Raw genomic sequence first — 113,943 nt, 5'->3', positions numbered from 1 at the left:
GCGTGTTCTTCGGCTTCTATCCGGCGCGGCGCGCTTCACGTCTGCTGCCGGTGGATTGCCTGCGCTACGAATGAGCGACGAATGAATCAGTAATCGAACTTGTTAACGCGGCCGCCGGCCTTGTGATAGATGGTGTGCTCGGCGCGTTCCTCGCGCAGCTGCTCGCGGCGTTCGCGGGTGGCGCGTGTGCGTTCTTCGCGGCGGGCATTCTGCTCATCGATGCGGTATTGCGTGGCCAGGCCTTGCTTGCTGTTGTGGAGCAGGCCGATTTTTTGCCGCATGGCGGCAGCCCACAGCAGGAAAATCAGCAGCAGCGCCAGCACATAGGCGGTTTGCCACAGGCCGTAGTTCTGGCTGATGATGGGCAGCAGCGGCGCGCCATCTTCCAGCCAGCCCTGCCCAAACACGCCGAGGGCGGCCGCTAGCGCGCCCAGCGCAAACGTCTTGGCGATCATCCAGCGGCTGGCCTTGATGCGCGACTCCCAGAAGGTGTGCGGATCGTCGTTCAGCTGGTCGAGGTAGGGTGTGTGGTTGTGTTGCGTGGTCATAGCGGCAAGATTGTTGGGCGCCTAGCATTGCGGAAGGCATTATCGCATATTTTGCCGGATGGAAATTATGTTGACATTGATCTACAGCATGTTTTTTGCGCTATCTTGACTGGACGTCATACAACTTCCTCACTACTATAGTTGCTTTCAATCTTGAGGGATGCCATGAAATTCAAGCTTGCCGTATTGATGTTGGCCGTCGCCACCAGCGCCGCCTTCGCACAAGACGCCGACAAGGCGCCTGCACTGAGCAAAGAACGCGCCGCAGAACTGCAGGCCAGCGAGCGTTTGCTGAAAGCAGATTCACAAGTGACCAAGACCGGCCAGGTCACCATCAAGGGCAAGGTGGTTCCATACAAAGTCACGGCGGGAACGCAGCCGGTGTGGGACAAGGATGGCAAGGTGTCGGCGTCGCTGTTCTACACCTACTACCAGCGCAGCGATGTGAGCGACAAGAGCAAGCGTCCGCTGGTGATCTCGTTTAACGGCGGCCCCGGTTCAGCATCGGTGTGGATGCACATCGCTTACACCGGCCCGAAAGTATTGAACCTGGATGCGGAAGGTTATCCGATTCAGCCTTACGGCGTGAAGGACAATCCGCATTCGATCCTCGACGTTGCCGATATTGTTTATATCGATCCGGTGAACACTGGCTTCTCGCGCATCCTGGACGGTAAGAGTGACCGCGCGCGCTTCTTCGGTGTGAATGCGGACATCCAGTACCTGGCTGAGTGGGTGAGCACCTTCGTTTCGCGCGAAGGCCGCTGGACTTCGCCGAAGTATCTGGTCGGCGAAAGCTATGGCACCTCGCGCGTGGCCGGCCTGGCGCTGGAACTGCAAAACGCGCAGTGGATGTACGTGAACGGCGTGGTGCTGGTATCGCCGACGGAGCTGGGCCTGAAGCGTGATGGCGTGGTGGATGATGCTTTGAAGCTGCCGTATTACGCGGCCACCGCGTGGTACCAGAAAGTGCTGCCGGCCGACCTGCAAGCCAAAGACCTGAAAGACGTGCTGCCGGAAGTGGAAGCCTTCACCACCGACGAACTGCTGCCGGCGCTGGCCAAGGGCGGCTTTATCGACGCCGCGAAGAAAGCGCAGATTGCAGCCAAGATCGCGCGCTATTCCGGCTTGTCGGTGGAGTACGTGGTGCAGAACAACCTGGCGGTGCAACCGGAACAGTTCTGGAAAGAGCTGCTGCGCAAGCAGGGCAAGACCGTGGGCCGCCTGGACTCGCGCTACCTCGGCATCGACAAGACCGATTCCGGCGACAAGGTGGATTACAACGCCGAACTGACTTCGTGGCTGCACTCGTTCACGCCGGCCATCAACCAGTACCTGCGCAATGATCTCGGCTACAAGACCGACGTCAAATACAACCTGTTCGGCGACGTCCATCCGTGGGACTTCAAGAACGAGAAGACCGGCGAGAACCTGCGTCTCGCCATGGCGGCCAACCCGTACCTGAAAGTGTTGATCCAGTCCGGCTACTACGACGGCGCCTGCACCTACTTCGACGCCAAGTACACCATGTGGCAGCTGGACCCGAGTGGCAAGCTGAAAGACCGCCTGTCGTTCGAGGGCTACCGCAGCGGCCATATGATGTATCTGCGTTCGGAAGATCTGGCCACCGCCAACGACGACCTGCGCAACTTCATCAAGTCGGCGACACCGGCGCCTAACGCGCCGGCCAAGTACTAAATCAGCTGGCAGTGCGCTGTAGCTGGCGCACGAAAGCATCCGGCGGCATGAAGCCGATCACGCGCGCCTGCGGCACTTCCTTGCCGCTGGCGTCGAACAGGATGATGCCCGGTGGGCCGAAGAGCTGGAAGCGCTTCATCAGCGCGCGGTCGTCGGCGCTGTTGGCGGTGACGTCGACTTGCAGCAGCTGCATGCCCTGCATGGTGCTGGCGACGCGGCCTTCGCAGAAGGTCATGCGTTCCATCTCCTTGCAGGCCACGCACCAGTCGGCGTAAAAGTCCAGCATGACCGGCTTGCTGGCGGAGGCCAGCGCTTTGTCCAGTTCCGCCACGGTGCGGATGCGGGTGAAGCGCGTTCCTTCATGCGCTGTGGCCTGAGCGACCGGGGCACGCAGGTGCGCCAGCGGTTGCAGCACGTCCGTCCCCGAGCTGGCCGCACCAACCAACTCAAACAAACCTCCCAGCAGCATTACCACGCCCAGCGCCTTGCTCGCGTAGCCACCGATGCCCGCGCCTTGCGGCAGGCTGTCGCCAATACGCAGGAACACCGCGCACAGGATGGCGAATGCGCCCCACAGCGCCATGCTGGCGGTAACCGGCAGCACAGGGCTGATCATCCAGATCGCAACAGCGATCAGCAGCAGGCCGAAGACTTTTTTCACATGGTTCATCCAGCCGCCGGCGCGCGGCAGCAGGCTACCTGCCGACAGGCCGGTGAGCAGCAGCGGCACGCTCATGCCGGTCGCCATCGAGAACAGCGCCCAGCCGCCGGTGGCGGCGTTGCCGGTCTGGCTGATGTAGAGCAGGGCGCCGGCCAGCGGACCAGCCACGCACGGGCCGACGATCAACGCCGACAGCGCACCCATGACGAACACGCCAAGCAGCTTGCCGCCGCTCTGGCGTCCACTCGATTCGGTCAGGCGGCTTTGCAGGGAGCTAGGCAGCTGTAGCTGATAGACGTCGAACATCGACAGCGCCAGTGCGAACAGCAGCGCGCCAAAGGTCAGCAGCACCCAAGGTTTTTGCAGCGCGCCCGCCAGGCCTTCACCGGCCAGCCCCGCCGCTACGCCGAGCGAGGTGTAGACCAGCGCCATGCCGATGCTGTAGGCACCGGCCAGCAGCAAGCCACGCTTGCGCGTCACACTGCCTTCGCCGACGATGATCGATGACAGGATGGGCACCATCGGCAGCACGCACGGCGTGAACGACAGCAGCAGGCCAAACACCAGGAAGGCGCTGCCGATACGCCACGCGCTACCGCTTTGCAGCGTGCGCTGCGCCAGTGAAGTGTCGTCCTCGTGTTCCGCCGCCGTCGCTGTTGCCGTTGCCGTTGCCGCCGCTGCGGGGGCATCGCTGCCGGTCTTCGCCGTCAGCACGCCCGGCGCTGCCGGATTAACGCTATAGGTCAGCGCCACCGGCGGATAGCACAGGCCCGCATCCGCGCAGCCCTGATAGCCGATGGTCAAATCGAACGGCGCGCTGCCGCTGACTGGCACCAGCAATTCCAGCTTGTCGTAATAGGTCTCCATCTCCTTCCCGAAGTTCTCATCGAACTTGCGCTGCCCGGCTGGCAATTGCGGCTGCGCCACGCCGGGACCGGTGAACGACAAGCGCTCGCGATACAAGTGATACCCGGCCGGCATACTCCAGTGCAGGGCGACAGTGCGCGCATCGCGCAGTTCCGCCTTTAGCACAAAGGCCTGCTCCGGCGGCAGGAAATCATCCGCCAGTACAAAGGGCAGCCAGGCTGCCAGCATCGCAGCGCACAGCCATTTAAAAACAGACTTCATAACGTTCTCCGAAAAATTTGGCCTTGATGATCGACGGCCAGATAACTCATGCCCGAGCGCTCGAGAAAATCGAGTCCCTCCTCTTCGAGCAGCATGGCGGTAGTGGTGCAGCTGCCGGCGGTAATCGCCAGCGGCGCCAGCACGCTGACCGAACGCCAGTACGACACCGGCATGCCGCTGCGTGGATCGAGCACGTGGCAATAGCGCTTGCCGCCCACTTCAATAAATCGTTCGTAATCGCCGCTGGTGGCCAGCGCACCCCGACGGACCGGAATGCTGGCCACCGTGGTTTCCAGTGCGCGCGGATCTTGGATGCCGATGTCCCATGCCGAGCCATCGGGACGGGGACCGAGAAAGCGCATATCGCCGCCGAGATTCACATAAGCGTGCGTGATGCCGGTTTCGGCCAGCGCCTCCGCAGCGCGGTCGACGGCGTACTCCTTGCCAAAGCCGCCGAAGTCCAGCTCCATGCCCGGCTGCGGCAGAAACACGGAGGTCTGTTTGCGCGCCACTGTGCCCCAGCCGACCAGCGGCAACAAGGCTGCCAGCGTTTCGGGTGCAGGCAGCACGCCATCGCGAAAATTCCACGCCTTGCGCAGCACGCCGGAGGTGATGTCGAAACGTCCCTCGCTGGCCTTATGCAGCGTGTCGGCATACGCCAGCAGCGCTATCGTCTCCCTGTCGCATTCAACCGCATGGCGGCCGGCGGCGGCATTGATGCGGCTTACCACGCTGTCACTGCGATAGCGTGAGTATTTGTTCTCAATGCGGCGCACTTCGTCGATAGCGCGCGCGGCCAGGCACTGCGCCGTTTCGCTATTGGCCGCTGCGATGCGGATCTCGCAGCGGCTACCCATCGCAATGAAAACGACGCTGTAAATGCCTTCTACCATAGTCGCGTAAAACCGATTTGCAGGCTGGTGGCGCGCAGCGGATCCAGCCCCGGACTGCCTTTGCCGAATACGCGCCATGCGCCGCGCTGCTCGTAGCGCTCTACTTTCACGTCCACGCTCCAGTCATTGTCGATTTGCTTGGCGATCTTCAGGCCCGCCGTCACAGCGCCAAATGCCGATAGGCGCTGGTCCGCCGATGCGAACGCCGTTCCGCCGAATACATAACCGGGTGGGAACGGCGCGCCGAATTTGGCGTCATAGACCGGATCGAAATAGAAATCGGCGGCGCGTTGCGAATACAGGCGCAGGTTGGGTGTAAGCGTCCAGCCGTTCGCCAGCGACTGCACCCATTCGCCCGTCAGCGTGTGTGCGCTGATGCCGAAGCTGTCGCGGTAGTAACGGTAACTCAGGCGGCTGGTGGCGTCGGCTGCCAGCCAGCGGTGGTTCCATTGCGCTTGCAGCGTATCCTGGTCGCGCTTGCGTGGGCGGTTGTCGACCAGCTTGTACGGGTCGGAATAGTAGCCATGCCCGCTGCTGTGGGTGAGCGTCAACTGGCCGACGTCGAGCGGTGTGAAGACGTGCGTAACGCCAGCCAGCACGCTTACCGTCTGGCGGCCTTCGTTATTGACGACGTGGTTGACCGGATTGATGCTGTCGTCCGAACCGCCGGCGCCCAGCGCCCACGTGGTGTTCTTGTCGTCGCTGTCGAAGGTGGCTTGCAGCGATAAGGCACGCGAACGGTAGTCATGCTCGGTGGAGAAGGCCGCGCCCACGCTTACCGTGCCATACGGAAGGTAGCGTGTGACACTGACATCGCCCGCCTTGCGCAGGTCGGACATGCGCGAGGCGCCGGAAACTGCCGTGTGATAGCGCGGCGAAGCACCCGAGACATCATCAGTAGTGGCGCTGGCCGCAATCGACCATTCGCCGGCAATCGGCGCCATCACCGACACCGATGGTGCGTTGACCTTGATGCGGTCAAGCCCCGCCTGGTCTTCTTCGTAATGCAGGTACTTGACGCTGATGGCGCCGCGCTCCGGCGCCGCCTCCGCATGCGCGAGGCCGGGCAGCAGCATGGCGGCGGCCAGCAAAGCTTGTCCGACGGCGGGCTGTTTGGTGTTATCCATGTGGTTCCTTGTCAGTTGCAGCCGCAGCCGCCGCCACCAACGGCGCTGCCGCCGGAGGCAGCTTCCTTGCTGGCGTAGATGTGTTCATTGAAGCGGGCGCCGAGCGGGTCGCCCTGCAGCAGCATGTCGGTGCGCGCCAGCTGGCCTTTTTCCCACGGCTGCACCGGCGGCAGTGCGCAGCCGGACAGGCTGGCCACCACACTGCACAAAACGATCAGGGTGCGGGCCTTCATTTGGCCGCTCCCAGCGCTGCCTTGATGCGGCTTTCCAGCGCTTCGCGGTCGGCTGGGCGGAAGCCGCTGTGCTCATACAGCACCTTGCCGTCAGGGCCGATCAACACGCTGCTCGGCATGCCCTTGATACCGTAGGTACGCGGCGCACTGCCGTTTGGATCGAAGGCGATGACGAAGCGGGCCGGCGTGGCGGCGAGGAAGCCACGCGCGTCTTCCGCTTTGGCGTCGACGTTGATGCCGACGATTTGCAAGCCCTGGCTACCGTAGCGCGCCTGCATCTCGTTCATCCACGGGAAGGACTGGCGGCACGGGCCGCACCACGAGGCCCAAAAATCGAGGTACACCAATTTGCCGGCATATTGATCCAGCTTGACCGCACCATCCGGGCCATTGAGCGTGAAAGCCGGCGCCGGCTTGCCCGGTTCCAGTGCAGATGCCGGCGCCGGCATGGTGAGCACTGCGCAGGCAGCGATAGCGGCCAGCGTGCCCGCTGTTGCCGCTGCACGCGCCTGGCGACGGCGCCACAGCAGCACGGCGGCGGCCAGTACCACCAGCACGGCCAGCATCGGGTCATTGCCATCTTTTACTGACGAGCAGCCGCCGCCACCACGGTTTTGCGTTTGCCCAGCCGACGGCGCGGAGGCATTACCTTGGCCGCTGAAGGCGATGCTCCAGCTGGCGCCAGCCGCTTGCAGGCTTACGCTGCCATTGGCGCTACCGGCTGCGGTCGGCGAGAAGCGCACCGGCAGGTCGCAGGAAACACCGGCAGCCAGCGTCAATGGGAAGGCGCCGCAGGCCGTGGCGTCGGTGACGATCGCGTAGGGACCGCTGAAGGTGGCGCTATTGATGGTCAGCGCTGCACTGCCAGTATTGGTCAGCGTGAAGCGTTTGACGGGACCCGTGTCGCCGACGATGGCGCTGCCAAAATCGAACGACTGCGGATTGGTGCTCAAGCTTGGCGTGGTGTTAGGTACTGCCATACCGTTGCCGCCGAGGCGCATGGTGAATTGTACGCCGCCGTCGGTCATCAGCAGCAGGTCGGCACTGCGCGCGCCGGCTGCGGTGGGCTTGAAGCTGGTATCGATGGTGCAGTTGGCGCCAGGGCTCACCGTGCCGCCGACTGCGCACGTACCGGCCAGGGCGAAGTCGCCCGGATTGGCGCCGCCCAGTACCAGCGACGTAATCTTGAGCGCCGCGTTGCCGCTATTGCTCAAGGTGGTGTGATGCACGGCGGCTTGCTGGCCGACTTGGGTGTCAGTGAAAGCTACTGGAGCGCTATCGGACAGCACCGGCCGTGCGACGGTAGCCGAGGTGCCGGCGCCGGTCACGCCCACTGACAGGTCGGGTGCATTGGAGCGCAGCAGCAGCGTGGCGCTCACATTGCCTTCCGTAGTTGGTGCGAACGACAGCGTTACATTGCAGCTAGCCGCGACGGCCAGCGTACCGCTGCAACCACCACTGGCGATGGTCACGGATGGCGCGCCGCTGACAGCGACGCTGCCCAGCACCACCGGCACGTTGCCGCGATTGGTGATGCTGACGCTTTGTGTGGTGGCGGTCGCAGCTATGGTCTGCGTGCCGAAGGCAACGGCGCTTGGATTGGCCGACAACGAAGGCGCAGGCGCGCTAGCATTGCCGGCAAGGCTGATGGCCACTGCTCCGTTGGTGGCGTTGGAGGCCAGGTTCAAGCTGCCGGCAAAGCTGCCGGCGACGGTAGGCGTCGCGATCACTGTGACAGTGCAGCTGCCGCCTGCCGCCACCGGTGCGCTAGCGGCACAGCTGCCTCCCAGCGTGAAGATGCCGGCGTTAGCGCCGGACAGCGAGATACCACTGAAGTTCAGCGCAGCCTGGCCGGCATTGTTGATGGTGATGGTTTGCGCCGGCGATGCGCTGCCAGTCACCAGCGCGCCGAAGTCCAGCGCGGTGGCCGAAACGGCGATAGTGGCTGCCGGCACGGCGTTGCCAGTGCCGCCCAGCGTGACGCTGCTGCTACCACCAGTGGCATTGTGGCTGATATTCAAAGCGGCGCTGCGCGCGCCTGAGGCAGTAGGGCGAAACACCAGTTGCACCGTGCAGTTGGCGCCAGCGGCGACCGTGCCACCAGCATTGCAGCTGCCGCCGCTGATGGCGAAGTCGCCAGCGTTGGCGCCGCCGACTGCGATGGCGCTGATATTCAGCACCGCGTTGCCGCTGTTGGTGAGCGTGGTCGAAAGCGCGGTGCTATTCTGGCCGACGGTGGTGCCGGCAAACGACAGGGCCGACGGCGCTAGCGAGGCGGCCGGTGCTGCCGTCACGTTCGGGTTGCCGATGAAGGCCGCAAGATCGGCGATTTCGGCGGCGCTGAATTTGCCGTTGAACAGGGAGCCCATGCCGCCACGGTTGGCAGCAAAGGCGTTGCTAATCACGCTAGGGTTGTTGGCGGCGGCCAGGATGCCGTTGACGTTGTTGGCCGGCGTCGAGCCGTGGCAGGAGGCGCAGGTAGTGCCGCCGGACGTGGGCCCGTTCAGGTAGAGGCTTTTGCCGTTGAGCGCATCGGCAGCTTGCGTGGCCGGCGCCAGCGCCAGCATGGCCCACAGTCCTGCGGCCAGTAGCGCGCTGCGATGCGGCGGTTGTATCATTTTCATCGGTTCTCCAATCAAGTTAAAGCTGGTTAGACGCCACATGCACTGATGGCGAACGCATTGCACAAGCCATGCAACAGCGCGCACACGCGCCAGTCGCGCCAGCGCTGGTAGGCCGCGCCGAATAACAGGCCGGGCCCAAACACCAGCGCGGCCGCAGTCAGACCTGAGCCCAAGTGCAGGGCGCTGAAGGCGGCAGCGCTGCCCAGTAGCGCCGGCACCGGTGCGGTCCGGTGCAGCAGCCAGTGGTGCAAGCCAGCGCGCATAATCCATTCTTCGAGCAGGGGCGCTACGAGGAGCAGACGGAATACGGCACCCGGATCTGGAGATAGCAGGGCGGGGCCGCAGAAGGCGGTTGAGGCAAGCACGGTTGCTGGGCATTCTGTTAATGTTGTAGCGGTCAATAGCCGCCCGCGAAAAGTTGGTTCAAAATTAGCGGGCTAAATATTTTTGCGTTTTTGTTGAACCTTTTTTCGCGCACCGCGTATTCACCGCACCAGGGGAGAATATGCATGCGGATAGGCGGCAGGATGGGCGGGTTGGACGAATTGGATGAAGGGGCTTTGCTGCGGCGCATACGCGGCGGGGACCGGCTCGCCTTCCAGCAGCTTTACCGCGCTTATTTTTCGCGGCTGGCGCGGTTTTTGGACCGCATGACGCGCAACGTGCCGCTGGTGGAAGAGATCATCAACGACACCATGATGGTGGTGTGGCAGAAGGCTGATACGTTTGATGGCAGCTGCAAGCTGTCCACCTGGATTTTCGCCATCGCCTACCGCCAGGGACTGAAGGCCTTGCGCGGATTGGACGTGCCGCTGGAGCCGCAGGAGGATCAGGCAGGCGACGCCGCGCAGGAACCTGAGCACGCGATGGCGGCGCGCCAGTTGCAGCAGGGCGTGAGCCGGGCGCTGGACCAGCTGCCGCTGGAGCAGCGCATGGTGGTCAGCCTGACCTATTATCATGGCATGGCCTACCAGGAGATTGCCGAGACGATGGAGTGTCCGGTCAACACGGTCAAGACGCGCATGTTCCACGCCCGGATCAAGCTCAAGGACATGCTGTCCGCTCATAGGGAAGAGATGCAATGAGTACCAACATCACCACGCACAACGCATTGCAGGAATTGCTGCCGTGGTACGCGTCCGGTTCGCTGGAGGCGGAGGAAGCGCGCCGCGTGCAGGAGCACCTGCAGCAGTGCGCCGCCTGCCGCGCCGACCTGGCCTGGCAGCGCAAGCTGCTGGAAACGGAAGGCCCGCTACCGGCCGGACTCGATCCGGAACGCGCACTGGCGCGCTTGATGCCGCAATTGGATGCCACACCCGCCACCGCCCCGGCTCGCGCTGCCGATACCGCCGCCGCGCCGCAAGCGGCACGCCCGCAGCCGCGTTCCTCGCCCACGCCTCGGGGCTGGGGCGAGCGTCTGCGTGCTTGGCTGGGTGACGGCGGCTGGCAAGGCTGGGCGATTGCAGCGCAATGCGCTGTGATCGCCGTGCTGGCGGTGCAGCTGCTGCCGCGCGGTGCCGCGCCAACTTATCAGGCATTGGGACATGGCGCCGCCGCCACGCCGGACTTGCTGGTGGTCTTCAAGCCAGACGCACGCTTGCAGGATGTGCAGCGCCTGATGCAGGAAAACGGCGCGCAAATCGTCGGCGGTCCAACCGTCACCGGCGCCTATATTCTGGACGTGGACGCCGGCCATCAGGCGCAATTGCTGGCTGCATTGCGCGCCCACCCATCGGTGGAGCTAGCCGAATCACTCACCGCCGCAGGCCAGCCATGATGCGATTGCTGGCGTTAGTCCTGTGGCTGTACACTGGCGTCGCCGCGGCGCAATCGGGACAGGACTTGCCGCAAAGCGGCGCATGGTCGCCTGCAGCAGTCGAGGCGCCAAAGGTGGTGGAGAACGCCGAAATCCTGGTCATGTTCCACCTGCCCGCACCGCACTTCCGCGCCGATAACTACGGCGGCGCCAACTACCGCGAAGACGCCGGCCGTGCTGCACGCCAGCGCATGGCCGCAGCAGTGGCGCAAGACTACCAGCTGGAACTGATGGAAGACTGGGCCATGCCGGCGCTCAGCGTCGATTGCTACCGTATGCGCCTGCCCGCCGGCCAGGAAGCCGCACCGTTGCTGGCGGCGATGGCGCGCGATCGCCGCATCGAATGGGCGCAGCTGATCCAGGACTTCGCGGCACAAGCAGGCAGCGATCCGCTGTACCGCATGCAGCCTGCCGCAGGTCCCTGGCAACTGGCGGAGGTACGCAAGGCCGCTACCGGCCGCAAGGTCACGGTGGCGGTGGTTGATAGCGGCGTTGAAAGCAGCCATCCCGATCTGGCCGGGCAGGTGTCGGTGGAAGAGAACTTTGTCGACGGCCAGAAGTACGTGGCCGAGTTGCACGGCACCGCAGTGGCAGGCGTCATCGCCGCGCGCGCTGGCAATGGTGTCGGCATCGAAGGTATAGCGCCGGATGCGCGGCTGATGGCCTTGCGCGCCTGCTGGCAAAGCGGCAGCGCCACGCGCTGCAACAGTTTCACGCTGGCCAAGGCCATTAACTTCGCCTTGCTGAACGGCGCGCAGGTGATCAACCTCAGTTTGTCCGGACCGCAGGACCGGCTGTTGCAGCAACTGGTGGAAGCGGCGCAGGCGCGCGGCATCCGTGTGGTTGGCGCGGTTGATCCGGCGCGGCCGGATGGCGGCTTCCCGGCCAATACGCCGGGTGTGTTTGCAGTGGCTGCGGACGGCACGCTGCCGCGCATCGGTGTGCGCGCCTTGCTGGCGCCGGGCCGCGATATCCCCACCACGCTGCCGGGTGGGCGCTGGGGCATGGTGGCTGGATCGTCGTATGCTGCGGCCCATGTCTCCGGCATGCTGGCGCTGATCGAAGAACTCAAGCCGCAACTCCCCGCAGCCCAGCTACGCGACGGCATTGTGCTGAGCGAAGGCAGCGCAGCTTTGACCGGCATCGATCTTTGTGCCACCATCATCCGCACTACAGGAAAATGTTCATGCGCGTGCCAACCCAGTTCCAGCAGCCGATACGCACGCTCGCCCTGAGCATCTTGCCCTGGCTGCTGGCGCTTGATGCGCATGCGCAGTTGAGCGGCAGCGCGGGCGTCCTGTCCAACTATCTGTATCGCGGCATCTCGCTCAGCAGCGACAAGCCGGCCGCGCGGCTGGCCCTCAACTATGACGACGCGGCCGGCTGGTTCGCAGGTGGGCAAGTGGTGACGGGGCAGCTGGCGGTGGAGACGCATCGTAGCGCGCAGTGGACCGGCTACGCGGGCTATGCGCAGCGCCTGCCTTCCGGACTGGCGTGGGAGGCCGGTGTGACGGCCTATGATTTTCCGCGCAGGCCCAACTGGAATTTTCACGAAGCGTTTATCGGCCTGGCTGGCGACAGCATCAGCGCGCGCTTGCATTATTCACCGGACTACTTAGGCATGGGCGAACGCTCGCTGTACGGCGAGCTGAATGGCGGCTGGGCGCTGGCTTCGCGCCTGCAGGCGTTCTGGCATGGCGGCTATTACTACTCGCTCGATAATGCGCGCTCCAACCGCGCTGAGGCACGCATCGGACTGGCCAGTTCGCATCGGGAATGGCGGGCGCAGGTGTCGCTCGATCTGGTGCGGCTGCGCGGTGGAACCAGTACGGATATCTACGGCAATGTCACGGGCGGCGCTGGCGTGATGCGCCATCAAGTAGTGCTCAACGTCGCCCGTGCTTTTTAAGGCTTATTGCTGGTTGCGCTTGGCGATCTCGTTGCCGACGTAACCGCCGCCGACCGCACCGGCAATCGTCGCCAGCTTGCGGCCATTACCGCTACCCACCTGGTTGCCCAGCAAACCACCCACCACTGCACCAAGGCCGATGCCGACTACGCTGTTTTGCGGAGCAGGCGCTGGAGCAGGAGCTTGCGTCTGCACGACCTGCGGCTGCGGCGCGGCGGTGTGATGCACCACAGTGCGATGCTCGACCACGCGGCGTGGTTCAGGCGCTAGCACTGGGGCATTGACCGGCGCTGCGCTGGCGACCAGCGGTGTTGGCATCGCGGCAGGGGCGGTGGTGGCTTTCGAATCCGGCAGCAAGCCAGCAATCGACGCTGCGCCAACCAGGCTTACCAAGGTTACCGAAGCGGCGGCAACTGCCATCATGGGATGAATGCGGGTGCGTTCCATTTTGTTCTCTCCTGAATATCGCCATCAGTGGCGCTTGCCCATATAACGAGCGGGGGAGGGCCGCCGGTGACGCAAAAAGTGTTTCCTAAGTAAGCAAATGTTACTGATACTAATGGTTGAAACTGTAGGCGCTGATTAGCGACTACCGGATGGGTAATCTGAAGACCATACTGTGTTCATCAACCCTTACCTGAGGAGCACAAAATGAACAAGGCAATTAAAGGTTTCATGTTCGCAACGGCACTGGCCGGCGCATCGTTAGCCCAAGCAGCCGCACCAAGCGGCTATACCGATAAAGTCGCGCAGGTGAATGGCACGCAGATTCACTACCAGGTCGGCGGCAAAGGCACGCCTGTGGTCCTGCTGCACGGCTACACCCAAACCGGCTACATGTGGCGTCCCATCATGGCCGAGCTGGCCAAGACCCATACCGTGATCGTGCCCGACCTGCGCGGCGCCGGCGCATCGGCCAAGGCTGCGGATGGCTACGAAAAAGCCAATATGGCCAAGGACATTCACGAACTGGTCAAAACCGTGAGCGATGAACCGGCTACCGTGGTCGGTCACGATATCGGCTTGATGGTGGCGTACGCCTACGCCGCGCAATATCCGCAAGACACGCAGAAGCTGGCGCTGATGGACGCCTTCCTGCCTGGCATCGGCAACTGGAAAGACATGTTCCTGCTGCGCGACCTGTGGCACTTCCACTTCTTCGGCAACACGCCGGAGCAGCTGGTAAAAGGCCGCGAGCGCACCTACTTCGAACACTTTTGGAACGACTTCGCCGCTGACCGCAACCACTCGATTCCGGAAGCGGACCGCAAGCTGTATGCAAAAGCGTATGCGCAACCGGGCGGCATCCACGCCGGCTTCGAATACTTCAAGACCTTCCCGCAAGACGCCGAGCGCTTTGCTGAACTGGGCAAAACCAAGCTGACCATTCCGGTGCTGGTGCTGGCTGGTGAAAAATCGGGTGGCGAGTTCCTGATCAACCAGGTCAAGCTGGTGGCCGATAATGTGGACGGCAAAGTCATCCAGGGTTCCGGCCACTGGGTGATGGAAGAAGCCCCACAGCAAACCATCCCGGCCCTGCTTGGTTTCATTCAGTAATAAGCGCTAGTGAATCAGTCTCAGCATGAAGCCAGTCAGCAATGACGATTGCAATATGGCGATGCCGACGACCCATCGCACCAGCTCGGTCCGGGTTTCCGCAATGTTGACTTCGAGTTCAAGCTTGACCTGCTCAATTTTTGTGTTGCCCCGGACCTCAACTTCTTGCAGTTTGTTGGATAGCTGGCCCAGTTCGTTAAATAGCTGACCGTTGGTTTCTGCTTGAATTTCTGCCAGGGCAGGCTGCACGCCGGCTTCCATCAGGCGTTTGGCATGTTGATGACTGTCGAAAGGAGTGGACATGATCGCACCTTGGGCATGAGTAAGCGTTCATGGTGGGCCGAGTAAGACAGCCTATTGTGAGAGAAATCAGGAAAACGCGGCGCAGAAATGAAAAAAGCACAGAGGATCTCTGTGCTTTTTTCAGGTGTTCTGGTGCCCGGGCCGGAATCGTTATTTGAAACGACGCCCGTCGTTATTGGCCCTCTATTAGATACCGTCAAATGTACCGTCAAAAATACCGTCAGCTTCCCTTGTGTCCCCGGTAAGATTCCTTTCGCCGAGGATTTTTGTCGCAAACATGGAGTTTAGTTTAGCGTTTGTTGGTGCGATCTGCAAGAACGCGCGCGACGCTGGCTGATGTGATCCGACTTGCTCTAGTGCTGAGTTTAATTAACTCTAGTTCGCCGTTCGCCACCATCCGGTAAACGGTCGCATGTGATATCTCCAGGAGTTCCATAACGCTGCTGATTTTGTACAGTAGAGGACGCAGCAATCAGCGCCACAGCTACCCGCTGTGCTTGCAAGTTCGCTGATTTGAATAATTCGCATCGTCTTTTTTTGCCTACTGTTCGCAGCGGTCATTTGGCCACCTTCGATGATTTTCGAGGGCGTCCTCGCGTCGGTGTTGATTCCTTCATCGCGGAGGCGTCAATCAGTTGTGCGATATCGCTGACGCGGAAAAAGTTGCGGCTCCCGATCTTAACCGGGTCAAGTTGAAATCGCTTTTCACAAAGGCGGTTTCTAACTGTCTGTGTTTCTAAGCCAAGGATGGCGGCGGTTTTCTTAAGCGGTACGAGTAACGCACCCTGCGAGATTTGTAGTACGAGATCCAACGTGGTTGGCTGTGACATAGGCTTCTCCATAGCTAGCCTGGTTTGCGGGCTAGTCTCAAACTGTCAATGCACCTAGCGGTGCGGTTGGGCGGTTCTATGGAGTTTTGCGAGGGGGGCGTTCGAAGGTGCGTCGATCAGCGCTAATGAAAGAGGATGCTGGCAGTGGCTGCGGACGGGACGTGTCTAATTTAATTCTGCGAAACGCGCCCACTTCATCTACCGCTTTCTTCCAAAGTTGGAAGACGAAAACGTAAACAATCGCAACGCATACGAAGCTAAGGATGCTGGCACCGAACAAGATAAACCAACTTAAGACCAGAAATGCAGACAGCGTAGCTGCGAGGTAGATCGCAGTGCAAGTAGTCGCGACGGAGATCGCTTTGCGGATATGGTGGTGGTCGTATGTGTTGCTGTACATAGCATGCAATGTACCAAGGCCAAGGGCCAGTAGCAAGCATCGAGAGATATCCCGATATACCAAAATAGTTTTTGGTTGTGAAACCTAATTTGAGCCCCGTAGAGCTGGTCAAATTTGGTCAAATGACTTGATGTGAATCGGTATAATTGAGCATCCTCGTCTATACCTTATTCCTTGCAATACCCTGGTGCCCCGGGCCGGAATCGAACCGGCACGCCTTGCGGCGGCGGATTTTGAGTCCGCTGCGTCTACCAATTCCACCACCGAGGCAGGTGTATTGCAATGCGACCAGTATTATCACCGATTTGGCACCACGCCGCAAGTCTCTCTCCAATTTTTACAATTTCATAAGTATTTCTGCCCGGGCGAAGCAGGTATCATCTTGCTTACCGCCAGACTTTGCCGGCCCACACCGGCCTAGAGACGCATGAAAAATAATAAGATTCGCGAGATTATCCTTGGAAAACCGCTCGACCCGATGAAGAGCGAGACGCGCCATTCGATGGCGCTGGTGGCTTTCCTGGCCTGGGTCGGCCTCGGTGCGGACGGCCTGTCGTCCTCCGCCTACGGTCCTGAAGAAACTTTCCGCGCACTGGGCGGCCATACCCATCTTGGCCTGTACATGGCGATTGCCACGGCGGCCACGGTGTTCATCATTGCGCTGGCCTACAACCAGGTGATCGAGTTGTTCCCGACCGGTGGCGGTGGCTACCGCGTGGCGAGCAAGCTGGTGGGGCCGTATCTCGGCCTGATCTCCGGCTGCGCGCTGATCCTCGATTATGTGCTGACGATTGCCATTTCCATCGCCTCCGGCGTCGATGCGCTGGCCTCGTTCCTGCCGCTCGGTTTCCAGCCCTACAAGCTATGGGCCGAGGTGTTTTTCATCGGGCTGCTGATTGTGATGAACCTGCGCGGCCTGAAGGAGGCGATCCAGATCCTGCTGCCGATCTTCCTCGGCTTTGTGGTCACGCATTTGGTATTAATCGTTTATGGCATTTTCGCCCACGCCTCCCATCTGCCGGAGCTGGTGCCGAACACGCTGGCCGAGACCAGCGAACTGGCCAGCCATATCGGCTGGGTCGGCGTCGCGGGCATGCTGCTGCTGGCGTATTCGCAGGGCGGCGGTACGTACACCGGGCTGGAGGCAGTGTCCAACAACGTCAACCTGTTGGCCGAGCCGCGCGTGCGCACCGGTAAGGTGACGATGCTGTACATGGCTTTGTCGCTGGCGTTCACGGCGGGCGGCATCATCTTGCTGTATTTGCTGTGGGATGCACAGCCGGTGCCGGGCGAGACGTTGAATGCGTCGACCTTCAAGACCATCATCGCCAGCATGGGCCTGGGTGGCGAGGTGGTGAACCAGATGCTGCTGGTGGTGGTGCTGGCGTTTGAGGCCGGCCTGCTGTTTGTGGCCGCGAATACCGGCTTCCTTGGCGGTCCATCGGTGCTGTCTAACATGGCGGCCGATTCCTGGGTGCCGCACAAATTCCGCTATCTGTCGACGCGGCTGGTGACGCAGAACGGCATTCTGGTGATGGGCTTCGCCGCGCTGGCCATTCTGTGGTGGACTGGCGGTAGCGTCACCTTGCTGGTGGTGCTGTATTCGATTTCGGTGTTTCTGACGTTTGCGATTTCTCTGTTCGGGCTGGTGCTGTACTGGTCGCGCAATCGCAAGAGGGGCACGCAGTGGAAGCGGCGCTGGCTGTTGTCGGCGATTGGCTTTGTGATTTGCGCCAGCATTCTGGTGGTGCTGCTGATCGAGAAGTTTGCTGATGGCGGCTGGGCGACGGCGGCCATCATTGCGGTGATGGCGGCGTTCTGCATCTACGTTCGCCGCCACTACCGCGAGACCAAGGAAGCGATTCATTCGGTGGACGAGGTGTTCGCCAGCCAGCCGTTTGGTTCGAACACGGAGCCGGTGGAGCCGAATCCCGATGAGCAGACGGCGGTGTTCATTGTTGGTACCTCGCGCGGCGGCGGTTTGCATGCGCTGCTGTGGGTGCAGCGCATGTTCCCGAATCACTTCAAGAATTTCTTGTTCGTGAATGCGCGCACGGTGGATTCGCATGCCTACGGCGGCGAAGGCGCGCTGGAGCAGATGCGCACCGAGGCGGCGGAGACGCTGGAGTTCTTCGTGGACTTCTGTCACAGCCACCGCATGGCGGCTTCATCGTACCTGGGCTTCGGCACCGATGCGGTGGAGGAGGTGACACGGCTGTGCGAAGAAATCAGCAGCGAATTCCCACATGCGATTTTCTTCACCAGCAAACTGATCTTCGCATCTGACAACTGGTTCACGCGCCTGCTACACAATCAGGCGGCATTGGCCGCGCAACGCCGCTTGCATCTGGAGGGTTTGCAGATGGTGATCCTGCCGATGAAAGTGTGACTTAGATCAATCGTGACGGGGCCGGCGTGAGCGGATAATGGACGCTCTACGCATGGAGGCAGTCATGGAACTGGTCGAGCGGGTGGAGGCGCTGGAGGAGCAGGTTGGCGAGCTGAAGATGCTGGTCAAGGACAAGCATAACGGCGTGCTCAACCACCATAGCGGGCAGTTGCTGGAGTTACGCAAAGACGTAGCAGTGCTGATTACGAAAGTCGCTATCCTGGAAGAGCGGGTCAAAGCGCTCGTAGACAGGGTGGATGCGCTGGAAAAGCGTGTTGAGACACTTGAGAGGCGCGTCGAGGCGCTTGAACGGCGAATCGAAGTACTTGAGCGGCGTGTAGAAGCACTTGAGCGGCGTGTGGAAGCGCTTGAGCATCGCATTGCAGCGCTGGAGCAAAAGGTCGAAAAAATGGATATGCGTTTGAAGCGCGTTGAAATATTGATGTGGGTACTCATCGCGCTACTCGCCCCGCAGTCGCTCCTGTTTTTTGTCCGCACCCTCAGTCCTTGAGTTTTTGCTGCTCCAGTAGCGCGAAGATGGCGTCTTTGGAGAGCACGTATTGGTCCATCAGCACGCCTTTCAGTTGTTCGATCGGTTCGCGGTAGTCGGCGATGGCTTTTAGCGTGTAGCTGTAGAGTTCATCGGCTTTGGCTTGGACTTGGTCGAGGCCGGCTTCTTTTCCTTTGAAATGGCTGTGGTCGATTTTCGAGCGTGAGTACATCGACAGTTTGTTGACCATCAGGTCCAGCATGGAGGTGGCTTTCTCGATGTCGTTCTGGCTGCCCACTGAAATGCCGCGCGGGCCGTAGAACAGTTCTTCCGCTGCGACGCCGCCGTACAGCTGGATCACGTCGCGTTCCAGTTCTTCCAGCGTGCGCAAGGCCACGTCATCCGAGGCCGACAGCACATAGCCCAGCGCGCCCAGCTTGGACACCGACTCGGTCGATATCTTCAGCAGCGGCGAGCGCTCCTTCACTTCCGCCAGCGATAAACCTTCGCGCAGCCACGGATCGATTTGCATGAAGAAGTGGCCCAGCTCGTGCAAGGCGACGCGCTCGCGCTGGCGGGTTTTTTCCGCCGTGGTGGCGCGGTCGGTCAGGCCGATGGTGGCGCGTTCGAAGGCGCGGAACATCAGCTCGGTGTTGATGATTTTGTTTTCCTGAATCGCCAGCATGCTGGCGCGTTCCACCACGGTTTGTAGTACCGCAGGGCTGAGGTTGGCCGTGATCTCGGCCACATGGTCTAGCTGTAAATCGTCCCAGTCGACGCAGCCGTCGGCCTTGCGTGCCAGGAAGGAGCGCAGCAGCTCGCGCCGCTCAGCCTTGTTCGGCAAGCGGAAGTTGATCTTGACCGAGAAGCGCCGCAGCATGGCTTCGTCCATGCGCGTGGAGGCCTCGTCGAAGTTGGAGGCCACTACCCAGATCACGCCTTCGCCCTTGTCGCTACGCACGCCGTCGAGCAAGCCCAGCAGGGTGTTGGCGGTATCGTCTTCCCATTTCTTTTCACCACGGCCGCGCGGCATGAACAGGCCCTGCGCTTCGTCGAGGAAGATGATGCACTTGCCACGCGCACAAGCCTTGCGGTACAGCGCATGCAGTGCCTTCGAGCCGCCGCCGACGTAGCCCGATTCCAGCGCCGACGCCGACGCCTGGATCAGCGGAATATCCAGCCGCTTGGCGAGGTAGCCGGCCAGCTTGGTCTTGCCGGTGCCGGCCGGTCCGGTCAGCATGACGTTGAACGGCTTGTCGATGGCGTGCTCTTTGTAGAGGGCGCGGTTGCGTATCATGTCTTCCAGGTGCAGCACTTCCTGTTTGATGTCTTCCATGCCGATCAGGTCATCCATGCTGCCGCCCAGCTGGTCCGGCGTCAGCACGGTGGCGCTCACGCCCATGCCGGGCAGGGCTTGCTTGAGCAGGAATAGCGCCAGACCTACCAGCAAAATATCGATCACATGGCGGCTCAGGAAACCGAGCACACGCGCCAGCTTGTTGTCGTCGTCATCTTGCATTACCGCCTTGTGCGAGGCGAGATAGTCGTCGCGGGCGATGGCGTAGGGGATGTTATTGCGCAGCAGGACTTCGCGTTCCAGGCTCAGGTGCGTGGTGCCCGGCACTTTGACGACGTACAGCTTGTCGTCCTGCTTGAACTTGAAGATGTAACGCGGCGCCTCTGATTGTGGCGCCGCCACCAGCAGGTATTCCAGTTGCGCGCGGCGCGACGGCAGGGCAGTGACCAGGGCAATATCCTGCGAGCGCAGCACCGGAGTGCTGTCCTGCGGCACCTCGGCGCGCAGGCCTAACAAGATGGCCAGGCTGACCGTCAAGGCCAACAGGGCGGCGCGCACATAGTTGTTACGCAGGGCAGATTGAAGTTTATGCAAGGTGAACATGACGCGCCATCCAGAGGGCATGCTGCCGGGGCCGGGCGCGAGGATGGGGCGCAGCAGCCGGGGCCGCTATAACCGGCGCGCAGGGTGGGGCGCGGCCGAAGGGTATTAAATGCTGCCGTACGGCAATGCATTCAATGCGCAACTATAGCCGCAGCGGCGGCTTTTGTATCACGTCGCCCCCACAAAAAGGCGCAACGCGCAACACATCCCATCCATACACCGTCTATGCCGGTTTTTTTGCAGCTGGTGCGCGTGCTTTGACGGCTCGTCGCATGCGCAAGATCTTTACGTAGCGCTTTGCTAACCTAGTCACGTCTACCGCTGCATTGAAAGTGACAGCGGTGGCTCCCGGCAATTCACTACAACTTAACGGAGCACTCCATGAAAACGATCCTTGCTGGCGTCGTGGCCGCACTCGCCCTGTCGTCCCTCACCATCGCCCATGCTGATGATCTCAGCGTCAAGATTAACAAGACCGCTACGCCGCAGCGCTACCATTTGCAGGAAGCGGACTTCCACGATTTTAAAAATACCTACTTGCTGGAAGATGGCCAGAAAGTCACTTTCAGCGCGCGCATGAACCAGTACTACACCCAGCTGGGCGATGGTGACCGCGAACGGATTTATGCCGTCTCGCCGACAGCCTTTGTTACCGAGCGCGGCGCCCGCATCGAGTTCCGTGAAAAAGGCGATACCGTCGGCATCAGCAATTTTGAAAAACTGTCGACGGCCGGTAATCTGCCTGCCAACACGGTTGTCATGGCGCGCCGCTGAACCTTTAACATCAGGAGACCATCATGAAAACCACTCTGTTGCGGGTGGCGGTTGCCGCCGCATTGTCGATCATCGCCGTGGCCCATGCCGCCGACCCGGACAACGAAAGCGTGAAAATCAGCGCGCCAAGTGCCGCTGATTTCAAGTTCAAGCCGCAGGATTTCCAGGAATACCTGTACACCTACGCGCTGAGCAATGGCGAGAAGCTGACGTTCACGCAGACAGCCGCGCGCTACTACGCGCAAATCAAGGGTGAGCAGAAAGTGGAAATTTTCCCGGTGGCGTCGGGCCAGTTTGTCACCCATGCCGGCACCCGCATCGCCTTTGCCAACGAGGGCGATGATCTGAGCATCAGCAACTACGAGCGCCTGCCGATGACGGCCCAGCTGCCGGCCGATACCACGGTGGTGGCGCTGCGCTGAACGGCGTTATTTGGCGGCCTGGTCGTATTTGCGGTCGATGCGCGTGAGGGTGCCATCGCGCCGCATCTCGGCCAGTGCGGCATTGAGCTTGTCGATTTGCTCATCCGGCACCGACGGGTTGCAGGCGAGGTAGACCTTCACGCGATGAAACACCATCAACGGCACCACCTTGTCCGACCAGTCTGGATGGCCGGGATAAGAGGCGCCGTTGCGGATCGCCACTGCCCACAGGTCGATGCGGTTGAGCAGCAGCTTTTGCGGATTCACCAGATCGTTGCTGACGGCTTCCACATTGAAGCCGCGGCTGCGCAGGTACTCGTCGCGCGCATCGCCCAGGTAGGTGCCGATGCGCAGCTTGCGCGCGTCATCCAGCGTGTTGAGCGGGAAGCTGTGGTCGGCGCGGCCCCAGAACTGCCATTCGGCCTCGTCGGTGGGGCCTACCCATTTGAACATCGTTTCGCGGTCCGGCGTGCGCGAGGTCGAATACAGGCAGGTCTGGCCATGCGTTTGCGCCATCAAAAAAGCGCGCTTCCAGGGCAGCAGGTCGAGTGTGTACTCGGTGCCGGTGCGCGTCATCATTTCACGGATTTTATCGGTGGCGCGGCCGGTAATGACGCCGTCCGGCCCGCGCATGCTGGCGGGCGGGGAGTGCTCGGTGATGATCGTCAGCGGCGCGGCCACGGCCGTGCGCAGACAAGTCGCCAGCAGTAAAAATGTCGGGATGATAAGTCGCATGGGCTGGCCGCTTTCTGCTGAAAAGCATAGCAGCAATGCCAGCCGGGCGGCAACACCCTGACCGTTTAGCCGGCCTTAGTCGGCGCGGCGGTACAGGCGGAAGCGTTCCTCGCGGTCGGCCGGGCGGCGGCCTTCCCACAGCAGGGTCCACTGCTTGCCCCGGTATTGCGCGGCGATTTCGCGCTCGTCGCGCACCCTGATGCTATCTTGCAACAATAGTAGTTCGCAGCGGCCGCCTTCGACGCCGGCAAATGGCAGCTGGGCGTAGTAGGCGAACGAGGCGCGCTGAGCGGCGCCGACATTGGTTTCGATGCAGCGCGTGTTGGCTGGCAGCTTGTCGGCAATCTGGCGTGCCACGCTGGCGTAGCTCTTGCTGTAATTGACGTCCGGCAGGAACAAGGTCATCAGCAGGATCCAGATCAGGATCAGGCCGCCCGAGGACAGCACCACGGCGCGCCACAGCACGGCCGGCTGGCGCGAGATGCGCCAGTACACCAGCACAAACCAGCCCAGGGTGGCGGCCAGCGCCACAAAGAAGGCGATCCAGCCCAGTTCCGGATGGAAGCCCGGCACCAGCTTGAGCGCGTTGCGTGCCGCTTGTACCGGCCAGCCGGTCAGCTTGGCGAACCAGAAGGTCCAGATCACGGCGGCGCACAGGGTCAGCGCCATCACCGAGAACCAGTCGATGAAGTTGATGGCGCTGCGCTTGACGGTCAGCAGGCCGAATGCAGCCATGACGGCCAGCGGCGGCAGCAGCACCAGCAACTGGCCTTGCTCAGGCGCTGGATTGCACACGGTCAGCAGCAAGCCCATGACCACGAAGGCCAGCGGCACCACAATGTGCAGCACACCGCGCTGGCGGCGCCAGGCCCATACCGCCCAGCCGGCAAACGGCCAGGCCGGCCAGAAGAACCAGATGCCAACGCGGAAGAAGAATTTGACCGAGGCCCAGCTCGGCAAGCCCAGTTGCAGCCAGTTCCAGCCCAGCCAGGCGTTCAGCGGCTGCTGGTGGTACGGCTCCAGCAGCTGGGCCGGCAGCAGCCACAGGGCGGCCACGATGCCGCCGGCGGCGATCATGGCGCCGAGGTCGCGCACCGCGCGGATAGCAGGCTGTGCCAGGAAACGGGTGCAGGCAAACAGAGCCAGCATCAGGCACACCGGCGTGATCCAGCCGCGCGCCAAGGTCAGCAGGCCGATCGCCAGCCCGCTGAGGACAGCGTTGCGCAGCGATGGTTTTTCCACGTAGCGCACGGTGCGGTACAGCAGGAGGGCGGTCATCGAGACTTGCAGCGCTTCCGGCGTAGTCTCGTGGCTGTGCAGCAGCAGGCCGAGGCAGCCGAGGTAGATCAGGACGGCAGCGTCGGCCAGGGTGCGGCCGAAATCGTTCGGTTCAGGCTGGCCGCCAAAGGCCAGCCGCAGCGGCTGCGCATCTTGCCGGCGGCCGAGGTGATAAGTGGCGTACCACAGTGACAGCACGCCCAGCAGGAAGATGGCCACCGTGCCTACGCGCGCGGCCAGCACGTCGCCCATCAGCCAGCCAAACAGTTTGATGCCGAGTGCGCCCAGCCAGAACGCCAGCGGGCCTTCGTCCGGCCACGACAGGCCGGCTACATTCGGCCACAACCAGTCTTGCCAGCTGCCGTGCGCCATGGTCCACATGATGCCGAAGCTGGCAGCGTCGTCGTTCTTCCACGGGTCGCGGCCGATCAGGCCAGGCAGGATGTACAGCAGGCCCAGGGCGAACAGCGCCCAGCGCGGCAAGGCCAGGGTAGCGGCGGCAGGAAGACGGACTGGCTTCATCGATGTGTGTTTTTATGAGTAGAACCGGAGTATGCAGGAAAACTGCATGGCAAACAAAAAAAGCAGCCAGAGGCTGCTTTTTTCATCGAAGCGGCTGAAATTAGCCTGCTGCGACAGCGGTTTTCGAACCGACGGTACCGAACTTCTGGCGGAATTTCTCAACGCGGCCAGCGGTGTCGACGATTTTGTGTTTGCCGGTGTAGAACGGGTGCGATTCAGCCGATACCTCGATCTTGATCAGCGGGTATTCTTTGCCGTTCAGTTCGATTTTTTCGCGGGTGCTGATGGTCGAACGGGTGACGAATTTGAAGTCGCACGACAGGTCGTGGAAAACAACTTCGCGGTAATCTGGATGGATTTCTGGTTTCATGGTGTAGCCTCGGTTAGTTTGGTAGCCAAACAGCACTTCGTCGATCTGTCCTACATCCTGATCCGATTGCTGATCACTTGCCAGTGAAAAAATAATACGATCGCGGATTATACCGGCGTAAACGCAAACAGGCAACCGAGGTTGCCTGTTTGGTAAGGTTGCTAAGCCGCTGGCTTAACCACCTCTACGCATCATATCGAAGAACTCAGTGTTGTTCTTCGTCGCGCGCATTTTGTCGAGGATGAACTCCATCGCCTCGATCTCGTCCATCGAGTACAGCAGCTTGCGCAGGATCCAGATCTTCTGCAACTGGTCCGGCTTGATCAGCAGTTCTTCGCGGCGGGTACCCGATTTGTTCAGGTTGATGGCCGGGTAGACGCGTTTCTCGGCCAGGCGGCGCTCCAGGTGCACCTCCATATTGCCGGTACCCTTGAATTCTTCGTAGATCACGTCGTCCATACGCGAACCGGTTTCGATCAGCGCGGTAGCGACGATGGTCAGCGAGCCGCCTTCTTCGACGTTACGGGCGGCGCCGAAGAAGCGCTTCGGACGTTGCAGCGCGTTGGCGTCGACACCACCGGTCAGCACTTTGCCCGAGGCAGGGATCACGGTGTTGTAAGCACGGGCCAGGCGGGTGATCGAGTCCAGCAGGATGACCACGTCTTTTTTCATTTCGACCAGGCGCTTGGCTTTTTCCAGCACCATCTCGGCGACCTGCACGTGGCGGGTGGCCGGTTCGTCGAAGGTCGAGGCCACGACTTCGCCGCGCACCGAACGCTGCATCTCGGTAACCTCTTCCGGACGTTCGTCGATCAGCAGTACGATCAGGGTGACGTCAGGGTGGTTCGAGGTGATCGCGTGGGCGATGTGCTGCAGCATGACCGATTTGCCGGACTTCGGCGACGCCACCAGCAGGCCGCGCTGGCCTTTGCCGATCGGCGAGATCAGGTCGACGATACGGCCGGTGATGTTCTCGGTGCCGTTGATGTCGCGCTCCAGGCGCAGCGGCTCGTTCGGGTGCAGCGGCGTCAGATTCTCAAACAGGATGCGGTGTTTCGAGGCTTCCGGCGATTCGCCGTTGACCTTGTCGACCTTGACCAGCGCGAAATAGCGCTCGCCATCTTTCGGGGTGCGCACTTCGCCCTCGATCGAGTCGCCGGTATGCAGGTTGAAGCGGCGGATCTGCGAAGGGGAAATGTAGATATCGTCGGTCGATGCCATGTAGCTGGCGTCCGGCGAGCGCAGGAAGCCGAAGCCGTCCGGCAGCACTTCCAGGGCGCCGTCGCCGAAGATTTGTTCGCCCGACTTGGCGCGTTTTTTCAGGATCGCGAACATCAGCTCTTGCTTGCGCAAGCGTGCTGCGTTATCGATATCCAGCCCGATGGCCATCTCCAGCAATGCTGAGACGTGTAAGGCCTTTAGTTCAGATAGATGCATATTGTTTGAGTATCCCGTGACGGGAAAGTAAAGGTAGGGGAGGGGACTACGTGGGTTGTCTCGTATTATTCAGCGGCGTCGCGGGCGCGGCGCCGCTGGTACCAACTCGCGGTATCGTACGGTATCTTACTTAGATATTGCTGTCGATGAAAGAGGTCAGCTGGCCTTTTGCCATTGCGCCAACCTTTTGCGCGGCAGCGACGCCGTTCTTGAACAGGATCAGGGTCGGGATGCCGCGGATACCGAACTTGGCTGGAACAGCCTGGTTCGAATCAACGTCCATCTTGGCGATCTGGATCTTGCCTTCGTATTCTTTCGCTACTTCTTCCAGGATCGGGGCAATGCTCTTGCAAGGACCGCACCACTCAGCCCAGAAGTCGACCAGCACTGGGCGGTCGGATTTCAGGACATCGGCGTCAAAAGATGCATCGGTAATGTGTTTGATATTTTCGCTCATATTTTCCTCAATCGAGGTCAGTAAGTAATAACGCCTGGGGACTGGGCCTCAAACGCTGCCATGAGCAGCAATTGGGTGCCATTTGCACGATTTCAATGTCTCGGAGGGGATGGCAACAAGGTCGGCAGGCGAGGGATGGCGTAAATAATAACCCATTTTTTAAAAATGTGCGGTTGTTTGTCGCAACCCTCTAAACTATTTACCAAGATTGCTCTGTAACGTGGCTGCGCGTTCCAGTAAAGCCCCCAGCGTCTCGATCGACATTGGCTTGGGACAGGCCTCCAGAATAGTCAGTCCCTGGGCCTCGGCCAGGCGGGCGGCGGTCTTCAGCACCGCGCCATCGACCCCGGACAGCAGCACCACGCAGCCTTGGTATTGCTGCGCCGCCGCAAGGCGCAGGAAGTCGATCCCATCCATGACCGGCATCGACAGGTCGCAAATCACCAGCTGCGGCGGCCGCAGGCGCAATTCGATCAGGGCGCGGCGGCCGTCGGTCTCGCGCACCACCGAGTGGGTGCCGAGGCCGGCGATCATGTCGGCCAGCAGTTCCAGCATAAATGCATCGTCATCCAGCAGCAGTATCCGCATCTCAGTTGTCGTCGGCGAAAGTAGTATTGGTCATGATTTGTTCGGTGATCTGTTCCAGCAGCGGCCACAGTTTTTGCAGCAGCGCCTGGGCGTGCAGCTGGTTGTCGGCGTCGCTGTCGGTGACGGGCAGCTGTTCCAGTTCCAGCAGCAGCTCGCCCATGCCCAGCGCGCCCACGGTGCGGGCCGGCGATTTCAGGCGATGACCGAGCTCGCGCAGCGCCACCAGGTCGCCGCGCTGCAGCGCCGCTTCCATCTGGCTCAGGCCGTCCTGCGTGTTCTGCAAAAACTTGAAGGCAAACTTGCGCACCTTGTGGGGATGATAGCCCAGTAACTTGGCCAGGATCGATAAATCGATAACCGCCGGGTCGCCGCCCAGCGTGGTCTTGAAGGCAGGGCGCGCGGAGCGGGACTGCGGCGTGTCGCGCACATCGGCTTCATCGCGCTCGGGCAGCCAGTTGGCGATGGTCTGGTACATCAGCGCCGGCTGGATCGGCTTGGAGATGAAATCATCCATGCCGGCCTCGATGCAGCGCACCCGGTCTTCGCTGGTGGCGGTGGCGGTCATGGCCAGCACCCGCATGTCGGCCAGACGCGGGTCGGCGCGGATGCGGCGCGTGGCTTCCAGGCCGTCCATCAGCGGCATTTGCACGTCCATCAGCACGCAGTCGAAGGCGGTCTGGCGCAGCAGCTCCAGCGCCTCCATGCCGTTGGCGGCCAGGCATACCGAGGAGCCCACGTCTTCCAGCATCTCCAGCGCGATCTGCTGATTGAAGGTGTTGTCCTCGACCAGCAGGATGCGGGCGTTCTTCAATGCCGCCATGACGGCGGCGCTGCGCGAGGACGCCAGCAGTTCGGCGGCAGCGTCTTTCACGCGGTTGATCAGGGCCGGTACGGTGGCGCTGCTGATGCCGAGGCGCGCGGTGAACCAGAAGGTGCTGCCTTTGCCAGGGCGGCTACGCACACCCACTTCGCCGCCCATCAGCTGCGCCAGCTGTTTGCAGATGGCCAGACCGAGGCCGGTGCCGCCATATTCGCGCGTGGTGGAGGTGTCGGCCTGCTGGAATTGCTGGAACAGTTTTTCGATTTCGCCTTCCGACAGGCCGATGCCGCAGTCGCTTACTTCAAAGCGCAGCAGGCAGCCGTTGGCGTCGCCCACTACTTGGCGCACGCGCACTTCGATGCGGCCTTTTTCGCTGAATTTGATGGCGTTGTTGGCGTAGTTGATCAGCACCTGGCCGAGCCGCAGTGGATCGCCGCGCAGCACTTTCGGCAGCGTTGGATCGAGGTCGTACACCAGTTCCAGTTCGCGGCTGGCGGCCTTCGGCGCCACCACAGTGTTCAGCGTTTGAATGACGTGATCGAGCGCGAAGTCGACCTGCTCGATTTCCAGTTTGCCCGCTTCGATTTTCGAGATGTCGAGGATGTCGTCGATAATGCCCAGCAGGTGCTCGCCGGCGAAACGGATCTTTTCCAGGTAGTCGCGCTGGCGCGGATCGAGTTCGGTCTTCAGCGCCAGATAGGCCATGCCGATCACGCCATTCATCGGCGTGCGGATTTCGTGGCTCATATTGGCGAGGAACTGGCCCTTGGTCTGGCTGGCTTCCTCGGCCACCAGCCGTGCATGATCAAGCTCGCTGGTGCGGATGGCCACGCGTTCTTCCAAGTGCTCATTGAGTTCGCGCAGCGCGTCTTCGCCGCGTTTGCGGTCGGTGATTTCGGTCAGGCTGGCGACGACCAGATGCACATTGCCGCTATCGTCGGGGATCGGTTCGGCGTTGACCGACAGCCAGCAGCGCGTGCCGTCCGGATGCGATAGCCCCATCACCACATCCCGCACCGACATGCCGGTCACCAGCGCTAGTTGCACCGGATGGCTGCTGGCATCGAAGGTGCTGCCGTCTTCGCGCACGCCGGCCCACAAGCCGCCGGCGACCAGCTCCTCGGTATGTCCCAGCATGTGCGCGGCGGCGGCATTGCGTTCGAGGATAATCCCGTGGCCGTCGACCATCACCAGCCCGTTGGTGACGGTGTTGAAAATGGAGGTCAGGCGCTGGCTCGACTCGTGCAGCGCGCCCTCGGCCTGGCGGCGCGCGGTGATATCGGTCAGCATGGCCAGCATGCCGGCGTAGTGGCCGGAATCGGCGTTCATCACGGTGGTCGAGAGCAGGCACCACACCGTGCTGCCGTCGCTGCGCAGGAAACAGACGTCGCTCTGGCGCGCTTCGCCCGCCAGGCTGCGTTGCAGGTGCTGCTTGAGCAGGGCGCGGCCGCCGTCGTCCATGAAGTCGGTCATGGCGCGGCCCATCATCTGCTCGATGTCGTAGTCCAGCATGCGCGCCAGCGTGGGATTGACGAAGGTGGTGCGGTCGTCGGCGTTGGTCATCCAGATGCCTTCGGCCGCCGTCTGCACGATCTGGCGATAGCGTTCCGACGACGCATGCAGCGCTTCCTCGGCGCGCTGGCGCTGGGTCATGTCGCGCAGCGCCATGATCACCAGTTCCTGCCCGCCCAGTTCCACCGGCGACATATGCACCATGGCCGGGAAACTGCTGCCGTCGGCGCGCACCGCGCACAGCACGCGGCCCGGCAGGTTGGGGCGCGAGAACAGTTCGCGCACGCGGCCGTTGCTGCGCATGGCTTCCGGCGCCAGCTGCTCGACCGAGCGGCCGGCCATGCAGCCTTCGTAGCCGAAGCTATGCGTGCAGGCCGGATTGGCGTGGCGTACGCGCCCGCTCTTTTCGGCGATCAGCACCGCGCCCGGCGTGGCGTCCACCACGGCCCACATGCGCGCCTCTTCGGCGGCAGCGCGTTCGGCAATGTCGGCCAATGTGCCGGCCGCGCGCAACGGCAGACCGGATTCGTCGCGCTCCAGAATCATGCCGCGCGCCAGCACCCACTTCCAGCTGCCGTCCTTGAGGCGCATGCGGTGTTCGCTGCGGATTTGGCCGGTGTCGTCGCTGGTGCTGGTCAGGTAGTCCTGGATTTCGCGTTCGAGGCGCGGGCGGTCGTCTGGATGCACGTAGTCTAGCCACTCGGCCAGCGTGGGACGGAATTCATCAGCACTGTAGCCCAGCAGCTTGCAGTAGCGCGGCGACAGCGCCAGCGTGCCGGTGTCGAGCCGCCACTCCCAACTGCCTTCGCCCGAGCCTTCCAGCGCAAAGCTGGCGAGGCGTTCGGCGCTGTCCAATTCCGCGCGCATGGCGCGCAATGCGCGGCCCTGCACCCGCAAGCGCCAGGCGCCGGCCATCGACACCACGAACAACACTGCGCCTACCAGCAGGCCGCCGTAGCGTAGCAGCAGATTGCCATCCGGCGGCTGGTACAGGAAGCCGTCCATATTGAAGCCGGCTGGCAGCATGCCTTGTTCGGTGTAGTCGCGCGCGATGGCGCGCCAGCGTTCCGGATTGCTGTATCCCAGCTCGATCAGCGGCTGCTCCAGCAATGGCGCTATGCGCTGGGCTTCGAACATCAGGTGTTCGCGGCTGTGGCGTTCCGGGTAGCGGGCGCGTATCAGGTCGGCGATCTCGCCCTGGTGCTGCATGGCGTAGACCCAGCCGCGCAGCGTGGCCTCGCGCAGCGCCTGCGCGCGCGCCGGGTGTTCGCGCAATTCGCTCTCGGTGGTGTACAGCACGTCGCCATAGAAATCCAGCCCGTAGTTGCGCGGCGAGACCATGTCGTAAGGCAGGTGCATATGCTCCAGCACATACGGCGCTTCGGTCATGTAGACCGACATGGCATCGACCCGGCCTTCGGCCAGGTCTTCGAAGTTATAGCTGTGCGGGACCTGGTAGACGCTGTCCATGCGCACGCCCTGTTTTTTCAGGAACACGGTCAGCTCTTCGTTATTCGGCGCGATCATCAGGCGGCTGCCGGCCCATGGACGCGGCTTGCCGTCGGCCGTCACGCGGCGCAGCAGGGCGGCGCCGGAGTGCTGGAAGATGGACGCCAGCACCACCACCGGCTGGCCGATATTCCGCGCCAGCAGCAAGGTGGTATTGCCAACGCCATACTGGGCCTGGCCTTGCATCACGGTTTGCAGCGGATCGGTGCCGGGGCGCGCTTCCAGCAGGGTGACGTCAAGGCCGGCGTCGCGGTAATAGCCCTGGTCCTGCGCGGCGTAGTAGCCGGCGAACTGGAACTGATGCTGCCATTTGAGCTGGATGGTGACTTTCTCAGCCGCCCCGGCCGGCGTCAATATGAGCGCGAGCACGCACGCTGTCAGCCTGTGCGACAAACGTTGCCAGGCGATCTGGCGCATGCGCGGACGGCAGTGAAACAAGAGCTTCCCTTTCGGTGGTCGGAGCGTGCTGTATCCGGGCAACTATAGCATCGAAGCCGAGGCCATTGGCGGGTGCGTCGAAAGAAAACGATTGCATCCTGCGAGCGGGTAAAACAGCCACAAATTTAACAATTTCAGGCTATTTTCGTGACAGTCGGTGAGAATGCTGCGGTGCGGTACGGCGCATAGTTGCTAGCGCCGTGCTAGCAACTGGTTCTATTGCGTGAAGCTGCCAGCGAACTGGTAGCGGTGGCCCGGGTGCCACATGGTCGCCAGCGTGGCGATCATGCCGCCGGAGCGGGTCTGGCGGCGCAGCACCAGGCAGGGTTGTTTGGTGTCGATCGCCAGCATGTCGGCGATGTCGCGCGGGGCGGCCAGCGCCTCGATGCTGTAGCTGGCGCCTTGCAGTGGTGCGGCCTGCATCAGGTATTCGTTGGGCGTGATGTGGGCGAAATCCTGCTCCATGTAGTCGGGCGCGCAGAGCGGATTAACCCAGCGGTCCTCGACCTGAATCGGCACGCCGTTCTCGAAGTGCACGATCACCGAATGGAACAGCAGATGGCCAGGCGGCAGGTCGAACTGCTTGGCCATCAACTCGCTGGCCTTGACGCGCTCCAGTTGCTGCAGGCTGCTGCGGTGGGCATGGCCGCGCGCACGCACTTCGTCGGCGATGGATTTAATCTCCAGCAGGGTGGCCTGGTATTTTTGCTGAGCGACGTAGGTGCCAGAGCCCTGGCGGCGCGTGAGCACTTGTTCGGAAGTGAGTTCACGCACGGCGCGGTTGACGGTCATGCGCGAAACGCCGAATTGCTTGACCAGCGCCTGCTCGGACGGAATCACATCGCCTTCCTTCCACGTGCCGGCGGCGATTTCCGCCAGCAGGTAGTCTTTGATGCGCTGGAAAATAGGTGTGCTGTCCTGAGTAACTTGATCGTCCAAACCGCCGTCTCCTGTAAGAGTAGTCATTCTAGCATCGCAAGCTTGTACAATTCAAAAGCAATAGGCGGAGTGCAGGGCGATTGGGTGCTGGCTAAGATGGCCGCATTCCACCTGATATGGAGTCTGAGATGGGCAATTTCATAAACGATGAGCTGCGCTGGGCCGCAGTGCAGCAGCGCGACGCCAGCGCTGACGAGGAGTTCTGGTATTCGGTGCGCAGCACCGGGGTGTACTGCCGTCCGTCATGCGGCGCGCGTCCGGCCTTGCGCAAGAACGTGGCGTTTCATGACAGCCGCGAGGCGGCTGAAGCGGCGGGTTTCCGTCCTTGCCTGCGCTGCAAACCGGACCAGCCGCCGCTGGCCGAACGCCAGGCCGCCATCGTGGCGCAGGCCTGCCGCGTGATCGACGAGGCCGAGGACGCGCCGGATCTCGACAGTCTGGCGGAGGCGGTGGGCGTGAGCCGCTTCTACTTCCATCGCATGTTCAAGGCGGTGACGGGGATTACGCCCAAGGCCTACGCCAACGCGGCGCGGGCGCGGCGGGTGCAGGCCGGATTGGTGGCGCAAGCCACGGTGACCGATGCGATGTATGCGGCGGGTTTCAATTCGAGCGGACGTTTTTATGCGCAGTCGCCGGCGGTGCTGGGCATGAAGCCCACCGCTTTCCGCGCCGGTGGGGCGGGGGAGCAGATCAAGTTTGCGATTGCCGAGTGTTCGCTGGGGCCTATTCTTGTGGCCAGCACGGCGCAGGGCATTTGCGCGATTTTGATTGATGATGACCCGGATTTCCTGGTGAAGGATTTGCAGGACCGTTTTCCCAAGGCGGAATTGATTGGCGCGGAGCCGGAGTATGAGCAGGTGGTGTCGCGCGTGGTCGGCATGGTGGAACAGCCGTCGCTGGGACTGGACTTGCCGCTCGATGTGCGCGGTACAGCGTTCCAGCAGCGTGTGTGGCAGGTGCTGCGCGCCATTCCGGCGGGCCGGCGCGTGACGTATGCCGAGCTGGCGGAACTGGCCAAGGTGCCGCGCGGTGCGCGTGCAGTGGCGTCGGCGTGTGCGGCGAATGCGATTGCAGTTGCGATTCCATGCCATCGCGTGGTACGCAACGATGGCTCGATCTCCGGCTACCGCTGGGGCGTGGACCGCAAGGCCGAGCTGCTGAACCGGGAGGCGATCAGTGAGTAATGCAGGCAATGGCGAACTCGATTTCGGCGATCCGCAGGACCAGCGCAAGCCGCGCATCGTGCCGCCCGCTGCCCAAGCGGCCGCCCGGCGGGCGGTTGGTGCGGCGGCGGGCATCGCGGTGCACGTGGCGGCGCTAGACTGGCAAAGCATCGCCGATGAACTGAACTCCCACGGCTACGCCATCATCCCCGGTCTGCTGACCGCCGACGAATGCCACGACATGGCCGCCCACTACGCCCATCCGCAGCTGTTTCGCAGCCGCGTGGTGATGTCGCAGCACGGCTTCGGCAGCGGCGAGTACCAGTACTTCCGCTACCCGCTGCCGTCTATGATCTCCGCCTTGCGCAACGCCTTGTACGGTCCACTGGCCGCCATCGCCAACCGCTGGCACGAGCTGATGGACCTGCCCGACCGCTTCCCCGCCGACCACGCCGACTTCCTGGCCCGCTGCCACGCCGCCGGCCAGCAGCGCCCGACGCCACTGCTGCTCGAATACAAAACCGGCGACTACAACTGCCTGCACCAGGACCTGTACGGCGAACATGTCTTCCCATTGCAAGCCGCCGTGCTACTCAACCAGCCCGGTACAGACTTCGAAGGCGGCGAATTCGTCCTGACTGAACAACGCCCGCGCATGCAATCGCGCGTTGAAGTGGTGCCACTGAAGCGCGGCGACATGGTAATCTTCGCCGTCAACCACCGTCCCGTCCAGGGCACGCGTGGCATCTACCGCGTCAATCTGCGGCACGGCGTGAGCCGGCTGCGGTCTGGATCTCGCCACACGCTGGGCATCATCTTCCACGACGCGACTTAACAAAGGAATATTCGTGGCAAGGCAAAGAGAGTTCGACCGCATCGATACGCTGGACAAGGCACTAGAAGTGTTCTGGCAGAAAGGCTACGCCGCCACCTCCACCAGCGACCTGCTGGACGCCATGCAGATCGGCCGCCAAAGCATGTACGACACCTTCGGCGACAAACGCTCGCTCTACCTCGAAGCACTGCAACGCTATAACGAAGCCAGCGTCAACGACCTGCTGCGCCACCTGCAAGGCGATAGCGGGCTGGCGGCCATCGACAATATGCTGCAAGCTTTCGCCTCCCGTCCCAAGCGCGATAACGCCAAGGGCTGCATGGGCGTCAACGCGATTGCGGAATTCGGCACCGCCGACGAGGAAGTCAACGCCCTGCGCGACGCCAGCGCCAAACGCCTCAACCACGCAGTGGAGGCGCAACTGCGCAGCGCTGCCGCAGCCGGTGAACTCTCCAGCGATACCGACATCACGCAAGCAGTGGCCTTCGTGGCCGCCACTCTGTCCGGTATGAAAATCAGTGCCAAGGCCGGCGCTTCCATCGCCACCCTGCGCGCCATCGCCCGCCTCGCTGTGCAAGGCCTGCACGGCTAATTCTCACAAAACGTTTACTTGACCAGTTGGTCCAAAAATCCTACCATGACCTCGATTTTTGACTAATTGATCCAAAACGAAAGGAATTATCATGAAAGTAGCTCTGGTAACTGGCGGCGCGCGTGGCATCGGCGCGGCCATCGTCAAACGGCTGGCACAGGACGGCGCTGCCGTGGCCTTCACCTATGTATCGTCGCCGGACAAGGCCAACGATCTTGCCGCCACCATCAACGCCAGCGGCGGCAAGGCGCTGGCCATCCGCGCCGACAGCGCCGACCCGGCCGCCGTGCAAGCAGCCGTGGCGCAAACGGTGGACCACTTCGGCGGACTGGATATCCTCATCACTAACGCCGGTATCCTGAACCTGGCGCCGATTGAAGACTATCCGCTGGAAGACTTTGACCGCATGGTCTCCACCAATGTGCGCGGCGTGTTTGTAGCGATTCAGGCTGCAGCGAAGCAGATGAAAGAGGGCGGCCGCATCGTCACTATCGGCAGCGTGGCCGGCGTACGTGTGTCGTTCCCTACTTCCAGTGTGTACTCGATGACCAAGGCCGCAGTGGCGGCGCTGGTGCGTGGGGCGGCGATTGATCTGGCGCCGCGCGGCATCACCGTCAACAACGTGCAGCCGGGACCAACTGAAACTGATATGAATCCAGCAGACGGCCCGCACGCCGCAGCGCTGCAAACCATGATACCGGCGCGCCGTTTCGGCAGGCCGGAAGAAGTGGCGGGGATGGTGGCTTACCTGGTGAGCGGTGAAGCAGGCTTCGTAACCGGCGCCAGCTTCACCGTCGATGGCGGTTACACCGCCTGAACGCTCTTCTGCGTTTGATACAAGCCGGCGTAGATACCATTGCGCGCCAGTAGCGCATCGTGCGAGCCCGATTCGGCAATGCGGCCGTGATCGAGCACCACGATGCGGTCTGCATTTTCAATGGTCGACAAACGGTGGGCGATGACCACCGTGGTACGGCCTTTCATCAGCACTTCCAACGCCTGCTGCACCAGGCGCTCGGATTCGGTATCGAGCGCGCTGGTTGCTTCGTCCAAAATCAAAATCGGCGCATTTTTGTATAGTGCACGTGCAATCGCCAGGCGCTGGCGCTGGCCGCCGGACAGGCGCTTGCCATTCTCACCTACCGGCGAGTTGTAGCCCTCTGGCAGACGCGTGATGAATTCATGCGCATGCGCGGCGCGGGCGGCAGCTTCAATGCGCTCCATCGACGGCGCTGGATCACCATACGCGATATTGGCCGCCAGCGTATCGTTGAACAGCACCACGTCCTGCGACACCAGCGCAATCTGCTGGCGCAGCGAAGCCATTGTGTAATCGCGTAGATCAACACCATCCAGCTGGATGCTGCCGCTGCTAATGTCGTAAAAGCGCGGCAGCAAAGCAGCCAGCGTTGTCTTGCCGCTGCCGGAGGTGCCCACCAGCGCAACTGTTTCGCCAGCCGCGATATCGAGCGACACGTGGTCCAGTGCAGGACGTCCATCCTGATTCAGCGGCGCGCCATCTGCGCCGAGGTAATGGAAACTCACATCCTGCACCGACAAACGGCCTTCGGCGCGCGCGATGGTCCTGGTGCCTTTGTCGGCCTCCGACTCCAGGTCGATCAAGCCGAACACCGATTCCGACGCCGCCAGTCCGCGCTGCATCGGTTCATTAATCTTGGTCAGGTTTTTAATTGGCGATTGCATCGCCATCAGCGACGACATGAATGCCACAAAAGCGCCCGGCGACAGCGCGCCAGCCTGCGCGCGCAGCAGCGCAAAGTAAATCACCGACGACAGCGTAATCCCGATCAGCATCATGATGATGCCGGAGTTGAGCGCCGACGTCGCCGCGTGCTTCACCGCCAGCTGGCGATTCAGCTTCACCACGCCGTCAAAGCGCTCCTGCTCATATTTTTGGCCGCCGAAAATCTTCACCACGCGCTGGCCGCTGATGCTTTCATCCAGCACGGTGGTCAGGTCGCCCATCGCGGCCTGCGCGCTCTTGCTCAATTTGCGCATGCGGCGGCCGGCAAAGGTGACGATGGCCGCCACCAGCGGCAGTAGGCCAAGGCAGAACACCGCCAACTGCCAGTCGATGGTGAATAGCGTAATCAAGTAGCCGGCGGTCGCCACCGAATCGCGCACCGCGACGTTGACCACCGTGAGGCCGGCCTGTGCCACCTGCGCCGCATCAAACGCCACGCGCGATAGGGTGGTGCCGGTCGAGGACTGGTCGAAATAGCCGTTCGGCAGGCGCATAATCCGGGCGAACATCACCTCGCGCAGATTGGCTTGCACCCGGCTACTCAGCCACGCCGCGCCGTATTCGCCGGCAAAGCTGGACACCATGCGCATCACGGCCAGTCCGAAAATCACCGCCGGGATGGTCCACAGCGCGGCCTTGGTCGGATCGGACGGCAGCAAATGGCCCAGCGCATTTTGCACCGCAGCGAGGATGCCGGTAGCCGGCGCCTTGGCCGGGCCGAAGCTGTGCGCGGGCGCCAGCGCGTCCACCACGTTTTGCAGCTGGCGGATCAGCAGCACGTCGGTGGCCGCCGCCAGGCCGACCGCGAACAGCGTGACGGCGGCAATCCAGGCGTACGGACGGAATTCTTTAAGCAGGCGTAGATAGAGTAAGCGGCTGGACACAGGCTATTCACATTGGGGATACACGGAAGCGTGCATTGTACCCGTCCGGACACCGAAACCCGCGGTTTGCCTGCTACACTCTGGATCTTGCTGCTGAATGGAGATATCGATGCGCATCCCTCTTTTAATCGCCGCCGCCCTGGCCTTGCCTGCGCAAGCCAATACCATCATCGACCGCGCCAATGGCTACACGCTGAACGCGGCCGGCCAGCTACAGCGCTTTACCTCGCTGGCGTTTGATGACCTGGGACGGATCGTGGCGGTGGGCAGCGAGGCGCAAACGGCGGCCGCGTTGCCGAAGGCGGAGCACATCGACGCGCAGGGCAAGACCCTGTTGCCAGGCCTGATCGACGCCCACGGCCACGTGTTCGAACTGGGCGAAATCGCATCAGGCGTGGAGCTGTACAGCCCTGCCTCGCTCAACGCGGCAGTGAAAGCGGTGGCGGACTTCGCCCGCTCGCATCCGAAAAAAGCGTGGATCATCGGCTTCGGCTGGAATCAGGAAATCTGGAAGCTGGGCCGCTTCCCGACCGCCGCCGAGCTGGATGCAGTGGTGAGCGACCGCCCGGTGCTGCTGCATCGCGTGGATGGCCACGCGATTTGGGTCAACACCAAGGCGCTGGAAATGGCCGGTATCGACAAGAGCACGGCCGATCCGTCGGGCGGCAAGATCGAGCGCGACGCCAGCGGCAAGCCAACCGGCGTGCTGGTGGACGCGGCGATGGAGCTGGTCAACCGCGTGGTGCCGCTGCCGACGCCAGTTGAAGCGCGCGCCACGCTGGACGTGGCCTTGACCACGCTGTCGAAAGTGGGCCTGACCAGTGTGCACGATGCCGGCATCAAAGTGGCGCAGGACGACATCTATCGCGACTACGCGGATCACGGCAAACTGACCACCCGCGTCTACGCCATGATCGGCGACACCGCTGGCGATTTCGATGAGCTGTCCAAGGACGGCCCGCTGCCGTCCTACGCCAACGACGTCTACGCGCTGGCGGCGGTCAAGCTGTATTCGGACGGTGCGCTGGGCAGTCGTGGCGCCGCTTTGCTGGCACCTTACTCGGACATGCCGTCCACCAAAGGCCTGCTGTTCTATCCGGACGCTGAGATGCGCGCCAAGATGAACAAGGCGATGAAGGCCGGCTATCAGGTCAACATCCACGCCATCGGCGATGCGGGCAACCACCAGATCCTCGACGCTTACGCGGCGCTGATCCCGCAATATAACAACGTCGCGCTGCGCCACCGCATCGAGCACGCGCAGGTGGTGACGCTGGACGATATCCCGCGCTTCAAGCAGCTCGGCATCATCCCGTCGATGCAGCCGACCCACGCCACCTCGGACCAGAACATGGCCGAGCAGCGCGTCGGCCATGAGCGCATCAAGGGCGCGTACGCGTGGCGCAGCTTCCTCGACCAGGGTTCGCAGATCGCTTGCGGTTCCGATTTCCCGATCGAGTCGCCGAATCCATTTGAAGGCCTGCATGCGGCAGTCACGCGCCAGAACAACGCCGGCGTGCCGCTGGGCGGCTGGTACAAGAACCAGTCCATGACCATGCTGGAAGCCTTCCGCTGCTTCACGCTGGATGCGGCCTACGCGGCGCATCAGGAAAAAGTGATTGGTTCGCTGGAGCCGGGTAAGTGGGCCGACTTCATTGTGGTCGACCGCGACATCTTCAAGATCGCGCCAGAGCAGCTGGGTAAAACCACCGTGCTGCAAACCTGGATGGGCGGGCGGCGCGTCTACAACCGCAAATAAAGCATTATCCCGGCGGGATAAGAACCGCCACAGCTTTTCAGTCCTTTGAGGCGATGACACCAGCATGGACGTGCGTTCATACTGGATTCACATTACCCCTCAAAGGATGAAGTATGCGTTTAATCGACAAGGCGGATGTCGCCCGCATCGCGGTCGGCGCTGCCGTACTCGGAACCGGCGGCGGCGGCGACCCCGCCATCGGCCGCTTGCTGGCAGAAGCGGCGATCGACCGCTACGGGCCGGTGCAGCTGATCGGCGTCGACGAGGTGCCGGACGATGCCTGGGTCGTACCATCTTCCGGCATGGGCGCACCCACGGTCTCGATTGAAAAACTCCCTTCCTGGCGCGAGATCGACAACAGCTTCGACGACGCGCAAGTCGCCCTTGGCGCGCAACCATTTGCCACCATGCCCATCGAAATCGGCGGCGCCAACGCGTTGATGCCGCTGGCGCTGGCCGCCCGACGCGGCATCCCGATGGTGGATGTGGACGCGATGGGCCGCGCTTTCCCTGAATCGCAGATGGTCAGCTTTACGTTGGATGGCATGGCGTCGCGCTTCGTCTGTATCGCTGACGAGAAGGGCAATCGCATGACCATGCGTCCGGTGGACGCAGTGTGGCAGGAAGTGCTGGCGCGTCCCGTGGTGGACCGCATGGGCGCTTCTGCGATGGTGTGCGATTTCCCTGTCACCGGCGTGGAGCTGCGCCGCAGCGGCTTGGCCGGTACGGTGTCGCTGGCGCAGAGCATAGGCGACGCGCTGCTCGATCCAGTCATCCATCTGGGTAATCCATTGGGCGCGCTGCTGGAGCGCACGCGCGGCCATCGCCTCCTGACCGGCAAGATCGTGGACCTGGACCGCACCACTGCGGGCGGCTTTGTGCGCGGCTCGGTCACGCTGGACGGCATTGATGCCGACAAGGGCCGCCGCATTGTGATCCGCTTCCAGAACGAATTCCTGCTGGCTGAGGAAAACGGGCAGCCGCGCGCCATCACGCCGGATTTGATCGCGTTGCTGGATCGCGATTCGGCGCTGCCGTGGACTACCGAAAGCCTGCGCTACGGCATGCGCGTGCACGTCGTCGCCATGCCGTGCCATGAGAAATGGCGCACGCCGGCCGGCATCGCCACCGCCGGTCCCGGCTACTTCGGTTACGCCACTGCGTACACCCCAATTGAACAATTAGTCAAAATTTAGTGTTGAGGTAAGCATGACCTATCGAATTGGCGTAGACGTTGGCGGCACGCATACCGACGCGGCGCTGCTGGACCCGCAGCTGAACTGTCTGGCCACGGCCAAGGTGCGCACCACGCCCGACGTGATGCGTGGGATTGAACAAGCGATTGCCACGGTGCTGGATAGCCCGCTGTCGGTGCCGCGTGAGCAGATCGGCCTTGCGATGCTGGGCACTACCCACTGCACCAACGCGCTGGTGGAGCGCCAGCATTTGCAGCGCGTCGGCTTGCTGCGCTTGGCCGCACCGGCCACGCTGGCGATCCCACCGCAAGCTGGCTGGCCGCAGGATTTGGTAGCGGCAGTGCCGCTGAAGTATGCGATTGTGTGCGGCGGTTACGAGTACGATGGCCGCGTGCTGGCCGAATTGGACGAGCAGGAGATCCGTGCCGCGCTGCGCTCGTGGCGTGGTGAAATCGATGCAGTGGCGGTATGCGGCGTGTTCTCGCCGATCAGCGGCAAGCAGGAAGCGCAGGCGGCGCAGTGGGTGCGCGATGAACTGGGTTCCGGTATTGCCGTCACGCTGTCGTCCGAAATCGGTAGCGTGGGCCTGCTGGAACGCGAGAACGCGGCGATCCTGAACGCGGCATTGGGCGTGGTGGCGCGGCGCGCTATCGGCGGCTTCCGCGATGCACTATCGCAGGCGGGTCTTGGCCATGCACGTTCTTACCTCGGCCAGAACGACGGCACCTTGATGTCGCTGGAACTGGCGGAATCCTATCCGATCATGACGCTGGGCTGCGGCCCGACCAATTCGCTGCGCGGGGCAGCCTTCCTCTCCGGCCTCAAAGACGCGCTGGTGGTGGACGTGGGCGGTACCACGTCGGATATCGGCGCCTTGATCGACGGCTTCCCGCGAGAATCCGCATCGGCAGTGGAAATCGGCGGTGCGCGCCTGAACTTGCGCATGCCGGACATCCTCGCCATTGGCGTCGGCGGCGGCACTATCGTGCGCGCGATGGGCGATGCCGTCACGCTGGGACCGGACAGCGTTGGCTACAAGCTGAATGAGATGGCGCAGATCTTTGGCGGTGATACGTTGACACTGACCGACGTCGCCACCGCCGTGGAAGCTATGCCGGCTCTGGCGCCGCATCCGGTGCGCTCGCCACTGGCCTTCTGTCAGCAGGCCTACGCCGTGATGGTGGAGCGCATTGAAGAGGGCATCGACCGCATGAAGGTTGGTTCGGCCGGCGTGCCGGTGGTGCTAGTCGGCGGCGGCAGCCTGTTGCTGCCGGATGCGCTGCAAGGCACATCGGAGGTGATTCGTCCGCCGCACTTTGGCGCGGCCAATGCCATCGGCGTGGCCATTGCAGAAATCAGCGGCGAGATCGACCAGATCGTGCAGGTGCCGCAAGGAGAACGTGACACCACGCTGGCTGCGCTGCGTTCGCGCGTGCTGGCGCAAGCCGTGGAAGCAGGCGCGCAACCCAACGCCGTGCGCATCATCGCAGAAGAAGTGACACCGCTGGCCTACCTGCCGGGCAACGCATGCCGCGTGCGGCTGAAGGCAGCAGGACCGTTGGTCTGTTGAGCATTGCATAAAAAATTTCAAATCTGACTGAGGGAGAGTTTTTGTATGGGAGCTTGTTCGCATCATTGTTTGAAGCCTGTCCCGCTGGCGATTGCCTTGCTGGTCAGCGGCGCTGCCATCGCGCAGGAAGAAGTGCAGCTGGAGAAGGTCATCGTCACCGCGCAAAAACGCGCCGAGCCTTTGCAGGAAGTGCCGGTGTCGGTCAAGGCTTTCACCTCGAAACAGGTGGAAGACGCCGGCATCAAGACCACGCAGGACTTCATCAACATGACGCCCAACGTCTCGTTCGAGAACTCCTATACCTACGGGAACTCCTTCGTCGCGATTCGCGGCGTGAACCAGATTAACAATGCTGATTCGCCAGTGGCGGTGGTGGTGGACGGCGTCCCGCAGAGTAACCAGAAGCAGCTGAAAATGAACCTGTTCGACATTCAGCGCATCGAAGTGCTGAAAGGTCCGCAGGGCGCGCTATATGGTCGCAACGCGATTGGTGGCGCCATCGTCATTGACACCAAAAATCCAGGCAATAAGACCGAAGGCTTTGCCGGTCTCGATATCGGCAACGGCAATACGCGCAGCGCCACGGCGGGCGTGAGCGGTGCTATCGTTGAGGACAAGCTGCTGTTCCGCCTTGTCGCACAAGGCAAGAAGTCCGATGGCCTGATCAACAACACTTACCTCAACACCAAGTCCGACTTTGTCGATCACGATAACTCGGTGCGCGGCAAGCTGCTGTACAACGCCTCGCCGGATCTGAAGATTGACCTGCGCGCATCGTACACTGACATTTCGGCCGGTGCGGTATGGGATAGCGTGATTCGCAACAGTGGCCCGCAGACGATTACTTCGCCGACCTCCAATTTACTTGGCTCCACCAAGGGCCGCACCTCGGACGCCAGCCTGAAATTCGATTGGGACACCGCCATCGGCACGGTGACGGCGATTTCGTCATACACCAATCTGATCGAGCGTTATCGCGGCGATCTCGATTTCACCAATGCGAACGATCCGGAAATGGGTGTGCTAGGCGACCCGGCGTGGTTCGACCTGCCACCGCGTACACAGTTCGGGCAAGGGCAAGACCTGTCGGTGCGCATGAAGAGCCAGGAACTGCGCATTACTTCGCCGGGCGACCAGCCGTTGCGCTGGATCGGCGGCGCCTACTATCTGCACACGGATCGTCACCTGTACAGCAACAGCTTTATCGATCTAAACGGATCGCTAGCGCAGTTCCACGATCCTTCGTTAAGCATGTTCGTGCAGGACGGTGTGGACGACAACGCGGCCAGCGCGGTGTTTGGCCAGATCGATTACGACATCACGCCGCAAACCACCATCGCCGCCGCGCTGCGCTATGACCGCGACCAGCGCAAGCAGACGGACTTGAGTGACGGTTCGCAGCGTGCCGCCACGTTCAGCAACTGGCAGCCGAAGGTGACGGTAACGCAGAAGTTCACGCCTGATGAATTGGGCTACGTGACCTACAGCACCGGCTTCCGTTCCGGCGGTTTCAATGCGCCGGGCTACAGCGGCTTCCGTCCGGAGACTTTGAAGAACCTGGAAGCAGGTTTGAAATCGACGCTGTTCAACCGCCGCCTGTTTTTCAACGTGGCGCTGTTCACGTCGGAATCCAAGGACTATCAGTTCTTCTACGTGACCAACACGGCGGCGCAGGTTATCAGCAATATCGAGAAGGTGCGCATGAATGGCGCGGATGTGGACTTCAACTGGCTGGTGATCAAGGGCCTGACGGTGGATGGTGGTCTTGGTGTCACGCTGAGCAAAATCAAATCCGACAGCAAGGAGCCGGCGGCGGTGGGCAATTACACGCCAAACGCCACGCCGTGGAAGTTCACGCTGGGCGTGCAGCGCGAGTGGCCTGCGTTTGACCGCATCAACGGCTTTGTGCGTGCGGACTATGAGCATCGCAGCAAGAAGTACTGGGATCCGGATAATGTGGCGCAGTCGCCGTCGCAGAATTTGGTGGGCCTGCGGTTTGGCTTGCGCGATGTGAACGATAAGTGGTCGGTGATGTTCGCGGGCCGTAACCTGACCAATGCACGCTACTACTCGGATTATGGTTCGGCCAAGTACTTTGGTTCACCGGCCGGTATCGATACCGGCTCGCTGGCGCCGCCGCGTACCTTCGGTATTGAGTCGACGATTCGCTTCTAAACGCTACAATAGGAGCATAGTCTTATATTGGAGGTTGCAATGGCGTTAAGTGTCAGGCAGGTGCTCCGCATGGATGTGCTGCGCCACTGCCGGATACTGTCCGGGGTCCAGCATCTGGACCGCCCGGTTGAGCATATCAACGTGTTGGAAGTGGTGGTGGAGGGCGAGGAGTTCGAAGTCCGCAACCACCTGTTCCTCTCTACCTTCGCCTTCGTTGGCAACGACGTGCAGCGCCAGATCGCCCTGATCGAAATGCTGGCGCAAGCCGGCTGCGCTGCGGTGCTGTTCCAGGAAGGTGTGATCGTACCGCTCAGTGCTCCGTTGCTGGCCTGCGCCGAGCGCGTGGGCCTGCCCATTATCGAGGTGCCGGGCAACCTGTTCTACCACCAGATCATCGCGCCGCTGTCGGGCGCTTTACTGCAAGACGAATCTTTCAAACTCCATCACGCGCTGGCGGTGCATCGCCGCCTTTCTGAAATCACGCTCGCTGGCGGTGGCCTGAATGGCGTGCTGGATGCGGTTTCCTCGCTGACTGGGCGCGCTGTCGCTGTCGTTGGCCGCTGGGATGGGCTGATGGGCTGGAGCCATGCCTGGACCGGCCTCACACCGCCGCCCAACGAACGCCTGCTGGCCGTCACCGCGCCATGCGCCGACGATGGCTGGTGGATGGTGCCGCTGCATGGCACCGAATGGCTGATCGCTGCCATCGGCAAGGAGCCTCTGTCGCCGCTGGACGAAGTCACCTTCAACGAAGCCCGCAGCGCGATTGCGCTGGAAGTGTTCCAGCAGCGCTCACGCGGCCAGGCCGACGTGCGCATGAAGGAAGAGCTGCTGGAGGTGATCGTCGCCAGCACCGATGCGGAAGCCAGCCGCGCCTTGATCCCGCGTGCAGCAGCCTTGGGCTGGTCCATCGAGCACGCGCGCATTGCGGTGCGCATCCGCCTCACGCCCGCAAATGGCGCGGCGATCAGTGATGTAGACCTGCACACGCAGCGCAACAGCATCCTGCGCGCCTGCATCCGCATGCTGTCGGAGTGGGACCGCGCCGGCGCGGCCGCCATGCTGAATGGTGGCCTGACTTACCTGCCTAGCGATGGCACTGACAAGCACCTGCCCAAACTAAAAAAACGCCTCGGTGAAATCGTCGACCGCGCGCTGGATAACACCGGCTGGCATTGCCGCGTGGGCATAGGCTCGGCGGCGGAAGCGCTGCATGGCTTGCAAACCAGCCTGACGCAAGCCGATGCCGCAATTGCGGTGGCGGCTTCGCTGCCGGAACTGGGTGTGATCGTGGAATACGAACGCGTGGCGCTCTCCGCGCTGTTGCTGCAATTCGGCGCCAGTGACAACGTGCAGGCATGGCAGCGCAAAGTCATCGGCGCGCTGATGACGGCGGAGGCGCAGCGCGCGGATCTCGTCACCACGCTGGATGTGTTCCTCGACAGCGGCGAATCGCAGAAGCAGACCGCGCGCCTGCTGGGCATTCATCCCAAGACGCTGAAGTACCGCATTGACCGCATCACCACCTTGCTCGGCATCGATCCTTTGAAATCCGAACATCGCTTATCCATGCACCTTGCCGTCAAGCTGGCGCGTTTGCAGCGCACGTAGCGCCGGCAGGCTGGCGACGATGAACGCGATAAGGAAGCCGTCCAGTGGTGGCACGGTGGTCAGCGAGAACAAGTTCAAACCGTAGATATTTTCTGCTGGGTTGTACGGCGTCGTCATGAACGACACCAGCGTGCCGCTGGCCCAGGCCAGAATCGTGGTCGGCACTACCGCCGGCGGCGCAGCAGGCAGCTTGCTGCGCAGGACCACGAAGAAGCGGCCGCTGTAAGCGCCGCCAATCGGCGCAATCGGAATCGACAGCACCAGCAGGAAGCCGAGGAAGGCATCAGCAATGCCTGCCACTGCCAGCGCGGTGCCGATCACGCCGATCACAATGACGAATGCTGCGTGCGGAATCTTCACGCCGTGCAGAACCACCGCAAACGACAGGCTGGATGAATACAGGTTGCCGGTGTTGGTGGTCCACTGCACCATCACCATGACCAGTACCGCGAATACGCCCATGTGCAAGCGCGCGAACAGGTGCACCAGGTCCGCCTCGCCGGTGTATTTTGCGAGGAACACGGCCACCACCAGCGTCAGGCTATTCCCGATCAAGAGGCCGAGGAAGGCGCCGAGCATGGCGTCCTTGCTAGTGCGGGCGTAGCGCGACAAATCCGGGAACGAGGAAATGCCCGCCACAAAAGCGCCGATCACAAAGCTGATCGCGGAGACGAAACTGATATGCGTGGTGGCAGGGCGCTCCACTGCTGGTCCGAGATTCATCAACTGCAGCACTACCGCGCCGCTTAACAGGATCACCATCAGCGGGACGGAAAAGCGCGACAGGCGCTCGATCGCGCCGAAGCCATACATCGCGGTCCACGTCAGCAGCACGCCAGCGATGCCTGACAACAGCGTGGCTGGCACGTGCAAATCAAACAGCGCAAACGCTGCCGCCAAGTTCTGGCCGAGGAAGCCCGCCTGCACCGAGAACCATCCCAGCATGCTCAATCCCATAATCAGCGCCACGAGGCGCGAGCCTTGTTCGCCGAACGTAAAACTGGACACCATCGCAGAACTGAAGCCGCTACGCGCGCCCACCACCGCGCACACCATGCCCAATGCACCCAGTAGCAGCGAGCCGGCCAGCACGGCGGCGATGGCAGTGTAAAGCGTCATGCCGTTGGCGAGCGCCATGCCGAGGAACAGGCCTGATAGGTCCATGCCCATTGCCATCATGATAAGCGTGATGGCCTTCCAGCTTTTGCGTTCCGCTTCGGGAACGGCGTTGAGGGCGAAACTGTGGTTTTCTGCGGCGTCGGCGGGTGTATTCATCCTTCGATTATCGGCGGGCAGGCATATCATGTCACTACCATTAAGCCGCTAAAAGTGCCGTCCCGGTTTATCCGCACGCGATAGAAAAAAGCGGTTGACTTGGTTGTATATACAACTTATGCTGCGAGCATATTCACTCAAACTCGCCGTAGGAGCCACTTATGACCACGCATTTAGACAGCGATCCACGTTACGACGCCAGCCGCGAGATTCGCGCGCCGCGCGGCCCAGAGCGCACCTGCAAGAGCTGGGGCGCGGAGGCGGCTTACCGCATGATCCAGAATAATCTGGACAAGGAAGTGGCGGAAAATCCTAAGCACCTGGTGGTCTACGGCGGCATCGGCCGCGCGGCCCGTAACTGGGAGTGCTATGACCAGATCCTGGCGTCGTTGCGCGAGCTGGAAGACAATCAAACCTTGTTGATCCAGTCGGGCAAACCGGTGGGCGTGTTCCAGACCCACGAAGATGCGCCGCGCGTGCTGATCGCCAATTCGAACCTGGTGCCGAAGTGGGGCAACTGGGAACACTTCAATGAACTGGATCGCAAAGGCCTGTTCATGTACGGCCAAATGACGGCTGGTTCGTGGATTTACATCGGCACGCAGGGCATTGTCCAAGGCACGTTCGAGACCTTCGCGGAAGCAGGTCGCCAGCATTTTGGCGGTGACCTGAAAGGCCGCTGGGTGCTAACCGCAGGTCTGGGCGGCATGGGCGGCGCGCAGCCGCTGGCCGCAACCATGGCAGGCGCAGTGTCGCTGACCATCGAGTGCCAGCAGAGCAGCATCGACTTCCGCCTGCGTACCCGTTACCTCGACAAGCAAGCCGCGTCAATCGACGAGGCGCTGGAGATGATCAAGCTGCACAAGGCCGCAGGTGACGCCATTTCGATTGGTCTCCTGGGTAACGCAGCTGACGTACTGCCAGAGCTGGTGCGCCGCGCTAAGGCTGGCGGCATCCTGCCGGACGTGGTGACTGACCAAACCTCGGCGCATGACCTGATTAACGGCTACCTGCCGCAAGGCTGGACCGTGGAGCAGTGGAAGGCCGCGCAGCAGGACGCGTCGCGCCATCCAGAATTGAAAGCTGCTGCTACCGAAGGCTGCGCAGTGCACGTGCAAGCGATGCTGGACTTCCAGGCGCTGGGTGCCAAGGTGGTCGACTATGGCAACAACATCCGCCAGGTGGCGTTTGACCACGGCGTGAAGAATGCGTTTGATTTCCCGGGCTTTGTGCCGGCGTACATTCGTCCGCAGTTCTGCGAAGGCCGCGGCCCGTTCCGCTGGGTGGCGCTGTCCGGCGATCCTGAAGATATCTACAAGACCGACGCCAAGATCAAGGAGCTGTTCCCGCATCACGCGAACGTGCACCGCTGGCTGGACATGGCGCGTGAGCGTATCGCCTTCCAGGGCCTGCCGGCGCGCATCTGCTGGCTGGGTCTGGGCGAACGTCACATCGCTGGTCTGGCCTTCAATGAGATGGTGCGCAACGGTGAACTGAAAGCGCCGATCGTGATTGGCCGCGACCACCTGGACACCGGCTCGGTGGCCAGCCCTAACCGCGAAACCGAGGCAATGAAGGATGGCACCGATGCCGTCTCCGACTGGCCGCTGCTGAACGCACTGTTGAACACTGCTGGCGGCGCAACCTGGGTGTCGCTGCACCACGGCGGCGGCGTGGGCATGGGATACTCGCAGCATTCCGGCGTGGTGATCGTGGCCGATGGCACCGACGCTGCCGCCAAGCGCCTCGCGCGCGTGCTGGTCAACGACAGCGGCTCGGGTGTGATGCGTCACGCCGATGCTGGCTATGAAAGCGCCGTCGCCTGCGCCAAGCGCAATGGCCTGAACCTCCCTATGATTAAGTAATGAGTACCGATATGACCTTTATCCTGAAACCGGGCGCAATGACGCTCTCCGACCTGCGCTCCGTGTGGAACGCAGCAGGCCCACTGGCGCTGGCGCCAGATGCCTATCCTGTGATCGAAGCTTCGGCTGCCGCTGTGCAGGCGATTGTCGCCAAGGGCGATGCGGCTTACGGCATCAACACCGGCTTTGGCCTGCTGGCCAAGACGCGCATCCCGGATGAAAAGCTGGAGCAGCTGCAGCGCAACCTGATCTTGTCGCACTCGGTGGGTACCGGCGAGCTGGTGTCGGATGCTGTGTGCCGCCTGATTATCCTGATGAAAATCGGCAGCTTGGCGCGCGGCTTCTCGGGTGTGCGTCCGCTGATTATCGATACGCTGATTGCGATTTACAACGCGGGCATCATGCCTGCCATTCCGGCCAAGGGTTCGGTCGGCGCGTCGGGCGATCTGGCGCCGCTGTCGCATATGACGCTGGCGATTCTTGGCGTTGGCCAGGTGCGCGTCAATGGTGAGCTGATGGAAGCTACCGCTGCGCTGAAGGCCGCAGGCATCGAACCGGTGGTGCTGGCCGCGAAAGAAGGCCTGGCGCTGATTAACGGCACGCAGGTGTCGGCGGCGCTGGCGCTGCATGGCCTGTTCATGGCCGAGCGTCTGCTGGAAGCGGGCATGGTGTCCGGTGCGCTGTCGCTGGATGCGGCCAAGGGTTCGGATTCGCCGTTCGACGCGCGCGTGCACGAAGTGCGCGGCCAGCCGGGCCAGATCGCTGCTGCCGCGATTTATCGCCAGCTGGTATCGAACAGCGCGATCCGCGCATCGCATCTGGTGGGCGACGAGCGCGTGCAAGATCCTTACTGCCTGCGCTGCCAGCCGCAAGTCATGGGCGCATGCTGGGACATTATCAACAACGCCGCACGCACGCTGCTGATTGAAGCGAATGCGGTGACTGACAATCCGCTGCTGTTCAAGGATGGCGAGCTGTCGGTGGTGGTCTCGGGCGGTAACTTCCACGCCGAGCCGGTCGCATTTGCCGCCGACACGCTGGCGCTGGCTATTGCGGAAATCGGCTCGATTTCGGAGCGCCGCATCTCGTTGCTGATCGACGCGACCTTGTCTGGCCTGCCGCCGTTCCTGGTGCGTGATCCGGGAGTGAACTCGGGCTTCATGATTGCGCACGTTACCGCTGCGGCGCTGGCGTCGGAGAATAAGTCGATTGCGCACCCGGGCAGCGTTGACACGATTCCTACTTCGGCTAACCAGGAAGACCACGTCAGTATGGCGACTTATGCTGCGCGCCGTCTGGATGATATGGCGCAGAACACTGCTGTCATCATCGGCATTGAGTTGCTGGCTGCAGCGCAGGGTATTGATTTCCATCGTCCGCTGACTACCTCGCCGCATCTGGAGCATGTGCACGAGCAGCTGCGCCAGAAGGTGCCGTTCTTCGATCAGGACCGCTTCTTCGCGCCGGATATCGAAGCAGCCAAGGGCATGGTGATGCGCGGTGAGTTGAGCGCGTCGTGCAAAGAGCTGTTCACGACGCTGCATCCGTAAGAGGAGAGAGCATGGACTATCAGTTCAAAGCAGGCAGTATTCCCTTGCTGGTGTCCATGCCGCACGTGGGCACCGATATTCCCGATGATGTGCTGGCGTCGATGACGCCGGCCGCTGTCGACAAGCAGGACACGGACTGGCATCTGGTTCGTTTGTATGAGTTTTTAAGCGAGATGGGGGCGTCGACGCTGTCGGCGCGCTGGTCGCGCTATGTGATTGATTTGAATCGTCCGCCGGAAAACACGAATTTGTATCCGGGGCAGGATACGACGGGTTTGTGCCCGGTCGATACTTTCCATCGTGAGCCGCTGTACTTGCCCGGCCGCGCGCCAGACGAAGCGGAAGTGCAGCGCCGCTTGCAGGCTTACTGGAAGCCGTATCACGATCAACTGCGTTCGGAACTGGATCGCTTGCTGGCGCTGCATGGCCGCGTGGTGTTGTGGGATGCGCATTCCATCGCCTCGCATGTGCCGCGCTTCTTTGAGGGCAAGCTGCCGGATCTGAATTTTGGTACGGCGGATGGCAAGAGCTGCGATATTGGCTTGAGCAATGCGATTGTGGCAAGTGCGCAGGGTGGTGATTGCACCGTCGCGGTCAATGGCCGCTTCAAAGGTGGGCATATCACGCGCTTTTACGGCGAGCCGGCAAAAGGCGTCCACGCGATTCAGCTGGAGATGTGCCAGTCGACGTATATGGATGAAGATGCGCCGTATGGATATCGTGCGGATCTGGCGGCGCAGGTGCAGCAGCCGCTGCGCGCGATGATGCAGGCTGCTGCCGATTGGATACGCGCATGAGCAAGCTGTTTGCACGCCATGCGCTGCTGCCCGATGGCTGGGCGAAAGATGTGCTGATTGAGTGGGACGCGTCCGGCGCAATCACGGCGGTGACGGCGGGTGCGGACGACGCGGCCGTAGACCCGGCGCTCGGCGCGGCTGCGCAGCGCGTCTCGCTGGCTAACGTGGATCGCGTGGAGTATGCGCTGCCCGGCATGATCAACCTGCACTCGCACAGTTTCCAGCGCGCGCTGGGTGGCCGCACCGAGAAGGCCGGCGACAGCAAGGACAGTTTCTGGACCTGGCGCGAATTGATGTATCGCTTCGCGCGCAACATCACGCCGGAGCATATCGAGGCCATCGCCGCGCAGCTGTTTAGCGAATGCCTGCGCCATGGCTACACCTCGCTGTGCGAATTCCATTACGTGCAACGCGCGCCGGATGGCGCCATGTACCCGCGTCCGGCCGAAACGGCAGAACGTGTCATTGCCGCCGCACGTTTGACGGGAATCGGCATGACCATGCTGCCGGTGTTGTATAGTTATTCCGGCTTCGGTGAAAAGCCGTTGAAGCCAGAACAACAACGTTTCCGTACCGACGCGCAGGATGTATTGCGGATTGTGGAAGCGCTGGAACCGCTGCGCGATGCGCAGACCGAAGTCGGCGTGGCACCGCATTCGCTGCGCGCGGCGACGGTGGGGCAGATCGAAGAAGTGCTGGCGACGCTGCCGAAAGCGCGTCCGGTGCACATCCACATCGCCGAGCAGATGGCGGAAGTACAGCAATCGCTTGATTGGAGCGGCCGTCGCCCGGTGCAGTGGTTGCAGGAGAATCTGGACATGGACCAGCGCTGGTGTTTGATCCACGCCACGCATTTGACGGACGATGAAGTGAGCGGCATCGCCCGCAGCGGCGCGGTGGCGGGCCTGTGCCCGACCACCGAAGCGAATCTCGGCGATGGCTTGTTCTCGCTGGAGAGCTTCCTGGCGCAGGGCGGCGTGTTTGGTATCGGCAGCGATAGCCACGTGTCGCAAAGCGCAGTGGAAGAACTGCGCTGGCTGGAATACGGACAGCGCTTGCAGCACCAGCGCCGCAACATCGCGGTGTCCGATGCGCAGCGCAACGTCGGTGATTTTTTATGGCAGGGCGCCTTGCGCGGCGGCGCGCAGGCTGCGGGACGGCCGGTAGGCGCTTTGACGCCGGGGCTGCGCGCGGACATCGTGGTGCTGGATGACGCGCATCCGAATATGTTTGGGTTGGCGCTGGACGAGGTACTCGGCAGCCTGGTCTTCAGCGGCAACGACAATCTGGTCAAGGACGTGATGGTCGGCGGCCAGTGGGTAGTGCGCAATCAGCAGCACGTGGCGCAGCAGGCGATCGCTGCGCGCTTCAAGCAGACCTTGGCCGAACTGAGGGAGTTCCGATGACCCAGCTAATCCAGTATGCAAACCTGCGCTCCGCGCCGTGGAAAAACGGCGGCGGCTGCACTACGGAAATCGCTATTGCGCCAGCCGGCGCGCATCTCGATGATTTCGAGTGGCGTGTCAGCCTGGCGACGATTGCGCAGGACGGCCCATTCTCTGCCTTCCCCGGTATCGACCGCTCGCTGGCGCTGGTTGACGGCGACGGCGTGCTGCTGGATTTTGGCGACGAGCGTTTTGTGCTCAGTCCCAGCGAGCCGCTGATTGAATTCGCCGGCGAGGATGCGGTGCATGCCACCGTCACCGGCCAGCACACCACTGATTTCAATGTTATGACGCGGCGCGGCGCGTGCCGCCATCGCCTCGAACTGCGCACGGTGCGAGGCTTGGAAGCGCTCAAGCGCCGCGCCGGTACCACCTTGCTGTTTTTGGCGGAAGGCGAAAGCCTGACGTTGAGCAGCGCGCGTGAACGCATCGCCATGGTGCGCTACGATACGGTGGTGATGGAAGCCGAGGAAGACTGGACGCTGGAAGCGCAGCATGCCACCGTGCTGGTGGCAGAGATCATCCGCAACTAAAAGAAAGCGAAGTATGTGGGACGTGTTGTTTACGAACGTGCATCTGGCCACCATGGCGGATGGTTATGGTGAAATCCGCGACGCCGCCATTGCGGTAAAAGACGGCCGCATTGCGTGGCTGGGGCCTCAGGCGGAGCTGCCTTCCATGCAGGCCGTTACAGTGCACGACGGCGGTGGCAGCTGGCTAACACCGGGCCTGATCGACTGCCACACCCACATCGTCCACGCGGGTAACCGCAGCGATGAATTCGAGGCGCGTTTGAATGGCGCCACGTATGAAGACATCGCCCGTGCCGGTGGCGGCATCATGTCTACCGTGCGTGCTACGCGTGCGGCGTCGGAAGATGAGCTGCTGCGACAAAGCCTGCCACGCGTGCTGTCCCTGCTGGCGGAAGGCGTCACTACCATCGAAATCAAATCCGGCTACGGCCTGACGCTGGAGTCGGAAGCGGCGATGTTGCGTGCCGCCCGCCGCATCGGCCGCGAACTGCCGGTGCGTGTGGCCACCACCTTCCTCGGCGCGCATGCGTTGCCGCCGGAATTTGCAGGCCGCGCCGACGACTACATCGAAGAAGTCTGCCAGATGATCGCGCCGCTGGCGGCTGAAGGACTGGCCGATGCGGTGGATGTGTTCTGTGAACGCATCGGCTTTTCGTACGAACAAACGGAGCGCGTGTTCAAGGCTGCGCAGGCGTACGGCCTCCCGGTCAAGCTGCACGCGGAGCAGCTGTCCGACCAGCGCGGGGCTGAGCTGACGGCGCGTTACCAAGGGCTGTCGGCGGACCACCTTGAGCACTTGAGCGCAAGCGGTATCGAGGCAATGGCCGCCGCCGGCACGGTGGCGGTGCTGCTACCCGGCGCTTACTACTTCCTGCGCGATACCACGCCGCCGCCGGTGGCCGCGCTGCGCGAAGCAGGCGTGAAGATGGCGGTGGCCACTGATTGCAATCCGGGTACCTCGCCGATGACGTCCCTGCTGTTGGCGATGAACATGGCCTGCACGCTGTGGCGTCTGACGCCGCAGGAAGCACTGGCCGGCTGCACGCTGCACGCAGCGCGAGCGCTTGGCCTGCATGACGAAATAGGCAGCCTTGAAGTCGGCAAGCGCGCCGATTTTGCGCTGTGGCGCATCGCGCGTCCGGCCGACCTGTCTTACGCCATTGGCCTGAATCCTTGTCGCGGTGTCGTCAACGCAGGCAAATTGCGCTCTCCGGCCATGTAAAAACCTGCTCGTTGTATTGTGCTTTCGGTTACATTATCCGGATGCCACATAACGAAGCAGGATATCCATGTTCGTCTTGAATTCCGTACGCACCGCCGTGCTGGCGGCGCTCAGCGCCCATGCGCTGGCACAGGAGCCGACTCCTACGCCGCCCGTTCCCCACGCACCGGAGGCTGCCGCCACGCCGCAAGCTGCTGCTGCGACGCCGACGCCGGTCATCGCCGCGCCGGTGGCAGCGCCCCGGCCTTTCATCGACATTGTGCGCGGCGCATCCCATTTGCCGGGATTTTTGAGCCTGTATCAAAAAGAGGAAAAAGTCTGGATCGAGCTGCGGCCCGACCAATTCGACCGTCCGCTGTTCATGTCATTGAATATCCCGAACGGGATCGGCGAGCGTGGCATCTATGGCAGCCAGATGGGCGGCAGCCAGGTGGTGGTGTTCCATCGCGTCGGCAACCTGGTGCAGATGATCGCCAAGAACACGGACTACAGCGCCAAGGGCGGCACGCCGCAGTCGCTGGCGGTGCAGCAGGCATATTCGGACAGCCTGCTGGCGATTGCGCCGGTGGTCAGCAGCCCGCATCCGCAATCGAAATCGATACTGGTGGAAGCAAACGCGCTGCTGTTCGGCGATATCCTCGGCATGACCACGCGGCTGGAAGCGGCCTTCCGCCTGACCTACGTGATGGATGCGCGTAATAGCAGCTTCCTCACCATTCACTCGGATGAGGGCTTGACCGGCTTCCAGGTCAACGCGCATTACTTCACGCCGCGCATACCGGCGCCACCCGCCGTGCCGCCCCCGATACCTGCCGCTGTGCCGCATCCGCCGACCACATTGCCGGACCCGCGTAGCATGTTCATAGGCTACTACTACAGCTTTATGCCGCTGCCGGCGCAAGCCATGCCGGGCCGCCGTGCGGATGACCGCATTGGCCATTTCGTCAGCACCAGCCAGGATTATTCGGACGACGTGACGCCGACGACGGCGGTGCATCTGGTGGAGCGCTGGCGCCTGGAGAAGCAGGATCCGGCGGCGGCGCTGTCGGAGCCGGAGCAGCCTATCGTCTACTGGATCGACGCCAACGTGCCGGAGAAGTACCGCGAGTCGGTGCGGCAAGGCATATTGGCGTGGAATGCGGCGTTTGAGCGCATCGGTTTCAAGGACGCCATCGTGGTCAAGCAGCAGACCGCGGCCGACCGCTTCGATACGATGGATGCGCGCCACGCGTCAATCCGCTGGTTCCTCGGCAGCGATGTAGGTTTTGCGATTGGGCCTAGCCAGGTTGACCCGCGCAGCGGTGAAATCCTTGATGCGGATATCGCCATGTCCGATATTTTTGCGCGCGGTGCGCGGCGCATGGTCGGCGAAGATAGCCTCGATTTTTCCATGCCATTGTTAGCACAATCCTTGCAGCAGAATCGTTGCGACTACATGCAGGAGTCGGCAACGGAGATGGGCTTTGCGATGGACGTGCTGGAAGCGCGCGGCATGCTCGATATGGACGGCCCGGAAGCGGAGGCAGTGGCGCAGGCTTACGTGCGCTCGGTGATCATGCACGAAGTCGGTCACACGCTGGGCTTGCGGCACAACTTCCGCGCCTCGACGGTGTACTCGCTGCAGCAGTTGCAGGATCCTGAGTTCACCAAAAAGAATAGCATGACCGGTTCAGTGATGGACTACACGCCGTTCAACCTGTCGCTGAAAGGCGAGAAGCAGGGCGAGTACGTGGCGTCCACGCTGGGGCCTTACGATTACTGGGCGATTGAATACGCCTACAAGCCGATCGACCCGGCGCAGGAAAAGCAGGAGCTGGCGAAGATTGCATCGCGCTCCAACGAGCCGCAGCTGGCCTTCGGTAGCGACCAGGATGCGAGTGGCTTCAATCTGGACCCGGACGTGAACGTGTATGACTTGGGCAGCGATCCGCTGGCGTACTTCCAGCGCCGCCTGACGATTTCGCGCGAGCTGTGGGACCGGGTGCAGAACCGCACGCTCAAGCCGGGCGAAAGCTACGAGGTGCTGCGCCGGAGTTTCGATTATGGCTTCCAGCAGTTCGCACGCACCTTGCCGGTGGTGGTGAAGTATGTGGGCGGCGTGACCTACTTGCGTGACCACGCGGGCACGGGACGGGCGACCTTTACTCCGGTGCCGCTGCCGCGCCAACGTGCGGCTTTGCAGATGTTGACCGACAGCCTGTTCAAGACGGACAGCTTCAAGTTTTCGCCGGCGACCATCAGCCGTTTGGGTGTGGATCATTTCACTGCACGTGGACGGCCGGATGTTTCGGTTGGCGGACGTGTGCTGGCGTTGCAGTCGGCGGCGTTGGACCAGCTGATGTCGGACGGCGTGGCGGTGCGCTTGCTGGATTCGCAGGAGAAGCTGGAGGATCGCAAGCAGGTGCTGAGTCTTGGCGAGCTGTATTCCAGCGTGCAGGATGCGGTGTGGAGCGAGCTTAAGTCGGGCAAGGATATCAGCGGTATGCGGCGCAATCTGCAGCGCGAGCATTTGAAGCGGGTGGTGGCGGCGCTGTTGCGCGTGTCGGCTGGTACGCCGGCTGATGTGCGCAGCCTGCAGCGCGAGAATGCCTTGCAGCTGCAGCGCGAGCTGCAAGCGGCGATGGCGAAGCCGATCAGCCGTGAGGCCAAGGCGCATCTGTCGGAAAGTGTTGAGACGCTGGGGCAGGCGCTGAAGGCGTCGATGCTGCGCGCGGGGGCTTGATGGCATTGTTGCGAGGATGGTGGCCGGCAGCAGCGACAGCGGCCAGCCGATTGGCCGGCCTGCTTGTCGTGCTGGCGCTGGGCGCTGGCCCGGCGGTAGCTGTGGCGGGCGATGCGCTGCACGTTGGCTCCAAGCGTTTCACCGAGTCGTATATTTTGGGCGAGGTGCTGGCGCAGACGGCGGCGCCGCATGCACAGGTCGAGCATCTGCAAGGTCTCGGCAATACGGCGATTGTGCTGGCGGCGCTGGAGGCGGGGCGGATTGATATCTATCCCGAGTATCTGGGCACGATCGACCTGGAGATCCTCAAGCACAAGCAGCCTGCAACGCTGGAACAGATGCGCAAGGAGCTGGCGGTGATGGGCCTTGGCGTGGCGGTGCCGCTGGGCTTTAACAATACCTATGCGTTGGCGATGCGCGGCGAGGCGGATGCGCCGCGCAAGTTGAGCGAGCTGGCGGCGCGCGGTTCGCTGCGTTTCGGGCTGTCGCATGAATTCATCGGACGTGCGGATGGCTGGCAGGGTTTAGCGACGCGCTATGGCTTGCCGCAGCGGCCAGAGGGACTAGATCACGGTCTGGCCTATGAGGCGCTGCGTGGACGGCAGGTGGATGTGATCGATATTTATTCGACTGACGCGCGTATTGGGCAGTATGGCTTGCGGGTGCTGGAGGATGATCGCAGCTACTTCCCGCGCTACGATGCGGTGCTGCTGTACCGGCTCGATGCGGTGCAGCGCTTCCCGGCGGCGTGGCAGGCGATCAGCAAGCTGGAAGGGCGCATCAGCGAAGCGGACATGATTGCCATGAATGCCGCTGCAGAAATCGACGGCAAACCGTTTGCGCGCGTGGCGAGTGATTGGCTGGCCGCGCATTCGCTGGCCGGCGCTGCGACTGCGCCAACCGCCGCATTGGCTGCCGCGACGACCGGCGCATCGGCCCCTTCCGCCGCGCGCGATGGGCTGTTGGCCAAAATCTTCGATCACAATCTGTGGCGGCTGACGCAGCAGCATCTCACGCTGGTCCTGCTGGCGGTGGCCGCAGCTTGCTTGATCGGCGTGCCGCTGGGCGTATTAGCGGCGTCTCTGCCGCGCCTGAGGCAAGTGGTGCTGGGCTTGACCGGCGTACTCCAAACCGTGCCATCTCTCGCCTTACTGGCGCTGTTGATCCCTTTGCTAGGCCGCATCGGCACCGCGCCCGCGCTGGTGGCGCTGGTGGTGTATGCGCTGCTGCCCATCGTGCGCAATACCTGCACCGGTTTGCTGCAAGTTCCTAAGGGTTTGAAATTGGCAGCCAAGGCGCTTGGCCTGCGGCCTATGCATCGCCTGACGCACATCGAATTGCCGCTGGCGTTGCCGGTCATCCTGGCGGGCGTGAAAACGGCGGCGGTGCTGAGTGTGGGTACGGCGACTATTGCGGCCTTCATCGGCGCCGGTGGCTATGGTGAACGCATCACCATCGGCCTGGCCTTGAACGATAACGATATGCTACTAGCTGGCGCCATCCCGGCAGCAATGTTGGCATTGCTGACACAAGGCCTGTTCGAGTTGCTCGAACGCACAGTAATTAACAGACATCGGCTTTCTGTAAAGTCGCCGTAATGATTTGTAATGCCTGCGGCGCCGGTCGGAAGGGACGGATATAGTGAACCCGTTGATTCAATCTCCCTCCCACTGACAACGGGTTCTGCCCATCCAGCGCTTGCCGCTGGGTGGGATTTTTTTTACGCCTGTGCCGACAGCTGCGCCAGCGCATCGCCGGTGACGCGGCAGATGCGCCAGTCCGGCATTACGGTCGCGCCCATGCCTTCGTAGAATTTGATGGCGTTCGAATTCCAGTCCAGCACCGACCATTCGAAGCGGCCGCAGTCGCGTTCCACGGCCAGCTGGGCCAGCGCCACCAGCATCTGCTTGCCGTAGCCCTTGCCGCGATGGGCCTGCTGCACGTACAGGTCTTCCAGGTACAGGCCTTTCTTGCACAGGAAGGTGGAGAAATTGTGGAAGAACAGCGCGAAGGTGACGACCTCGCCGCCGGTCTCGCCGACCAGCGCTTCGCACACCGGCTTGTCGCAGAACAGGCTGTCGTGCAGGGCGGCTTCGTCGGCGACCACCATGTGCTCCAGCTTTTCAAACACGGCCAGCTCGAAGATCATGCCGAAGATGGCAGGGATGTCGGCCGGCGTGGCCGGGCGGATGGTCAGTTCGGTAGTACTCATCGGGTCTTTGTCTTAGTAGAAGAATTCGGTTTGAGCGCCCAGGCCACGCTGGACAGGCACAGCACCATGCCCAGCCACTCCAGCGGACCGGGGCGGTAATGCTCCAGCTGGATCGACAGTAGCACGGAAATCACCGGCGTCACCACGCCGATGTAGACCGCTTTGTCGGAGCCGATGCGGTGGATCAGGGTGAAGTAGGCAGCAAACGCAATCACCGAGCCCAGCAGAGACAAGTAGAGCAGGCCGCCCCAGTATCTGGCGGTGGTCGGCATGACGAAGTGCTGGCCGCTGACCAGCACCCACAGCGCCACCAGCAGGCTGCCCCACATCATGGACCAGGCCATGGTCAGCAGCACGTTGGCGGATTGTTCGCGCACCTTGATGACCAGCACATTGCCAACCGAGCTGGCGATGGTGGCGCACACCGCCAGCACCAGGCCCAGCAGGAAGTGACCGTTGCCACCGCTCAGGATGTCATTCCACGCGCCAAAGATCGAGTGGTAGAACAGCAAGGTCACGCCGCCAATCGCGACGCCGCCGGCAGCCCAGGTACGCGTGCTCAGTGCGGTGCCGAAGGTGAAATGGTTGAGGATAGGATTCCAGAACACCATCAGCGCAAACAGCACCGCCACCAGCCCGGAGACCAGGTATTGCTCGGAGGTGTAGGTGCAGATGTAGCTCACGGCAAACGTGGCGCAGCCTTGCAGGATCAGCCAGCGCTGGGCGCGCCACGGCAGCAGCAATTTGTGGCGGCGCACGGCGCACCAGCTGAACAGCACGGCCGAGGCCAGCGCGAAGCGATATACCACGGAAACGGCGGGCGGAACCTCACCCAGTTGTAGCGTGATGGCGAAAAAAGTAGAGCCCCAGATCAAACAGGCGATGATGAATAGCAGTGGAGAAGACATCAAACCAGTATAGCTGCACGGGGTACTTCTTGCCTAGCAGCTAGCTTTTTGTTGCGACGCAACAGCTTGTTGAATAAGTTGTATCTAGCTTGTAAATTCAGCAGTGTGGACCGCCAGAACACGTATAGTGAAAACACTGCTTCTTGTTCTCATTCTCATCGGGAGAGCGTCATGAATACCGCGCTGCAAATCAAAGTCGTCTCGCTGCTGGGCTATGTAGCCCTGAGCACCGCTTTGGTGCTGCTGCTGGCCGACGATGAGATGCAGGGCGCGGCGCAGGCGCTGTTCGCCCACGCCTGGTTTCGTTAATTAGTAGGCCCAGTGCAGGCGGCGGTACAGGAAGCCCAGCACGAACAGCGGTCCGATCAGCAGGAAACGCAGGTCGTCGAAGAAAGATGGCTTCTTGCCTTCAATCTTGTGGCCGATGAATTGGCCGATCCACGCCAGCACAAACACCGTTACCGATAGTGGCAGTACGGCCTGTGGCGGCAGCGCCGCCAGGATGGCTAGCATTGCGCTTGCCATTAACAGCATCCCCAGCGCGAACGGCTTGGACAGCTTGAAGTAGTACACCATCGCGGCCACGGTAAAGGCCAGCGCCACCAGCGGATGCACGGCCCATAGCAGGCCTAGCAGGGTGAACACGATCACCGGCACGCAAATGAAGTGGATCACTTCATTGGTCGGGTTGAGATGGCTTTCGCTGTACTGGGCCAGCAGGGTGTCGATGGTGCGGTTGTCCGGCATGGTGGTCTCCTTGGAATTATTGGTATCGACTGCCAGCCGATTCTACACCTACAATGTGGCATGACTGAACAATTGCGCAAGCGCTGTTTTGACCCCGTGGTGGACCAGCGCACCCGCCTGCTGGTGCTGGGCAGCCTGCCTGGCGAAAAATCGCTGGCCGTCCAACAATACTATGCCAACCGGCAGAATCAATTCTGGCGTTTGATGTCGGAAGTGACCGGCACAAGCCTGGTCGAGCTCGACTACGCAGCGCGGCTGGAAACCCTGATGGCGCATGGCGTCGGCCTGTGGGATGTGGTGGCCGAAGCCCACCGCCCCGGCAGCCTCGACAGCGCCATTCGCGAGCGCGACGACAACGACTTGCTTGGCCTGCTGGCGCGCTATCCTTCCATCGTCGCGCTGGCCTTCAATGGCGGCACCGCCGCCAAGCTGGGCGTGAAAGTGCTGGGCGAACATGCGGTGCGCTATCAACTGTTTGAACTGCCGTCGAGCAGTCCAGCCCATACCCGGCCTTACGCAGAAAAGCTGTGCTGCTGGGCGTCGCTCAAGCGGGTGCTCGGTAGCTAATCACGCGGACGGTGGATTCGAGGTAGTCCTGGAAACCCATGTTGAGGTAGAGCTGGTGGGCGGGGTTGTTGTGCATGACGTGCAGGAAGGACTGTTCGCCGCGCGCGGCGTGGCGCAGCAGTAATTTGGTGATCAGCTTTTTCGCCAGCCCGCAGCCCTGGTAGTCCGGGTGGGTGCAGACGCCGCTGATTTCGCACAGGCCCGGCGCGCGCAGGCGTTCGCCGGCCATCGCCATTAATCTCTCGCCGTCGAAGTAGCCGAAGTAGTCGCCTAGCTCAATGGTGCGGATGCCGAATGGACCCGGTTTGCACAAGGTCGCCAGCTCCAGCGCTTGCTCTGCGTGCTCGGCACGCAGCGGCACCGCCTCTGGCGCCGGATCGGTGGCCGGCAACGCGCCCTCCCATACCATGCGGAACATGGTGCTCTCGACTTCCACGCGCCAGCCCGGCGGCGCGGTCCCGGTCCAGCTATCACAATAAAAGTGTTCGCCGGCCGTGCACCACGGCGCCAGTGCGGCAAAGTCCGGTTGCGCCGGATCGGCAAAGGCGATGATGGGCGAGAAGCCTTGGGTGTAGCGGCGGATGGCATCGGTGCCGTCGGACCAGCGGCGGTGGGCGCCGTCCAGCGCGTGCCAGAAAATGTGGTCAAGCAGGGGATTACGGGCCATGCCGGTTGCCTTGGAGAAGGGTTCGTGGGATGCTAGGTTTTCGATCGCAGTGTAGCTAAAACGGGGGACAAGTGGAAACTCAAAAAATCGCCATCATTGGACTGGGCCGTATCGGATCTGCTTTTTTGCGCAATATGCTGGCCCGCAGCGGGGCTGGCGTGGAATTGGTCGGCGTGGCCGAAACCGGCGACACGCCGGGCCGCCAGCAGGCGGTGGACGCCGGCCTGAATCTCACTTCGCTGGATGAGATTGTCGCTCTGGGCAACGGCGTCGATATCTTGTTCGACCTGACCGGCATTCCTGCCGTGCGGCGCGAGATCCGCGAGAAGCTGATGGCGCAAGGCAATCACCACACGGTGGTGGCCTCGGAAACCATCGCCCGTCTGATCTGGGCCCTGACCACGGATGACGATTTGCCGGTGATTGCGGGCCGCAACACCGGCTACTAGCCTCGCAAGACCTTACGGCCCGATCGGCAGGAAGGTCACCACGCCGTCGTCGGTGATGGCAACCACCACCCAGCCATCGCCCGATACGGCCATCTGGCGCGGCAGCAGCTGCTTGCCGGTGGTGCTCAGCTTGTACTGCTGCAGCACCTTGGCGCCGGTGCTGTCGTACATATAGATGTCGCTGCTGCCGGCACGCGCGGCGCCGCCGCAGAAGATGCGGCCGTCGAGCGCCACTTCGATGTTGTTCGGCGCAGCGTCGCCGATGACCATGTAGCCGAGGATGGCCAGGTCGGCGCCGTTCATGATCACGCACGATTTCGGCGAGGCGGCCGCGCTGTAGACGCGCGTGCCGTCGGCGCTGAGCCACACGTCCGCGCCCTGGGTGCCGGGGCTGGTGTGGCTGGCCGGCGCCAGCTTGGCGGCAAACAGGGTGCCGCCGCCCATCGCCGCATAGTCGACGGTGGCGCTGGTGTGGGTGACGGTGGTGTTGCCCTCGTCTTGCTGCACGATGCGCTTGCCGTTGCTGCTGGCCGACAGCGCGCCGCCGGTGCTCAGCGGCAGCGTGCCGATGCGCGCCAGGCTGGAGGTCAGGAACAGCTGGCCGTCGCTCAACAACAGCATTTCCACGCCGTTCGGACGGATCAGTTTAAGGCGCGTGGCCTTGGTGCCGGGGCTGGCCAGCGGCAGTTGCTGGCTGATGGTGCGGGTGCTGAGCTTGACGGCGGTCAGGCGCGCGTTGTCGATATCGACTACGTACAAGGTGTCGCCGTTGGGGGTAACCGCCATGTCGCCCAGGTGGGCCGAGAAGCCGGTGATGCTGCTTTCCTTGAGGCCGGTGTACACATTGTAGACGTCGATCACGGCGCCGCCGTTGTGCAGGTAGGCGTACGGCCGCGCCGGGTCGGTGGTGACGTTGGTGTAGCGCAGGGCGGCGGTGCTGGCGGCCGACGGCGCGGCCGCGCCTTTCCACAGCGCCACGCGGATCACTTCCGGCGCGGTGGCGTCCGGGTCGGTGGCGGTGATGGTGATGGTGGCGGTGCTCAAGGTATCGCTTAGCAGCTGGCTCGGGTCGGCGGTCAGGACCAGCTTGTCGGCGCTGACGCCTACCACCAGCCACGACTGGTCGCTGCTGGCGCTCATGCCGCCGAAGCTGTCGTAGTTGTCGGCCACGCTGATGGTGCGGGTCAGGCGGCTCCAGCCCGGCGTGCTGACGAAGGCAACGGCGGTCTCGGCCGGCAGCAGCTTGTGCTGGTCCTTGTTCAGCGCCAGCAGCACCGAGGTCATCACAGCGTCGCCGTTGACGGCGGCGGTGGCCGACAACAGCGCCGAGCTGGTGCCGGTACTGGCATTGGCTGGCTTGGCCTTGACGGCGATGCTGGTGCCGGCCGCGTTGATGGTGCCGGCGGTGGCGGTCACCGTGGCCCAGCTCGGCACGGTGCCCAGGCTCCACGGCCAGCTGAGCGTGCCAGTGTTCAGGCTCAACGCCAGCGTCTGGCCGATGGTGAAATCGCGGCCGTAGGTACCGCCCAGGGTAATGGTGGACGGCGAGGTCGCCAGCGTGGCTTTGCTCAGGTTGAGCGTGACCGGCAGTTTGCGCGTGGTCAGGCCGGCCGGCGTGATGGTGATGTTGCCGGTGTAGCTGCCGCTGGCCAGCGTGCCGATGGTCGGGTCAACCGTCAGCACGGTAGTGGCCGGGGTGGCGCCGCTGGTCGGCGAGACCGACAGCCAGGCGGTGTCGCTGCTGGCGGTCCAGCCGGCGCTGATCTTGTTGTCGGTATCCAGGCTGACGATCTGGGGCGGGATGGCGGCGCCGTTGATGGCATTGATGGTGATGCTGTTGCTGCCCAGGACCAGGCCCGGCGGCAGCACGGTCAGCTTCACCGGCAGCGTCACGACCAGGCTGTCGTTGGAGTTGACGGTGAGCTTGGTGCTGTACGTGCCCTGGGCCAGGCCGCTGGCGTCGTAGCTGATGCTCAGGCTGCTGTCGCCGGTGCCGCTGGCGGCGCTGAGTTTGAGCCAGCTGGCGCCGCCGTTGCTGGCGGTCCAGCTGCGGCCGGTGGCGGAGATGGCCACGTTGACGGCCGCCGGGGCGGTAATGCCGGGCTGGGCGCTGGCGTCCAGCGACATGGCCGGCACGGCGCTGAAGGTGGCGCTGCCGGCTGGGATCACGGTGAGGTTGTACGGCAGCGCCACCGGCGAGCCTGGGAACTGGCTGGTACAGGCGCTGTCCTTGCACAGGCGCACGTTGAAACTGCCGGTATAGCTGCCGGCCGCCAGTGACGGCGAGGTCAGCAGCACGGCATGGTACTGGCTGTCGCTGTCGCGCACCACGGTGGAGCTGGGGAGAATGGTATTGTTGGCGTCGGTCACGCTGGCAAATACGGTGGCGCCACTGAAGTCGGATGGACGGGCCACGGCGGCGATCACGTTGACGGTCAGCGAGGTACCAGCAACGGCGCTGGCGGTGACGCTGGCGGGCGTGAAGCTGAGGGCGGGACTGGCGGCCGGGGCGGTGCTGCCGCCGCCGGTGCTACCGCCGCCGCCGCCGCCGCAGCCAGTCAACAGTGCAGCAATAATGAGGGGGACGGCGGCGTAGGCGGGCCTGAGTCTCAGCATGACGGAATCCTTGTGGTATGCAGCTAGCGAATGTCGCTAAACTGAGGTAGCTTAATTTACTTGCAATTGTTGCGTGTCCGCAACTACGTGTCAAGCTTCAGCTAGTTTCAGCATACCACCGGATTGTTACTGTTTTATGCGCAGCTGGGCCTCATAAGCACGAATGCGGTCGAGCTTGCCGGCGTAGAGGTCGTGGTCGCCGCGCGTGGTGCTGTTTTTCATGGCTTCGGCCATGTGGGTTTCAGCGGTGCGGATATTGCCCAGCTGGTAGTTGGCGATGGCCAGCCAGAAGTGGAATTCATGATAGTCGGGCACCCGGTCCAGTTCGCGCTCGAACAGCTTGCGGGCGCGCGTGTAGTCGCCCAGCTGCATGGCCTCCTGCCCTTGCTTGAAGAAGTAGAACGGCGGGTAGGGCTCCAGCTGCGCCAGCCGGGCGCGCAGCACGGCCGCTTCGTCCAGCTGGTTCACGGCTTCCAGCGTCTGCGCCAGATTGGCCAGGAAGATGGTGTTGTCGGGCGCCTGCGAGTGGGCGTAGCGCAGCGCCTGTTCGGCGGCGTCCTGGTTGCCGTGGTGCTGGTAGATCACGCCCAGCGTGTTGTAGGCGTTGAGGAATAGCGGATCGACTTCGGCCGCCTTGCGCGCGGCCCAGTAGGCATCGTCGACCTGGCCCACCGCCAGCAGTTCGGCGGCGCGGTTATTGAGGTACATGGCGACGATGGTGGTCTCGGTCAGCGGGCGGGCGTTTTCGCGGGCCTTGGGCGGCAGCGGAATGAAGTCCACGGTCAGCGAGGTGGCGCTGTCCATGCTGTAGGTGGCGTAGGGGTTGCGGTCGCTGCGCGGCCGGCCCAGCATCAGGTTGACGTGGTTGCTGGCGAAGTAGAGATTGCCGGAGCGGCTCCACACTTCATCGACCTCGACTTGCTGGAATTGCACCGGCATCTTGAGTTCTTGCGCCAGCGCGGCGGTCATGATGGCCAGCGACAGGCAGTTGCCGGCGCGCGCATCGAAGGTCTGGGCGGCGTTGCGGGTAACGGCGGAATCGTATTCAAGCTGTAGCTGGTCGCGCCGGTACAGGGCGTCGAACAGCATACGGCGCACATCCTTGCCTGGGGAGGCATTGCCGATTTCCTTGTGCAGGTAGTCGCGCATGGCCGGAGTGAGGGCGAACACGCGGCTGGTGTCGATCGGCGCACCGGACGGCTTGAATAGCTGGTCGTGGAATAGCTGCTGCTGCGGCGCCTGGACGGCAACCGGTTGGCTGGCGCAGCCGCACAGGAATGCAGCGGCGCACAGCGCCGTGCCAATAACGCGGGCCCATGATGTCATGACGTGTCTCCCTTTGCTGCGGAGCACAAGGCCTGCACCGCACCAGGCGGCGGGATCTGCGTCCCGCGTTCAGGAAAGTATCCTCGGCTCGCGCGGGACTGTCAAACAGGAAATCGCTTTCAGGCCAAGGGATCTTCCGAAACGGAAATATCGGTCAGGCCGATGCTGGCGAGGGCGTCGGCCAGGTCTTCCAGCGCGAGGCCGAGGTCGGCTGCGGGATCGTGCGGCTTGCCGGCTGCGGCCAGCACATTGCCGCCCAGCGACAGCTCGACCAGCAGCACCGGTTCGTCGTCGTCCTCGGACGGCGCGATCACCGCTTGCACTTGCGCCGGGTCGTGGCCGGCCAAGGCTTGGTTCAGCTCGGACAGCAGGTGCAGCATGTCGTATTCGGACTGGGCCTGGGCGCGGGCGCCGAAGAACAAATCCTGATACTGGAAGTTCAAGCTCAGTGCCGGATCAGCGCCACGTGCGCGGCCGAGGCAGCGCGCTACCAGCGGTGCGTATTGCTCGGTCCACTTTTGATAGGCATCTGAGCGCTTGGCGAAATAGGCGTCGGCAGCTTTTTCGCTGGCCGGCACTTGGTAGAACGCGTCGTCGGCACGTTTCAGCGCGAAGCCGAGCAGGTAGCGCAGCTCGACGGCACTGTCTTCCGGGCCGAAGGCGGTGGCCGACCAGCCGTGCTTCATGCTGCGCTCCAACGCTGGTGCAGCGGCGATTTTTTTCTCGGTCAGCGAGTGCGCCGCTTCGCGCAGCATGGCGTGCAACTGGCCATAGCTGATGCGTTCGACTTCGCCGGCGTCGTAAGCGTGGCTCACCAGCACTACCTTGGCCTTGGTGCTTTCCAGCCCGGCGTCGGTGAAGCTGGCCAGCAGCGCCTCGTAGGCTTCGCCGTCCTGGAAATCAAAGGCCGGGTCGAGGCCGCCCTGGCTGCGTACAAAGACGGGGATCGCGAAGGCGTCGATTTCCATTTCAGGCGCGTCTTCGCGGCGCAGCAGCAGGTTGGCCGCGCCTTCTTCGATGGCGCTGCGCAGGTAGCGGTAGCCTTCGACGGATTCCTCGCGCGCCAGTTCGACGGCGCCGTACAGCACCTCGTCCTTGCCCTGCGCCAGCAGGCGGCGCAGCAGGCGCTGGAAGTCGACGTGCTTTTGCTTCAGTTCGTCGCGGGTGCTGGCGGCAACAATGTCGGCGCCGGCCGATTCGTCGGCCAGTTCCAGCGCGAGCGTGAACAGCTCGTGGGTGTTCTGCTCGTCTTTGAGTTCAGGGGAGTTGGCGGATTTGCGCGGGACAGGGCGCTTATTTTTCGGCATGCTTCTTATCGTTCGGTGTGGAAGGTTTCGTTCAGCTCTTCGAGCAGGTCTTCGGTTTCATCCTCGGTCAGGCCGAGGTGGCGGCAGGCGGCGTCGCCGCCTTTTTCCCATTCATAGGAGGTGCTGCGGCCATGCAGGCGCTGGATGCCTTTTTCGGCCAGCAAGGACAGCGCCACCAGCGAGCGGATGGCGTCGTCGGTCGACGGGTCGTCCAGCACGCTGTAATCGTGATGCAGCAGGATGGCCCACGAGACGTCCGGCGACAAGCCCCAGTTACGCGCCAGCAGGCAGCCGATGGCGGCGTGGTTGGTGCTGTAGCGCTGGTCTTCGATGGCGGTGAAAATATGGTCGGCGTCGTGGCAAGCCTGGTCGTAGGTGTCGGCGTAGTCGTCGAAGCGGTTCATCAGCAGCGGCACGCCGATGTCGCAGAACAGGCCGAAGGTATGGGCGATGTCGGGCGGGGCGATGCGCAGCTTGCGCGAGGTGAACACCAGCGCTTGGGCACGGCGCGCCGACACTTCCCAGAAGGCGTTAAGGTCGGCTTCCTTGCCCTCGATCGCCTGGCGCGCCAGCAAACCGGTCAGCAGGGCAGCGCACTGGTTGATGCCGAGGAAGTTGATGGCTTGCTCGACCGACTTGGCCTTGCGCGCGGCGCCGAAGAACGGCGAGTTGGCCAGCTTCAGCAGCGCGCCGGACATGCCGACGTCATTGGCGATGATGCGGGCGATCAGGCGCGGCGACGGATCGCCCTTGGCCAGTTCGCGCTGCAGGTCGACGAGCAGGCTGGGCCGAGGCGGAATCCGGATGGAGCGCATCAAAGCGTCTTCCACCGCGTTTTCGGTTGGCAAGGCTGGGGCAGCAACTGTCGTCATTGTGAATTCGTGGGTAAAGGCAATCGTACCCTCGATTATCGCCGCATCTGGGGGACGATTGCGCGAATTTGTGGCGATTTTCTGCGCAGTGCACCATATTTTCTCGCTTATTGCCGGGAATCGATAGTGATTTGTTACGATTTGAGCGATTACAAGAGGACATGGTTATGGATCTGGCAGGAATTGATTTTAGCGCGCCCGCGCCGCAGGTGGCGCAGCAATTGATCGGCGTGAAGCTGCTGGTGGGCGGCGTGGGGGGGCGCATCGTCGAGGTGGAGGCTTACGATGCCAGCGAACCGGCCTCGCATTGCTACATCGGCCTGACCGAGCGCAATTTTTCGATGTTCGGACCGCCGGGGCGCAGTTATGTGTACCGTTCGCACGGGCTGCACTGGTGTCTGAATTTCGTCTGCCGCGAGGTGGGTCACGGCGCTGGCGTGTTGATCCGGGCGCTGGAACCGCTGTCCGATCCGGCCGCGCTGGCGCTGATGCGCGAGCGGCGCGGGCTGGACGAGTTGCGCTTGTTGTGCTCCGGCCCCGGGCGGCTGGCGCAGGCGCTGGGCGTGACGCGCGCGCAGAACAACCTGCCGCTCGATGCGCCGCCGTTCCTGCTGCTGCCGCGCGAGCGCGACGTGGCGGTGCTAGCCGGCCCGCGCATCGGCATTTCGAAGGCCGTGGAGCTGCCGTGGCGTTTCGTGGAGGGCGGCTCGCGGTTTCTGAGCAAGCCCCATCGTGCTTGATGGCTCTAACTTGAACACCGACACCGCCTGCGACAGCTGGGCCGCCTGGTCTTGCAGGCTGGCCGCAGCGGCGGCGGCTTGCTCCACCAGCGCGGCGTTCTGCTGCGTTACATCATCCATTTGGCCCACCGCTTGATTGACTTCGGCAATGCCCTGCGCCTGCTCGGCGCTGGCGGCGCTGATGCGGGCGATAACGTCGTTCACCTGCTGCACGGCGGCGACGATACCCTCCATACGCTCACCGGCCTGCTGCACGGTGGCGCTGCCGCTGTCGATGGTGGCCACCGAGGCCGCGATCAGCGCCTTGATTTCCTTGGCCGCTGCTGCGGAACGTTGGGCCAGTGTGCGCACTTCCGACGCCACCACCGCAAAGCCGCGCCCTTGCTCGCCGGCGCGCGCTGCTTCGACGGCGGCGTTCAGCGCCAGGATATTAGTCTGGAACGAGATGCCGTCGATGACGGCGATGATGTCGACGATCTGGCGCGAGCTGGCGCGGATCGAGGCCATGGTCTGTACCGCATCTGCCATTGCCGCGCCGCCGTGCTGCGCCAGGTCGCTGGCGCCGGCCGCCAGCTGGCAGGCTTCGCGCGCGTTGGCGGCATTGGCTTGCACCGCATGCGTCAGCGTGTTCATGGCGCTGGCGGTTTGCTCCAGCGAGCTGGCTTGCATCTCAGTGCGGGTGGACAGGTCGAGATTGCCGGTGGCGATTTCGCGCGCGGCGGTGTCGATGGAGTGCACGGCGCCGAGGATGGTGGTCAGCGTTTGCGTCAGGTTGGCCATGGTCTGGTCCAGCATGCGCGCGGTGTCGGCGATTTCGTCGCGGCCGTGGTTGCGGCGGCCGGCGGCGAGGCGGCCGGCCGCCAGCGCCACCACCACGTCGGCAATGGCGCGGATGTCGCGCAGCATGGCGCCGCGCACCGCCATGGTCACGCCGGTCGATAGCACCACCGACAGCAGCACCATGATGGCCATGGTGGTGTTCAGCGTATGGAAGTCGCCCTTGGCCTGTGCGTGCGCCTGTTCGCTGAGTTTTTTCTCCAGCGTCGACAACTGCGCCAATTGCTCGTTCAGCAGCAGGAACTGTTTTTCCGCGATGGCCATCGAGTTGGTGGCGATGCTCTGGTCCATCTGCGCCATGTCCATGGTTTGCGCTACGGCCTTGCGGTAGGCGGCAAGCGCCTGCAGCGACTGCACGACGATCTTGCGTTCGCTGTCGTCGGCCAGCGCGTCGAGGTTGCGCAGCTGCTCGTCGATGGCGGCGTGACGCGTCTTGATCTCGCGTCCGAGCGCGTCGAGGCGGGCCTGCGCAAAGCTGCCGTTGACCCACGCCAGCAATTGGTAGATGTTGGCGTGGGCGTAGCGTGCCTCGCCGCTGACGTCGGCCGCCGTCTTCAGGCGCGCGGCGCGCACCTGCACCAGGTTTTCCAGCGAGGCGTTCTGGCGCACCATGCCGAGGTAGGCCGCGCCGGCGGTGAGGATTAGCAGCACCAGCACCAGCATGGGCGCCAGCAGCAGTTTGGGTCCGATACGCAGTTGGTTCAGCATGATGCGCCTCTCGCTATTTTTTGTAGATGCCGGCTTCCAGCACGATGTCGCCGACGCGCAGGATGTAGGTGGTCTTGGGTTCGATCTTGCCGGTGGTGGGATTCTTGTACTGGTAGTCGACCCAGCCATGGCCTTTTTTGGCGGCCAGCTCGATGATCTCGCGGCGGTATTTTTTGCCGCTGGCATCGGGGATGTCGGTCAGGTCCTTGCCGACGATGGAGGGGTTGACCGGGTGCGCCAGCACGATGCCGGTCTTGATGTCGCGCACGTCGACGTACAGCGATCCTTGCAGGTAGTCGGGATCTTTGTTGCTGATCTTTTTGAGAAAGGCGTCCTGGCCGTTGGCCTTGATGAAGGCGGCGCCTTTTTCCGCCATGGCGATGGCGTCTTTCTCGGTTGGTTCGTTGGCGTAAGCCGCCGCGGCGGCGACTAGCAGGACAGCGGTGAGCAGGGTTTTCATGAGCGGCTCCTGTGTAGTGGATGGCGCTATGAACTGTACGTGGCTGCCACAAGCGCGAATTGCGCTGGCGCAAGCTGCGGAACATTTCCGTGCATCAGTTGATACTTGGCAATCCGGCCGCTGGTGCGCGGCCTAGCATGGAGTTTTCTGACCGACTGAAGGAAACCCACGATGGATACGCCCAAATTCAAACCGTTCATACGACAAACCATTTCGCACTCGCGCCAATGGGAGTGGATCCCGCCGGATTTGCAGGAGGCGGTGCAGGTGGTGTCGCATGTGCTGCCGTTCCGCACCAATGAGTATGTGCTCGATCAGCTGATCGACTGGAATAACATCCCGGACGATCCGATTTACCGCTTGACCTTCCCGCACCGCGACATGCTGGCGCCGGACGACTATGCGCGCTTGAAGGAACTGGTGCTGGGCAAGGCCGACCAGCCGGCGCTGGTGGAGCTGGTGCGGCGCATCCGCATGCGCATGAATCCCCATCCGGCCGGGCAGATGACACACAATGTGCCGCGTGTGAACGACGCGCCTCTGAAAGGCCTGCAGCATAAATACAAGGAGACTGTTTTATTTTTCCCGAGTTCGGGGCAGACCTGCCACGCCTACTGCACCTTCTGTTTCCGCTGGCCGCAGTTTGTCGGTATGGATGATATGAAGTTTGATGCGAAGGAGTCGCACGAGCTGGCGTCCTACTTGCGCATGCATCCGGAGGTGACCGATGTGCTGATCACCGGTGGCGATCCGCTGATCATGAATACGCGTTCGCTGGAGGCGTACATTGAGCCGCTGCTGGCGCCGGACCTGGCGCACATCCAGAACATCCGCATCGGCACCAAGTCGGTGGCGTATTGGCCGCAGCGTTTTGTGACCGACCGCGATGCGGATGATTTGCTGCGCCTCTTCGAGCGTGTGGTCGCCAGTGGCAAGAATATGGCGATCATGGGCCACTACAATCATGCGGTGGAGTTGCGGCCGGCGATTGCGCAGCAGGCGGTCAAGCGGATTGTCGGCACCGGTGCGACCTTGCGCATGCAGGGGCCGTTGATCCGGCATATCAACGAAGACCCAGCATCGTGGGCGGAGTTGTGGCAGACCGGCGTGCGGCTGGGGGCGATCCCGTACTACATGTTCGTTGAACGCGATACCGGGCCGCGCGAGTATTTCCAGCTACCGCTGGCGCGCGCGCATGAGATTTTCCAGGCGGCTTACCAGATGGTGTCGGGCTTGTCGCGCACGGTGCGCGGACCGTCGATGAGCGCTTTCCCCGGCAAGGTGGTGATTGACGGGATTGCACAGATCGGCGGCGAAAAGGTGTTTGCGCTGCAGTTCCTGCAGGCGCGTAATGCGGACTGGGTGCGCAAGCCGTTTTATGCGAAGTTCGATCCGCATGCGACGTGGATGGACGAGCTGAAACCGGCCTTCGGCAAGGAGAAATTTTTCTTCGAGGAAGAGGGCGGTGCGCGCAGCGAATTCGGCGCATCGCCGGCAGCTGCACCGGGATCGCGCAAGGTGATTCCGCTGATCTCGGCGCGGCAGGAGGGCGGCGGCGCAGCGCCATCCGCCGCCGGCTGTGACTCGCATAGCGCAGCCTAGGCGGGAGCCATGCGCGATTCCGCCGCATTGCCGCGCGTTGACACGCCGCCGCTCTCTGGGCGCGCGGTGTTTGTGCTGGTGTTTTTGCCGTTCGCGCTCGGGCACTTTTTATCGAGCTTGATGCGGACGGTAAATGCGACGCTGGCGCCACAGCTGGTGGCGGCACTGGCGCTCACGCCCGGCCAGCTTGGGCTGCTGACCAGCGCCTTCTTCCTCGCCTTCGCGCTGGCGCAGCTGCCGGTCGGGATTGCGCTTGATCGCTGGGGACCGGCCAAGGTACAGCTGCCGATGCTGATGCTGGCCGGCGTCGGCGCGCTGGCGTTTGCCGGCGGCCAGACCTTCCCGCAGTTGCTGGCGGCGCGCGCGCTGATCGGTCTTGGCCTTGGCGGCTGCTTCATGTCGGCGGTGAAGGCCATCTCCACCTGGATCGCGCCGGCGCGGCTGCCGTCGGTGCAAGGCTACCTGATTGCGGTGGGCGGCCTTGGCGCCGCATCGGCCACGCTGCCGGTGCGCCTGGCGCTGCACTACGTGGACTGGCGCGGGCTGTTTCTCTGGCTGGCGCTGGCCGCTGCGCTGACCGGGATCTTGATCCGCGCGCTGTCACCGCCGCAGCTGCAAGGCGCGCGCAAGACCGCGCTACTGGAAGCCATGCGCGCCGTGTATCGGCACCCGGCGTTCCGTGAGACGGCCACGCTGGTGCTGATTCCGCACACAGTGTTCTTCGGCATCCAGGGCTTGTGGATCTCGCGCTGGCTCGGCGACGTGGCGCGCTACAGTGAGGAGGCGGTTGGCTACCTGCTGTACCTCGGCATGGCGGCGGTGATCTTCGGCGCCATCGCGGTCGGCATGGTGACGGAGTGGGCGGCCAAGCGGGGCATCGCGCCGATCAGCGTGGCGGCAGCTGGCGTGGCGCTATTCATCTGCGTGCAGCTTGGCTTTGTGTGTGACTGGCGGCCCAGCTACCAGCTGCTGTCGGTGCTGTTCACGCTGGTCGGTACGGTGACTGGCATTGAATACACCATCGTCGCCCAAAGCCTGCCCGGCGCGCTGACGGGACGCGCGGCCACCTGCCTGAACCTGTTGATTTTCCTCGGCGCGTTCGCGGTGCAGGCGGGTTTCGGGCTGGTGGTCGGCTGCTGGCGGCCGGATTTGCTGGGCCACTATCCGGCGGTGGCCTACCGGGCGGCGTTTGCGCTGCTGGTGTTGTTGCAGTTGCCCGGATTGCTGTGGTTTGTGCGGCGGCGCATGCGCAATCCGTTAGAATGGGCTTCCCATCCGACCAGTCCCTGATGAAGCGATGACCGAATCCGACAATGTGTTTGCTACTTTGCCGCTGACCTGGCGCGGCTGGATCATGGAAAACCTCGACCGCGGCTGCAGTCCGCTGGATATGGCCAACAGCATGGCACGCTCCGGTCAGCACAGCATGGCCGCAGCGCGCGCGGCGATCGACGCGGCGCTGCGTATCCGCGCCGATGCCGGCGACGCCGCCGGTGCGGCAGCAGCGACAGCGCCCGTGCAGGAGCCGGTCGTTGCCAGCGCGTTTTCGGCGCCGCGCGACATGCCTTACATTGACGTCTCCAGCAACCGCATCGCCACGCCGGACCGCGAGGTGGAAGTGCTGTTCGTGCTGAAGAAACCGCAGGTGATCCTGCTCGGGAATGTGCTCAGCGACGACGAGTGCGACGCCATCATCACCCATTGCGGAAGCCGCTACACGCGCTCCACGGTGGCGGCGGAAAGCGACGGCGCCAGCGTGGTGCACGAAGGCCGCACCAGCGAGATGGCCTTTATCCAGCGCGGCGAAACCGAGGTGGCGGAACGCATCGACCGCCGGCTGGCGGCGCTGGCACACTGGGCGCCCGAGTGCACCGAACCGTTCCAGCTGCAGAAGTATGGCAAGACGCAGGAATACCGTCCGCACTACGATTGGCTCGATCCCGACAGCGCTGGCCATCGCTCACACCTGGCGCGCGGTGGCCAGCGGCTGGCGACCTTTGTGCTGTACCTGTGCGATGTGGAGCAGGGCGGCGGCACGGTGTTCCCGCATCTCGGGCTGGAGGTGTTTCCGAAAAAAGGCAGCGCGCTGTGGTTCCTCAATACCGACGCCAATCACCAGCCGGACCCGCAAACCCTGCACGGCGGCGCGCCGGTAGTCAGCGGCACCAAGATCATCGCCAACAAGTGGCTGCGGCAGGAGCGCTACGGGTAGAATGTCGCTAACTTTTCAATTGAGGTGAAGTATGCGACTCGTACGTTATGGCCGTCCAGGCAAAGAAAAACCAGGTTTGATCGACGATGAGGGCAAGCTGCGCTCCCTGTCCGGCGTGATTGACGATATCGATGCGGCCACGCTGGCGCCAAAATCGCTGCGCAAGCTGGAGAAGATTGCGCACGCCTCGCTGCCGCTGGTGCGCGGCACTCCGCGCTACGGCGTACCGGTGGCGAAGGTGGGCAAGTTCATTTGCATCGGCTTGAATTATTCGGACCACGCGGCGGAAGCGGGTATGGCGGCGCCGCAGGAGCCGATCGTGTTCATGAAGGCGATCAGCGCGTTGAATGGCCCGGATGATCCGATCATGCTGCCGCAAGGTTCGAAGAAGACGGACTGGGAAGTGGAGCTGGGCATTGTGATCGGCGCGCGCGCGCAGTATGTGAGCGAGGCCGATGCGCACAAATACATCGCCGGCTACACGGTGGTCAATGATGTGTCGGAGCGCGAGTATCAGCTGGAGCGCGGCGGCACCTGGGACAAGGGCAAGGGCTGCGATACTTTCGGCCCGGTCGGCCCGTGGCTGGTGACGCCGGAAGATATCTACGATGTGCAGGATCTGGACTTGTATCTGGAATTGAACGGCAAGCGTATGCAGACCGGGAATACCTCGACCATGATTTTCACGGTGGCGCAGATTGTCAGCTACCTGTCGAAGTTCATGACGCTGGAACCGGGCGACGTGATTGCCACCGGCACGCCGCCCGGCGTGGGCATGGGCCGCAAGCCGCAACGTTTCCTGAAAAAGGGCGATACGCTGCGCTTGGGGATCGCCGGCGTCGGCGAGCAGCAGGCGGAAGTCATCGCCTGGAAAGCACAGAAGTAAACGTGTCCGCGAGGCGGCTGGTGATTTCCGCCAGCTGCGCCTCGCTGGCGATGAAGGGCGGCGCCAGCAGCACGTGGTCGCCGCGCCGGCCATCGATGGTGCCGCCCATCGGGTAGACCATCAGGCCACGCGCCATCGCTTCTTCCTTGATGGCCGCGTGCAGCCGCCGCATCGGATCGAACGGCGCCTTGCTGTCGCGGTCTTTCACCAGCTCCAATCCTATCAACAGTCCGCGCCCGCGGATGTCGCCGACGTGTGGATGTTCGCCGAAAGCGTCGCGCAGCATGCGCCGCAAGGCCGCGCCACGCACGATGACGGCGCCCAGCAGGTTGTCGCGACGGATCACGTTTTGCACCGCCAGTGCTGCCGCTGCCGCCACCGGGTGGCCCATGTAGGTGTGGCCGTGCTGGAAAGCGCCGCTGCCGTCGCGCAGGCGTTGCACGATGTGCTGCCGCGCCAACACCGCGCCGATCGGCTGGTAGCCGGCGCCGAGGCCTTTGCCCAGCACCACCAGGTCCGGCAGCACGCCTTCCTGTTCAAACGCGTACAGCGTGCCGCAGCGGCCCATGCCGCACATGACTTCATCGAGGATCAACAGCAAGCCGTATTGGTCGCACAGTTTGCGCACGCCACGGAAGTAGCCGGGCGTGGGCGGCACTGCACCGGCAGTCGCGCCGACTACCGTTTCAGCGACGAAGCCGATCACATTTTCCGGGCCGGCAGCGAGGATGGCGTGTTCCAGTTCGCGTAGCAGGGCGGCGGTGTAGTCTGCGGTCGACTGGCCGTCGGTGCGTTCGCGGTATTCGTAGCAGGGCGACACGCGCGGCACATCGACCAGCAGCGGCGCGAATGGTGCGCGGCGCCATTCGTTGCCGCCGACGGCCAGCGCGCCCAGTGTGTTGCCGTGATAGCTCTGGCGGCGCGCAATGAACACGCTGCGTTGCGGCTGACCCTCTTCCAGCCAGTACTGGCGCGCCAGTTTGAGCGCGGTCTCCATCGCTTCCGAGCCGCCGGAGACGAGGTAGACGTGATCGAGATCGCCCGGCGCGTCGGCCGCCAGCCGCGCCGCCAGTTGTTCGGCCGCCTCGCAGGTGAAGAAGGCGGTATGGGCGTAGGCGTTGCGGTCGATCTGCGCGTGCATGGCGGCCAGCACCTCGGGATGGGCGTGGCCGAGCGAGGAGACGGCGGCGCCGCCGCTGGCGTCAATGTATTCGCGTCCGCTGCTGTCGGTGACGGTGATGCCGCTGGCGCGCACGGCGACGGGTGGCGGCTGATGCAGGTTGCGGTGGATGATATGGCTCATGGCGCGTCCTTTCGAGTGGGGGGAGGACTGTCCACGATAGCGGCGCTCGGCTTGCGTGCTTTTGATTTATGCCGGAACATGGCCGAATAAATGGGAGGCAGCATGGAAGATCGTTTAGGACCGATACCGTTTGCAGAAATGAGCGCGGCCCAGCAGGTCGCGGCGCAAGTGGTGATCGACGGCCCGCGCGGCGGGCTGTATGGGCCGTTCGTGCCGTTGGTGCGCTCACCTGAGTTGATGAGCGCCACGCAGCAGATGGGCGAGTACCTGCGCTACCGCAGCGCCATCGGCACGCGCCTGACGGAGCTGGCGATACTGGTGACTGCGCGGCATTGGAGCCAGCAGGTGGAATGGGCGATCCACGCGCCGATCGCGCGCGATTACGGCATTGCGCAGGAGGTGATTGCGGCTATCGCGGCGCGCGAGCGGCCGGCGGCGCTGCTGGCGGATGAAGCGCTGGTGTATGAGTTCTGCGTGCAGCTGCATCAGCAGCAGCGGGTCGACGATGCGACTTACGCGGCGGCGCTTGCCGCGTTTGGCGAGCAAGGCGTGGTGGACCTGATGGGCATCAACGGCTACTACACCTTCCTGGCGATGGTGATGAATGCAGCGCAGACGGCGGTGCCGCCATCCGCTGCGCCGCCGCTGCCCTAGGCCTTACAGGACTTTCTTCAGCCAGGCGCTGATGTGGTCCACCTCTTCCTGGCACAGCGAGTGCTGCATCGCGTATTCGTGCCATTCGACGTTGTAGCCCCATTCAACCAGCAGGTCGCGCGAGGCGGTGGCGCGGGCGATCGGGATCACCGGGTCCATGCGGCCGTGTACCAGGAAGATCGGCGTTTGCTTGCTTTCCGGCGTGTGCTCGGCGGCGGCTTTTGGCGCGATCGGCACGTAGCCGGACAGGCACATCAAACCAGCCAGCGGCTTGGTCTGGCGCAGGCCGGTTTGCAGGGTCATGGCGCAGCCTTGCGAGAAGCCGGCCAGGATGATGCGTTCGTTCGGGTTGCCGCGCGCGTTTTCACGGGCGATCAGGGCTTCCACTTTGGCTTGCGAGGCGCGCAGGCCAGCTTCGTCTTCCTGGCGACCCAGATCAGTGGCGATGATGTCATACCAGGCGCGCATCACGTAGCCGCCGTTGATCGTCACCGGCATGGTGTCGGCGTTCGGGAAGATGAAGCGGATGGCCGGCAGGCCAGCGAGGTCGAGCTCGTGCAGCATGGGCACGAAGTCGTTGGCGTCGGCGCCCAGGCCGTGCATCCAGATGATGGAGACGGTCGGGTTGGCGCCGGTTTCTTTTTCGATGGTTTGCAGCAGCGTCATGCTTTTCCTTGGCGAATAGCGGATTTTGGGCGGAAGGCTTGGCTCACGGCCGGATCGGTTTCCATGTAGGGACCGCCGATCAGGTCGATGCAATAGGGGATGGCGGCGAAGATGCCGCCCACCAGCTGCTTGCCGTCGGCGTCTTGCAGGCCACCCAGTGTTTCGGCGATGGCTTTTGGCTGGCCGGGCAGGTTCAGGATCAGGGCTGCGTGGTCGGCGCTTTCGCGGATCACGGCGGTCTGGCGCGACAAAATCGCGGTCGGCACGAAGTGCAGGCTGATCTGGCGCATTTGTTCGCCGAAGCCGGGCATTTCCTTGGTGCCGACAGCCAGCGTGGCTTCCGGCGTGACGTCGCGCCGCGCCGGGCCGGTGCCGCCGGTGGTCAGGATCAGATGGCAGCGGGCGACGTCGGCCAGCTCGGTGAGCGTGGCTTCGATCTGCGCGCGCTCGTCGGCGATCAATCGGGTCTCGACGCGGAACGGCGTGGTCAGGGCGCGCGCCAGCCAGTCTTGCAGGGCCGGGATGCCTTGGTCGGCATACACGCCGCCACTGGCCCGGTCGGAGACCGAGACCAGGCCGATGACCAGCGTGTGGTCCGTGTTACTCGTCATCGGCGTCGATGTCGTCGGCTTCTTCGTCATCGCCGTCACCGGCTTTGGCGGCCTTGCGCTTGTCGGCTTCCAGCTGTTTCAGGATCTGGAAGATTTCGCGGTAGGCTTTGGGCGGCTTGTTCTCGGCCTGCTCTTTGCGGGCGTTGCGGATCAGGGTGCGCAGGTGCTGCACGTCCAGATGCGGCGCTTCGCTCAGCAGGGCGGTCAGGGCGTTGTCATCGGCCAGCAACTTGTCGCGGCGGCGTTCCAGCGCGTGCATGGCCGAGGTTTCGGCCTTGGAGGCGCCTTTCCAGCCGTCGATGGCGGCTTGAATCAGACCGATTTCGGTCTCATCGAGCGTACGCATCTTTTTGCCGACAAATTGCATCTGGCGGCGGCGACCTTCGTGGTTGGTGATGGTCTGGCACATCAGGATGGCGTCCAGCACGTCTTCCGGCATCGGCACGCGTTTCACGCGGTCGCGTGGGGCGTCAACAAGCGTCTCGCCCATTTTTTGCAGGGCGTTGGACTGGCGCTTGGCCTCGGATTTGGAAGGACGTTCGTATTCTTCTTCGAATTCGGTCGAGCTGAAGCCGACGGCGCCGCGGTTTGGATTTACCATATTATTAACTTTCCTGCGGACGCGTGGCCGCGCCCTTAAACTGTAAACGACTGCTATGATAACTGTTTTAGCGGCCACCCGAAGAAAACAGCCCATGAGCGATACCCATTTCACCCACACCCAGGACCAGTTAAAGCAGCTCGCACGCGATGTGCTGGGCTACGCAAAAGCCCAGGGCGGCACCGATTGTGCCGTCGAAATCAGCGAGGGCAGCGGCCTGTCGGTGTCGGTGCGCAAGAGCCAGATCGAGACCATCGAGCAGAATAAAGACAAGGGCATGGGGGTGACGGTGTTCATCGGCCAGCGCCGCGGCAATGCCTCGACCTCGGACTTTTCGCCGGCCGCGCTGAAGGCGACGGTGGAAGCGGCCTACAACATCGCCCGCTTCACCGCTGACGATGATTGCGCCGGTTTGGCCGACGAAGACCAGCTGGAACTCCATCCGCGCGATCTGGAGCTGTTCTACCCATGGTCGATTGCCACCGCTGAGGCAGTGGCACTGGCGCAACGCGCCGAGGCGGCTGCGTTTGCGGTCGATCCGCGCATCACCAATTCGGAAGGCGCGGGCGTGCACGTGCAGCAGTCGCATTTCGTGTCGGCCAACTCGCGCGGCTTTATCGGTGGTTATCCATTTTCACGCCACACCTTGTCGGTGGCGCCGATTGCCGGCAAGGGCAAGCATATGCAGCGCGACGACTGGTATTCGTCGGTACGCGATGCGGCCAAGATGTCGTCGCCGGAAGCCATCGGCCGTTACGCGGCTGAGCGCGCGCTGGCACGCTTGAATGCGCGCAGCATCGATACGCGTACTTGCCCGGTGCTGTTTGAAGCGCCGCTGGCGGCTGGCTTGCTGGGCGCGTTTGTGCAGGCAACATCGGGCGGTGCGCTGTATCGCAAATCGACCTTCCTGCTCGATTCGCTGGGCAAGCAGGTGTTGCCACAGCACGTGCAGATTCATGAGGATCCGCATATCGTTGGTGCGGTGGGTTCGGCGCCGTTTGATGAAGAGGGCGTCCGCACGGTCAAGCGCGATGTGGTCAAGGATGGTGTGGTGCAGGGCTACTTCCTGTCGACCTATTCGGCGCGCAAGCTGGGCATGAAAACCACCGGCAATGCGGGCGGTTCGCACAACCTGTCGCTGACGTCATCGCTGACCACGGAGGCCGATGACTTTGCCGGCATGCTGCGCAAGATGGGCACCGGCCTGCTGGTTACTGAGCTGATGGGCTCGGGCACCAACTACGTCACCGGCGATTACTCGCGTGGCGCGGCCGGCTACTGGGTCGAGAATGGCGTGATCCAGTATCCGGTGGAAGAGATCACCATCGCTGGCAATATGAAGGACATGCTGGCGCAGATCGTTGCGGTCGGCAATGATGTGCTGGTACGCGGTACCAAATCCACCGGCTCGATCCTGATCGAGAATATGGTGGTGGCCGGTTCTTAATCGGTGATGCGGCGGGCGCGCAGGCGGCGGTTGATACCGGGCCGCTTGGGCTGCTCGCCGGCAGCGGCGCGCCATGCGCTGGCTTGCGTCCAGCCTTCCCGGTAGTTGCGGCGAATGCAGATGTCGCGCCAGGCGTTGCGCACGCTGCCGCAAACTTCTGTGGCCCACGCGCTCGGCGTGACGATTTTTCCATCGGCGATCAGCAGGTCGCCTTTCACTTCCGCGAAGTAGCATAGCCCCCGATGGCTGATGCGCAGGCTGGTGCCGTGCGGCAGGAACAGGTCTTTCCATTGGTAGCCATGCTCGGTCGGTTGGCCGTAGTTTCGGGCCATCCATTCTTTCACCGCGATGAGCGTGATTTCCTCTATCGAGCGCAGGTCTTCGCGCCTGCGCATCTGGTAATTGAGTTCCGTATAGATATGGTGGGTCTTTCTCATGGGGGGGCGCCTATTTTCGCCTATTTCTGCCTATAGATTGCCTACACTTGTAACAGTTAGACCGCGCCGCTCAGAGGGAAGTTCCGAAAAACAGCTGAAAAAAATAGGCATGCGATAGGCGAAAATAGGCAGAAATAGGCGAGGGGCTTAGGTAAGGTACCCCATGCCCGTATCCTCGCTTGCACAGCTTGCTCGTCGGCGTGCTGCACGTGAGCAGCGGCAATAGCGGGGGGATCGTGAAGCGTCGAAAGAAGCCCAGTGTATTTTCCCCTGCGACGCCGACCTTGTGGCGCCGCAGGGCCTGGCGTTATTGCTGCGCCAACAGCGATTGCAGCACTGGCTGCAAAATCGACTTGCCCAGCTCGGCGGAGCGGGCGCCGTTCCAGCCGGTCTCCGGATCCGGATCGTTGGCGTTGTCCTTGAACGGCATTTCCAAAGTCAGCGACAGGCAGCCGAAAGCGTGCGTGATGTGCGGCGAACCCATGGTCAGCGTTTCCGGCGTGTACGGGGTTTCGCCGTAGCCGAATTCATCCTGGAAGTCCGGGCTGGCGATCAGGAAGTTATCGATGAAGTACTGCTGCGCTTCGGCCTGATCCGGCGTGAAGTCCGGCAGCGATTCGCTACCCGCCACGAACACGTAAGGCAAGCCTTCGTCGCCGTGGATATCCAGGCATAGATCGACGCCCACTTGGTGCATCTTCTGCTTGACCAGGAACACCTCCGGGCTGCGCTCCATGCTTGGATTCAGCCACTCGCGATTGAGGTTGGCGCCAGCCGCGTTGGTGCGCAGGTTGCCGCGCACCGAACCGTCTGGGTTCATGTTCGGTACCACGTAGAACACGGCTTCCTTCAGGCACTGGCGGCCGAACGGATTGGCCGGATCGAGCAGCGCTTCAACGAAGCCTTCGACGAACCATTCAGCCATGGTTTCGCCTGGGTGCTGGCGGGCGATGACCCACACCTTCTGTTCCGCTTCCGGATCGCCGATCACCAGCATATTGAGGTCGCGGCCATCGACGGTGCTGCCCAGGTCCACCAGCTTAACCAGCGGCGACAGCTGGGCGTTGTCCAGCAGCGCCAGGTGGCGTTCCCACGAATACGGTTCGAAGTAGGCGTAGTAGACGCTGTCGTATTCCGGCGTGTGGTTGATGGTCATGACCTTGCCATCGTAGCTGGTCGGCACGCGGAACCAGGTGTCGCGGTCGTAGCTGGCCACGGCTTGATAGTCTTTCCAGCCGTCCGGGTAGGCGGCGCTGCCGGCGTTCAGGAAGTTCATCTTCAGCGGCGTGCCCTGCGCGCCTTGCACGCGGTAGTAGAACCACTGGATGATGTCGGCGTGGGAATCCTTGCGGATGTTCAGATCGATGGCGGCCGGATCATCGGCGCGCACCACTTCGATGGCGCCAGCGTCGAATTGCTGGCTGATTTTGATAGGCATGGCGGAATCCTGGTGAATTCTATGAAGAAAGTCGTTCGCGCTTGTGGCGCGGAGCCGACATGATACAGGGTTGGCCGCCGGGTCGCCTGGATTTCAGGCCAGCCCGCCGAAGCGGTCGAAGAAGGCGGGTTCGGCGGCGGGGGCGGCGGCATCTTCGCGGCGCAGGGCGGTGTCGATGTGTTGTTCGGCGGCCGCGTACACCAGCAGGTAAATTTGGCGCGCCAGTTCGTAGGCCAGGGCGCCTGGCCATGGCGTCGGCAGTAGCTCGACCGGCAGTTGCGGGTCGTGCAGCTGCACGCGGCGGTAGGCGTGGGTCAGCAGGGTGCGGACGACGAAGGCTTTTTCTGGCGTCAGCGGCTGGTCGCAGGCTTCAATGCCGGCCGTGCCGTCCGCGCCACTCGCGCCGGCCGCGTCTGCGCTGTCGGGCGGCAGGCCGTCGGCTGCATCGGCGGTGGCGCGCAGCGCTGCCAGCAGCGGTTCGAACTGGGCGATGAATTTGTTGTAGCCCTCGGCCACGCCGGCCACATCCCAGCCCTCGGCCACCAGATCGCTGAGCGGGCGCGCGCTGACCTGGCGCATCGACTTGCCCTGTACCACAAACAGCTTGCCGGCCACGCCCAGCCGCTTGAGCAGCTCATCCAGCGCCGGGCCGTCAGCGGCCGGGTGGCCCATGATGCCGGGCGCGATCACGCTATACCCTTCCCACAGCAATTCCTTGCGCACCGCGCTGCGTTCGGCCGCGTTGAGCGCGCCATCGCCGTTCAAGACCAGCGTCCAGCTGCCATCCCAGTGCACATTCGGCGGCGCGTAGATGCGGCGGTAGGCGTGCACAAAGCGCGCCATGGCATCGGGCGTGATCGCGTACGAAGCGCGGCGGCCGTCGCGCTGGGCGCCCAGCCAGCCTTCCTGCGCCAGCCGGAACACCGAGGTGCGCAACAGGCGGTCGTTGACGCCGAACGGCGCCAGCAGCTCGATCAGGCTGCCCAGCCACACCATGCCGCCGTGCGGCACGATGGCGTCGCCAAAAATGGTCACCACCAGCGATTTCGAGCGCGGCGGGTCAGTGGCCAAAAAACTGGCGATCCATTCGTTGCAATTCATAGGCGGTTTATTAATCTGGACGTGGAAGCCATAGTTTACTTGTCCCGGCGCTGCATCGCGCCAAAAAATTAATATGATGCATTATATTAAAGTGATTCAAAATAATCATAGTCAAACCAAATTCTGTATCGTATTATGCAGAAAAGGAGGAGACAGCCATGTACGCACAACTGGTGGAAACCGGTCTCAAGCAAGTCCGCAGCGCCGCCGACATGAGCCCGGAGGAGCAGGCTTTCCAGGCCCGCATCGACGACGGCGTCAAGATCGAGGCCAAGGACTGGATGCCCGAGGCTTACCGCAAGACCCTGATCCGGCAAATTTCGCAGCACGCTCACTCGGAAATCGTCGGCCAGCTGCCGGAGGGGAACTGGGTCACGCGCGCGCCGACCCTGAAGCGCAAATCGATCTTGCTGGCCAAGATCCAGGACGAAGCCGGCCACGGCCTCTACCTGTACAGCGCCGCCGAAACGCTGGGCGTGTCGCGCGACGAACTGCTGGCAGCCCTGCACAGCGGCAAGGCCAAATATTCGAGCATCTTCAACTACCCAACCCTGAACTGGGCCGACATGGGCGCGATCGGCTGGCTGGTGGACGGCTCGGCCATCATCAATCAGATCCCGCTGTGCCGCTGCTCCTATGGCCCGTATGCGCGCGCCATGATCCGCGTCTGCAAGGAAGAATCGTTCCACGCACGCCAGGGCTACGACATCATGCTGTCGCTGTGCAAGGGCACGCCGGAGCAGAAGGCGATGGCGCAAGATGCGCTCAACCGCTGGTGGTGGCCGTCGCTGATGATGTTCGGCCCGTCGGACGCCGAGTCGGTCAACAGCGCGCAATCGGCGCAGTGGCGCATCAAGCTGTTCTCCAACGACGAGCTGCGCCAGCGCATGGTCGACCAGACCGTGCCGCAAGCCGAGTACCTCGGCCTGACCATCCCCGATCCGGATTTGAAATGGAACGCCGAAACCGGCCACTACGAATTCGGCGCCATCGACTGGACGGAATTCCAGAACGTCCTGAAGGGCAACGGCCCGTGCAACCGCGAGCGCCTGCGCACCCGCGTCAAAGCCTGGGACGACGGCGAATGGTTCCGCGACGCCCTGGTCGCCTACGCCGACAAGAAACAAGCGCGCAGCGCCGCATGACAGACAATAGGAGACAGCAATGAGCAAAGAATGGCCACTGTGGGAAATCTTCATCCGCAGCCAGCACGGGCTGGCGCACAAGCATGTCGGCAGCCTGCATGCGCCGGACGCGGAGATGGCGGTCAACAACGCGCGCGATGTTTATACGCGCCGCAATGAAGGCGTCAGCATTTGGGTGGTGCGTGCGGCCGATATCGTCGCCAGCAGCCCGGCTGACAAGGGCGCGCTGTTCGAGCCGTCCAACAGCAAGGTGTATCGCCACCCGACCTTCTTCCCGATGCCGGAAGAAGTCAAGAACCTGTAAGGCGCGCATCATGGACCACAAAGTCAACTACCTGCTGCGCCTGGGCGACAATGCCTTGATCCTGAGCCAGCAACTGTCGCAGTGGTGCGGCAAGGGCCCGGCGCTGGAAGAAGACATGGCGCTGACCAACGTGGCGCTCGACCTGCTGGGCCAGACCCGTATGTGGTACGAGTACGCGGCCGAACTGGAAGGCGCGGGCCGCAGCGAGGACACGCTGGCCTATATGCGTGACGCCCACGATTTCAAGAACTGCCTGCTGCTGGAACAGCCGAACGGCAATTACGCCGACACGCTGGTGCGCCAGTTCTTCTTCGACGCCTGGCATTACTTCCTGATTGAAGCGCTGACGCGCAGCAGCGACGCGCGCATTGCGGCAATTGCGGAGAAGTCGCTCAAGGAGGTGACCTATCACCTGCGCCGTAGCGGCGACTTGATGGTGCGCCTCGGCGACGGTACGGAAGTCAGCCACGCCAAGACGCAAAGCGCTGTCAATGAGTTGTGGATGTATAGCGGCGAAGTATTTGCCTACGATGCAGTGGACCAGGCGATGGTCGCCGCTGGCGTCGCGCCAGCCGCCGATGAATTGCGCGCGCACTGGCTGGCGCACGTCGGCGAGATTCTGGCCGAAGCCACGCTAGCGATGCCGCCGGCGGATGCGTGGATGCAGAGCGGCGGCAAGCAAGGCCGCCACAGCGAGCACCTTGGCTACATCCTGGCCGAGATGCAGTTCCTGCAGCGCGCCTACCCGGGCGCAGAGTGGTAAGCAGCGAGCCCGCCATGAAAGCGACCACTGTCGCTCCCGCGCAGGCGGGAGTCCATGCTGAGCAAATCTGGGCCTGGCTCGGCGAAGTGCCCGACCCGGAAATCCCGGTCATCAGCATCGTCGATTTGGGCATCGTGCGCGACGTGCGCGTGGCCGACGACGGCGCGTGCGACGTCACCATCACGCCAACCTACTCCGGCTGCCCGGCCATGCAAGTCATTGCCGACGCCATCACCGAAGCGCTGCACGCGCACGGCGTGGCGACGGTTCGCTTGCACAACCAACTGTCGCCCGCCTGGACCACTGACTGGATGAGCGAAGCCGGCAAAGCCGCCCTGCGCGGCTACGGCATCGCGCCACCGGCGCAGCAAGTGATCGACATCAGCGGCCTGCGTGCCGGCCCGCTCGCCGCCATCTCGCGCCGCGCATCGCTGGCGCCGACTGTGGCTTGTCCACACTGCGGCTCCACCCACACCGAGATCACCAGCCAGTTCGGCTCCACGCCCTGCAAGGCGCTGTACAAATGCCTCGCCTGCCGCGAGCCCTTCGACTACTTCAAGTGCCACTAAACCGATCATGAGCAAATTCCATCCGCTGACCATCGCCCAAGTGCGCAACGAAACGCGCGACACCATCGCCGTCACCTTCGCCGTGCCGCCCGAGCTGCGCGACAGCTTCCAGTTCCAGCAAGGCCAGCACCTGACCCTGCGCGCCAAGATCGGCGATGAAGACGTGCGCCGCTCCTACTCGATCTGCTCCGCCGTGCAGGACGGCGCGCTGCGCGTGGCCATCAAGCGCACCCACGGCGGCCTGTTTTCCGGCTGGGCCAACGACACCCTGCAAGCCGGCCAGACGCTGGAAGTGATGCCGCCCATGGGCCACTTCAACGTGCCGCTGGACGCCGCCAACCGCAAGCACTATCTCGCCTTCGCAGCCGGCAGCGGCATCACGCCCATCCTGTCGATTATCAAGACCACGCTGGCGGCTGAACCGCACAGCCGCTTCACGCTCTTTTACGGCAACCGCGCCTCGTCGTCGGTGATCTTCAGGGACGAACTGTCCGACCTTAAGGACACCTACATGGAGCGCCTCAAACTGGCCTACGTGATGAGCCGCGAGCAGCAGGATATTGAACTGTTCAACGGCCGCATCACCAAGGAGAAAGCCGCGCAATTCCTGCAGCACTGGGTACGCGCCGAAGACGTCGATGTCGCCTTCATCTGCGGCCCGGAAGACATGATGCACGGGGTCTCGGCCGCGCTGCAGGAAGCCGGCATGCCGAAGGCGAACATCAAGGTCGAGCTGTTCGCCGCCAGCATTCCCAAGCACACGCACCAGCCCCGCCACGCCTCGGCCGCAGCCAGCGCCGCCCACCAGCAAACTGAAGTCACCGTCATCATGGACGGCAACGCCGCCAGCTTCACCATGGAACAGGACAAGGAATCGCTGCTCGACGCGGGCCTGCGCGCGGGCCTCGACATGCGCTACTCGTGCAAGGGCGGCGTGTGCTCGACCTGCCGCTGCAAAGTCATCGAAGGCAAGGTTGACATGGACGTCAACTACGCGCTGGAAGACTACGAAATCGCGCGCGGCTACGTCTTGAGCTGCCAGAGCTTCCCCACCACCGCCAAAGTCGTCATCGACTTCGACCAGGCCGAATAAAATAACGGAGACAATATGGACTACCAGAACATCCTGTTCGACATCAGCGGCGGCATCGCCACGCTGACGCTGAACCGCCCGGACAAACTGAATAGCTTCACCCAGGCCATGCACGAGGAAGTGCGCCATGCGCTGAAGCGCGTCGCCAGCGAAGCGGCCAGTGGCAACGCGCGCGTGCTGGTGCTGACTGGCGCCGGGCGCGGTTTCTGCGCCGGGCAAGACCTGTCGGACCGTTCGGTGGAGCCTGGCGCGCGCGCTGTCGATCTGGGCGACTCGGTGGAACAGAACTACGCGCCACTGGTGCAATCGCTGCGTAACTTGCCGCTGCCGGTGATCTGCGCCGTCAACGGCGTGGCGGCCGGCGCTGGCGCCAACATCGCGCTGGCCTGCGATATCGTGGTGGCCACCAAATCTGCATCGTTCATTGAAGCGTTCTGCAAACTGGGTCTGATTCCCGACACCGGCGGCACCTACTTCCTGCCGCGCCTCGTCGGCAGCGCGCGCGCGATGGGACTGGCCATGACTGGCGAAAAGCTGACCGCAGAAAAAGCCGAAGCCTGGGGCCTGATCTGGCGCGCCATTCCGGACGAAGACTTCGCCGCCGAAGTGCAGGCAATGGCGCGCCATTTCGCGTCCGCGCCGACCAAGGGCCTGGCCTTCACCAAACAAGCCTTGCAAGCCAGCCCACATAACAGCTTGCAGCAGCAGCTGTCGCTGGAGTGCGGCATGATGAGCGAACTTGGTCGCAGCGACGATTACCGTGAAGGCGTGGCCGCCTTCATGGAAAAGCGCGCACCACAATTCAAGGGGCGTTGAGATGACGGCCCTGAATACTGGCCGTTCGGTCGCCGTGATTGGCAGCGGCGCAATGGGTGCGGGCATCGCGCAGGTGGCGGCGGTGGCCGGCTACACCGTGCGCTTGTACGACACGCGTCCCGAGGCGGTGGCCAAGGCGATTGCCGGCATTGCGTCGGCGCTGGAGAAACTGGTCGCCAAGGAGCGCATCAACGCTATCGATTGCGCATCTGCCGTGGCGCGCCTGCAGGCTGCCGTGACGCTGGCCGATGTAGCGGATGCGGGCATGGTGGTGGAGGCCATTGTCGAGAACCTTGAGGCCAAGCGCGCTTTATTCGCGCAGCTGGAAGCGATTGTGGCTGAGGACTGCATTTTGGCGACCAATACGTCGTCGATTTCCGTCACCGCGATTGCGGCTGGCTTGCGCCTGCCGGGCCGCGTGGCGGGCATGCACTTCTTTAATCCGGTGCCGTTGATGGCGCTGTGCGAGGTTGTCAGCGGGCTGGCGACCGACGGCGCGGTGGCGCAGGCGGTGTACGACACGGCGGCGGCATGGGGCAAGAATCCGGTGCACGCCAAATCGACGCCGGGCTTCATCGTGAATCGCGTGGCGCGGCCGTTCTATGCCGAGGGCTGGCGCTTGCTGAATGAGCAGGCGGCCGATGCGGCCACCATTGACGCGGTGATGCGCGAAGCCGGCGGCTTCCGCATGGGCCCTTTCGAGTTGATGGATCTGATCGGGCATGACGTAAATTTCTCGGTCACGCAATCGGTCTTCAATGCCTACTTCGGCGATCCGCGCTTTACGCCGTCGGTGCTGCAGCAGGAAATGGTGAATGCCGGTTTCCTCGGCCGCAAGGTGGGACGCGGCTTCTATCAGTACGGCGATGCGGCCGTCGCGCCGCAAGTGCAGGCCGAAGCGCCGCAACCGAAGCCGGAGTATGTGAGCTACACAGTGGAGCAGGGCGCAGCCTTGAACGTCGTCGGCGGCGCGGTGGTTGACGCGCTGGCGGCCCGTTTGCGCGCGGTTGGCATCGAGATCGTGCAGCGTCGTATGCCTGAGAGCATTCGTCAAGCTGGCCCGCACGACGATGCGCCGGCTTTCCACTGCAACGGTGCCACCGTCTACCTGACCGATGGCCGCAGCGCCACCCAGCGTGCGCGCGACAACAATCATTCGGACACGGTGCTGGTCGACCTTGCGCTGGACTACGGCAGCGCCAAGCGCATAGCCGTGGCCTGCGCCGACCAGTGCACGCCGGCGGCCTATCACGCCGTGGTCGGCCTGCTGCAAGCGGCCGGCTTCACCGTCACGCGGCTGGACGACGTGCCTGGCATGGCCGTGATGCGTACCGTCGCCATGCTGGCCAATGAGGCGGCGGATGCGGTCAACCAAGGCGTCTGCAATGCCGCTGCTGCCGACATCGCGATGCAGAAAGGCGTCAACTACCCGTGCGGCCCGCTGGCGTGGGCGGACGCGGTGGGCATTGAGCACATTGTGCGCGTGCTGGCGAATCTGGCGAACAGCTATGGCGAGGACCGCTACCGCGTGTCGCCGCTGCTGCGTCGCAAGCAGGCGAGCGGAGGGCGCTTCCATGACTAAGCTGAACGACGCCCTCGCAGCGCCGGCCCACGCGCCGCACGCCGCACAGCCCGCGCCTGCCGCTACGCACGGCGATCCGCAGGCGCTGGCGGAGGCAGTGGCGGAGGCGATGTTCTCGCGTGATCCTGCTTCGCAGGCTTTGGGCATGCGCATCGACGCCGTCGCTCCCGGCTACGCGCGCATGTCGATGCCGGTGCGCGCCGATATGCTGAATGGCCACCAGACCTGCCACGGCGGCTTCATTTTCGCGCTGGCCGACAGCGCCTTTGCCTTTGCCTGCAACAGCCATAACCACACCACCGTGGGCGCGGCCTGCAATATCGACTACCTTGCGCCCGGCCGCGAAGGCGATCTGCTGACCGCCACCGCCACCGAGCAGGCGCTGGCCGGCAAGAGCGGCGTCTACGACATCAAGGTCACCAATCAGGAGCAGCGCACCATCGCCCTGTTCCGCGGAAAATCGCACCGCATCAGCGGCACAGTCATACCACAATAACGAGGAGACACCGATGGTCCAACGCAATCCCGCGCCGTCCGATCTGGAGCCGATCGAACGCGCCAGCCGCGACGAGCTGCAAGCGCTGCAACTGCAACGCATGCAATGGTCGCTCAAGCACGCGTATGACAACGTGCCGCATTACCGTGCTGCCTTCGACGCTGCGGGCGTCCATCCCGACGATCTGAAAACACTGGCCGACCTGTCCAGGTTCCCGTTCACCGGCAAGAAGGACCTGCGCGATAACTATCCATTCGGCCTGTTCGCAGTACCGCAGGACCGCGTGGTGCGCGTGCACGCATCGAGCGGCACTACTGGCAAGCCGACCGTGGTGGGCTACACCCAGAATGATATCGACACTTGGGCCAACGTGGTGGCGCGTTCGATCCGCGCCGCCGGCGGCCGTCGCGGCGACATGGTGCACATCTCCTACGGCTACGGCCTGTTCACCGGTGGCCTTGGCGCGCACTATGGCGCCGAACGTCTGGGCTGCACGGTGGTGCCGATGTCCGGCGGCCAGACTGAAAAACAGGTGCAGTTGATCCAGGACTTCAAGCCGTCCATCATCATGGTGACGCCGTCCTACATGTTGAACATCATCGAGGAATTCCAGCGCCAGGGCCTGGACGCTGCCGCCAGTTCGCTCAAGGTTGGCATCTTCGGTGCCGAGCCGTGGACTGACGCCATGCGCGCCGAGATCCAGCAGCGCGCCGGCATCGACGCGGTGGATATCTACGGCCTGTCGGAAGTGATGGGCCCCGGCGTGGCCAGCGAGTGCATCGAGAGCAAAGACGGCCCGGTGATCTGGGAAGACCACTTCTACCCGGAGATCATCGATCCCGAAACCGGCGAGGTGCTGCCGGATGGCGAAGAGGGCGAGCTGGTATTCACCTCGCTAAGCAAAGAAGCACTGCCGATCATCCGCTACCGCACGCGCGACCTTACGCGCCTGTTGCCGCCGACGTCGCGCAGCATGCGCCGCATCGGCAAGATCACCGGCCGCTCGGACGACATGCTGATTATCCGTGGCGTCAACGTGTTCCCAACCCAGATCGAAGAACTGATTTGCAAGATGCCGAAACTGGCGCCGCAATATCAGTTGGTGGTGAGCCGCGACGGCCATCTCGACAAGCTGGAAGTGCTGGCCGAGCTGCGTCCCGACACCGCCAGCAGCGAAACCGAATCGCTGGCGAACGAGCTGCAACAGCGCATTAAGACCAACGTCGGCGTCAGCACCAAAGTGCGCCTGCTGCCGGCCAATGGCATTGAACGCACCCTGACCGGCAAGGCGCGCCGCGTGGTTGACCAGCGCCCGAAAAATTAAGGAGACATTTTGAACCAAGCTGATTTTTCCGCGTACATCTGCGACGCCATCCGCACCCCCTTCGGCCGCTACGGCGGCGCGCTGTCCAGCGTGCGCACTGACGATTTGGCAGCGCTGCCGATTGCCGCGCTGATCGCACGCAATCCCGGCGTCGACTGGACGTGCGTGGACGATGTCTACTACGGCTGCGCCAACCAGGCCGGCGAAGATAACCGCAATGTGGCGCGCATGGCGGCGCTGCTGGCCGGCCTGCCGGTGGAAGTCCCCGGCAGCACCATCAACCGCTTGTGCGGCTCGTCGCTGGACGCGGTGGGCATGGCGGCACGCGCCATCAAGTCGGGTGAAGCGCAGTTGCTGATCGCCGGCGGTGTGGAAAGCATGTCGCGCGCGCCGTTTGTGATGGGCAAAGCGGAGAGCGCGTTTTCGCGCAGCGCGAAAATTGAAGACACCACCATCGGCTGGCGTTTCGTCAATCCGCTGATGAAGACGGCGCATGGCATCGATTCGATGCCGGAGACGGCGGAAAATGTGGCGCAGGAGTTTGGCGTCAGTCGCGCCGACCAGGATGCGTTTGCGCTGCGCAGCCAGCAGCGCTGGGCCGCCGCGCACGCAGCGGGCGTGTTCCGCGACGAGATCGTGCCGGTGACGCTGGTGCAGCGCAAGGGCGAGCCCAAGATCGTCGACAGTGACGAGCATCCGCGTCCTGACACGACGCCGGAAATGCTGGCCAAGCTGAAAGGCGTGGTGCGGCCGGACGGCACGGTCACGGCGGGCAACGCGTCTGGCGTGAACGATGGTGCGTGCGCGATTTTGCTGGCCTCCGCTACGGCGGCCGAGCAGTATGGCTTGCGCAAGCGTGCGCGCGTGCTGGGCATGGCGACCGCCGGCCTGGCGCCGCGCATCATGGGCTTTGGGCCGTCGCCGGCTTCGAAGAAGGTGCTGGCGCAGGTGGGTCTGTCGATTGCCGACATGGACGTGATTGAGCTGAACGAGGCGTTTGCGGCGCAAGGCTTGGCGGTGACGCGCGACCTCGGGCTGGCCGACGATGCGGCGCACGTCAATCCGAATGGCGGTGCGATTGCGATCGGCCACCCGCTGGGTGCATCGGGCGCGCGGCTGGTGCTGGCGGCGTTGCAGCAACTGGAGCGCACCGGTGGCCGCTACGCGCTGTGCACCATGTGCATCGGCGTGGGTCAGGGTATCGCGCTGGTGATTGAGCGGGTTTGAACGGAGGCCGGCATGGTTAAGGTTTATGAAATCAACGGCATCACGCCGGTCGTGCATCCGACTGCGTATGTGCATCCGAGCGCGGTGCTGATCGGCGATGTGATTGTCGGGCCGCGCTGCTATGTCGGCCCGCTGGCGGCGCTGCGCGGCGACTTCGGGCGGCTGGTGCTGGAGGAAGGCGCCAATCTGCAGGACACCTGCGTGATGCACGGTTTCCCCGGCGCCGATACAGTGGTCGAGCAGGATGGCCATATCGGCCACGGCGCGGTGCTGCACGGCTGCCGCATCGGCCGCAATGCGCTGGTCGGCATGAACAGCGTCATTATGGATAACGCCGTGGTGGGCGCGGACAGCATCGTCGCCGCGATGAGCTTTGTGCGAGCAGGGATGGAGATCCCGCCGCGCAGCATGGCGGTCGGCTCGCCGGCCAAGGTGCTGCGCGAGCTCAGTGACGACGAGATCAAATGGAAAACCAATGGCACTGCGCAGTATCAGGAGCTGGCGGTGCGCAGCATGCAAACCATGCGCGAGACCGTAGCACTGACCGCGCCGGAGCCGGACCGCAAACGCATTGAATGGGACAGCGCGCTGCCGCTGCACTTGCACAAGAACGCCAGCGCCTAGGCCACGCCCGGGCGGCGCGCCCGCGCTGCCCGGGCGCCGCGCCGCATCAACTAACACTAACGGAGACCGCACCATGCCACAAACACTGCAAAGCTTAATCGCCGGCCGCTGGATCGGCAGCGAGGCCGCTGCGCCGCTGCACAGCGCCCTGACTAACGCCGTCATCTATCACACCCACGCCGACAAGATCGACTTCGATGAAGCGGTCACTTACGCCCGCAAGCGCGGCATCCCGGCGCTGATGCAGATGAACTTCCAGCAGCGCGCTGCGTGCCTGAAGGCGCTGGCCGTGTATCTGCTGAGCCGCAAGGAAGAACTGTACGCCATCTCGCACCTGACCGGCGCTACCCGCGCCGACAGCTGGGTCGATATCGAGGGCGGCACCGGCACGCTGTTCGCCTACGCCAGCATGGGCAGCCGCGAGCTGCCTTCGTCCAACGTGCTGCACGAAGGCCCGGCGATGGCGCTCGGGAAGAACGGCGGCTTTTCCGGCACCCACATCCTGGTGCCGCGCGGCGGGCTGGCGGTACACATCAACGCTTTCAACTTCCCGATCTGGGGCTTGCTGGAAAAATTCGCGCCGAGCTTTTTGGCGGCCATGCCGTGCATCGGCAAACCGGCCAGCGCCACCAGCTACCTGACCGAAGCCGTGGTGCGCATGATGCACGAATCCGGCCTGCTGCCGGAAGGCGCGCTGCAATTGGTGATCGGCAGCACCGGCGACCTGCTGGACCGCCTCGGCGGCGCCGATGTGGTGACCTTCACCGGCTCGGCCGACACGGCCGCCAAGCTGCGCACCAACCGCAACCTGATTGCCAACTCGGTGCCGTTCACCGCCGAAGCGGATTCGCTCAACTGCGCCATTCTGGCGCCGGACGTGACGCCGGACGATGCGGAGTTCGACCTGTTCGTCAAAGAAGTGGCGCGCGAGATGACCGGCAAGGCGGGCCAGAAATGCACTGCCATCCGCCGCATTATCGTGCCGGAAAATATGATCGACGCGGTTGGCACGCGCCTGCGCGAGCGGCTGGCGAAAGTCAGCATCGGTGATCCGTCGGTGGAGGGCGTGCGCATGGGCGCACTGGCGTCGCGCGAGCAGCAGCGCGATGTGGCTGAACGCGTGGAGCTGCTTGCGCGCGGCAACGAAGTCTTGTTCAGCGCCCGCGATGGCTTCAAGCCGGTGGGCGAGGGCGTGAGCGAAGGCGCATTCTTCGCGCCGACCCTGCTGCTGTGCCGCGACGGCATGCGCAACGAGGCGGTGCACGACGTCGAGGCGTTTGGCCCGGTCAGCACCATCATCAGCTACCACGGCATCGATGAGGCGCTGGCGCTGGCCGCGCGCGGCAAGGGTTCGCTGGTGTCGACGCTGGTGACCAAGGACCCGGCGACGGCGGCGTATGCAGTGCCGATGGCGGCCGCTTCGCATGGCCGCGTGCTGGTGCTGGATAAAGAGGCCTCGGTCGATTCGACCGGCCACGGCTCGCCGCTGCCGCAGCTGAAGCACGGCGGTCCGGGACGCGCCGGTGGTGGCGAGGAACTGGGCGGCATCCGCGCGGTGCGCCACTTCCTGCAGCGGGCGGCGGTGCAAGGCTCGCCGACCATGCTGGCGGCGGTGACCGGCGAATATGTGCGCGGCGCCAAGGTGCAGGAAGAGGCCGTGCATCCGTTCCGCAAGCACTTCGAGGACCTGGCCATCGGCGACTCGCTGCTGACCCATCGCCGCACCGTCAGCGAGGCCGATATCGTCAACTTCGGCGGCGTTTCGGGCGATTACTTCTATATGCACTTCGACGAGGTGGCGGCCAAGGACACGCAGTTCGGCCAGCGCATCGCGCACGGCTACTTCGTGCTGTCGGCGGCGGCGGGCTTGTTCGTGTCGCCGGCGCCGGGACCGGTGCTGGCCAACTACGGCCTGGATAACCTGCGCTTTGTGGCGCCGGTGGCGATTGGCGACACCATCCGCGCGCGCCTGACCTGCAAGCGCAAGGTGGACCGCAACCGCACCGACGACAAGGGCGTGGGCCAGGGCGTGGTGGCGTGGGATGTCCAGGTGACCAACCAGCGCGACGAGTTGGTGGCCAGCTATGACATCCTCACGCTGGTGATGAAGCGTAGCTGATCAAGCGGTTACTGGCCTGCCGGCGGCTGCCACAGTTCGACCTTGTTGCCTTCCGGGTCGATCACCCAGCCGAATTTGCCGAACTCGGAATCGTCGGTTTTATCGAGCACGTTGCAGCCTTCATCGCGTAGCGCTTGCAGCAGCGCTGGCAGGTCGTGTACGCGGTAGTTGACCACGAATGGCTTGCTGCTGGGCGCGAACGAATTGCCGTCGGCGGATGAGATGCACCATGCGGTAGTGCCGCCGGTCGGCTGGCCTGTGTCGTCAGTCCAGTCGAACGCCGCACCGCCCCAGGCTTGCACGTCGATGCCGAGATGGCGCTGGTACCACTCGCCCAACGCCTTCGGATCCTGCGCGTAAAAGAAGATGCCGCCGATGCCAGTTACTCGTTTCATGTGCGCCTCCTGAGAGAGTTTAACGGGTCAAGCCAAATGGGTCGTCGATGCTGTGGGCCGGCTCGGTGAACCATTTCGGGCCGCTGGCGGTCATGTAGAAGTGGTCTTCGTGGCGCACGCCGAATTCGCCCGGGATGCAGATCATCGGTTCGTTGGAGAAGCACATGCCGACGTCCAGCGCGGTCTTGTCGCCGCCGACCAGATACGGCCACTCGTGGATGTCGAGGCCGATGCCGTGGCCGGTGCGGTGCGGCAGGCCGGGCAGCTTGTAGCCGGGGCCGAAGCCGTCGGCTTCCAGCGCACGGCGGGCGGCAGCGTCGACCTCTTCGCACGGTACGCCTAGCTGGGCGGCGGCGAAGGCGGCGGCTTGGGCTTTTTTCTCGCTGTTCCACACCGAACGCTGGCGCTCGCTGATTGGGCCATACACGTAGGTGCGGGTGATGTCGGAGATGTAGTTGTGTACTTTGCAGCCGGTGTCGATCAACACGGTGTCGCCGGCTTTCAGGGTCTGCACGTAGCTGACGCCGTGCGGATAGGCGGTGGCCTCGCCGAACAGTACGATCACGAAGTAGGAACCGGAGGCGCCGACCTTGCGGTGTGCGCGGTCGATGAATTCTTCCACTTCCTTGGTGGTGATGCCTTCACGCAGGATGCTGGCGGCGGCGATGTGCACGGCCAGCGTCATGTCTTTGGCGCGCTGCATCAGGGCGATTTCGGCCTCTGATTTGCGGGTGCGGCAGTGGGCGGTGACGGCGCGTGCATTCTCCAGCGCATAGCCTTCGGCCAGCGGGCGGATGCCGTCGACAATGAAGAAGGCGGCGCTTTCGCAGATGCCCACGCGCGGCGGCTGTGCCGCATTTGGCGCGATGCCCATGCGTTTCAGCACAGCGATGAACAGCGCGTACGGGCTTTCGTGCTCGTGCCAGCAGTTGACCGGGCCGTCGACCAGCATGAAGTCTTTCAAGGTGCTTTCTTCAAACGCGGGGGCGATGTATTCGATGGCGCCGTGCGCCGGCAGGATGGCGCCCACCATGCGCTCGCTGGCGTACCACTTGGTGCCGGTGAAGTAGGTCAGGTTGGCGCCGGCGTTGAGGTAGATGGCGGCGATGCCTTGCGCCTGCATGAACGCTTGGGCGCGCGCGATGCGCTGCAGGTGTTCGTCTTTGCCGATCGGCACCGCGCCCGCGGTCATGTCGGACAAGGAGGCCAGCGCCTCCTCGATGGTTTTTCCGCCTATAGTCATTTTTATATCCCTGATGGTGGCGCCTGTTCGCGCTAGCCCACGATGATATCAGTTTGTGCGCAGGCTGACCTTGTCCAGCACGAAGGATGTCTGCTGCGAACGGTCCTCGCGCATGGCGAACGACAGGATGATGTTCTGGCCTTTGAATGGCAGCAGGTCGAAGCTGCGGATCTGGTAGCCGTCGGCGGGTGTCAGGTTGGTGTAGGTGGCCAATGTGGCGAGGACCGCACCGCCGGTTGCGGCGCGTAGCGTGACGGTCAGGGTGTCGTACACGGTGTTGCTGGTTTCGTCGGTGTCGATGTGCAGCGCGAAGCTCAGTTGCGCGCTGGTGGCGCTGGCGGGGATGGTGATGCGCTGGGTCAGCGTCTCGCTGGCGCGCCGGCCGTTGCCGCCCAGCCAGGCGTAGCGCGTGCCTTCGTAAGGCGCTTGCGCCGGATGGGCGCCGATCACGAAGGTGCTGCCGCTCCAGCCGGTGGCGCCGTTTTCAAAGCCGCCGTTGACGATGCGCTCGGCCGGCTCGCCGCCGCCGTCACCGCCGCCACCGCCACCGCCGCTCGCTTCATCCATGTCGGTGCCGACGTTGATGGCGGCGTAGGCGCGCTGCACGGCAATCGCTTCTTTCGAGGTGGCGCCGTACAACTCCTGCGCCGCCAGCAGCACTTTGTTGCGGGCGTCGGCGTAGTTGGTGGCGGAGGTGAACTTGGTGGTCAGCGCCTTGAACCAGATGCGATACGCCTTGTCGTTGCCAATGCCGCTCATGGCGGCCGGCGTGCGCGTCAGGTAGGCGCTGTAGCTGTCGCTGGCCGGGTCGGCGCTGGAGCCCTGCGACAGGAAGTAGTACATCCGGTTGTTGGGGCCGCTCGAATAATGGACGTCGAGGTTTTTCAGCGTGCTGCTCCAGGCGTCCGGGCTGTGGCCGTCCTTGCTGGGCTTGACCATCCAGCGCAGCGGCTGGCCGCTCTTGCTGATGTCCTTGCCAATCATCCAGTCGTTGCCGCTGGCGGGGACCACGTTGCCGCTGCCGCCGTTGCGGGCGTAGGCTTCCACCATTTCGCCGCCGATGTCGGAGTTCGATTCGTTCAGGCCGCCCGATTCGCCGGCGTAGGTGAGGTCGGCGGTGGCGGCGGTCACGCCGTGCGACATTTCGTGGCCGATGACGTCGATTGCACCCAGGCTGAGGAAGCTGTTGCCGTCGCCGATGTACATGCATTTGCAGCTGTCGTCGTAGAAGGCATTGTCGTAGCTGGTGCCGACGTGGGCGGCGATGTAGGTGGCGCTGTTGTTGCCATCCAGCGACTGCCAGCCCAGCACGTTCTTGTTGGTGTCGTAGGTGTTCATCAAGCCCCATAGCGCGTTGACGGCGGCGGTCTGGCCGTTGGCATTGGTGGTGCTGCCGCCGTTGTATTGCAAGCCGTCGCCCCAGGTGTTGCTGGGGTTGGTGTAGATGCTGCCGGGATCGGGATTGTTGGGCGAGCTGTGGTTGGCGTTGGTGATGGCCATGCCGCCGTATTTGCCGCCCGTACCGCGCGCGCTGTCGAGCATCTGGAAGCCGCTGGCAATGGCCGAGGTGCTGATCGGCACCTGGCCGTTGTACTGGCTGTGGCCGATGCCGGTGACGGTTTGCAGCGCGGGCCATTGCTTGAGGATGGCGCCGGTTTTGGCGTCGACCACCACGTCGTAGTAGACCAGCTTGCCGTTCAGGGCCATGCGCAGCTGCACCAGGTAGGCCAGCGTGTAGTGGTCTACCACGTCTTCGAGGTCGAGGGCGTTGAGCTGGCTGTCGGGCTTGCCCGCAGCGGCGGCGCTGCGGGCGCTTTTCATCAGCGGGTAGATCAGCAGTTCGGCGCTGGGCGGCCAGCGGTGGGTGGCGCCGGGCGCCACGGCTTGCACAGCGGCGGCGATGGCGGCGTCGGTGCTGAGCGTGGGCGTGAGATCGGCCGGCAGCGGCGGGTTGGGCGTGGCCGCTTGCGCTTGCAGGCCGGGGCGGCGGTCGGCGGCGGACACGCTGACGATGTCGCCGGCGGCATTGGTCACCACCACCGATTCTGAGCCGAATACGCGCAAGCCTTTGTAGGTATGCTGGGCGCGGGTGATTTTCTGGCCGGTGACGCCGGGATGCTGGCTGCTGATGCGGAAGCTGTAGTCGGGCGTCAGGCCGGGGCGCGCTTCGAGCGCGTTCAGGCGCGCCACCAGGCTGGCACTGTCCTGCGGCGTGGCGACGGTGATCGGGGCCGACATCAGCTGCGCTGCGGCGTGGGCGTGCAGGGACAGGGCGCTGCAGGCGGCAAGTAAGAGTGTGCGTGGGTTCATGTCATCCTCCGTGGTAGAGGACTTCACGCTAGAACGATGGCGACGGGCGGTACTGCGCCAGATCAAACAGTCGCCACGTCGCGTAGCGGCAGCGTCATCCCCGCGCACGCGGGGATCCATGCTGAGCCGGCGTTCTATGGGCTCCCGCCTGCGCGGGAGCGACGGTTATGGCGCGAGCTGGGAACGCACGCGGGCGATGGCTAGTCTTACCTGGTGCGGCGCGGTGCCGCCGACGTGGTCGCGGGCGGCAACCGAGCCTTCCAAGGTCAGCACGGCAAACACGTCATCCTCGATCAGGGTCGAGAAGGCGCGCAGCTGCTCCAGCGTCATCTCGGCCAGGTCGATCTTCAGGTCGTCGCAGGCGCGTACGGCGTGTGCCACGGCTTCGTGGGCGTCACGGAAGGGCAGGCCTTTCTTGACCAGGTAGTCGGCCAAATCGGTGGCGGTGGCGTAGCCTTGCAGCGCGGCGGCGCGCATATTCTCTGGCTTGACGCTGATGCCGCCGGCCATGTCGGCAAAGATGCGCAGGGTGTCGACCAGGGTGTCGACCGTGTCGAACAGCGGTTCCTTGTCTTCCTGGTTGTCCTTGTTGTAGGCCAGCGGCTGGCCTTTCATCAGGGTCAACAGGCCCATCAGGTGGCCGAACACGCGGCCGGTCTTGCCGCGCGCCAGTTCCGGCACGTCCGGGTTTTTCTTTTGCGGCATGATCGACGAGCCGGTGCAGAAGCGGTCGGCAATGTCGATGAAGCCGACGCGCGGGCTCATCCAGATGATCAGCTCTTCCGACATGCGCGACACGTGCATCATCACCAGCGAGGCGGCGGCGGTGAATTCAATCGCGAAGTCGCGGTCGGAGACGGCGTCCAGCGAGTTGTGGCAGACGTCGTCGAAGCCGAGGGTCTTGGCCACGCGCACGCGGTCGATCGGGAAGGTGGTGCCGGCCAGTGCGGCCGCGCCCAGCGGCAGGCGGTTGACGCGCTTGCGGGCGTCGGCCATGCGCTCGGCGTCGCGGCCGAACATTTCCACGTAGGCCAGCATGTGGTGGCCGAAGGTGATCGGCTGCGCCACTTGCATGTGGGTGAAGCCGGGCAGGATGGTGTCGGCGTTCTTTTCGGCCAGGTCGGTCAGGGCGCTGCGCAGGGCGTGCAGCAGTTGCAGCACGTCGTCGATGGCCGAGCGCACGTACAGGCGGATATCGGTCGCTACCTGGTCGTTGCGCGAACGGCCGGTGTGCAGGCGCTTGCCGGCATCGCCGACCAGCTCGGTCAGGCGTTTTTCAATATTCAGGTGGACGTCTTCCAGGTCGAGCAGCCACTCGAAGCTGCCGGCATCGATTTCGGCGCTGATTTGCGCCATGCCGCGTTCGATCTCGGCGCGGTCATGCGCGCTGATGATGCCTTGGGCGGCCAGCATTTCGGCGTGGGCCAGTGAGCCCTGGATGTCGGCCTTGGCCAGGCGCTTGTCGAAGAATACGGAAGCGGTGTAGCGTTTGACGAGGTCCGAGACGGGCTCGCTGAAGCGGGCCGACCAGGCTTCGGCCTTTTTGGAGAATTGTGAAGTCATAGTCAAAAGTAGGAAGTGCGCGTAGGATCAACAGCGATTATAAACCGCAAGCTGCTCTAAAATACGTCAACCTTGTCTATTTGATCACGGAAAACATGGCGACTTTGCACATCAGCACGGATAAAACGGCACTCGACGTGCTATTGATTCATCAGTTCCTCAGCGAGCGCTCGACCTGGGCGATCGGGATTCCGCTGCCGGTGATGGAACGGGCCATCGATAATTCGCTGTGTTTCGGCGCGTATTTGGAGGGCAAGCAAGTGGCGTTTGCGCGCGTGACCACCGATTGCGCCACTTTTGCCTATCTGGCCGATGTGTTTGTGGTGGAGCACTGGCGCGGGCAGGGCATCTGCAAGGTGCTGCTGGAGGCGGTGCTCGAACATCCGGACTTGCAAGGCCTGCGCCGCTTCATGCTGGCCACCAGCGACGCCCACGAACTCTACGCTCGCTACGGCTTCACCCCACCCTCGCGTCCGGCCGCCCTGATGGAACGCTATCTCCCCAATATTTACGCCAACTGATGTCGGGTATATACACACGGTTGCTATTCCCGAGTCAGTGCCTCGTTTTGTCTCGTTTTGCCTCGTCTAATGCCTCGTTTTGTGCACGCCAGCTGGAACTTCCCTAGGGAGAGGGCGGTCTAACAATAAAGAACGAGGCATGGGAGAAGGCAAAATGAGACAAAACGAGGCAGTCAGTGTGGAAGTGAAGGCCCATGTATATGCCTCCTTGCGCGACATGTTGTGGACGCAGCGTGACCCGCGCGATCCCGGTGACATTGCCACCGTCGCCATCAAGGAATGGCTGGCGCGCAACCGTGGCCGGCCGGTCGAACGCGGCTACCAATGGAAAAATCTGTTCCTGCCGCATGGCACGCGTTTGCGCATCAACCACGGCTACACCAGCCACTACGCCCAAGTGGAAGGCGACTTGCTGATCGCCGAAGGAAACATCGTCACGCCGCGCGGCTGGGCCAACGACGTATGCGGCTGCGTGCGCAATGCGTGGCGCGACATCTGGATCCAGCGCGACTACAACGAAGGCTGGATGCGCGCCGGCGATTGGCGCACGGGAGAAGCGGCCAACCCGCGCCGACCTGCGATTGAACGCCGCCGCCACAAGCGCCGGCGGCTGGACTAATTTACTGCCAGTTCATCAGGCAGGGCGGCACCAGCAGCGCCAATGCCAGCACCGCGTAAATCAGCTGTAGCGGAATCATCCACTTGGCCCAGGTAATCCACGGAATGCGCGCCAACGCCAGCACGCCGACCGTGATGCCGGAGGTCGGGATCATCGGCGTGGTGAACTCGCCGAACTGGAAAGCCAGAATTGCGGTCTGGCGCGACACGCCCACCAGATCGGCCAGCGGCGCCATGATCGGCATAGTCAGCGCAGCCTGTCCGCTACCCGAGTGGATGAAGAAATTGATCACCGTCTGGATGCCAAACATCTTCCACGCCGCGAACACCGGATGCACCGACTGCACCAGCGGCATCAGTGCATGCAGCATGGTGTCGATAATGTGCGCATCGCGCGCCAGCACCAGCGTGCCGCGCGCCAGCGCAATCACCAGCGCCGTGCCGACCAGATCGCGCGCGCCTTGCATAAAGCCTTCCACAATCTGGGTCGAATCGAGCTTGCCGACCAAGCCAATCACGATCGCCATCGACAAGAACAGTGCTGCAATCTCATCGATATACCAGTCATAGTGCACCACGCCGAACACCATGGTCGCCAGCGAGCCGGCGAAGATCCACAGCACCAGTTTGTGGCGCGCCGTCATGCCGTGGAAATCGGCCACGCCGCCGGGCGGCAGCTCCTTGCGTTTTTCCAGATCGAGCGCATAGGTCGGGCTCAAGGTCGGATCGCGCTTGACGCGCGCCGCGTACCACATCATGAACACGATGGTAACGGTAGTCGCCAGCACCCACACGATCAAGCGATAGCCCCAGCCGGAAAACACCGGCACGCCGGCAATACCCTGCGCGATGCCGACGTTAAACGGATTCAGGAACGCCGCCGAAAACCCCACCTGCGAGCCGAGGAAAGGAATCGACACGCCAATCACCGTGTCATAGCCCAGCGCCAGCGCCAGCGGCACGAAAATCAAAATAAACGGAATCGCCTCCTCGTTCATGCCGAAGGTCGCGCCGCCGATCGAGAACAGCGTAATGAACACCGGGATCAGCGCTTTCTGGATAAAGGCCGAACTCTCGTGCGCCTTGGCCAGCGACTTGATCATCGAGTCGATCGCCTCGGTTTTCTGCAACACCGCAAATGCGCCGCCGACGATCAGCACAAAGCCGATGATCTGCGCTGCCTCGACAAAGCCCTTGATCGGCGCCTTCATCAAGGACACCAGTCCTTGCGGCGCGCTATCGATGTAGTGGAAGCTGTCCGGATTAATCAGCTGCTTGCCGTTGACCAGATGCGTGTCGTACTTGCCGCCGGGGACCAGCCAGGTGGCGGTCGCAATCAGCGCCAGGATGATGAACAGCAGGACAAAAGTATGCGGGAGTTTGAATTTTTTGGTGGCGTTGTTGGTCATAGTTATGCGCTCAGCAGGTCGCCCTCACGATAAGCCTTGGCGCCGGCCACTTTGCCGACGTTCATGCCGCGTATCACATGGCGGTGCGCACTGCGCGCAAAGAACACGCCGTCCACCGCCGCGCGCAGTACCGTGACCTCGCCGCTGACCGGATCGATCAAATCGGCAATCGCATCGCCTGCCACTACGCGCGCACCGAGTTCGCGCGTGTAGACCAGAATGCCGGCATGCGGTGCATACAGCGGCTCCACGCCTTCCAGTGGCGTTGCCGCGCACAGCGGCGCAGGCAGCAGCGCCGCTGCCGCCTGCGCTGCCGCGTCGTTCGCGTGCAGCAGGCCTTGCAGCGTCAGGAACTGCAGCAGGCCGGCGGCATCTTTGCGCGCCAGCTCGTAGCTGACTTCCTGTTCGCCGCGCAACTCCACCGTGGTCGACAAACAGGCCGGCGGAATCGGGAACTGATGCGCGAAGTGCTGATCGAGATCCCACCACAAGCGGCTGCACGCTTCGTCAAACGGCTCACCGCCCGCCTCGAAGGCCAGCAGCGTGGCGTGCGAACCGAGAATCGCCGATAGCGGCGCAATCGCTGCCGCCAGCGGCGTGCCGGCGTAGATGTGCAGCACTGCCTCGTTATCGCAATGCAGGTCGAGCACGATGTCGGCGTCGATCGCCAAGCTCATCAAGGTTTTCTTGAGCGTTTCGGCATCGGTGGCTGGCGTCCAGTCGGCAATCGAAGCGCGCGCGTGTGCGCGGATCAGCGCCACATTGGCTGCCGCATCCTGCCCCAGCTTGCCGGCCAGCGACTGCTTGAGATCGTTGGCCACGTGCTTGTAAGCGCGGTTGAAATTCACGCCGGTGGTCAAATCGAAACGCCCGAACGCGGCGCCGTGGATCGCCTGCGCCAGCCCGATCGGATTGGCGGCCGGCACCAGAATAATTTCGCCGCTGATCTTGCCGGCCGCTTCCAGCGCTACCAGCTCGGTGCGCAGGAATTGCGCCACCAGCATGCCCGGCACTTCATCGGCGTGCAGCGAGCCCTGGATGTAGACCTTTTTGCCGCTGCCCGGCGTGCCGAAATGAAAACTGGTGAGCGCATACGCCGCGTTGGCGTGCGCGCCGGAGAGAGGATGGGTAATTGCTTGCATAGCGTGCCTGCGGGTTCAGAAAGGATTGAGTATGTAGCACTATTTTCACAAAGTAAATCGCGCACGGGCGAAAGGGGGCGCGCTTTCTTGAGTTTTTGCCTACATGTGCGTACAGTTAGTTTAAATGAATTATTTACATATCGAACAATCGGGAGAGAATATGCGGACTACCATGATGACGCGCGCCGTGCGTCTGGCCCTCAGCGTTGGCGCTGTGAGCGGCCTGATCGGCAACGCCATGGCGCAAGACGTGGCCGCAGCGGCGCCGGCGCCGATGGCGCGCGTGGAAATCACCGGCTCGGCCATCAAGCGCATCGAATCGGAAACCGCACTGCCGGTGCAAGTGATCACGCGCGAAGAAATCGACAAGGTCGGCGTCACCACCGCCACCGAAATCCTGGCGCGGCTGTCGGCCAACGTGGGCGGCCTGACCGATGGCGCCTCGATCACCGACGGCAAGGACCAGCGCGGCTTCAACAGCGCCAACCTGCGCGGCATCGGCACTTCCTCCACCTTGGTGCTCTTGAATGGCCGCCGCATGGCCAACTTCGCCTCGCCTGGCGACGATACCGGCGTGGACCTCAACAACATTCCCGCCGCCGCCATCGCCCGCGTCGAAGTGCTGCTGGACGGCGCCTCGGCGCTGTACGGCACCGACGCCATCGGCGGCGTGATCAACTTCATCACCCGCAAAGATTTCCAAGGCGTGGAGCTGAACGCCTACGGCCTGAAAACCAAAGAAGGCGGTGCCGGCAAGCGCACCGCCACCATCACCGCCGGCCATGGCGACTTGGTCAAAGATGGTTTCAACGTCTTCGCCGTGGTCGACTTCCAGCGTACCGATGCCCTGAGCACTTCGCAGCGCAGCTTTATCGACGACTTGCACATTGCCGAACGCCTGCCGCACCTGCTGTCGGGCTTTACGGCGCCGGCCAATATCCGCCTGACCAGCGACCAGCGCGATTACTTGAACGACCATGGCTTCCTGCTCAACGGCAAGCCGCTGACCAACCGCACCATCAACCTGTCGATCCCGACCTGCTCGGGGCCGGCCAATATTTACCTGCCGGCCGGCACCGGCGGCGTCGATGGCTGCACCTACAACTATATGGGTGACACCGAGTTGTATCCGAAATCGGAGAAGGCCAACTTCCTGTCGCGCGGCGTGTTGCAGATTAACCCGGAAAACCAGCTGTACGCCGAGATCGCGCTGAGCCGCGCCAAGACTTGGTATGCCGCGTCGACCGCGCGCGTCAACGGCGCCACCATCGACGCCAGCAAAATCCCGGCGCTGGCCCCGTACGCGCTTGGCGCCGAGGAAGCCGGTGGCGACAGCGAAGTCAGCCTGCGCATCCGCCTGACCGAAGCCGGCCGCCGCACCTCGGAACTGACCAGCGCAAGCCAGCGCTTTGTCCTGGGCTGGACCGGCAGCCACAATGGCTGGGACTATGACGTCGGCCTCAATCACAGCGTCAACGTGATCCGCGACCGCGACACCCATGGCTACCTGCTGAAAGACAAGCTGTTTGACGGCATCGCCTCGGGCCTGATCAATCCCTTCGGTCCATCCAGTCAAGCGGGCCGCGACTTGATCGACAGCATCCAAGTTAACGACGAAGTGCGCCACGCGCGCGGCACCATGGACTCGCTGGACTTCAAGCTCTCGCATGCGGTGGGCGAGCTGGCCGGCGGCGACGCCATGCTGGCGGTGGGCGGTGAAGTGCGGCGCGAGAAAACCGACTACAACCCGTCGGCCCTGTTGATGAGCGACAACATCAATAACGACCCGGCACCGGACGGCGGCCAAGCCACCAGCTATGCGCGCAACATCAAAGCGGTGTTTGGTGAGCTGCTGCTGCCGCTGACCAAGCAGATCGAGGCGCAAATCTCGGCCCGCTATGACCACTACCAAGTGATCGGCGGCGCCGCCAGCCCGAAAGTCGGCCTCAGCTACATGCCGACCAAGACCATGTTGTTCCGCGCCTCGGCCGGCCGTGGCTTCCGCGCGCCATCGATGACGGATCTGTACCGCCCGATGCAAGTGAGCGCCATGGCGGTGTTGCCCGACCCGGTGTATTGCGCCACGGTGGACAACAATTACGCCGACTGCGCCGAGGCGTGGGAAACCCACCGCCACTCCAACGCTAACTTGAAACCGGAGCGCAGCCGCCAATTTTCGGCCGGCATGGTGCTGCAGCCGAGCAAGCAGGTGATGCTGTCGCTCGACTACTGGAACATCAAGCGTACCGACTTGATCGCTGAAATCGGCGACGACGTGCTGCTGGCGAACACCACCAAGTACGCCAATCTGATCCACCGCGACGAAGACCAGTACATCGAATACGTTGATCTGTACAAAGAAAACCGCGGCGCCCAGAAAGCCTCCGGCCTCGATCTGACCATTGATTACAAGGGCGTGAAAACCTGGGCCGGCAACTTCGGCGGCCGCTTGTCCGGCACCTACGTGATCGACTCCAAGCTGCAAAACGAGGTTGATGGTCCTTACGTCAGCAACCTGGGCCGCTTCGTCACCGACGGCGTGGTGCAGCGCTGGCGCCATGCCATCACCTTGGACTGGGATAGCGGACCGTTCGCCGCCAGCCTGTCGAACACCTTCAGCAGCGGCTACGAAGACCAAAACTCGGCCATCAATCTGGACGACGGCAGCGTGGTCAAGGCCAACCGCGTCAAATCCTACTCGCTGTGGGATTTGACCGGCGCCTGGCAAGCCACCAAGTCGATGAAAGTGCGGGCCGGCATCCAGAATCTGTTCGATACGGCGCCGCCGTTCTCGAACCAGGCCTACCACTTCATCTCCGGTTACGACCCCACCTACACCGACGTGCGCGGCCGCCGCTTCTACGCCAGTGTAAATTACGCATTCAAGTAATGCGTTTTTAAGCAATTGCTTGGTATCATCTGGCACTGATCGGGCAATGGAAGGGGAACATGAAAGTAAGGGCTTTGACGCTGCTGCCGCAGTGCCTGCAAGGGTGCTTGCGCGTCTGCATGCTGTGGCTGCTGGTGCTGGGCGGCGTCGCGCACGCGGCGGCCACCACCACGCCGCCGGCGCCCGTGCCCAAGGTGCAGGTGACGGGCAAGAGCAGCAAGCCGGCCAAGGCGGTGCCGCCGCCCAAGCCGGTGCTGGCGCCGCCGGCGGGCAACCTGGTCATCATCGGCGGTGGCCTGCGCACTGAGAACGCCGAAGTCTGGCAGCGCATCGTGCAGCTGGCCGGCGGCAAAGGTGCGCGCATCGGCGTGTTCGGCTCGGCCTCGATCAATCCGGAAAACGCCGCGCAAGCGACGGTCAACAAGCTCAATCAGTATGGCGCGCAAGCGTTTGCCATTCCGCTCGGTGTGACTTGGCCGAATAGCGATTACCGCAAAGCGGCCGAAGACCCGGAAGTGATCGCCATGATTCACTCGGCCACCGGGATTTATTTCACCGGCGGCGATCAAGCGCGCATCTCGCGCGCCTTGGTGCGCCCGGATGGCAGCCACACGGCGGCGCTGGACGCGGTGTGGGACGTCTACCGCGACGGCGGCGTGATTGCCGGCTCCAGCGCCGGCGCGGCCATCATGAGCACCACCATGTTCTACGACGCCAAGTCGACCCTGGACATGCTGAAGCAGGGCGTCAGCGATGGCCATGAAATTTCGGCCGGTCTGGGCTTCATTGGCGACGATGTGTTTGTCGACCAGCACTTGCTGGTGCGCGGCCGCTTTGCGCGCATGATCCCGGTGATGCTGAAGAAGGGCTATCAGATCGGCCTTGGTATTGACGAGAATACGGCGATGGTGGTCAACGCCAGGCGCGATGTGGAAATCATCGGCTACAGCGGGGCGCTGCTGCTGGATTTGTCGGCAGCGATTACTGACCGTGGCATCAAAGGTTTTAACATCAGCAACGCCACAATTAGCTACCTCGATCGCGGCGATAAATTCAATCTGGTGACGCGCGAGTTCACGCCGTCGCCGGACAAGGCCGACAACAAGCTCGATCCGAACCAGCCCGACACGCGCGAGCCGGTCTACACCAACGACATCCTGGGCAACAACGCGGTGCTGGACCTGATGGTGAATTTGATCGACAACGCCCAGCAGGAAGCCATCGGCATCGCTTTTGGCAACCCGCGCGATTTCAACCCGGAGCTGGGCTTTGAGTTCCGCTTCTCCAAGACCATCAACAGTGTTGGCTACAGCTCGACCGAAGTGGAGGCTTACTCGGTGCTCAAGCTGCGCATGGACATCCGGCCGATCCAGCTGCAGCAGCCGCTGTACCGCTACCGCTGACGCGCATTCAGGTATATTAACGGGGTTGACGTTGCCTGTCGCCGTAACAGCGCGCGGCACCACCCCGACCCGCACACCGCTGCGGCCAGGGTCTGACCCCGTACGGGGTCAGACCCTTTCGTTCGGGGTACTGCCCGCGCCGCACGGCAACCCCGTCTAGCCCCTTGGTCGGAGCCCGTATGCGCATGGCCCTCAAATTCCTGTTCCACGCCGCCCTGATGCTGGCCATGCCGCTGGGCGCGACCGCCGGCTCGTCCTCCGCGCCAGCGCCAGCGGACGGCCCGCGCGGCTCGCTGGTCATCATCGGCGGCAACCTGCGGCCTGATAACGACGACGTCTGGCAGCGCATCGTGGCGCTGGCGGGCGGCAAGGGCGCGCGCATCGCCGTCTTTGCCTCGGCTGCCGCCGACCCGGCGCCGGTGGCGGCCGCCATCGTCGGCTTCCTCAACCAATACGGCGCCGACGCCTTCCAGGTCCCGCTGGCCGTCAAACTGGCCGACAGCGACTATCGCAAAGCTGCCGACGACCCGCTGCTGGCCGACGCCGTGCGCAGCGCCGGCGGCGTCTTCTTCTCCGGCGGCGACCAGGCCCGCATCACCCAGGCGCTGGTGCGCGCAGACGGCAGCCGCAGCGCCGTGCTGGACGCCGTATGGGAGGTCTACCGCAAAGGCGGCGTGGTGGCCGGCAACAGCGCCGGCGCCGCCGTCATGAGCAGCACCATGTTCTACGCGCCCAAGACCGTGTTTGCCACCCTGCGCGGCGGCGTCACCGAAGGGCAGGAAATTGCGCCCGGCCTGGGCTTCATCGGTGACGATGTGTTCGTCGACCAGCACTTTTTAGTGCGCGGCCGCTTCGCCCGCATGATCCCGGCCATGCTGAAGAAAGGCTATAAATACGGCTTGGGCATCGACGAAAACACGGCGATGGTGGTGGACAGCCGCCGCCGCGTGGAAATCGTCGGCAGCAAAGGTGCGCTGCTGGTCGACCTGACGCGCGCCACCACCGATGGCGCCAGCGCCGGCTTCAATGTCAGCAACGCCGTCATCAGCTACCTCGATCGCGGCGATTTGTACGACCTCGCCACGCACACGTTCACGCCGTCCGACGCCAAGGCTGGCGGCAAGCTTAAGCCGCGTAAGGACTTGCTGGCCGCTCCCGTGTTCTCGCCCGATATCCTGGGCCGCAACGCGCTGGTCGAGCTGATGGAAAACCTGGTCAACAGCCGCCGCAGCGAAGCGATTGGCATCGCCACCAGCGGCCGCAACACGCCGTTGCCGGAGCTGGGCTTCCAGTTCACGCTCAGCAAAACACGCGACAGCGCCGGCTACGCCTCCGCCGCGCCGCAAAGCTACTCCATCCTGCGCATGCGCTTAGATATCCGCCCGCTCGACATCGGCCATTCGCTCGGCGCACAATAGCCGCCGCTCGCCGCTCGCCGCTCGCCGCTCGCCGCTCGCCGCCCACCGCCCACCGCCCACCGCCCGCCGTCGCTCTCGCGAAAGCGGGAGCCCATACGCTGCATCCGCGTCGGCTCAGCATGGGTTCCCGCCTACGCGGGAACGACGTACGGGATTACAATGTCGGTCACGTTTTCAACTGACCGCAGGACTCCCATGATCCGCTATCTCTCCTCCCTGCTGGCGCTGTGCGCCGCCGTAGCCGTTGCCGCGCCAGCATGGGCCGCGCAACCGGCTACCATGCGCCTCGACTATCTCCACAGCGGCAACGCGCAAGAAGAACACTACGCCGTCGAACGGGTGGTGGTCGAACCGCTGCCATGGCCGGGCAGCATGGCGCAAACCATCGACAACACCAACCGTGGCAACAATCTGGTGGAAGTGAGCGACGCCAAAAGCGGCCAGCTGCTGTACTCACGCGGCTTCTCCACCGTGTTCGCCGAATGGCGCAGCACCGAGGAAGCGGCCCACGCCAACCGCGGCTTCCAGGAGTCGGTGCGCTTCCCGCGTCCCGAGCAGCCGGTGAAAGTGACCATCCTCAAGCGCGACGACAGCAACCGTTTCGTGCCGGTGTGGACGGCCGACGTCGACCCCAACGCCATGGACGTGATCCGCAAGCAGCCGCCCGAGCCGGTCAAGCCTATCGCCATCCGCGTCAACGGCCCGTCGCCCGACAAGGTCGATCTGCTGATCGTCGGCGATGGCTACACCAAGCGCGATATGAAAAAATTTGAAGCCGCCGCGCGCCGCCTGGCCGACCACCTGTTCGCCACCTCGCCGTTCAAGGAGCGCGCCAAGGACTTCAACGTCTGGGCCATCGCCTTGCCGACCAGCGAATCGGGCGTGTCGCGTCCATCGACCGGCGTGCACAAGGAGTCGCCGCTGGGCGCCCGCTACGATATCTTCGGCAGCGAACGTTATGTGCTGACCACCGACAACCGCGCGCTGCGCGAGCTGGCGCAATACGCGCCATATGAATTCATCGAGATTTTGGTCAACAACGACACCTACGGCGGTGGCGGCATCTTCGGTCAGTTCAGCACTGCGGCGGCCGATAACGACTGGGCCAACTACCTGTTCGTGCACGAATTCGGCCACCACTTCGCCGGCCTGGCGGACGAGTACTACACCTCGCCGGTGGCCTACGCCACCGGCGGCGAGCGCCGCGAGCCGTGGGAACCCAACGCCACCGCGCTGCAAGATCCGGCCAACATTAAGTGGAAGAAATTCGTCAAACAGGGCACGCCGTTGCCGACGCCGTGGCCGAAACTAGCCTACGAGACGGCCTCGCGCGCCTACCAGAAGGAACGCGCTGCACTGCGCGCCGCCAACCGTCCCGAGTCCGAGATGAGCGCCTTGTTCAAGCGCGACTTGGTGTCCAGCAGCGCGCTGTTTACGCCCGATCCGCAGCGCCACACGGTCGGCGCGTTTGAAGGCGCCAACTACGAAGCCACCGGCTATTACCGCCCCGAAATGCAGTGCATCATGTTCGACCGCAGCGACACATTCTGCTCGGTGTGCGCGGACGCGATCAGCACCATCATCGACTTGTATGCCGCACCGAAACATTAATTAGGTACGCTAGCGTACAGAGTGGCGGGCGGCGTGGGCATAAGATTTGTTTCACGCACTCAACAACAACCACCGAAAGGGATAACACCATGAACAAGATTATCGCTACGCTGATCGCCGGCCTGTTTGCTACTGCTGCTTTTGCACAATCGTCGGACGTCGTGAAAGCCCAGGCTGACGCCAACAAGGATGTTGCCAAAGCTGAACAGAAAGAAATGAAAGCCGACGTCAAGGCTGATAAAAAAGCCCACAAGGCAGCTGCCAAGGCCGATAAAGTGACCGACGTGCAGCAAGCCAAGGTCGCCGTGGAAGTAGCTAAGGCCAACGAGAAAGTGGCTAAAGCCGATCCTGAAGATAAAGCCAAAGCCGCCGCTAAAGGAGACAAGGCGATCGCCAAAGCCGAGGAAAAAGCCGAAAAGAAAACGGTAAAAGCCGACGCTAAAGCGATCAAGGAAAACGTCGACGCCGCCGCTGATAAAGCGCTGGCCGCTAACAAAACCGCGGCCACCAAAGCCAAGGCCGACGCCGAAGTCAAGGAAGCAGCCGCCAAGCACTAAGTCGCTGGCGCCAGCTAAAAAAAAGACAGGCCATGTGAACTGACCCCAAATAGTTGGACGGTTTAGTTTGCTAGGCATGCAAGGGCTGAGTTCTGTATTGCACAGGACTCAGCCCTTTTAGTTTCATCTTAATACGGTCGTAATTGTAATAGCGGATGTAC

Annotated in this window: 103 protein-coding genes and 1 tRNA gene (1 of these 104 only partly in view); 57 read left to right on the top strand and 47 right to left on the bottom strand. The window is 63.1% G+C overall.

All coding sequences use genetic code 11. The features are described 5' to 3' along the window. Positions 1-74: the end of an ABC transporter permease gene (locus tag GTP46_RS23630; protein WP_229259068.1), read on the top strand. Its footprint begins 1,150 nt before the window's first position; 74 of the gene's 1,224 nt are visible here — the last part of the coding sequence; its start codon lies off the left edge, out of view; the stop codon is at positions 72-74. A gap of 12 nt (positions 75-86) precedes the next feature. Here GTP46_RS23630 and GTP46_RS23625 read toward each other — a convergent pair whose 3' ends face one another. After that, positions 87-548 (bottom strand): hypothetical protein, encoded by a 462-nt coding sequence (locus GTP46_RS23625; RefSeq protein ID WP_161009081.1) that lies wholly within the window; start codon positions 546-548, stop codon positions 87-89. A 165-nt stretch (positions 549-713) separates the two neighbouring features. Here GTP46_RS23625 and GTP46_RS23620 point away from each other — a divergent pair, with 165 nt between their 5' ends. Continuing rightward, the gene (locus GTP46_RS23620; RefSeq protein WP_161009080.1) at positions 714-2,246 is read left to right on the top strand and encodes a S10 family peptidase; all 1,533 of its coding nucleotides are present in this window, start codon (positions 714-716) and stop codon (positions 2,244-2,246) included. Between the two features lies 1 nt (position 2,247). Here GTP46_RS23620 and dsbD read toward each other — a convergent pair whose 3' ends face one another. The 6 genes from dsbD to mrtJ are packed head-to-tail and all read right to left on the bottom strand — an operon-like array spanning position 2,248 to position 9,277. Beyond that, a complete protein-coding gene (gene dsbD / locus GTP46_RS23615; protein WP_161009079.1) occupies positions 2,248-4,035 on the bottom strand; it encodes a protein-disulfide reductase DsbD in 1,788 nt (595 codons plus the stop codon). Further along, complete coding sequence (locus GTP46_RS23610; protein ID WP_161009078.1) at positions 4,032-4,928, bottom strand: FAD:protein FMN transferase; 897 nt, start codon at positions 4,926-4,928, stop codon at positions 4,032-4,034. Before GTP46_RS23610 ends, dsbD begins: the two co-directional genes overlap by 4 nt. Continuing rightward, a complete protein-coding gene (locus GTP46_RS23605; RefSeq protein ID WP_161009077.1) occupies positions 4,922-6,055 on the bottom strand; it encodes a DUF3570 domain-containing protein in 1,134 nt (377 codons plus the stop codon). The genes GTP46_RS23610 and GTP46_RS23605 overlap by 7 nt, the downstream gene beginning before the upstream one ends. 11 nt (positions 6,056-6,066) lie before the next feature. Continuing rightward, positions 6,067-6,288, bottom strand: coding sequence for a DUF4266 domain-containing protein (locus tag GTP46_RS23600; protein WP_161009076.1), 222 nt, complete (start codon positions 6,286-6,288; stop codon positions 6,067-6,069). After that, positions 6,285-8,912, bottom strand: a complete 2,628-nt coding sequence (locus tag GTP46_RS23590) for a choice-of-anchor D domain-containing protein (protein WP_308495444.1) — start codon at positions 8,910-8,912, stop codon at positions 6,285-6,287. The genes GTP46_RS23600 and GTP46_RS23590 overlap by 4 nt, the downstream gene beginning before the upstream one ends. Before the next feature lie 26 nt (positions 8,913-8,938). After that, on the bottom strand, positions 8,939-9,277 hold the full coding sequence (gene mrtJ / locus GTP46_RS30120) for a JDVT-CTERM system glutamic-type intramembrane protease MrtJ (protein WP_371869736.1): 339 nt from the start codon (positions 9,275-9,277) through the stop codon (positions 8,939-8,941). 162 nt (positions 9,278-9,439) lie between these two features. Between mrtJ and GTP46_RS23580 the strand changes: the two genes are divergently transcribed. The 4 genes from GTP46_RS23580 to GTP46_RS23565 are packed head-to-tail and all read left to right on the top strand — an operon-like array spanning position 9,440 to position 12,637. Further along, positions 9,440-9,997: an RNA polymerase sigma factor gene (locus tag GTP46_RS23580; RefSeq protein ID WP_229259067.1), complete on the top strand. Its 558-nt coding sequence runs from the start codon at positions 9,440-9,442 to the stop codon at positions 9,995-9,997. After that, complete coding sequence (locus tag GTP46_RS23575; protein ID WP_161009073.1) at positions 9,994-10,689, top strand: zf-HC2 domain-containing protein; 696 nt, start codon at positions 9,994-9,996, stop codon at positions 10,687-10,689. Before GTP46_RS23580 ends, GTP46_RS23575 begins: the two co-directional genes overlap by 4 nt. Beyond that, positions 10,686-11,963 carry a S8 family peptidase gene (locus tag GTP46_RS23570; RefSeq protein ID WP_161009072.1) on the top strand — a complete coding sequence of 426 codons (1,278 nt, stop codon included), beginning with the start codon at positions 10,686-10,688 and terminating at the stop codon, positions 11,961-11,963. Before GTP46_RS23575 ends, GTP46_RS23570 begins: the two co-directional genes overlap by 4 nt. Beyond that, positions 11,915-12,637: a TorF family putative porin gene (locus tag GTP46_RS23565; protein WP_161009071.1), complete on the top strand. Its 723-nt coding sequence runs from the start codon at positions 11,915-11,917 to the stop codon at positions 12,635-12,637. Before GTP46_RS23570 ends, GTP46_RS23565 begins: the two co-directional genes overlap by 49 nt. Positions 12,638-12,640: 3 nt before the next feature. Here the strand turns inward: GTP46_RS23565 and GTP46_RS30215 are convergent, their stop codons facing one another. Then, positions 12,641-13,084, bottom strand: a complete 444-nt coding sequence (locus GTP46_RS30215; RefSeq protein WP_161009070.1) for a glycine zipper 2TM domain-containing protein — start codon at positions 13,082-13,084, stop codon at positions 12,641-12,643. Positions 13,085-13,288: 204 nt separating this feature from the next. Between GTP46_RS30215 and GTP46_RS23555 the strand changes: the two genes are divergently transcribed. Beyond that, positions 13,289-14,194, top strand: coding sequence for an alpha/beta fold hydrolase (locus tag GTP46_RS23555; protein ID WP_161009069.1), 906 nt, complete (start codon positions 13,289-13,291; stop codon positions 14,192-14,194). Between the two features lie 6 nt (positions 14,195-14,200). Here GTP46_RS23555 and GTP46_RS23550 read toward each other — a convergent pair whose 3' ends face one another. The 4 genes from GTP46_RS23550 to GTP46_RS23535 form a co-directional block, all read right to left on the bottom strand. Further along, on the bottom strand, positions 14,201-14,497 hold the full coding sequence (locus GTP46_RS23550) for a hypothetical protein (RefSeq protein ID WP_161009068.1): 297 nt from the start codon (positions 14,495-14,497) through the stop codon (positions 14,201-14,203). 289 nt (positions 14,498-14,786) lie between these two features. After that, the gene (locus GTP46_RS30415; protein ID WP_371869735.1) at positions 14,787-14,969 is read right to left on the bottom strand and encodes a helix-turn-helix transcriptional regulator; all 183 of its coding nucleotides are present in this window, start codon (positions 14,967-14,969) and stop codon (positions 14,787-14,789) included. Positions 14,970-15,054: 85 nt separating this feature from the next. Beyond that, the gene (locus GTP46_RS23540; RefSeq protein WP_161009066.1) at positions 15,055-15,327 is read right to left on the bottom strand and encodes a helix-turn-helix domain-containing protein; all 273 of its coding nucleotides are present in this window, start codon (positions 15,325-15,327) and stop codon (positions 15,055-15,057) included. A 585-nt stretch (positions 15,328-15,912) separates the two neighbouring features. Next, positions 15,913-15,997 (bottom strand) — tRNA-Leu (locus GTP46_RS23535). 157 nt (positions 15,998-16,154) lie between these two features. Between GTP46_RS23535 and GTP46_RS23530 the strand changes: the two genes are divergently transcribed. Together GTP46_RS23530 and GTP46_RS23525 are read left to right on the top strand one after the other, a co-directional pair. Further along, positions 16,155-18,116 carry an APC family permease gene (locus GTP46_RS23530; protein ID WP_161009065.1) on the top strand — a complete coding sequence of 654 codons (1,962 nt, stop codon included), beginning with the start codon at positions 16,155-16,157 and terminating at the stop codon, positions 18,114-18,116. A 64-nt stretch (positions 18,117-18,180) separates the two neighbouring features. Then, complete coding sequence (locus GTP46_RS23525; RefSeq protein WP_161009064.1) at positions 18,181-18,627, top strand: hypothetical protein; 447 nt, start codon at positions 18,181-18,183, stop codon at positions 18,625-18,627. On the opposite strand, the gene GTP46_RS23520 is transcribed toward GTP46_RS23525, so the two are convergent. Continuing rightward, complete coding sequence (locus GTP46_RS23520) at positions 18,617-20,506, bottom strand: AAA family ATPase (RefSeq protein WP_161009063.1); 1,890 nt, start codon at positions 20,504-20,506, stop codon at positions 18,617-18,619. The two genes, GTP46_RS23525 and GTP46_RS23520, sit on opposite strands and share 11 nt — an antisense overlap. 381 nt (positions 20,507-20,887) lie before the next feature. On the opposite strand from GTP46_RS23520, the gene GTP46_RS23515 reads away from it, so the two are divergent. Both GTP46_RS23515 and GTP46_RS23510 read left to right on the top strand, forming a co-directional pair. Beyond that, positions 20,888-21,280, top strand: a complete 393-nt coding sequence (locus GTP46_RS23515; protein ID WP_161009062.1) for a gel scht — start codon at positions 20,888-20,890, stop codon at positions 21,278-21,280. A 23-nt stretch (positions 21,281-21,303) separates the two neighbouring features. After that, positions 21,304-21,702, top strand: a complete 399-nt coding sequence (locus GTP46_RS23510) for a gel scht (protein ID WP_161009061.1) — start codon at positions 21,304-21,306, stop codon at positions 21,700-21,702. Between the two features lie 6 nt (positions 21,703-21,708). On the opposite strand, the gene GTP46_RS23505 is transcribed toward GTP46_RS23510, so the two are convergent. The 8 genes from GTP46_RS23505 to hutC form a co-directional block, all read right to left on the bottom strand. Next, on the bottom strand, positions 21,709-22,437 hold the full coding sequence (locus GTP46_RS23505; RefSeq protein ID WP_161009060.1) for a substrate-binding periplasmic protein: 729 nt from the start codon (positions 22,435-22,437) through the stop codon (positions 21,709-21,711). A gap of 75 nt (positions 22,438-22,512) precedes the next feature. Then, positions 22,513-24,237 (bottom strand): ArnT family glycosyltransferase, encoded by a 1,725-nt coding sequence (locus GTP46_RS23500; RefSeq protein WP_161009059.1) that lies wholly within the window; start codon positions 24,235-24,237, stop codon positions 22,513-22,515. A 100-nt stretch (positions 24,238-24,337) separates the two neighbouring features. After that, positions 24,338-24,607, bottom strand: a complete 270-nt coding sequence (locus GTP46_RS23495) for a type B 50S ribosomal protein L31 (protein WP_161009058.1) — start codon at positions 24,605-24,607, stop codon at positions 24,338-24,340. Positions 24,608-24,781: 174 nt separating this feature from the next. After that, complete coding sequence (rho, locus tag GTP46_RS23490; RefSeq protein ID WP_092276188.1) at positions 24,782-26,044, bottom strand: transcription termination factor Rho; 1,263 nt, start codon at positions 26,042-26,044, stop codon at positions 24,782-24,784. A 130-nt stretch (positions 26,045-26,174) separates the two neighbouring features. Then, positions 26,175-26,501, bottom strand: a complete 327-nt coding sequence (trxA, locus tag GTP46_RS23485; RefSeq protein WP_090182984.1) for a thioredoxin TrxA — start codon at positions 26,499-26,501, stop codon at positions 26,175-26,177. Between the two features lie 195 nt (positions 26,502-26,696). Beyond that, on the bottom strand, positions 26,697-27,089 hold the full coding sequence (locus GTP46_RS23480) for a response regulator (RefSeq protein WP_161009057.1): 393 nt from the start codon (positions 27,087-27,089) through the stop codon (positions 26,697-26,699). A 1-nt stretch (position 27,090) separates the two neighbouring features. Beyond that, on the bottom strand, positions 27,091-31,299 hold the full coding sequence (locus GTP46_RS23475; RefSeq protein WP_371869734.1) for a PAS domain S-box protein: 4,209 nt from the start codon (positions 31,297-31,299) through the stop codon (positions 27,091-27,093). A 285-nt stretch (positions 31,300-31,584) separates the two neighbouring features. After that, positions 31,585-32,334: a histidine utilization transcriptional repressor HutC gene (gene hutC / locus GTP46_RS23470; protein ID WP_161009055.1), complete on the bottom strand. Its 750-nt coding sequence runs from the start codon at positions 32,332-32,334 to the stop codon at positions 31,585-31,587. A gap of 89 nt (positions 32,335-32,423) precedes the next feature. On the opposite strand from hutC, the gene ada reads away from it, so the two are divergent. The 4 genes from ada to GTP46_RS23450 all read left to right on the top strand — a co-directional run bounded on the left by ada (position 32,424) and on the right by GTP46_RS23450 (position 35,714). After that, positions 32,424-33,491, top strand: coding sequence for a bifunctional DNA-binding transcriptional regulator/O6-methylguanine-DNA methyltransferase Ada (gene ada, locus GTP46_RS23465; RefSeq protein ID WP_161009054.1), 1,068 nt, complete (start codon positions 32,424-32,426; stop codon positions 33,489-33,491). A 55-nt stretch (positions 33,492-33,546) separates the two neighbouring features. Beyond that, entirely contained in the window at positions 33,547-34,305 is a 759-nt protein-coding gene (locus tag GTP46_RS23460; RefSeq protein ID WP_161009115.1) for a 2OG-Fe(II) oxygenase, read from the top strand. 13 nt (positions 34,306-34,318) lie between these two features. Continuing rightward, a complete protein-coding gene (locus GTP46_RS23455; protein ID WP_161009053.1) occupies positions 34,319-34,897 on the top strand; it encodes a TetR/AcrR family transcriptional regulator in 579 nt (192 codons plus the stop codon). 91 nt (positions 34,898-34,988) lie between these two features. After that, positions 34,989-35,714, top strand: coding sequence for a 3-oxoacyl-ACP reductase family protein (locus GTP46_RS23450; RefSeq protein WP_161009052.1), 726 nt, complete (start codon positions 34,989-34,991; stop codon positions 35,712-35,714). Here the strand turns inward: GTP46_RS23450 and msbA are convergent. Next, the gene (gene msbA, locus GTP46_RS23445) at positions 35,702-37,546 is read right to left on the bottom strand and encodes a lipid A export permease/ATP-binding protein MsbA (protein ID WP_161009051.1); all 1,845 of its coding nucleotides are present in this window, start codon (positions 37,544-37,546) and stop codon (positions 35,702-35,704) included. The genes GTP46_RS23450 and msbA overlap by 13 nt on opposite strands. A 109-nt stretch (positions 37,547-37,655) precedes the next feature. Here msbA and GTP46_RS23440 point away from each other — a divergent pair, with 109 nt between their 5' ends. The 5 genes from GTP46_RS23440 (at position 37,656) to GTP46_RS23420 (ending at position 45,857) form a co-directional block, all read left to right on the top strand. Next, positions 37,656-39,305, top strand: coding sequence for an amidohydrolase (locus tag GTP46_RS23440; RefSeq protein ID WP_371869733.1), 1,650 nt, complete (start codon positions 37,656-37,658; stop codon positions 39,303-39,305). A 113-nt stretch (positions 39,306-39,418) separates the two neighbouring features. After that, the gene (locus GTP46_RS23435) at positions 39,419-40,501 is read left to right on the top strand and encodes an S-methyl thiohydantoin desulfurase family protein (RefSeq protein ID WP_161009049.1); all 1,083 of its coding nucleotides are present in this window, start codon (positions 39,419-39,421) and stop codon (positions 40,499-40,501) included. A gap of 13 nt (positions 40,502-40,514) precedes the next feature. Beyond that, positions 40,515-42,071 (top strand): ROK family protein, encoded by a 1,557-nt coding sequence (locus tag GTP46_RS23430; protein ID WP_161009048.1) that lies wholly within the window; start codon positions 40,515-40,517, stop codon positions 42,069-42,071. 69 nt (positions 42,072-42,140) lie between these two features. After that, positions 42,141-44,246 (top strand): TonB-dependent receptor, encoded by a 2,106-nt coding sequence (locus tag GTP46_RS23425; protein ID WP_161009047.1) that lies wholly within the window; start codon positions 42,141-42,143, stop codon positions 44,244-44,246. A gap of 39 nt (positions 44,247-44,285) precedes the next feature. After that, complete coding sequence (locus GTP46_RS23420; RefSeq protein WP_161009046.1) at positions 44,286-45,857, top strand: PucR family transcriptional regulator; 1,572 nt, start codon at positions 44,286-44,288, stop codon at positions 45,855-45,857. On the opposite strand, the gene GTP46_RS23415 is transcribed toward GTP46_RS23420, so the two are convergent. Then, the gene (locus tag GTP46_RS23415) at positions 45,810-47,132 is read right to left on the bottom strand and encodes a cytosine permease (RefSeq protein WP_161009045.1); all 1,323 of its coding nucleotides are present in this window, start codon (positions 47,130-47,132) and stop codon (positions 45,810-45,812) included. The two genes, GTP46_RS23420 and GTP46_RS23415, sit on opposite strands and share 48 nt — an antisense overlap. 161 nt (positions 47,133-47,293) lie before the next feature. On the opposite strand from GTP46_RS23415, the gene hutU reads away from it, so the two are divergent. From hutU to GTP46_RS23375, 8 genes are all read left to right on the top strand, one after another. Continuing rightward, a complete protein-coding gene (gene hutU / locus GTP46_RS23410) occupies positions 47,294-48,997 on the top strand; it encodes a urocanate hydratase (RefSeq protein WP_161009044.1) in 1,704 nt (567 codons plus the stop codon). Then, positions 48,997-50,547: a histidine ammonia-lyase gene (hutH, locus tag GTP46_RS23405; protein ID WP_161009043.1), complete on the top strand. Its 1,551-nt coding sequence runs from the start codon at positions 48,997-48,999 to the stop codon at positions 50,545-50,547. Before hutU ends, hutH begins: the two co-directional genes overlap by 1 nt. Positions 50,548-50,558: 11 nt before the next feature. Beyond that, positions 50,559-51,344, top strand: coding sequence for an N-formylglutamate deformylase (gene hutG, locus GTP46_RS23400; protein ID WP_161009042.1), 786 nt, complete (start codon positions 50,559-50,561; stop codon positions 51,342-51,344). Beyond that, positions 51,341-52,750, top strand: coding sequence for a formimidoylglutamate deiminase (locus GTP46_RS23395; RefSeq protein WP_161009041.1), 1,410 nt, complete (start codon positions 51,341-51,343; stop codon positions 52,748-52,750). Before hutG ends, GTP46_RS23395 begins: the two co-directional genes overlap by 4 nt. Beyond that, positions 52,747-53,322 (top strand): HutD/Ves family protein, encoded by a 576-nt coding sequence (locus tag GTP46_RS23390; RefSeq protein ID WP_161009040.1) that lies wholly within the window; start codon positions 52,747-52,749, stop codon positions 53,320-53,322. Before GTP46_RS23395 ends, GTP46_RS23390 begins: the two co-directional genes overlap by 4 nt. Before the next feature lie 13 nt (positions 53,323-53,335). After that, positions 53,336-54,544, top strand: a complete 1,209-nt coding sequence (gene hutI / locus GTP46_RS23385) for an imidazolonepropionase (protein WP_161009039.1) — start codon at positions 53,336-53,338, stop codon at positions 54,542-54,544. A 67-nt stretch (positions 54,545-54,611) separates the two neighbouring features. Next, positions 54,612-57,266: a zinc-dependent metalloprotease gene (locus tag GTP46_RS23380; RefSeq protein WP_161009038.1), complete on the top strand. Its 2,655-nt coding sequence runs from the start codon at positions 54,612-54,614 to the stop codon at positions 57,264-57,266. Then, positions 57,266-58,864: a glycine betaine ABC transporter substrate-binding protein gene (locus GTP46_RS23375; protein ID WP_161009037.1), complete on the top strand. Its 1,599-nt coding sequence runs from the start codon at positions 57,266-57,268 to the stop codon at positions 58,862-58,864. Before GTP46_RS23380 ends, GTP46_RS23375 begins: the two co-directional genes overlap by 1 nt. A gap of 122 nt (positions 58,865-58,986) precedes the next feature. On the opposite strand, the gene GTP46_RS23370 is transcribed toward GTP46_RS23375, so the two are convergent. Continuing rightward, positions 58,987-59,478, bottom strand: a complete 492-nt coding sequence (locus GTP46_RS23370; RefSeq protein WP_161009036.1) for a GNAT family N-acetyltransferase — start codon at positions 59,476-59,478, stop codon at positions 58,987-58,989. Beyond that, positions 59,475-60,386 (bottom strand): DMT family transporter, encoded by a 912-nt coding sequence (locus GTP46_RS23365; protein ID WP_161009035.1) that lies wholly within the window; start codon positions 60,384-60,386, stop codon positions 59,475-59,477. The genes GTP46_RS23370 and GTP46_RS23365 overlap by 4 nt, the downstream gene beginning before the upstream one ends. Positions 60,387-60,557: 171 nt before the next feature. Between GTP46_RS23365 and GTP46_RS29550 the strand changes: the two genes are divergently transcribed. After that, complete coding sequence (locus GTP46_RS29550; RefSeq protein ID WP_202414410.1) at positions 60,558-60,695, top strand: hypothetical protein; 138 nt, start codon at positions 60,558-60,560, stop codon at positions 60,693-60,695. Here GTP46_RS29550 and GTP46_RS23360 read toward each other — a convergent pair whose 3' ends face one another. After that, the gene (locus tag GTP46_RS23360; protein WP_161009034.1) at positions 60,696-61,133 is read right to left on the bottom strand and encodes an Mpo1 family 2-hydroxy fatty acid dioxygenase; all 438 of its coding nucleotides are present in this window, start codon (positions 61,131-61,133) and stop codon (positions 60,696-60,698) included. 60 nt (positions 61,134-61,193) lie between these two features. Between GTP46_RS23360 and GTP46_RS23355 the strand changes: the two genes are divergently transcribed. Further along, a complete protein-coding gene (locus GTP46_RS23355) occupies positions 61,194-61,700 on the top strand; it encodes a DNA-deoxyinosine glycosylase (RefSeq protein ID WP_161009033.1) in 507 nt (168 codons plus the stop codon). On the opposite strand, the gene GTP46_RS23350 is transcribed toward GTP46_RS23355, so the two are convergent. Then, positions 61,678-62,367 carry a GNAT family N-acetyltransferase gene (locus GTP46_RS23350; protein WP_161009032.1) on the bottom strand — a complete coding sequence of 230 codons (690 nt, stop codon included), beginning with the start codon at positions 62,365-62,367 and terminating at the stop codon, positions 61,678-61,680. The genes GTP46_RS23355 and GTP46_RS23350 overlap by 23 nt on opposite strands. A gap of 71 nt (positions 62,368-62,438) precedes the next feature. Here GTP46_RS23350 and GTP46_RS23345 point away from each other — a divergent pair, with 71 nt between their 5' ends. Then, on the top strand, positions 62,439-62,816 hold the full coding sequence (locus GTP46_RS23345; RefSeq protein WP_161009031.1) for a Gfo/Idh/MocA family oxidoreductase: 378 nt from the start codon (positions 62,439-62,441) through the stop codon (positions 62,814-62,816). Positions 62,817-62,828: 12 nt separating this feature from the next. Here the strand turns inward: GTP46_RS23345 and GTP46_RS23340 are convergent, their stop codons facing one another. From GTP46_RS23340 to GTP46_RS23325, 4 genes are all read right to left on the bottom strand, one after another. Continuing rightward, the gene (locus tag GTP46_RS23340) at positions 62,829-65,432 is read right to left on the bottom strand and encodes a BACON domain-containing protein (RefSeq protein ID WP_161009030.1); all 2,604 of its coding nucleotides are present in this window, start codon (positions 65,430-65,432) and stop codon (positions 62,829-62,831) included. 126 nt (positions 65,433-65,558) lie between these two features. Then, the gene (locus GTP46_RS23335) at positions 65,559-66,758 is read right to left on the bottom strand and encodes a tetratricopeptide repeat protein (protein ID WP_161009029.1); all 1,200 of its coding nucleotides are present in this window, start codon (positions 66,756-66,758) and stop codon (positions 65,559-65,561) included. Positions 66,759-66,877: 119 nt separating this feature from the next. After that, entirely contained in the window at positions 66,878-68,065 is a 1,188-nt protein-coding gene (locus GTP46_RS23330; protein WP_161009028.1) for a hypothetical protein, read from the bottom strand. Positions 68,066-68,070: 5 nt separating this feature from the next. Beyond that, the gene (locus GTP46_RS23325; RefSeq protein ID WP_161009027.1) at positions 68,071-68,937 is read right to left on the bottom strand and encodes an HDOD domain-containing protein; all 867 of its coding nucleotides are present in this window, start codon (positions 68,935-68,937) and stop codon (positions 68,071-68,073) included. Positions 68,938-69,104: 167 nt separating this feature from the next. On the opposite strand from GTP46_RS23325, the gene GTP46_RS23320 reads away from it, so the two are divergent. Next, entirely contained in the window at positions 69,105-69,677 is a 573-nt protein-coding gene (locus GTP46_RS23320) for a DNA-3-methyladenine glycosylase (protein WP_371869732.1), read from the top strand. Here the strand turns inward: GTP46_RS23320 and GTP46_RS23315 are convergent. Both GTP46_RS23315 and GTP46_RS23310 read right to left on the bottom strand, forming a co-directional pair. Further along, positions 69,579-71,222 (bottom strand): methyl-accepting chemotaxis protein, encoded by a 1,644-nt coding sequence (locus GTP46_RS23315; protein ID WP_161009025.1) that lies wholly within the window; start codon positions 71,220-71,222, stop codon positions 69,579-69,581. The two genes, GTP46_RS23320 and GTP46_RS23315, sit on opposite strands and share 99 nt — an antisense overlap. Before the next feature lie 13 nt (positions 71,223-71,235). Continuing rightward, on the bottom strand, positions 71,236-71,682 hold the full coding sequence (locus GTP46_RS23310; protein ID WP_161009024.1) for a cache domain-containing protein: 447 nt from the start codon (positions 71,680-71,682) through the stop codon (positions 71,236-71,238). A 171-nt stretch (positions 71,683-71,853) separates the two neighbouring features. On the opposite strand from GTP46_RS23310, the gene GTP46_RS23305 reads away from it, so the two are divergent. From GTP46_RS23305 to GTP46_RS23290, 4 genes are read left to right on the top strand one after another with little or no spacing between them, the layout of a single operon-like run. Continuing rightward, on the top strand, positions 71,854-73,284 hold the full coding sequence (locus GTP46_RS23305; protein ID WP_161009023.1) for a KamA family radical SAM protein: 1,431 nt from the start codon (positions 71,854-71,856) through the stop codon (positions 73,282-73,284). 9 nt (positions 73,285-73,293) lie between these two features. Beyond that, positions 73,294-74,574 (top strand): MFS transporter, encoded by a 1,281-nt coding sequence (locus GTP46_RS23300; RefSeq protein WP_161009022.1) that lies wholly within the window; start codon positions 73,294-73,296, stop codon positions 74,572-74,574. A gap of 7 nt (positions 74,575-74,581) precedes the next feature. After that, positions 74,582-75,496, top strand: coding sequence for a 2OG-Fe(II) oxygenase (locus tag GTP46_RS23295; RefSeq protein WP_229259065.1), 915 nt, complete (start codon positions 74,582-74,584; stop codon positions 75,494-75,496). Between the two features lie 31 nt (positions 75,497-75,527). Next, positions 75,528-76,382, top strand: a complete 855-nt coding sequence (locus tag GTP46_RS23290; RefSeq protein ID WP_161009021.1) for a fumarylacetoacetate hydrolase family protein — start codon at positions 75,528-75,530, stop codon at positions 76,380-76,382. Here the strand turns inward: GTP46_RS23290 and GTP46_RS23285 are convergent. Next, positions 76,357-77,685 carry an aspartate aminotransferase family protein gene (locus GTP46_RS23285; RefSeq protein ID WP_161009020.1) on the bottom strand — a complete coding sequence of 443 codons (1,329 nt, stop codon included), beginning with the start codon at positions 77,683-77,685 and terminating at the stop codon, positions 76,357-76,359. The genes GTP46_RS23290 and GTP46_RS23285 overlap by 26 nt on opposite strands. Positions 77,686-77,787: 102 nt before the next feature. On the opposite strand from GTP46_RS23285, the gene GTP46_RS23280 reads away from it, so the two are divergent. Continuing rightward, complete coding sequence (locus tag GTP46_RS23280; protein WP_161009019.1) at positions 77,788-78,339, top strand: carboxymuconolactone decarboxylase family protein; 552 nt, start codon at positions 77,788-77,790, stop codon at positions 78,337-78,339. 3 nt (positions 78,340-78,342) lie between these two features. On the opposite strand, the gene GTP46_RS23275 is transcribed toward GTP46_RS23280, so the two are convergent. The 3 genes from GTP46_RS23275 to yjgA are packed head-to-tail and all read right to left on the bottom strand — an operon-like array spanning position 78,343 to position 80,217. Next, entirely contained in the window at positions 78,343-79,005 is a 663-nt protein-coding gene (locus tag GTP46_RS23275; protein ID WP_161009018.1) for an alpha/beta hydrolase, read from the bottom strand. Continuing rightward, on the bottom strand, positions 79,002-79,616 hold the full coding sequence (gene mog, locus GTP46_RS23270) for a molybdopterin adenylyltransferase (protein ID WP_161009017.1): 615 nt from the start codon (positions 79,614-79,616) through the stop codon (positions 79,002-79,004). The genes GTP46_RS23275 and mog overlap by 4 nt, the downstream gene beginning before the upstream one ends. Further along, positions 79,606-80,217: a ribosome biogenesis factor YjgA gene (gene yjgA / locus GTP46_RS23265; protein ID WP_161009016.1), complete on the bottom strand. Its 612-nt coding sequence runs from the start codon at positions 80,215-80,217 to the stop codon at positions 79,606-79,608. Before yjgA ends, mog begins: the two co-directional genes overlap by 11 nt. 94 nt (positions 80,218-80,311) lie before the next feature. Here yjgA and pmbA point away from each other — a divergent pair, with 94 nt between their 5' ends. Then, a complete protein-coding gene (gene pmbA / locus GTP46_RS23260; protein WP_161009015.1) occupies positions 80,312-81,664 on the top strand; it encodes a metalloprotease PmbA in 1,353 nt (450 codons plus the stop codon). Here pmbA and GTP46_RS23255 read toward each other — a convergent pair. The 3 genes from GTP46_RS23255 to GTP46_RS23245 form a co-directional block, all read right to left on the bottom strand. Beyond that, entirely contained in the window at positions 81,661-82,101 is a 441-nt protein-coding gene (locus GTP46_RS23255; RefSeq protein ID WP_161009014.1) for a hypothetical protein, read from the bottom strand. The genes pmbA and GTP46_RS23255 overlap by 4 nt on opposite strands. A 307-nt stretch (positions 82,102-82,408) precedes the next feature. Next, positions 82,409-83,539 carry a M14 family metallopeptidase gene (locus GTP46_RS23250; RefSeq protein ID WP_161009013.1) on the bottom strand — a complete coding sequence of 377 codons (1,131 nt, stop codon included), beginning with the start codon at positions 83,537-83,539 and terminating at the stop codon, positions 82,409-82,411. A 93-nt stretch (positions 83,540-83,632) separates the two neighbouring features. Beyond that, a complete protein-coding gene (locus GTP46_RS23245; protein WP_161009012.1) occupies positions 83,633-84,640 on the bottom strand; it encodes a PaaX family transcriptional regulator in 1,008 nt (335 codons plus the stop codon). A 158-nt stretch (positions 84,641-84,798) separates the two neighbouring features. Between GTP46_RS23245 and paaA the strand changes: the two genes are divergently transcribed. The 12 genes from paaA to paaZ all read left to right on the top strand — a co-directional run bounded on the left by paaA (position 84,799) and on the right by paaZ (position 96,702). Further along, positions 84,799-85,785: a 1,2-phenylacetyl-CoA epoxidase subunit PaaA gene (gene paaA / locus GTP46_RS23240; protein ID WP_161009011.1), complete on the top strand. Its 987-nt coding sequence runs from the start codon at positions 84,799-84,801 to the stop codon at positions 85,783-85,785. 19 nt (positions 85,786-85,804) lie between these two features. Further along, complete coding sequence (paaB, locus tag GTP46_RS23235; protein WP_092276067.1) at positions 85,805-86,089, top strand: 1,2-phenylacetyl-CoA epoxidase subunit PaaB; 285 nt, start codon at positions 85,805-85,807, stop codon at positions 86,087-86,089. Between the two features lie 10 nt (positions 86,090-86,099). Beyond that, positions 86,100-86,852, top strand: coding sequence for a 1,2-phenylacetyl-CoA epoxidase subunit PaaC (paaC, locus tag GTP46_RS23230; RefSeq protein WP_161009010.1), 753 nt, complete (start codon positions 86,100-86,102; stop codon positions 86,850-86,852). A 14-nt stretch (positions 86,853-86,866) separates the two neighbouring features. After that, complete coding sequence (gene paaD / locus GTP46_RS23225; RefSeq protein WP_161009009.1) at positions 86,867-87,421, top strand: 1,2-phenylacetyl-CoA epoxidase subunit PaaD; 555 nt, start codon at positions 86,867-86,869, stop codon at positions 87,419-87,421. 7 nt (positions 87,422-87,428) lie between these two features. Beyond that, on the top strand, positions 87,429-88,514 hold the full coding sequence (paaE, locus tag GTP46_RS23220; RefSeq protein ID WP_161009008.1) for a 1,2-phenylacetyl-CoA epoxidase subunit PaaE: 1,086 nt from the start codon (positions 87,429-87,431) through the stop codon (positions 88,512-88,514). A gap of 15 nt (positions 88,515-88,529) precedes the next feature. Further along, the gene (gene paaG, locus GTP46_RS23215; protein ID WP_161009007.1) at positions 88,530-89,330 is read left to right on the top strand and encodes a 2-(1,2-epoxy-1,2-dihydrophenyl)acetyl-CoA isomerase PaaG; all 801 of its coding nucleotides are present in this window, start codon (positions 88,530-88,532) and stop codon (positions 89,328-89,330) included. 1 nt (position 89,331) lies between these two features. Next, positions 89,332-90,912 carry a 3-hydroxyacyl-CoA dehydrogenase PaaH gene (gene paaH / locus GTP46_RS23210; protein ID WP_161009006.1) on the top strand — a complete coding sequence of 527 codons (1,581 nt, stop codon included), beginning with the start codon at positions 89,332-89,334 and terminating at the stop codon, positions 90,910-90,912. A gap of 109 nt (positions 90,913-91,021) precedes the next feature. Then, complete coding sequence (paaI, locus tag GTP46_RS23205; protein WP_229259070.1) at positions 91,022-91,408, top strand: hydroxyphenylacetyl-CoA thioesterase PaaI; 387 nt, start codon at positions 91,022-91,024, stop codon at positions 91,406-91,408. 13 nt (positions 91,409-91,421) lie between these two features. Next, positions 91,422-92,732 (top strand): phenylacetate--CoA ligase PaaK, encoded by a 1,311-nt coding sequence (paaK, locus tag GTP46_RS23200; protein WP_161009004.1) that lies wholly within the window; start codon positions 91,422-91,424, stop codon positions 92,730-92,732. A 9-nt stretch (positions 92,733-92,741) separates the two neighbouring features. Continuing rightward, positions 92,742-93,959, top strand: a complete 1,218-nt coding sequence (gene pcaF, locus GTP46_RS23195; RefSeq protein ID WP_161009003.1) for a 3-oxoadipyl-CoA thiolase — start codon at positions 92,742-92,744, stop codon at positions 93,957-93,959. 12 nt (positions 93,960-93,971) lie between these two features. After that, positions 93,972-94,583 carry a phenylacetic acid degradation protein PaaY gene (paaY, locus tag GTP46_RS23190; protein WP_161009002.1) on the top strand — a complete coding sequence of 204 codons (612 nt, stop codon included), beginning with the start codon at positions 93,972-93,974 and terminating at the stop codon, positions 94,581-94,583. Positions 94,584-94,656: 73 nt separating this feature from the next. Then, entirely contained in the window at positions 94,657-96,702 is a 2,046-nt protein-coding gene (paaZ, locus tag GTP46_RS23185; protein WP_161009001.1) for a phenylacetic acid degradation bifunctional protein PaaZ, read from the top strand. An 8-nt stretch (positions 96,703-96,710) separates the two neighbouring features. Here paaZ and GTP46_RS23180 read toward each other — a convergent pair whose 3' ends face one another. From GTP46_RS23180 to argH, 4 genes are all read right to left on the bottom strand, one after another. Further along, a complete protein-coding gene (locus GTP46_RS23180; RefSeq protein ID WP_161009000.1) occupies positions 96,711-97,097 on the bottom strand; it encodes a VOC family protein in 387 nt (128 codons plus the stop codon). 19 nt (positions 97,098-97,116) lie between these two features. Beyond that, complete coding sequence (locus GTP46_RS23175) at positions 97,117-98,340, bottom strand: M24 family metallopeptidase (protein ID WP_161008999.1); 1,224 nt, start codon at positions 98,338-98,340, stop codon at positions 97,117-97,119. A 48-nt stretch (positions 98,341-98,388) separates the two neighbouring features. Continuing rightward, positions 98,389-100,650 carry a M4 family metallopeptidase gene (locus tag GTP46_RS23170; RefSeq protein WP_161008998.1) on the bottom strand — a complete coding sequence of 754 codons (2,262 nt, stop codon included), beginning with the start codon at positions 100,648-100,650 and terminating at the stop codon, positions 98,389-98,391. 165 nt (positions 100,651-100,815) lie between these two features. Beyond that, positions 100,816-102,213: an argininosuccinate lyase gene (gene argH / locus GTP46_RS23165; protein WP_161008997.1), complete on the bottom strand. Its 1,398-nt coding sequence runs from the start codon at positions 102,211-102,213 to the stop codon at positions 100,816-100,818. A 95-nt stretch (positions 102,214-102,308) separates the two neighbouring features. Between argH and GTP46_RS23160 the strand changes: the two genes are divergently transcribed. Together GTP46_RS23160 and GTP46_RS23155 are read left to right on the top strand one after the other, a co-directional pair. Continuing rightward, positions 102,309-102,734 (top strand): GNAT family N-acetyltransferase, encoded by a 426-nt coding sequence (locus GTP46_RS23160; RefSeq protein WP_202414409.1) that lies wholly within the window; start codon positions 102,309-102,311, stop codon positions 102,732-102,734. Positions 102,735-102,888: 154 nt separating this feature from the next. Then, on the top strand, positions 102,889-103,353 hold the full coding sequence (locus tag GTP46_RS23155; RefSeq protein WP_161008995.1) for a hypothetical protein: 465 nt from the start codon (positions 102,889-102,891) through the stop codon (positions 103,351-103,353). Between the two features lies 1 nt (position 103,354). Here GTP46_RS23155 and GTP46_RS23150 read toward each other — a convergent pair whose 3' ends face one another. Continuing rightward, complete coding sequence (locus tag GTP46_RS23150; RefSeq protein ID WP_161008994.1) at positions 103,355-104,761, bottom strand: YfcC family protein; 1,407 nt, start codon at positions 104,759-104,761, stop codon at positions 103,355-103,357. A gap of 2 nt (positions 104,762-104,763) precedes the next feature. Further along, entirely contained in the window at positions 104,764-105,903 is a 1,140-nt protein-coding gene (locus GTP46_RS23145; RefSeq protein WP_161008993.1) for a succinylglutamate desuccinylase/aspartoacylase family protein, read from the bottom strand. A gap of 160 nt (positions 105,904-106,063) precedes the next feature. Here GTP46_RS23145 and GTP46_RS23140 point away from each other — a divergent pair, with 160 nt between their 5' ends. The 5 genes from GTP46_RS23140 to GTP46_RS23120 all read left to right on the top strand — a co-directional run bounded on the left by GTP46_RS23140 (position 106,064) and on the right by GTP46_RS23120 (position 113,782). Then, on the top strand, positions 106,064-108,793 hold the full coding sequence (locus GTP46_RS23140) for a TonB-dependent receptor (protein ID WP_161008992.1): 2,730 nt from the start codon (positions 106,064-106,066) through the stop codon (positions 108,791-108,793). 59 nt (positions 108,794-108,852) lie between these two features. Next, complete coding sequence (locus GTP46_RS23135) at positions 108,853-110,196, top strand: cyanophycinase (protein ID WP_161008991.1); 1,344 nt, start codon at positions 108,853-108,855, stop codon at positions 110,194-110,196. Between the two features lie 179 nt (positions 110,197-110,375). Beyond that, positions 110,376-111,614 carry a cyanophycinase gene (locus GTP46_RS23130; RefSeq protein WP_161008990.1) on the top strand — a complete coding sequence of 413 codons (1,239 nt, stop codon included), beginning with the start codon at positions 110,376-110,378 and terminating at the stop codon, positions 111,612-111,614. A gap of 195 nt (positions 111,615-111,809) precedes the next feature. After that, positions 111,810-113,225, top strand: a complete 1,416-nt coding sequence (locus tag GTP46_RS23125) for an IgA Peptidase M64 (protein ID WP_161008989.1) — start codon at positions 111,810-111,812, stop codon at positions 113,223-113,225. Between the two features lie 89 nt (positions 113,226-113,314). After that, complete coding sequence (locus tag GTP46_RS23120) at positions 113,315-113,782, top strand: hypothetical protein (protein WP_161008988.1); 468 nt, start codon at positions 113,315-113,317, stop codon at positions 113,780-113,782. A gap of 70 nt (positions 113,783-113,852) precedes the next feature. Here the strand turns inward: GTP46_RS23120 and GTP46_RS23115 are convergent. Beyond that, positions 113,853-113,943: IS3 family transposase (locus GTP46_RS23115; protein WP_161006927.1), on the bottom strand; the 91-nt coding region annotated here is incomplete at its 5' end.

Origin of the sequence: Duganella flavida (genome assembly GCF_009857445.1) — a bacterium.
GTDB classification, from domain to species: Bacteria; Pseudomonadota; Gammaproteobacteria; order Burkholderiales; family Burkholderiaceae_D; genus Rugamonas; species Rugamonas flavida.
This window is presented reverse-complemented; position numbering and strand designations above follow the sequence as displayed.

Coding starts and splice junctions, on each gene's coding strand:
- GTP46_RS23625 (WP_161009081.1), bottom strand. CDS start 548: ATGACCACGCAACACAACCACACACCCTACCTCGACCAGCTGAACGAC.
- GTP46_RS23620 (WP_161009080.1), top strand. CDS start 714: ATGAAATTCAAGCTTGCCGTATTGATGTTGGCCGTCGCCACCAGCGCC.
- dsbD (WP_161009079.1), bottom strand. CDS start 4,035: ATGAAGTCTGTTTTTAAATGGCTGTGCGCTGCGATGCTGGCAGCCTGG.
- GTP46_RS23610 (WP_161009078.1), bottom strand. CDS start 4,928: ATGGTAGAAGGCATTTACAGCGTCGTTTTCATTGCGATGGGTAGCCGC.
- GTP46_RS23605 (WP_161009077.1), bottom strand. CDS start 6,055: ATGGATAACACCAAACAGCCCGCCGTCGGACAAGCTTTGCTGGCCGCC.
- GTP46_RS23600 (WP_161009076.1), bottom strand. CDS start 6,288: ATGAAGGCCCGCACCCTGATCGTTTTGTGCAGTGTGGTGGCCAGCCTG.
- GTP46_RS23590 (WP_308495444.1), bottom strand. CDS start 8,912: ATGAAAATGATACAACCGCCGCATCGCAGCGCGCTACTGGCCGCAGGA.
- GTP46_RS23580 (WP_229259067.1), top strand. CDS start 9,440: ATGGGCGGGTTGGACGAATTGGATGAAGGGGCTTTGCTGCGGCGCATA.
- GTP46_RS23575 (WP_161009073.1), top strand. CDS start 9,994: ATGAGTACCAACATCACCACGCACAACGCATTGCAGGAATTGCTGCCG.
- GTP46_RS23570 (WP_161009072.1), top strand. CDS start 10,686: ATGATGCGATTGCTGGCGTTAGTCCTGTGGCTGTACACTGGCGTCGCC.
- GTP46_RS23565 (WP_161009071.1), top strand. CDS start 11,915: ATGCGCGTGCCAACCCAGTTCCAGCAGCCGATACGCACGCTCGCCCTG.
- GTP46_RS30215 (WP_161009070.1), bottom strand. CDS start 13,084: ATGGAACGCACCCGCATTCATCCCATGATGGCAGTTGCCGCCGCTTCG.
- GTP46_RS23555 (WP_161009069.1), top strand. CDS start 13,289: ATGAACAAGGCAATTAAAGGTTTCATGTTCGCAACGGCACTGGCCGGC.
- GTP46_RS23550 (WP_161009068.1), bottom strand. CDS start 14,497: ATGTCCACTCCTTTCGACAGTCATCAACATGCCAAACGCCTGATGGAA.
- GTP46_RS23540 (WP_161009066.1), bottom strand. CDS start 15,327: ATGTCACAGCCAACCACGTTGGATCTCGTACTACAAATCTCGCAGGGT.
- GTP46_RS23530 (WP_161009065.1), top strand. CDS start 16,155: ATGAAAAATAATAAGATTCGCGAGATTATCCTTGGAAAACCGCTCGAC.
- GTP46_RS23525 (WP_161009064.1), top strand. CDS start 18,181: ATGGAACTGGTCGAGCGGGTGGAGGCGCTGGAGGAGCAGGTTGGCGAG.
- GTP46_RS23520 (WP_161009063.1), bottom strand. CDS start 20,506: ATGTTCACCTTGCATAAACTTCAATCTGCCCTGCGTAACAACTATGTG.
- GTP46_RS23515 (WP_161009062.1), top strand. CDS start 20,888: ATGAAAACGATCCTTGCTGGCGTCGTGGCCGCACTCGCCCTGTCGTCC.
- GTP46_RS23510 (WP_161009061.1), top strand. CDS start 21,304: ATGAAAACCACTCTGTTGCGGGTGGCGGTTGCCGCCGCATTGTCGATC.
- GTP46_RS23505 (WP_161009060.1), bottom strand. CDS start 22,437: ATGCGACTTATCATCCCGACATTTTTACTGCTGGCGACTTGTCTGCGC.
- GTP46_RS23500 (WP_161009059.1), bottom strand. CDS start 24,237: ATGAAGCCAGTCCGTCTTCCTGCCGCCGCTACCCTGGCCTTGCCGCGC.
- GTP46_RS23495 (WP_161009058.1), bottom strand. CDS start 24,607: ATGAAACCAGAAATCCATCCAGATTACCGCGAAGTTGTTTTCCACGAC.
- rho (WP_092276188.1), bottom strand. CDS start 26,044: ATGCATCTATCTGAACTAAAGGCCTTACACGTCTCAGCATTGCTGGAG.
- trxA (WP_090182984.1), bottom strand. CDS start 26,501: ATGAGCGAAAATATCAAACACATTACCGATGCATCTTTTGACGCCGAT.
- GTP46_RS23480 (WP_161009057.1), bottom strand. CDS start 27,089: ATGCGGATACTGCTGCTGGATGACGATGCATTTATGCTGGAACTGCTG.
- hutC (WP_161009055.1), bottom strand. CDS start 32,334: ATGACTACTCTTACAGGAGACGGCGGTTTGGACGATCAAGTTACTCAG.
- ada (WP_161009054.1), top strand. CDS start 32,424: ATGGAGTCTGAGATGGGCAATTTCATAAACGATGAGCTGCGCTGGGCC.
- GTP46_RS23450 (WP_161009052.1), top strand. CDS start 34,989: ATGAAAGTAGCTCTGGTAACTGGCGGCGCGCGTGGCATCGGCGCGGCC.
- GTP46_RS23440 (WP_371869733.1), top strand. CDS start 37,656: ATGCGCATCCCTCTTTTAATCGCCGCCGCCCTGGCCTTGCCTGCGCAA.
- GTP46_RS23435 (WP_161009049.1), top strand. CDS start 39,419: ATGCGTTTAATCGACAAGGCGGATGTCGCCCGCATCGCGGTCGGCGCT.
- GTP46_RS23430 (WP_161009048.1), top strand. CDS start 40,515: ATGACCTATCGAATTGGCGTAGACGTTGGCGGCACGCATACCGACGCG.
- GTP46_RS23420 (WP_161009046.1), top strand. CDS start 44,286: ATGGCGTTAAGTGTCAGGCAGGTGCTCCGCATGGATGTGCTGCGCCAC.
- GTP46_RS23415 (WP_161009045.1), bottom strand. CDS start 47,132: ATGAATACACCCGCCGACGCCGCAGAAAACCACAGTTTCGCCCTCAAC.
- hutU (WP_161009044.1), top strand. CDS start 47,294: ATGACCACGCATTTAGACAGCGATCCACGTTACGACGCCAGCCGCGAG.
- hutH (WP_161009043.1), top strand. CDS start 48,997: ATGAGTACCGATATGACCTTTATCCTGAAACCGGGCGCAATGACGCTC.
- hutG (WP_161009042.1), top strand. CDS start 50,559: ATGGACTATCAGTTCAAAGCAGGCAGTATTCCCTTGCTGGTGTCCATG.
- GTP46_RS23395 (WP_161009041.1), top strand. CDS start 51,341: ATGAGCAAGCTGTTTGCACGCCATGCGCTGCTGCCCGATGGCTGGGCG.
- GTP46_RS23390 (WP_161009040.1), top strand. CDS start 52,747: ATGACCCAGCTAATCCAGTATGCAAACCTGCGCTCCGCGCCGTGGAAA.
- hutI (WP_161009039.1), top strand. CDS start 53,336: ATGTGGGACGTGTTGTTTACGAACGTGCATCTGGCCACCATGGCGGAT.
- GTP46_RS23380 (WP_161009038.1), top strand. CDS start 54,612: ATGTTCGTCTTGAATTCCGTACGCACCGCCGTGCTGGCGGCGCTCAGC.
- GTP46_RS23375 (WP_161009037.1), top strand. CDS start 57,266: ATGGCATTGTTGCGAGGATGGTGGCCGGCAGCAGCGACAGCGGCCAGC.
- GTP46_RS23370 (WP_161009036.1), bottom strand. CDS start 59,478: ATGAGTACTACCGAACTGACCATCCGCCCGGCCACGCCGGCCGACATC.
- GTP46_RS23365 (WP_161009035.1), bottom strand. CDS start 60,386: ATGTCTTCTCCACTGCTATTCATCATCGCCTGTTTGATCTGGGGCTCT.
- GTP46_RS29550 (WP_202414410.1), top strand. CDS start 60,558: ATGAATACCGCGCTGCAAATCAAAGTCGTCTCGCTGCTGGGCTATGTA.
- GTP46_RS23360 (WP_161009034.1), bottom strand. CDS start 61,133: ATGCCGGACAACCGCACCATCGACACCCTGCTGGCCCAGTACAGCGAA.
- GTP46_RS23355 (WP_161009033.1), top strand. CDS start 61,194: ATGACTGAACAATTGCGCAAGCGCTGTTTTGACCCCGTGGTGGACCAG.
- GTP46_RS23350 (WP_161009032.1), bottom strand. CDS start 62,367: ATGGCCCGTAATCCCCTGCTTGACCACATTTTCTGGCACGCGCTGGAC.
- GTP46_RS23340 (WP_161009030.1), bottom strand. CDS start 65,432: ATGCTGAGACTCAGGCCCGCCTACGCCGCCGTCCCCCTCATTATTGCT.
- GTP46_RS23335 (WP_161009029.1), bottom strand. CDS start 66,758: ATGACATCATGGGCCCGCGTTATTGGCACGGCGCTGTGCGCCGCTGCA.
- GTP46_RS23330 (WP_161009028.1), bottom strand. CDS start 68,065: ATGCCGAAAAATAAGCGCCCTGTCCCGCGCAAATCCGCCAACTCCCCT.
- GTP46_RS23325 (WP_161009027.1), bottom strand. CDS start 68,937: ATGACGACAGTTGCTGCCCCAGCCTTGCCAACCGAAAACGCGGTGGAA.
- GTP46_RS23320 (WP_371869732.1), top strand. CDS start 69,105: ATGGATCTGGCAGGAATTGATTTTAGCGCGCCCGCGCCGCAGGTGGCG.
- GTP46_RS23315 (WP_161009025.1), bottom strand. CDS start 71,222: ATGCTGAACCAACTGCGTATCGGACCCAAACTGCTGCTGGCGCCCATG.
- GTP46_RS23310 (WP_161009024.1), bottom strand. CDS start 71,682: ATGAAAACCCTGCTCACCGCTGTCCTGCTAGTCGCCGCCGCGGCGGCT.
- GTP46_RS23305 (WP_161009023.1), top strand. CDS start 71,854: ATGGATACGCCCAAATTCAAACCGTTCATACGACAAACCATTTCGCAC.
- GTP46_RS23300 (WP_161009022.1), top strand. CDS start 73,294: ATGCGCGATTCCGCCGCATTGCCGCGCGTTGACACGCCGCCGCTCTCT.
- GTP46_RS23295 (WP_229259065.1), top strand. CDS start 74,582: ATGACCGAATCCGACAATGTGTTTGCTACTTTGCCGCTGACCTGGCGC.
- GTP46_RS23290 (WP_161009021.1), top strand. CDS start 75,528: ATGCGACTCGTACGTTATGGCCGTCCAGGCAAAGAAAAACCAGGTTTG.
- GTP46_RS23285 (WP_161009020.1), bottom strand. CDS start 77,685: ATGAGCCATATCATCCACCGCAACCTGCATCAGCCGCCACCCGTCGCC.
- GTP46_RS23280 (WP_161009019.1), top strand. CDS start 77,788: ATGGAAGATCGTTTAGGACCGATACCGTTTGCAGAAATGAGCGCGGCC.
- GTP46_RS23275 (WP_161009018.1), bottom strand. CDS start 79,005: ATGACGCTGCTGCAAACCATCGAAAAAGAAACCGGCGCCAACCCGACC.
- mog (WP_161009017.1), bottom strand. CDS start 79,616: ATGACGAGTAACACGGACCACACGCTGGTCATCGGCCTGGTCTCGGTC.
- yjgA (WP_161009016.1), bottom strand. CDS start 80,217: ATGGTAAATCCAAACCGCGGCGCCGTCGGCTTCAGCTCGACCGAATTC.
- pmbA (WP_161009015.1), top strand. CDS start 80,312: ATGAGCGATACCCATTTCACCCACACCCAGGACCAGTTAAAGCAGCTC.
- GTP46_RS23255 (WP_161009014.1), bottom strand. CDS start 82,101: ATGAGAAAGACCCACCATATCTATACGGAACTCAATTACCAGATGCGC.
- GTP46_RS23250 (WP_161009013.1), bottom strand. CDS start 83,539: ATGCCTATCAAAATCAGCCAGCAATTCGACGCTGGCGCCATCGAAGTG.
- GTP46_RS23245 (WP_161009012.1), bottom strand. CDS start 84,640: ATGAATTGCAACGAATGGATCGCCAGTTTTTTGGCCACTGACCCGCCG.
- paaA (WP_161009011.1), top strand. CDS start 84,799: ATGTACGCACAACTGGTGGAAACCGGTCTCAAGCAAGTCCGCAGCGCC.
- paaB (WP_092276067.1), top strand. CDS start 85,805: ATGAGCAAAGAATGGCCACTGTGGGAAATCTTCATCCGCAGCCAGCAC.
- paaC (WP_161009010.1), top strand. CDS start 86,100: ATGGACCACAAAGTCAACTACCTGCTGCGCCTGGGCGACAATGCCTTG.
- paaD (WP_161009009.1), top strand. CDS start 86,867: ATGAAAGCGACCACTGTCGCTCCCGCGCAGGCGGGAGTCCATGCTGAG.
- paaE (WP_161009008.1), top strand. CDS start 87,429: ATGAGCAAATTCCATCCGCTGACCATCGCCCAAGTGCGCAACGAAACG.
- paaG (WP_161009007.1), top strand. CDS start 88,530: ATGGACTACCAGAACATCCTGTTCGACATCAGCGGCGGCATCGCCACG.
- paaH (WP_161009006.1), top strand. CDS start 89,332: ATGACGGCCCTGAATACTGGCCGTTCGGTCGCCGTGATTGGCAGCGGC.
- paaI (WP_229259070.1), top strand. CDS start 91,022: ATGTTCTCGCGTGATCCTGCTTCGCAGGCTTTGGGCATGCGCATCGAC.
- paaK (WP_161009004.1), top strand. CDS start 91,422: ATGGTCCAACGCAATCCCGCGCCGTCCGATCTGGAGCCGATCGAACGC.
- paaY (WP_161009002.1), top strand. CDS start 93,972: ATGGTTAAGGTTTATGAAATCAACGGCATCACGCCGGTCGTGCATCCG.
- paaZ (WP_161009001.1), top strand. CDS start 94,657: ATGCCACAAACACTGCAAAGCTTAATCGCCGGCCGCTGGATCGGCAGC.
- GTP46_RS23180 (WP_161009000.1), bottom strand. CDS start 97,097: ATGAAACGAGTAACTGGCATCGGCGGCATCTTCTTTTACGCGCAGGAT.
- GTP46_RS23175 (WP_161008999.1), bottom strand. CDS start 98,340: ATGACTATAGGCGGAAAAACCATCGAGGAGGCGCTGGCCTCCTTGTCC.
- GTP46_RS23170 (WP_161008998.1), bottom strand. CDS start 100,650: ATGAACCCACGCACACTCTTACTTGCCGCCTGCAGCGCCCTGTCCCTG.
- argH (WP_161008997.1), bottom strand. CDS start 102,213: ATGACTTCACAATTCTCCAAAAAGGCCGAAGCCTGGTCGGCCCGCTTC.
- GTP46_RS23160 (WP_202414409.1), top strand. CDS start 102,309: ATGGCGACTTTGCACATCAGCACGGATAAAACGGCACTCGACGTGCTA.
- GTP46_RS23155 (WP_161008995.1), top strand. CDS start 102,889: ATGAGACAAAACGAGGCAGTCAGTGTGGAAGTGAAGGCCCATGTATAT.
- GTP46_RS23150 (WP_161008994.1), bottom strand. CDS start 104,761: ATGACCAACAACGCCACCAAAAAATTCAAACTCCCGCATACTTTTGTC.
- GTP46_RS23145 (WP_161008993.1), bottom strand. CDS start 105,903: ATGCAAGCAATTACCCATCCTCTCTCCGGCGCGCACGCCAACGCGGCG.
- GTP46_RS23140 (WP_161008992.1), top strand. CDS start 106,064: ATGCGGACTACCATGATGACGCGCGCCGTGCGTCTGGCCCTCAGCGTT.
- GTP46_RS23135 (WP_161008991.1), top strand. CDS start 108,853: ATGAAAGTAAGGGCTTTGACGCTGCTGCCGCAGTGCCTGCAAGGGTGC.
- GTP46_RS23130 (WP_161008990.1), top strand. CDS start 110,376: ATGCGCATGGCCCTCAAATTCCTGTTCCACGCCGCCCTGATGCTGGCC.
- GTP46_RS23125 (WP_161008989.1), top strand. CDS start 111,810: ATGATCCGCTATCTCTCCTCCCTGCTGGCGCTGTGCGCCGCCGTAGCC.
- GTP46_RS23120 (WP_161008988.1), top strand. CDS start 113,315: ATGAACAAGATTATCGCTACGCTGATCGCCGGCCTGTTTGCTACTGCT.